108 protein-coding genes, 2 pseudogenes and 1 riboswitch (2 of these 111 running past the window's edge) are annotated in these 115,090 nt (G+C 61.9%); of the genes and pseudogenes, 55 read left to right on the top strand and 55 right to left on the bottom strand.

Translation table 11 applies throughout. From position 1 onward, the window contains the following. From NE851_RS04120 to NE851_RS04110, 3 genes are all read right to left on the bottom strand, one after another. Positions 1-16, bottom strand: the 5' end (the start) of a protein-coding gene (locus NE851_RS04120) for a MetQ/NlpA family lipoprotein (protein ID WP_097622774.1). Its footprint begins 818 nt before the window's first position; 16 of the gene's 834 nt are visible here — the first part of the coding sequence; it begins with the start codon at positions 14-16; the stop codon falls past the left edge of the window. A gap of 243 nt (positions 17-259) precedes the next feature. Then, positions 260-820, bottom strand: coding sequence for an FMN reductase (msuE, locus tag NE851_RS04115; RefSeq protein ID WP_097622773.1), 561 nt, complete (start codon positions 818-820; stop codon positions 260-262). Positions 821-994: 174 nt separating this feature from the next. Beyond that, positions 995-2,197, bottom strand: coding sequence for an MFS transporter (locus NE851_RS04110; protein ID WP_063476071.1), 1,203 nt, complete (start codon positions 2,195-2,197; stop codon positions 995-997). A gap of 353 nt (positions 2,198-2,550) precedes the next feature. Between NE851_RS04110 and NE851_RS04105 the strand changes: the two genes are divergently transcribed. Then, positions 2,551-3,009, top strand: coding sequence for a helix-turn-helix domain-containing protein (locus NE851_RS04105; RefSeq protein WP_047613041.1), 459 nt, complete (start codon positions 2,551-2,553; stop codon positions 3,007-3,009). Positions 3,010-3,049: 40 nt separating this feature from the next. Here NE851_RS04105 and NE851_RS04100 read toward each other — a convergent pair whose 3' ends face one another. Beyond that, positions 3,050-3,490 carry a DMT family transporter gene (locus tag NE851_RS04100; protein WP_047613040.1) on the bottom strand — a complete coding sequence of 147 codons (441 nt, stop codon included), beginning with the start codon at positions 3,488-3,490 and terminating at the stop codon, positions 3,050-3,052. Beyond that, complete coding sequence (locus NE851_RS04095; protein ID WP_097544049.1) at positions 3,487-3,972, bottom strand: DMT family transporter; 486 nt, start codon at positions 3,970-3,972, stop codon at positions 3,487-3,489. Before NE851_RS04095 ends, NE851_RS04100 begins: the two co-directional genes overlap by 4 nt. A gap of 181 nt (positions 3,973-4,153) precedes the next feature. Between NE851_RS04095 and mug the strand changes: the two genes are divergently transcribed. The 3 genes from mug to NE851_RS04080 all read left to right on the top strand — a co-directional run bounded on the left by mug (position 4,154) and on the right by NE851_RS04080 (position 5,923). Then, positions 4,154-4,708, top strand: coding sequence for a G/U mismatch-specific DNA glycosylase (mug, locus tag NE851_RS04090; protein WP_063476069.1), 555 nt, complete (start codon positions 4,154-4,156; stop codon positions 4,706-4,708). A 90-nt stretch (positions 4,709-4,798) separates the two neighbouring features. Next, on the top strand, positions 4,799-5,644 hold the full coding sequence (locus tag NE851_RS04085) for a pirin family protein (RefSeq protein WP_097544051.1): 846 nt from the start codon (positions 4,799-4,801) through the stop codon (positions 5,642-5,644). Positions 5,645-5,704: 60 nt separating this feature from the next. Continuing rightward, complete coding sequence (locus tag NE851_RS04080) at positions 5,705-5,923, top strand: hypothetical protein (protein ID WP_047613034.1); 219 nt, start codon at positions 5,705-5,707, stop codon at positions 5,921-5,923. Between the two features lie 12 nt (positions 5,924-5,935). Here the strand turns inward: NE851_RS04080 and NE851_RS04075 are convergent, their stop codons facing one another. The 6 genes from NE851_RS04075 to NE851_RS04050 all read right to left on the bottom strand — a co-directional run bounded on the left by NE851_RS04075 (position 5,936) and on the right by NE851_RS04050 (position 11,794). Beyond that, on the bottom strand, positions 5,936-7,072 hold the full coding sequence (locus NE851_RS04075) for an NAD(P)/FAD-dependent oxidoreductase (RefSeq protein WP_063476068.1): 1,137 nt from the start codon (positions 7,070-7,072) through the stop codon (positions 5,936-5,938). Next, positions 7,065-8,561, bottom strand: coding sequence for a M81 family metallopeptidase (locus NE851_RS04070; RefSeq protein WP_063476067.1), 1,497 nt, complete (start codon positions 8,559-8,561; stop codon positions 7,065-7,067). Before NE851_RS04070 ends, NE851_RS04075 begins: the two co-directional genes overlap by 8 nt. Before the next feature lies 1 nt (position 8,562). Continuing rightward, positions 8,563-9,528, bottom strand: a complete 966-nt coding sequence (gene speB / locus NE851_RS04065) for an agmatinase (RefSeq protein ID WP_080759870.1) — start codon at positions 9,526-9,528, stop codon at positions 8,563-8,565. Position 9,529: 1 nt separating this feature from the next. Next, positions 9,530-10,219 (bottom strand): ABC transporter permease, encoded by a 690-nt coding sequence (locus NE851_RS04060; RefSeq protein ID WP_254955469.1) that lies wholly within the window; start codon positions 10,217-10,219, stop codon positions 9,530-9,532. Positions 10,220-10,222: 3 nt separating this feature from the next. Next, on the bottom strand, positions 10,223-10,933 hold the full coding sequence (locus NE851_RS04055; RefSeq protein WP_097544054.1) for an ABC transporter permease: 711 nt from the start codon (positions 10,931-10,933) through the stop codon (positions 10,223-10,225). Positions 10,934-11,005: 72 nt separating this feature from the next. Next, complete coding sequence (locus tag NE851_RS04050; RefSeq protein WP_097544055.1) at positions 11,006-11,794, bottom strand: transporter substrate-binding domain-containing protein; 789 nt, start codon at positions 11,792-11,794, stop codon at positions 11,006-11,008. Between the two features lie 125 nt (positions 11,795-11,919). Between NE851_RS04050 and NE851_RS04045 the strand changes: the two genes are divergently transcribed. Further along, positions 11,920-12,837, top strand: coding sequence for a LysR family transcriptional regulator (locus NE851_RS04045; protein WP_049809800.1), 918 nt, complete (start codon positions 11,920-11,922; stop codon positions 12,835-12,837). A gap of 79 nt (positions 12,838-12,916) precedes the next feature. On the opposite strand, the gene NE851_RS04040 is transcribed toward NE851_RS04045, so the two are convergent. From NE851_RS04040 to NE851_RS04005, 8 genes are all read right to left on the bottom strand, one after another. Then, the gene (locus NE851_RS04040; RefSeq protein ID WP_047614931.1) at positions 12,917-13,450 is read right to left on the bottom strand and encodes a GNAT family N-acetyltransferase; all 534 of its coding nucleotides are present in this window, start codon (positions 13,448-13,450) and stop codon (positions 12,917-12,919) included. A gap of 19 nt (positions 13,451-13,469) precedes the next feature. Then, entirely contained in the window at positions 13,470-14,288 is an 819-nt protein-coding gene (locus NE851_RS04035; protein ID WP_047613020.1) for a bifunctional allantoicase/(S)-ureidoglycine aminohydrolase, read from the bottom strand. A gap of 125 nt (positions 14,289-14,413) precedes the next feature. Beyond that, complete coding sequence (locus NE851_RS04030) at positions 14,414-16,249, bottom strand: ABC transporter ATP-binding protein (RefSeq protein ID WP_097544058.1); 1,836 nt, start codon at positions 16,247-16,249, stop codon at positions 14,414-14,416. 17 nt (positions 16,250-16,266) lie between these two features. Continuing rightward, positions 16,267-17,463, bottom strand: coding sequence for an aminotransferase class V-fold PLP-dependent enzyme (locus NE851_RS04025; RefSeq protein ID WP_063476062.1), 1,197 nt, complete (start codon positions 17,461-17,463; stop codon positions 16,267-16,269). A 70-nt stretch (positions 17,464-17,533) separates the two neighbouring features. Then, on the bottom strand, positions 17,534-18,046 hold the full coding sequence (locus NE851_RS04020; RefSeq protein WP_097544059.1) for a RidA family protein: 513 nt from the start codon (positions 18,044-18,046) through the stop codon (positions 17,534-17,536). A gap of 49 nt (positions 18,047-18,095) precedes the next feature. Next, entirely contained in the window at positions 18,096-18,968 is an 873-nt protein-coding gene (locus NE851_RS04015; protein WP_063476060.1) for an ABC transporter permease, read from the bottom strand. Continuing rightward, positions 18,968-19,909, bottom strand: a complete 942-nt coding sequence (locus NE851_RS04010; protein ID WP_179867841.1) for an ABC transporter permease — start codon at positions 19,907-19,909, stop codon at positions 18,968-18,970. Before NE851_RS04010 ends, NE851_RS04015 begins: the two co-directional genes overlap by 1 nt. A gap of 83 nt (positions 19,910-19,992) precedes the next feature. Then, a complete protein-coding gene (locus NE851_RS04005) occupies positions 19,993-21,519 on the bottom strand; it encodes an ABC transporter substrate-binding protein (protein ID WP_063476058.1) in 1,527 nt (508 codons plus the stop codon). Between the two features lie 229 nt (positions 21,520-21,748). Between NE851_RS04005 and NE851_RS04000 the strand changes: the two genes are divergently transcribed. The 8 genes from NE851_RS04000 (at position 21,749) to NE851_RS03965 (ending at position 30,365) form a co-directional block, all read left to right on the top strand. After that, positions 21,749-22,333, top strand: coding sequence for a DUF1349 domain-containing protein (locus NE851_RS04000; RefSeq protein WP_097544060.1), 585 nt, complete (start codon positions 21,749-21,751; stop codon positions 22,331-22,333). 215 nt (positions 22,334-22,548) lie between these two features. Beyond that, positions 22,549-23,682, top strand: a complete 1,134-nt coding sequence (locus tag NE851_RS03995; RefSeq protein WP_097544061.1) for a transporter substrate-binding protein — start codon at positions 22,549-22,551, stop codon at positions 23,680-23,682. After that, positions 23,679-24,260 carry an ANTAR domain-containing response regulator gene (locus NE851_RS03990; RefSeq protein WP_254955468.1) on the top strand — a complete coding sequence of 194 codons (582 nt, stop codon included), beginning with the start codon at positions 23,679-23,681 and terminating at the stop codon, positions 24,258-24,260. Before NE851_RS03995 ends, NE851_RS03990 begins: the two co-directional genes overlap by 4 nt. Then, on the top strand, positions 24,260-25,108 hold the full coding sequence (locus NE851_RS03985) for an ABC transporter permease (RefSeq protein ID WP_017996436.1): 849 nt from the start codon (positions 24,260-24,262) through the stop codon (positions 25,106-25,108). The genes NE851_RS03990 and NE851_RS03985 overlap by 1 nt, the downstream gene beginning before the upstream one ends. Further along, complete coding sequence (locus tag NE851_RS03980; protein ID WP_097544063.1) at positions 25,108-26,028, top strand: ABC transporter permease; 921 nt, start codon at positions 25,108-25,110, stop codon at positions 26,026-26,028. The genes NE851_RS03985 and NE851_RS03980 overlap by 1 nt, the downstream gene beginning before the upstream one ends. 25 nt (positions 26,029-26,053) lie before the next feature. Next, a complete protein-coding gene (locus NE851_RS03975) occupies positions 26,054-27,673 on the top strand; it encodes an ABC transporter substrate-binding protein (protein ID WP_097544064.1) in 1,620 nt (539 codons plus the stop codon). A gap of 62 nt (positions 27,674-27,735) precedes the next feature. Beyond that, the gene (locus NE851_RS03970) at positions 27,736-28,680 is read left to right on the top strand and encodes an acetamidase/formamidase family protein (protein WP_097544065.1); all 945 of its coding nucleotides are present in this window, start codon (positions 27,736-27,738) and stop codon (positions 28,678-28,680) included. After that, positions 28,677-30,365 carry an ABC transporter ATP-binding protein gene (locus NE851_RS03965; protein WP_097630964.1) on the top strand — a complete coding sequence of 563 codons (1,689 nt, stop codon included), beginning with the start codon at positions 28,677-28,679 and terminating at the stop codon, positions 30,363-30,365. Before NE851_RS03970 ends, NE851_RS03965 begins: the two co-directional genes overlap by 4 nt. A 269-nt stretch (positions 30,366-30,634) precedes the next feature. Here the strand turns inward: NE851_RS03965 and NE851_RS03960 are convergent, their stop codons facing one another. The 4 genes and pseudogenes from NE851_RS03960 to NE851_RS03945 all read right to left on the bottom strand — a co-directional run bounded on the left by NE851_RS03960 (position 30,635) and on the right by NE851_RS03945 (position 33,733). Further along, positions 30,635-31,048 carry a hypothetical protein gene (locus NE851_RS03960; RefSeq protein WP_097544067.1) on the bottom strand — a complete coding sequence of 138 codons (414 nt, stop codon included), beginning with the start codon at positions 31,046-31,048 and terminating at the stop codon, positions 30,635-30,637. Between the two features lie 195 nt (positions 31,049-31,243). Further along, positions 31,244-32,432: pseudogene (locus NE851_RS03955) on the bottom strand (IS3 family transposase). 134 nt (positions 32,433-32,566) lie between these two features. Next, complete coding sequence (locus tag NE851_RS03950) at positions 32,567-33,325, bottom strand: hypothetical protein (protein ID WP_143541096.1); 759 nt, start codon at positions 33,323-33,325, stop codon at positions 32,567-32,569. Positions 33,326-33,334: 9 nt separating this feature from the next. Then, complete coding sequence (locus tag NE851_RS03945; RefSeq protein WP_245433470.1) at positions 33,335-33,733, bottom strand: putative toxin; 399 nt, start codon at positions 33,731-33,733, stop codon at positions 33,335-33,337. Positions 33,734-33,803: 70 nt separating this feature from the next. Between NE851_RS03945 and NE851_RS03940 the strand changes: the two genes are divergently transcribed. Beyond that, positions 33,804-34,388 carry a DUF1349 domain-containing protein gene (locus tag NE851_RS03940; protein WP_097630742.1) on the top strand — a complete coding sequence of 195 codons (585 nt, stop codon included), beginning with the start codon at positions 33,804-33,806 and terminating at the stop codon, positions 34,386-34,388. A gap of 188 nt (positions 34,389-34,576) precedes the next feature. Here NE851_RS03940 and NE851_RS03935 read toward each other — a convergent pair whose 3' ends face one another. The 9 genes from NE851_RS03935 to NE851_RS03895 form a co-directional block, all read right to left on the bottom strand. Next, positions 34,577-34,855, bottom strand: a complete 279-nt coding sequence (locus tag NE851_RS03935; protein ID WP_097543431.1) for an immunity protein CdiI family protein — start codon at positions 34,853-34,855, stop codon at positions 34,577-34,579. Between the two features lie 145 nt (positions 34,856-35,000). After that, positions 35,001-35,261 carry a MafI family immunity protein gene (locus NE851_RS03930; protein ID WP_179867819.1) on the bottom strand — a complete coding sequence of 87 codons (261 nt, stop codon included), beginning with the start codon at positions 35,259-35,261 and terminating at the stop codon, positions 35,001-35,003. Between the two features lie 9 nt (positions 35,262-35,270). Further along, positions 35,271-36,308, bottom strand: a complete 1,038-nt coding sequence (locus NE851_RS03925) for an EndoU domain-containing protein (RefSeq protein ID WP_210202130.1) — start codon at positions 36,306-36,308, stop codon at positions 35,271-35,273. A gap of 206 nt (positions 36,309-36,514) precedes the next feature. Continuing rightward, on the bottom strand, positions 36,515-36,934 hold the full coding sequence (locus NE851_RS03920; protein WP_143541060.1) for a hypothetical protein: 420 nt from the start codon (positions 36,932-36,934) through the stop codon (positions 36,515-36,517). A gap of 4 nt (positions 36,935-36,938) precedes the next feature. Beyond that, positions 36,939-45,941 carry a hemagglutinin repeat-containing protein gene (locus NE851_RS03915; RefSeq protein ID WP_254955467.1) on the bottom strand — a complete coding sequence of 3,001 codons (9,003 nt, stop codon included), beginning with the start codon at positions 45,939-45,941 and terminating at the stop codon, positions 36,939-36,941. 98 nt (positions 45,942-46,039) lie between these two features. Continuing rightward, on the bottom strand, positions 46,040-46,594 hold the full coding sequence (locus NE851_RS03910) for a hypothetical protein (RefSeq protein WP_097630788.1): 555 nt from the start codon (positions 46,592-46,594) through the stop codon (positions 46,040-46,042). A gap of 47 nt (positions 46,595-46,641) precedes the next feature. Next, entirely contained in the window at positions 46,642-48,363 is a 1,722-nt protein-coding gene (locus NE851_RS03905) for a ShlB/FhaC/HecB family hemolysin secretion/activation protein (RefSeq protein WP_254955466.1), read from the bottom strand. Between the two features lie 12 nt (positions 48,364-48,375). Further along, complete coding sequence (locus tag NE851_RS03900) at positions 48,376-49,014, bottom strand: invasion associated locus B family protein (RefSeq protein WP_097622751.1); 639 nt, start codon at positions 49,012-49,014, stop codon at positions 48,376-48,378. Between the two features lie 255 nt (positions 49,015-49,269). Next, the gene (locus NE851_RS03895) at positions 49,270-49,647 is read right to left on the bottom strand and encodes a hypothetical protein (protein ID WP_179869505.1); all 378 of its coding nucleotides are present in this window, start codon (positions 49,645-49,647) and stop codon (positions 49,270-49,272) included. Positions 49,648-49,719: 72 nt separating this feature from the next. Then, positions 49,720-49,816, top strand: a riboswitch (TPP riboswitch). A gap of 50 nt (positions 49,817-49,866) precedes the next feature. Between NE851_RS03895 and thiM the strand changes: the two genes are divergently transcribed. The 11 genes from thiM to NE851_RS03840 all read left to right on the top strand — a co-directional run bounded on the left by thiM (position 49,867) and on the right by NE851_RS03840 (position 59,906). Next, positions 49,867-50,670 carry a hydroxyethylthiazole kinase gene (gene thiM / locus NE851_RS03890; RefSeq protein WP_097543437.1) on the top strand — a complete coding sequence of 268 codons (804 nt, stop codon included), beginning with the start codon at positions 49,867-49,869 and terminating at the stop codon, positions 50,668-50,670. After that, positions 50,667-51,302: a thiamine phosphate synthase gene (gene thiE, locus NE851_RS03885; RefSeq protein WP_097630743.1), complete on the top strand. Its 636-nt coding sequence runs from the start codon at positions 50,667-50,669 to the stop codon at positions 51,300-51,302. Before thiM ends, thiE begins: the two co-directional genes overlap by 4 nt. Further along, the gene (thiD, locus tag NE851_RS03880) at positions 51,299-52,108 is read left to right on the top strand and encodes a bifunctional hydroxymethylpyrimidine kinase/phosphomethylpyrimidine kinase (RefSeq protein WP_097630744.1); all 810 of its coding nucleotides are present in this window, start codon (positions 51,299-51,301) and stop codon (positions 52,106-52,108) included. The genes thiE and thiD overlap by 4 nt, the downstream gene beginning before the upstream one ends. 217 nt (positions 52,109-52,325) lie before the next feature. Continuing rightward, positions 52,326-52,805, top strand: a complete 480-nt coding sequence (locus NE851_RS03875; RefSeq protein WP_097630745.1) for a GNAT family N-acetyltransferase — start codon at positions 52,326-52,328, stop codon at positions 52,803-52,805. Between the two features lie 24 nt (positions 52,806-52,829). Next, complete coding sequence (locus tag NE851_RS03870) at positions 52,830-53,852, top strand: glycoside hydrolase family 3 N-terminal domain-containing protein (protein WP_097630746.1); 1,023 nt, start codon at positions 52,830-52,832, stop codon at positions 53,850-53,852. Positions 53,853-53,895: 43 nt separating this feature from the next. Then, positions 53,896-55,542, top strand: a complete 1,647-nt coding sequence (locus tag NE851_RS03865) for an ABC transporter substrate-binding protein (protein ID WP_063476046.1) — start codon at positions 53,896-53,898, stop codon at positions 55,540-55,542. Between the two features lie 58 nt (positions 55,543-55,600). Beyond that, positions 55,601-56,578 carry an ABC transporter permease gene (locus NE851_RS03860; RefSeq protein ID WP_097630747.1) on the top strand — a complete coding sequence of 326 codons (978 nt, stop codon included), beginning with the start codon at positions 55,601-55,603 and terminating at the stop codon, positions 56,576-56,578. A gap of 1 nt (position 56,579) precedes the next feature. Beyond that, positions 56,580-57,458, top strand: coding sequence for an ABC transporter permease (locus NE851_RS03855; protein WP_183844810.1), 879 nt, complete (start codon positions 56,580-56,582; stop codon positions 57,456-57,458). Continuing rightward, a complete protein-coding gene (locus NE851_RS03850; RefSeq protein WP_047614920.1) occupies positions 57,455-58,258 on the top strand; it encodes an ABC transporter ATP-binding protein in 804 nt (267 codons plus the stop codon). The genes NE851_RS03855 and NE851_RS03850 overlap by 4 nt, the downstream gene beginning before the upstream one ends. Further along, positions 58,255-59,154: an ABC transporter ATP-binding protein gene (locus tag NE851_RS03845; RefSeq protein WP_047614919.1), complete on the top strand. Its 900-nt coding sequence runs from the start codon at positions 58,255-58,257 to the stop codon at positions 59,152-59,154. The genes NE851_RS03850 and NE851_RS03845 overlap by 4 nt, the downstream gene beginning before the upstream one ends. A 71-nt stretch (positions 59,155-59,225) precedes the next feature. After that, entirely contained in the window at positions 59,226-59,906 is a 681-nt protein-coding gene (locus tag NE851_RS03840) for a spermidine synthase (RefSeq protein WP_097622742.1), read from the top strand. A 3-nt stretch (positions 59,907-59,909) separates the two neighbouring features. On the opposite strand, the gene NE851_RS03835 is transcribed toward NE851_RS03840, so the two are convergent. The 3 genes from NE851_RS03835 to NE851_RS03825 form a co-directional block, all read right to left on the bottom strand. Then, a complete protein-coding gene (locus NE851_RS03835) occupies positions 59,910-60,701 on the bottom strand; it encodes an HpcH/HpaI aldolase family protein (RefSeq protein WP_097622741.1) in 792 nt (263 codons plus the stop codon). Between the two features lie 100 nt (positions 60,702-60,801). Continuing rightward, positions 60,802-61,005 carry a hypothetical protein gene (locus NE851_RS03830; RefSeq protein WP_047613481.1) on the bottom strand — a complete coding sequence of 68 codons (204 nt, stop codon included), beginning with the start codon at positions 61,003-61,005 and terminating at the stop codon, positions 60,802-60,804. Positions 61,006-61,100: 95 nt separating this feature from the next. Further along, positions 61,101-62,003, bottom strand: coding sequence for a choline sulfate utilization transcriptional regulator (locus NE851_RS03825; protein WP_097630749.1), 903 nt, complete (start codon positions 62,001-62,003; stop codon positions 61,101-61,103). Positions 62,004-62,098: 95 nt separating this feature from the next. On the opposite strand from NE851_RS03825, the gene betC reads away from it, so the two are divergent. Beyond that, a complete protein-coding gene (gene betC, locus NE851_RS03820) occupies positions 62,099-63,613 on the top strand; it encodes a choline-sulfatase (protein WP_097630750.1) in 1,515 nt (504 codons plus the stop codon). A gap of 15 nt (positions 63,614-63,628) precedes the next feature. Here the strand turns inward: betC and NE851_RS03815 are convergent, their stop codons facing one another. After that, a complete protein-coding gene (locus NE851_RS03815) occupies positions 63,629-64,489 on the bottom strand; it encodes a sugar phosphate isomerase/epimerase family protein (protein WP_097622738.1) in 861 nt (286 codons plus the stop codon). A 65-nt stretch (positions 64,490-64,554) separates the two neighbouring features. Next, positions 64,555-65,925: an amidase gene (locus tag NE851_RS03810; protein ID WP_097630751.1), complete on the bottom strand. Its 1,371-nt coding sequence runs from the start codon at positions 65,923-65,925 to the stop codon at positions 64,555-64,557. A 273-nt stretch (positions 65,926-66,198) separates the two neighbouring features. Here NE851_RS03810 and NE851_RS03805 point away from each other — a divergent pair, with 273 nt between their 5' ends. Beyond that, positions 66,199-66,477 (top strand): hypothetical protein, encoded by a 279-nt coding sequence (locus NE851_RS03805; RefSeq protein ID WP_052213315.1) that lies wholly within the window; start codon positions 66,199-66,201, stop codon positions 66,475-66,477. Between the two features lie 67 nt (positions 66,478-66,544). Then, positions 66,545-66,979, top strand: a complete 435-nt coding sequence (locus NE851_RS03800) for a DUF1810 domain-containing protein (RefSeq protein WP_097630752.1) — start codon at positions 66,545-66,547, stop codon at positions 66,977-66,979. On the opposite strand, the gene NE851_RS03795 is transcribed toward NE851_RS03800, so the two are convergent. Both NE851_RS03795 and NE851_RS03790 read right to left on the bottom strand, forming a co-directional pair. Beyond that, positions 66,976-67,164, bottom strand: coding sequence for a hypothetical protein (locus NE851_RS03795; RefSeq protein WP_047612978.1), 189 nt, complete (start codon positions 67,162-67,164; stop codon positions 66,976-66,978). The two genes, NE851_RS03800 and NE851_RS03795, sit on opposite strands and share 4 nt — an antisense overlap. A 134-nt stretch (positions 67,165-67,298) precedes the next feature. Then, positions 67,299-67,922 (bottom strand): TetR/AcrR family transcriptional regulator, encoded by a 624-nt coding sequence (locus tag NE851_RS03790; protein WP_097630753.1) that lies wholly within the window; start codon positions 67,920-67,922, stop codon positions 67,299-67,301. Between the two features lie 127 nt (positions 67,923-68,049). Here NE851_RS03790 and NE851_RS03785 point away from each other — a divergent pair, with 127 nt between their 5' ends. Then, positions 68,050-68,265 carry a hypothetical protein gene (locus NE851_RS03785; protein WP_047612976.1) on the top strand — a complete coding sequence of 72 codons (216 nt, stop codon included), beginning with the start codon at positions 68,050-68,052 and terminating at the stop codon, positions 68,263-68,265. 55 nt (positions 68,266-68,320) lie between these two features. On the opposite strand, the gene NE851_RS03780 is transcribed toward NE851_RS03785, so the two are convergent. Then, positions 68,321-68,848 (bottom strand): winged helix DNA-binding protein, encoded by a 528-nt coding sequence (locus NE851_RS03780; RefSeq protein WP_063476037.1) that lies wholly within the window; start codon positions 68,846-68,848, stop codon positions 68,321-68,323. 88 nt (positions 68,849-68,936) lie between these two features. Here NE851_RS03780 and NE851_RS03775 point away from each other — a divergent pair, with 88 nt between their 5' ends. Then, positions 68,937-72,548, top strand: coding sequence for a hydantoinase B/oxoprolinase family protein (locus tag NE851_RS03775; protein ID WP_097630754.1), 3,612 nt, complete (start codon positions 68,937-68,939; stop codon positions 72,546-72,548). 41 nt (positions 72,549-72,589) lie between these two features. Here NE851_RS03775 and NE851_RS03770 read toward each other — a convergent pair whose 3' ends face one another. Further along, positions 72,590-73,447 (bottom strand): SDR family oxidoreductase, encoded by an 858-nt coding sequence (locus NE851_RS03770; protein ID WP_254955457.1) that lies wholly within the window; start codon positions 73,445-73,447, stop codon positions 72,590-72,592. A 157-nt stretch (positions 73,448-73,604) separates the two neighbouring features. Here NE851_RS03770 and NE851_RS03765 point away from each other — a divergent pair, with 157 nt between their 5' ends. Then, positions 73,605-74,453, top strand: coding sequence for an IclR family transcriptional regulator (locus NE851_RS03765; protein WP_047612972.1), 849 nt, complete (start codon positions 73,605-73,607; stop codon positions 74,451-74,453). 22 nt (positions 74,454-74,475) lie between these two features. Here NE851_RS03765 and NE851_RS03760 read toward each other — a convergent pair whose 3' ends face one another. Both NE851_RS03760 and NE851_RS03755 read right to left on the bottom strand, forming a co-directional pair. Then, entirely contained in the window at positions 74,476-75,684 is a 1,209-nt protein-coding gene (locus NE851_RS03760; protein WP_063476260.1) for an amidohydrolase/deacetylase family metallohydrolase, read from the bottom strand. Between the two features lie 267 nt (positions 75,685-75,951). Then, positions 75,952-76,821, bottom strand: a complete 870-nt coding sequence (locus tag NE851_RS03755; protein WP_254955456.1) for a sigma-70 family RNA polymerase sigma factor — start codon at positions 76,819-76,821, stop codon at positions 75,952-75,954. Between the two features lie 126 nt (positions 76,822-76,947). Between NE851_RS03755 and NE851_RS03750 the strand changes: the two are divergent. Continuing rightward, positions 76,948-77,407, top strand: a pseudogene (locus tag NE851_RS03750) (carboxymuconolactone decarboxylase family protein). A gap of 90 nt (positions 77,408-77,497) precedes the next feature. Here NE851_RS03750 and rhaI read toward each other — a convergent pair. Together rhaI and NE851_RS03740 are read right to left on the bottom strand one after the other, a co-directional pair. Then, a complete protein-coding gene (rhaI, locus tag NE851_RS03745; protein WP_028755723.1) occupies positions 77,498-78,790 on the bottom strand; it encodes an L-rhamnose catabolism isomerase in 1,293 nt (430 codons plus the stop codon). Between the two features lie 211 nt (positions 78,791-79,001). Beyond that, on the bottom strand, positions 79,002-81,098 hold the full coding sequence (locus tag NE851_RS03740; protein WP_063476258.1) for a bifunctional rhamnulose-1-phosphate aldolase/short-chain dehydrogenase: 2,097 nt from the start codon (positions 81,096-81,098) through the stop codon (positions 79,002-79,004). Positions 81,099-81,297: 199 nt separating this feature from the next. Between NE851_RS03740 and NE851_RS03735 the strand changes: the two genes are divergently transcribed. The 8 genes from NE851_RS03735 to NE851_RS03700 all read left to right on the top strand — a co-directional run bounded on the left by NE851_RS03735 (position 81,298) and on the right by NE851_RS03700 (position 89,308). Beyond that, positions 81,298-82,110, top strand: coding sequence for a DeoR/GlpR family DNA-binding transcription regulator (locus NE851_RS03735; RefSeq protein ID WP_028755721.1), 813 nt, complete (start codon positions 81,298-81,300; stop codon positions 82,108-82,110). A 48-nt stretch (positions 82,111-82,158) separates the two neighbouring features. Continuing rightward, positions 82,159-83,154: a rhamnose ABC transporter substrate-binding protein gene (gene rhaS, locus NE851_RS03730; protein ID WP_028755720.1), complete on the top strand. Its 996-nt coding sequence runs from the start codon at positions 82,159-82,161 to the stop codon at positions 83,152-83,154. Positions 83,155-83,226: 72 nt separating this feature from the next. Beyond that, a complete protein-coding gene (locus NE851_RS03725; RefSeq protein ID WP_028755719.1) occupies positions 83,227-84,762 on the top strand; it encodes a sugar ABC transporter ATP-binding protein in 1,536 nt (511 codons plus the stop codon). Positions 84,763-84,771: 9 nt separating this feature from the next. Continuing rightward, complete coding sequence (locus NE851_RS03720) at positions 84,772-85,773, top strand: ABC transporter permease (protein ID WP_097622732.1); 1,002 nt, start codon at positions 84,772-84,774, stop codon at positions 85,771-85,773. Beyond that, the gene (locus NE851_RS03715) at positions 85,770-86,777 is read left to right on the top strand and encodes an ABC transporter permease (protein ID WP_047612963.1); all 1,008 of its coding nucleotides are present in this window, start codon (positions 85,770-85,772) and stop codon (positions 86,775-86,777) included. Before NE851_RS03720 ends, NE851_RS03715 begins: the two co-directional genes overlap by 4 nt. Further along, positions 86,774-87,094: an L-rhamnose mutarotase gene (rhaM, locus tag NE851_RS03710; RefSeq protein WP_097630758.1), complete on the top strand. Its 321-nt coding sequence runs from the start codon at positions 86,774-86,776 to the stop codon at positions 87,092-87,094. Before NE851_RS03715 ends, rhaM begins: the two co-directional genes overlap by 4 nt. Then, complete coding sequence (locus tag NE851_RS03705) at positions 87,091-88,470, top strand: FGGY-family carbohydrate kinase (RefSeq protein ID WP_254955453.1); 1,380 nt, start codon at positions 87,091-87,093, stop codon at positions 88,468-88,470. The genes rhaM and NE851_RS03705 overlap by 4 nt, the downstream gene beginning before the upstream one ends. A 79-nt stretch (positions 88,471-88,549) precedes the next feature. After that, positions 88,550-89,308, top strand: a complete 759-nt coding sequence (locus tag NE851_RS03700; protein ID WP_097622729.1) for a fumarylacetoacetate hydrolase family protein — start codon at positions 88,550-88,552, stop codon at positions 89,306-89,308. Positions 89,309-89,324: 16 nt separating this feature from the next. On the opposite strand, the gene mmsB is transcribed toward NE851_RS03700, so the two are convergent. The 7 genes from mmsB to NE851_RS03665 all read right to left on the bottom strand — a co-directional run bounded on the left by mmsB (position 89,325) and on the right by NE851_RS03665 (position 96,526). Beyond that, the gene (gene mmsB, locus NE851_RS03695; protein WP_183844805.1) at positions 89,325-90,206 is read right to left on the bottom strand and encodes a 3-hydroxyisobutyrate dehydrogenase; all 882 of its coding nucleotides are present in this window, start codon (positions 90,204-90,206) and stop codon (positions 89,325-89,327) included. A gap of 9 nt (positions 90,207-90,215) precedes the next feature. Next, positions 90,216-91,811, bottom strand: a complete 1,596-nt coding sequence (locus NE851_RS03690; RefSeq protein ID WP_183844804.1) for a GMC family oxidoreductase — start codon at positions 91,809-91,811, stop codon at positions 90,216-90,218. Between the two features lie 137 nt (positions 91,812-91,948). Then, on the bottom strand, positions 91,949-92,938 hold the full coding sequence (locus NE851_RS03685) for a branched-chain amino acid ABC transporter permease (protein WP_028755711.1): 990 nt from the start codon (positions 92,936-92,938) through the stop codon (positions 91,949-91,951). Between the two features lies 1 nt (position 92,939). Beyond that, complete coding sequence (locus NE851_RS03680) at positions 92,940-93,827, bottom strand: branched-chain amino acid ABC transporter permease (protein ID WP_047612951.1); 888 nt, start codon at positions 93,825-93,827, stop codon at positions 92,940-92,942. Between the two features lie 4 nt (positions 93,828-93,831). Further along, the gene (locus NE851_RS03675) at positions 93,832-94,533 is read right to left on the bottom strand and encodes an ABC transporter ATP-binding protein (protein ID WP_028755709.1); all 702 of its coding nucleotides are present in this window, start codon (positions 94,531-94,533) and stop codon (positions 93,832-93,834) included. After that, the gene (locus NE851_RS03670; protein ID WP_047612949.1) at positions 94,533-95,315 is read right to left on the bottom strand and encodes an ABC transporter ATP-binding protein; all 783 of its coding nucleotides are present in this window, start codon (positions 95,313-95,315) and stop codon (positions 94,533-94,535) included. The genes NE851_RS03675 and NE851_RS03670 overlap by 1 nt, the downstream gene beginning before the upstream one ends. Positions 95,316-95,320: 5 nt before the next feature. Then, positions 95,321-96,526 (bottom strand): ABC transporter substrate-binding protein, encoded by a 1,206-nt coding sequence (locus tag NE851_RS03665; RefSeq protein WP_028755707.1) that lies wholly within the window; start codon positions 96,524-96,526, stop codon positions 95,321-95,323. 174 nt (positions 96,527-96,700) lie between these two features. On the opposite strand from NE851_RS03665, the gene NE851_RS03660 reads away from it, so the two are divergent. Further along, positions 96,701-97,651 carry a LysR family transcriptional regulator gene (locus NE851_RS03660; protein WP_047614914.1) on the top strand — a complete coding sequence of 317 codons (951 nt, stop codon included), beginning with the start codon at positions 96,701-96,703 and terminating at the stop codon, positions 97,649-97,651. Here NE851_RS03660 and NE851_RS03655 read toward each other — a convergent pair whose 3' ends face one another. Further along, entirely contained in the window at positions 97,652-97,990 is a 339-nt protein-coding gene (locus NE851_RS03655) for a cupin domain-containing protein (protein ID WP_028755705.1), read from the bottom strand. A 173-nt stretch (positions 97,991-98,163) separates the two neighbouring features. On the opposite strand from NE851_RS03655, the gene NE851_RS03650 reads away from it, so the two are divergent. The 4 genes from NE851_RS03650 to NE851_RS03635 all read left to right on the top strand — a co-directional run bounded on the left by NE851_RS03650 (position 98,164) and on the right by NE851_RS03635 (position 101,864). Beyond that, the gene (locus NE851_RS03650) at positions 98,164-99,351 is read left to right on the top strand and encodes an acyl-CoA dehydrogenase (RefSeq protein WP_063476028.1); all 1,188 of its coding nucleotides are present in this window, start codon (positions 98,164-98,166) and stop codon (positions 99,349-99,351) included. Between the two features lie 81 nt (positions 99,352-99,432). Then, on the top strand, positions 99,433-99,894 hold the full coding sequence (locus NE851_RS03645; protein ID WP_047614912.1) for a DUF4126 family protein: 462 nt from the start codon (positions 99,433-99,435) through the stop codon (positions 99,892-99,894). Then, positions 99,891-101,252, top strand: a complete 1,362-nt coding sequence (locus NE851_RS03640) for an FAD-containing oxidoreductase (RefSeq protein ID WP_097630764.1) — start codon at positions 99,891-99,893, stop codon at positions 101,250-101,252. Before NE851_RS03645 ends, NE851_RS03640 begins: the two co-directional genes overlap by 4 nt. Positions 101,253-101,294: 42 nt before the next feature. Next, complete coding sequence (locus NE851_RS03635) at positions 101,295-101,864, top strand: DedA family protein (RefSeq protein ID WP_063476026.1); 570 nt, start codon at positions 101,295-101,297, stop codon at positions 101,862-101,864. Positions 101,865-101,889: 25 nt separating this feature from the next. Here NE851_RS03635 and NE851_RS03630 read toward each other — a convergent pair whose 3' ends face one another. Then, positions 101,890-102,933 carry an NAD(P)-dependent alcohol dehydrogenase gene (locus NE851_RS03630; protein ID WP_183844803.1) on the bottom strand — a complete coding sequence of 348 codons (1,044 nt, stop codon included), beginning with the start codon at positions 102,931-102,933 and terminating at the stop codon, positions 101,890-101,892. 492 nt (positions 102,934-103,425) lie between these two features. On the opposite strand from NE851_RS03630, the gene NE851_RS03625 reads away from it, so the two are divergent. The 8 genes from NE851_RS03625 to NE851_RS03590 all read left to right on the top strand — a co-directional run bounded on the left by NE851_RS03625 (position 103,426) and on the right by NE851_RS03590 (position 112,375). Beyond that, positions 103,426-103,515: a K(+)-transporting ATPase subunit F gene (locus tag NE851_RS03625; RefSeq protein WP_003547774.1), complete on the top strand. Its 90-nt coding sequence runs from the start codon at positions 103,426-103,428 to the stop codon at positions 103,513-103,515. Positions 103,516-103,583: 68 nt separating this feature from the next. Further along, positions 103,584-105,287 (top strand): potassium-transporting ATPase subunit KdpA, encoded by a 1,704-nt coding sequence (kdpA, locus tag NE851_RS03620; protein WP_254955397.1) that lies wholly within the window; start codon positions 103,584-103,586, stop codon positions 105,285-105,287. Positions 105,288-105,298: 11 nt separating this feature from the next. Then, positions 105,299-105,454: a hypothetical protein gene (locus NE851_RS03615; protein WP_183844801.1), complete on the top strand. Its 156-nt coding sequence runs from the start codon at positions 105,299-105,301 to the stop codon at positions 105,452-105,454. Between the two features lie 43 nt (positions 105,455-105,497). Next, complete coding sequence (kdpB, locus tag NE851_RS03610; protein WP_183844800.1) at positions 105,498-107,558, top strand: potassium-transporting ATPase subunit KdpB; 2,061 nt, start codon at positions 105,498-105,500, stop codon at positions 107,556-107,558. Positions 107,559-107,594: 36 nt separating this feature from the next. After that, positions 107,595-108,164 carry a potassium-transporting ATPase subunit KdpC gene (kdpC, locus tag NE851_RS03605; protein WP_047612936.1) on the top strand — a complete coding sequence of 190 codons (570 nt, stop codon included), beginning with the start codon at positions 107,595-107,597 and terminating at the stop codon, positions 108,162-108,164. 301 nt (positions 108,165-108,465) lie between these two features. Next, the gene (locus NE851_RS03600) at positions 108,466-111,174 is read left to right on the top strand and encodes a DUF4118 domain-containing protein (RefSeq protein WP_063476023.1); all 2,709 of its coding nucleotides are present in this window, start codon (positions 108,466-108,468) and stop codon (positions 111,172-111,174) included. Next, the gene (locus NE851_RS03595; protein ID WP_047614906.1) at positions 111,171-111,863 is read left to right on the top strand and encodes a response regulator transcription factor; all 693 of its coding nucleotides are present in this window, start codon (positions 111,171-111,173) and stop codon (positions 111,861-111,863) included. Before NE851_RS03600 ends, NE851_RS03595 begins: the two co-directional genes overlap by 4 nt. A gap of 56 nt (positions 111,864-111,919) precedes the next feature. Next, the gene (locus tag NE851_RS03590) at positions 111,920-112,375 is read left to right on the top strand and encodes a PTS sugar transporter subunit IIA (RefSeq protein WP_047614905.1); all 456 of its coding nucleotides are present in this window, start codon (positions 111,920-111,922) and stop codon (positions 112,373-112,375) included. A 50-nt stretch (positions 112,376-112,425) separates the two neighbouring features. Here the strand turns inward: NE851_RS03590 and NE851_RS03585 are convergent, their stop codons facing one another. Continuing rightward, positions 112,426-113,442, bottom strand: coding sequence for a porin (locus tag NE851_RS03585; protein WP_028756382.1), 1,017 nt, complete (start codon positions 113,440-113,442; stop codon positions 112,426-112,428). A gap of 361 nt (positions 113,443-113,803) precedes the next feature. On the opposite strand from NE851_RS03585, the gene NE851_RS03580 reads away from it, so the two are divergent. Together NE851_RS03580 and cysT are read left to right on the top strand one after the other, a co-directional pair. Next, on the top strand, positions 113,804-114,829 hold the full coding sequence (locus NE851_RS03580; RefSeq protein ID WP_047612933.1) for a sulfate ABC transporter substrate-binding protein: 1,026 nt from the start codon (positions 113,804-113,806) through the stop codon (positions 114,827-114,829). Between the two features lie 8 nt (positions 114,830-114,837). After that, positions 114,838-115,090, top strand: the 5' end (the start) of a protein-coding gene (gene cysT, locus NE851_RS03575; protein WP_047612932.1) for a sulfate ABC transporter permease subunit CysT. The gene runs 605 nt beyond the window's last position; only the first 253 of its 858 coding nucleotides appear in the window; the start codon lies at positions 114,838-114,840; its stop codon lies beyond the right edge, outside the window.

Raw genomic sequence — 115,090 nt, 5'->3', positions numbered from 1 at the left:
TTTTATTCTTGGTCATTTTATATCCCGTCTGACTGAGTGAGGCCATACGCCCCGACCAGGCCGATCATGGCAAATGCGCGGATCGGTAGCGAAGCACGATTGTCCGATGTGGAGGAAGGGTCGGAAAAACTCTTGCCCTGCCATTGGTATCGGCAGGATAAATTTCCATCAAATTTGTGGATTATGACGACGTGAGAAGGGTGGCCCAAAAACGAAAACGGCGCCTCCGCGGCGCCGTTTCAAGCCTATCCCTAACTCTTCATTCGGCGGCGATAAGCGCCTGATTCCGGCTGGGAAAGAAGGCCGAGAGCTCACCGATAACCTCCCCGATCCGCTTGGAAAGCGGCTCGGATGAGACACGGTAATCGGTGAAGTCGCGGTCGGACGCGTAAACGGCGGTCGGCAGCGTGTGAGACATGAAGAAACCGAAGAGCGGACGGAGCTGGTGCTCGACCATCAGCGCATGCCGATCGCCGCCGCCGGTCGCAGTGATGATGATCGGCTTGGCGCGCAGCTCATGCGGGTCGATCAGGTCGATCAGATGCTTGAAGAGGCCGGGATAGCTGCCCTTGTACGTTGGCGCTCCGATCACCAGCACGTCGGCATTGACGATGTCGTCGATGACCTCCTTGGCGCGACTGTCGAGATCGCCACGCCGCAGCGCCTGGCCAAGCGAGGGGCCGACATCGGTCAGGTCGTAGATGGTGTTGTCGAAGCCGTATTTCTCGCCGGCGAGGCCAGCAACGTTTTCGACGAGCGCGAAGGTCTTCGAGGGGCGGTTGAAGCTACCCGCAAGGCCGACCAGTTTGTGAGCAGACATGCCATTTCCTTCCAATATCGTGCCGAAACCGATGTCATTCTCCAACGAATATTATCTATAAAAATAGTGGATTAAAGGAATGGTGATCCCTCTTCCCCATATGAGGAGAAAAATACGTTCGTGCCTGTCGCGATAGCGACGTGTGAACCGCATGATGCGTCGAGCCGGAATACTCTAGGCCGATTTCTGCTTGGGTATGCGCGGAAGGAAGACCGTCAGGAGACCGAGCAGCGGCAGGTAGGAGCAGATCCGGTAGACGAAATCGATGCCGTGGGTATCAGCGAAATCGCCGAGCAATGCTGCACCAAGTCCCCCTGCCCCGAAGGCGAAGCCGAAGAAGACGCCGGCAATCAGTCCGACGCGCCCGGGCACCAGTTCCTGCGCGAAGACGACGATCGCCGAGAAGGCCGAAGCGAAGATCAGGCCGATGACGATGCTGAGCACGCCCGTCCAGAGGAGATTCGCATAAGGAAGCAGGAGCGCGAAGGGAATGACGCCCAGGATCGAGAACCAGATGACGAACCGCGCACCGAAGCGATCGCCGATCGGCCCACCGAGGAATGTGCCGACGGCGACCGAGCCGAGGAACAGGAAGAGCATCAGCTGTGCCTGCTGCACGCTGAGCTCGAACTTGTCGATGACATAGAAGGTAAAGTAGCTCGACACGCTCGCCATGTAGACATTCTTCGTCGCCGTCAGCAGCACGAGGATCAGCAGCGCCCAGACGACCCTGTTCTGCGGCAGCGGCAGGGCCCGGCTCACCGCCGGTTTGCTGGCATTCTGACGTCGGTGGCTCATGTACCAGTTGCCCACCCAGCTCAGCACGACCATGCCGACCATGGCGATGGCGGCAAACCAGGAGACGCTGTGTTGCCCAAGCGGCAGCACGATGAAGGCGGCGAGCAGTGGACCGATCGCCTGGCCGGCATTGCCGCCGACCTGGAAGAAGGACTGCGCGAAACCGTGGCGACCGCCGGAGGCCAGACGGGCGACGCGCGAGGATTCCGGATGGAAGACGGCTGAGCCAAACCCGATCAGGCTTGCGGCAACCAGCAGCAGCGCGAAACTGCCGGCGTTGCCGAGCAGGATGAGGCCGCAGAAGGTGCTCGCCATGCCGACCGGCAGCGAATAGGGCATCGGCCAGCGGTCGGTGACAATGCCGACCAGCGGCTGCAACAGCGAAGCGGTGACCTGGAACGTCATGGTGAGGAGGCCGATCTGCACAAAATCGAGATCGTAATTCGCCTTGAACAGCGGATAGAGCGAGGCGAGCAGCGATTGCATGATGTCGTTCAGCATGTGGCAGAAGCTGACCGCCATGAGGATAGACATCGTTGTTTTTTCGAAACGGGGCGCGCCTTCGGCAACCGTTGCCATCAATATTCCTCCTGCACAGGCCGGTCGGTGCCGTGCCGCGTCTTTTTTCGATGGATTTTAGGCGATCGGGGCTGGGAAGACTATCGAGCGGCGGTCGCTGAATTGCATTTAGCGTAAGCCGGGCGGCAATCACAGCCCAGTTTCATCGGGATTGGTACGGCTTTTGTTTGATTTGCCCTTTTGTCGACCGATTCCAGCGTGGCTTTATGTCTTTCCGGACGGGGGCTTTCATATCACAGTCAGTCGCGATCATCGCATATTGAGTACGCTATATGAAAACAACCATGGAAAACCGAAGCGGGGAATACTACAGCTGCGCCGATTGAAAATGCGATCGAGGCTGAAAACACGCGATGAATGTCAAGACACCGAATGCAATAGACAGCTATGTCGGAGCGCGCATAAGAATGCGTCGGCAGTTGCTCGGGATGAGCCAGGAACGGCTTGCCGAGCAGATCGGCGTAACCTTTCAGCAGGTTCAGAAATACGAGAAGGGCATCAACCGCATCGGCGCGAGCCGCCTGCAGCGGATCGCCGATGTGCTCCACACCTCGGTAAGTTTCTTTTTCGAACAGGAGAATTCCGAGCCGTTGACGCTGCAAGGGCTGGATCTGTCGGCGAATTCCGATCCGGTCGCCGAATTCCTGCGAACGAAGGAAGGATTGGTGCTCAATCGCGCCTTTCTGAAGATCGCCGACCGCAATATCCGCGAAACGGTCATCGCATTGGTGAAGGCGATGGCGCAGGCAGAAAGTCACGGTGTGACATTGGGCGCCTCCATAGCGGACGTCACTCTTCCGCTCGGAGAATAGCTGGGCGTATCGGCAGGCAATAACCGCATGAAGCGCTTGGCTATTGCGAGCCGTCGCCTTTGCGTCGCCTCCGGCTGACCATCATGCCGCCGACGATGAGGACGATTCCGGTCGCGTTCGCCCAAAACGACGTTGGAACGGCGCTGATATAATCAAGCGCCACGCCTGTCACCATCTGACCACCGATGATCAGCAGAGCCGAATTGACCGCGCCTATGCGCGCAATCGCCCAACTGCCCGCCGCCACAAAAACAACACCGATGGAGCCGCCCAGATAGGCATACCAAGGCGCCTCGGCGGCGCCTGCAGGAAGCAGGCCCCCGACGAAGAGACCGAGGCATGTGAGAACGGCAAAGCCTATGGCATGATTCCAGAAGGATGCGATCAGCGGCGTGGTGGATATGCTCAACCGCCCATTGAGCTGGCGGCTGAGACCGACGAGCGCGCCGCCGAGGCACGCCAGGAGAATGAATAGTGTCACGCTCCACCTCGTCCAAACAGGATGATGAGGGCACCCCCGGTGACGACCAGGCCGAGTGCTACGATGTCTCGCATATCCGGACGCCGCTTCGGCAAACCGAACAGTCCCCAACTGTCGGCCGCGACGCTGAAGGCGACCTGGCCTGCCAAACCCAAAGCCAAAGTGCCGGAGAGCCCGAGCGGCGAGTTGACCGCGGTCGAGGTCAGAATGACCGTTGCCGCGCCGGATATCCCACCGAAGTAAGCCCACCACGGCGCGTTGGGGGCTTTTCCCACCGTCGGCCTGCGCCGGCGGTGGACCAGCAAGAGAAGAATGACGGCTGCGAAGATGCCTGTGCCATGAGCGGTCCAGGAGGAGAACAGGGGATTGCCATAATGGGCCAATTCCCCGTTGAAGTGCACCATGAACGTCAAGAGCCCACCCGTGGCAAAAGCACCGATGAAATAGATGGGATGCGAATTACGCGCTGCTTCGGTGGTCATTGCGGATCCTGTCAAAGAATCGATTGCGCCCGATATTTTTCAAATTGCCACTAAGGCCATTCATCGGCATTTTCAGCAAGATGATTAGCACCGTGTGTCTGTCGGATCGGCCCTCCTTGATGGCGCTGATGAAGCTCGTTTCGATCGACGCGACCCATTTAATCCGAACAATGGTTTTACAATGCCAGATGCCACGTCCGAGGACCTCGATGGTCCAGACGACCCTGCAATACCACGGACCGGATTGTCGGAAATCCTCGCGCCCGGCCTTTCCGTGGTTTTCTGCGGATTGAATCCGGCTCTGTCCGCCGTTCGCGACGGGCATAATTTCTCGAACCCGAGCAACCGTTTTTGGCGGGTCTTGCATCTGGCTGGATTTACGCCGCGCTTGCTGCGAGCAGATGAAGAGCGCGCGTTGCTGCAATATGGCTGTGGCCTGACGTCCGCGGTTTCACGCCCGACGAAAAGCGCAGGCGAACTTAAGAAGCAGGATTACCTCAGCGCAGCACCTGCTCTGGAAAGCAAGATACGAACGTTTGCGCCGGCCAATCTGGCCTTTCTTGGAAAGGCGGCATATGCGGCAATCAGTCTTCGAGCCAATGTCGAATGGGGTCGGCAAGCCGAGGAATTTGCCGGCGCCGTCGTCTGGTTGTTGCCAAATCCGAGTGGCCTCAACAGAGCCTTCACCTTGACGACATTGACCGAACGCTATCTCGAGCTGAGAGCGACGCTCTAGCCATCATAATGCCTGGACGAATGCGCTGACCCGCCCTTCCAGCAGATGGCTAATGGCCTGGTGTCATCATTGCCTTGCATGGAGGATGCGATGCTGCTCAAGGGCGAACGAACCTTCGTGGTGCGGGATGCGGGAGGTTTCGTCGCGCACGTCAATATGCCGGGCTGGTTGACGCCGAAGCCGACCGATCACGGCCATGGCCCCCTCGCCATGATCGCAGAATCCATCCTCGATCCCGGTCGCCTGATCGCGATGCATGAGCATAGAAACGACGAGATCATTTCCTGGGTGCCCGAAGGCGTCATGCGTCACGACGACAAGGCTGCGGGCCGACTGGTGATCGACCGCGACCATCTCATGGTGATGAATGCCGGAGCAAGCTTTTGGCATTCCGAAGAAACGCTGGCATCCGATCCGCCTCTGCGGATGCTGCAAATCCTCATTCGCCCTCACGCCATCGACCTCGAACCGAAGGTCCAACACGGACCGGTGCCAGTTGCCGCGGCAAACACCTGGCGACACCTGGTCGGGCCGGAAGCGGAGGGCGCGCCCTTCTATGTCCGCAGCACGATCGACGTCTTCGATATGCGGCTGGACGCGGGCGCAAGGGTGGAATTTCCGCGCAAGCAAGGCCGAGACCTCTATTTCTATGTCTTCAGCGGTTGTGTCGTCGTCGATAAGCAGACATTCGCCGAAGGCGAGCAGGGGCTGCATTTATTGGATGACAAGCTCGAAGTAGAGGCGCAGAGTGCAAGCATGTTGGTCGCGTTTCTGCTCGATCCGAACGCAGCGATCACCAGGCAGGGAACTGTCGGCGACCACAAGAAGATCCCACCGGCAATCCTCATTCGCGCGTTCCTGCGATGGAGGAAATTCCGCCAGATGTGGCGTCGTCATCTTTCGCATCGCCGCTCGAACACCGAAAAGGCGATATAAATGGAACAAGGATGCCCCTAACGGGTTTCGAACCTTAGCGTTCAATAGGAGGAGCATTTCATGCCTACGGTTGCCGCGACACCCATCACCCCGCCTGACCAGCATGTTGTCACAGCGCGCGAAGCCATCGAGCCGCTTTATGAGAAGCTTGAGCTGCAAACCGAATCGCTGGTCCTCGCTGCGGCGCTGGAAGCGGGCTGGCCTCCCGAGGAGGCAACCGAGGCACTGGCAGCACTCAGGCTACAGGACGCACTTTCCACCCTTGGACGAACGACTTAGCCGATAAGCCCATTATTCAAAGCGGATCGGCGAGAAAGTTTCCGCAGTGATCCCCTCCTGGCGGAGGGCTGCCGGAATCGGGGTTTCCAGAAGCAGCGACGACGCGAGCGCAGCGACCGCTGGCGAACTTTGAATACCGAACCCGCCGAGCCCGGCCAGCCAAAAGAAGCCCGGCGCCCGCTTTGAGGCACCGATGACCGGCAGCCGGTCCGGTGCGAAGGTGCGCAGGCCCGCCCAACTATGGGAGATCCGATGGATTTCGAGCTTGGTGCAGTCGCTCAGATATTGCGCCGCCTGGGCGATATCCAATTCTTCCGGCCAAGCGTCATGCGGGGCGACCGGCGTCTCATCCGCCGGACTAACCAGGAGCCGGCCTGCATCCGGTTTGAAGTAGAAATCCTCGTCGATTTCGTTGACTTCGGGCATGGCCGAAACATCGTAGCCCTCAACTGGCACGGTGATGGCGGTTCGGCGATAAGGCACTAGGCCGAGAGGCGTCGCGCCGAAATGGAGCGCCACGGGATCGGCCCAGCCGCCCGCCGCGTTCACCACCGTCGTGGCCAGCAGATCGGCGCCGTTCGTCTCCAGCCGCCATGCCGATCCGTCCATTCGGGCGCCCGTCACCTCGGCGTTGCGGCGCAGGTCGGCCCCGGCGTGTCGCGCCGATTTCAGATAGGACTGCAGCAGGCTGTCGACCTCGATGTCCCAGCAATCCGGGTCATAGAGCGCAGCCGCGACCCAGTCGGGGTCGAGAAACGGGACCAGCGCCAGCGCATCGGCAACCGTGAGCAATTGAAGCGGCCGGGCCATGGGCGCGCTTTTGTTGCGCTCGACTTCGAAGATGTGATGGAGATGCCCGGCCTTCTCGGCCTGGGCAATGCAGAGGTTTCCGCGCGGCCGGATGAGCGGCAGGTCGCAGAACCCATCCGGAGGCGTCTGGAGAAATCCGGCGCTGGCCCGGATCAGCCGCCCCGCGCCTTCGGACTGGAAGCGCAGCGAGAATTCCGCCGCCGAGCGGCCGGTGGAATGATAGCCCCATGCCTCCTCCCGCTCCAGCAGCACGACCGAACGGCGATTGCCGATGGTATGTGCCAGTGCGGCGCCGACGATGCCGCCGCCGATGATGGCAATGTCAAAATGTTCAGCCATTGATTGGATCCAGTGGAAAAATTGGGCGTCGAATATTGCGGTAGTTGCGGCGGGTGAGATCCGGCGAGCATAATCCGCCGGCATCGGTCACCAGGATCTCACTTGCGAGCGGGGCGAAGGCGCCGCGGAAATGATGCATGGATTTCACCGCCAGGACCGCCTTCGCCGTCGGTTCGATGCCGAGCGCGCGGAAGATGTTGGCGTCGAGCATCTGTTGGTTTTCAGATGCGATCAGCACCTCTATCCCGCCGACCCGGAAAGAAACGGAGCGGCCGAGCGTGCCGGGAAGGCCGGTGAACATCGGCCCTTCAAATGTAAAGGCCCCATCGGAGACGGCCGCAACAGTGCCAGTGACTTCGATCGGCCCACCGCCCGTGCTCGGATCCGTCTTGCCGCCGAGCAATACAGTGCATTCTGCGCCGACACCTGCGGATGCCAGCAGGTCAGCCGCTTGCGGGTCGTAGAGCACACCGAGAGCAATATTGCCCCGCCCTGCGTCAAGCAGCGCAGCCAACAATGTCGTGCTGTCGCCATAGCCGCCTGAGCCCGGGTTGTCGGAGAAGTCGGCCACCACGATCGGCTTGTCGGTGGATTTGTGCGCCTTCAGCCGGGCGATACACTCCCAGAGAGGGATCGGCCGGGCCCAGTCGTCGCGGAAGTCCCATATCCGCGCGCAGATCCTGTCGGCAGTTGCTTGAGCCGTGACGGCGGAGACGATCTTTTCGTCGTAATTTACGAGAACGCTCGGGCCTGCCGCCCAGACATCGGCATCGGTGAAACCGGCGTTGACGGAGACGTTGAGGATGCCCGGCGTCATCATTTCCAGCGCTGCATCTTCCAGCAGCCGGCACATCGGCCCGTCCTGCGTCGTTCGTCCGTCGTCACAGCCGACCAGCATCGGCGGCCGGGCGATGAGCAGGCGCGGCGCCGTCTCGCCTGCCATTGCCGCATGAAGCAGCGTGCAGGCCTCGCGTCCGCGCTCGCGCATGTCGATATGGGGATAGGTCCTGAAGCTTACCGCGATATCGGCAAGCCCTGCCATTGCATCGAAGATATTGGCATGCAGATCGAGCGTCACCGCAATCGGGAGATCGGCCCCTACCACCGAACGGATGGCGGCGAGAAACTGGCTCTCTCCATCCTCGGATGTCTCGGTGACCATCGCGCCGTGGAGTGCGACGAAAATCCCGTCGATCGGCCCGGCCGTTTCAAGGCCGTGAACGACATCTGCGGTAATCGTGCGGCGCGCGGCTTCGGTGACCGTGCCGCCCGGCTGAGCATGAGCGGCAAGAATCGGCACAACCTCCCAACCCCTCGCCTCGGCCAGATCGAGGGCGCCGCCAATCTCGGAATTGGTGCCGCGCATCTTCGTGACAATCTCGACACCTTGGAAATAGCGACTGGCATGGAAGGCCTCGATCGGGGTCGAGCGAATGGTGAAGGTGTTTCCTTCGTGAGAGAATTCGATCAGAGCGACGCGAAAGCCCATCTTATACTCCTTGCCGGCCTGCCGCGCGGGCGCAGATATATTCCAGGATCAGCGAGGCGCCCAGGAGCGCTGTCACGCCGGTCGGATCATAGGGTGGCGCCACCTCGACGAGGTCCATCCCGACGAAATTGACATCCGTCGTCCGGCGCAGGATCGAGAGGATTTCGTGCGGCGCCAGTCCGTCGACGACCGGGGTGCCTGTGCCGGGAGCAAAGGCAGGATCGAGGCAGTCGATGTCGATGCTCAGATAGGTGGGCCTGTCACCCACCACTTCGCGCAGGCGAGCAAGGGCACCCTGCCAACCATGTTCGTGCAGCCAGTCACGGTAGAGCACGGTGATCGAGTCGGTATGGTCGTAATGGGTGCGGATGCCGATTTGGATTGCGTGAGCGGGGTCGATCAATCCATCGCACATTGCATGATGCACGAATGTGCCATGGTCGAATTCCTTGCTCGCCTGCGTGTCACGGTGGGCGTCGAACTGGACATAGGCGAGCTTCCCGTGCCGCTCGGCATGGGCCTTCAAGGCGGTGAAAGTGGTGCTGTGATCGCCGCCCAGCATGACCGTTCCGGCCCCCTCCTCGACGATCCGGCGGGCGAATTCCACCGCGTTTTCCAGCATCTTTTGTGGCTGCCCGCGCCGGAACGGCACGTCGCCAGCGTCCACCACCGAGAGCCGGTCGAAGGGGTCGAAACCCCAGGGCCAGACCTCGCCCCAGGCCAACTGGGTCGAGGCTTCGCGTAGCGCGGACGGGCCGAAGCGTGCACCCGAGCGGCCGGAGGTCGCCAGATCGAAGGGAATGCCATAGACGACAAGATCGACGCCGGTGAAATCCAGGCTGGGACGGCGCCGAAGGAAGGTGCGGATGCCGGAATAAGGCATTTCCACATGGGTCCCGTCCGGACCGGGCACGGTCTGGAACACACCTTCATGGCCGAAGATGCTCTGATTGGATTGTATTTTCATTTCAAACTGTTCCTGCGAAATGTAGCCATCGGTTGCGACCCTCGAGGCGGCGCCAGAGCGCTTCGATCAGGAGGACGACGGCCAGATAGTTAAGCGCCGCCACGTAGAAGACGGTGAGGTCGAAGCTCTGGGCGTAAAGGGATCGCGCCTGGCCCATGATATCGGGCACGGTGATCACGCTGACGATGGCCGAGGCCTTGAGCAGCAGCACCAGTTCATTGCCGATGGTCGGCAGCATCCGTGCCGTGGCGATCGGCAGCACGATCTTGCGGAAAATCTGCACGGTCGAAGGGCCGAGCACCCGCCCTGCCTCGATCGTCCCTCGCGGCACGGCCTGGATACCGCCGCGCAAGATTTCCGCCTGATAGGCCGCGGAATTGAGTGCGAAGGCGAGGAGGCCGCAATAGAACGCATCGCGAAAGAACCACCAAAGGCCAATATCCCGCAGTTCGCGGCTGAAGGAGCCAAGGCCATAATAGATCAGAAAAACCTGAACCAGCAGCGGCGTGCCGCGCATGAGGTAGATATATCCATAGGCCACGCCGGAGATTGTCCGGTTGCGACTGAGCCGGGCCAGTGCGAGTGGCAGCGCCAAGCTGAAGCCCATGAGCGCGCTCAGCAATGTCAGCGTAACCGTATTCTGAAGCCCTTGCGCCCATAGGGCGAGATTGTCGGTGAGAAGCGTCAGCATCTTCTAACGCCCCCTACCGCGAGGAGCCGTGCGTCGTTCCAACAGCGCCTGACCGATGCCCGACAGCAAAGCAAGCGCGACGTAGATCAGGGCGAGCACGGTATAGAAGAAGAACGGCTTCTTGGTCGTCGAGATCGCCATATTGGTGTAACGGACGAGGTCGTTCACCGCTATGATCGAAACCAGCGACGTATCCTTCAGAAGGATCAACCACAGATTGCCGAAAGCGGGAATGCAATGCCGCCACATCTGGGGGAGGACGACCAGGAAGAAGGCCTGTCTCCGGTGCAGGCCCAGCGATGCCGCCGCCTCTGCCTGTCCCCTGCCGACCGCCTGATAGGCGGCACGGACGACTTCGCTGCCGAGTGCGCTGAAGACGAGCGTCAGCGCCACCACGCCAGCCGCAAAGGCATTGAGTGAAATGTTGGCGTTCGGGAAAGCGAGATGCACCACCCAGTCAATGAGCACTTGGAGCTGGTAGTAGATGATGACGAGGGTCAACAGCTCGGGCAGACTGCGAAAGACTGTCGTGCTGGCGAACGCGAACCAGCGGGCAATCGGACTGCGGGCGTTTTTGCCCCAAGCCAGCAGGAAGGATAGGACCAGGGCCAGCGGAGCGGTGGCGAAGGCGAGTGCGAGTGTTACACTCAGGCCTCGCAGCAACTCGTCTCCCCAGCCCTCGTCGCTGAATAACAGCAGTGAGATGAACTCCATCGCGAATTATCTTCCGATTGCTTGGCGGGGCTGGCTGGACGCTGACTGTGTGGCGTCCAACCTGGTTGCGGACTACTTGAAGATTTCGCCGGCGAGCTTCGGTTGTGTCATGATGTCGAATTTGAAGTAGCGCGCGCGAATCTTGCCATAGGTGCCGTTGGCCTGGATCTCGGCCAGCGCGTCGTTCAGCCGCTTCAGCAGCGCCTGATCGTCCTTGCGGACGGCAATCCCCGTGCCCTTCATGCCGTCATCGCCGAAGGCCTCTCCGACGAAATCACAGCAGGCGCCGCTGTCCTTGGCGAGCCAATCCGCCAGCACGAACTGGCTGGCCAGGACCAGATCAAGCCTCTGATTGTCGAGGTCGAGCAGAGCGTCGTCGAGCTTGGGATAAAGCTTCACCTCCGCTTCGGGGAAATATTGCTTGAGGATCGCGACCTCGGTCGTGCCTGATTGGGTGCCGACCACCAGCCCTTTCAAATCGGCTGGCAGCGCGCTCTTCAGTCCCGAATCCTTGGAGGCGACGAAGCGGTCGGGGTTGAAATAGTAGGGAGCGGTGAAACTGATCACCTTCGCGCGTTCAGCGGTGATCGCCATCGAGGAAAGGATGGCGTCGAATTTCTTCGCATTCAGCGCCGGGATGATCCCATCCCAATCGGTGGACACCCATTCGCACTTCACCTTCATTGTCTCGCAGAGCGCGTTGCCGATGTCGATATCGAAGCCGTTCAGATTGCCGGCGCTGTCAAAATACTCGAACGGTGGGTAATAGCCCTCAGTTCCCATTCGGACGACACCGTCTTCCGCCGCCGCATTGGTCGCGGCAGCAGCGGCAATCAGGGCGAGGATTCTAAGATATCGCATGGCGGTCTCCTGTTGATGGGTGCGGGCTTTGCTCCGAGGGCGGTTCAGGATTCCGGAAGATGGTGAATATTGAAAATTCTTATTTCTTCTTCTAGAAATAAATTTCGCTTATGGAGACATGCCAGATGGTCGACTTCGTCCGGCAACTTGACTGGAACCTGCTGCACACTTTCATGATCGTGGCGCAGGAACGGAGCATGACGCGGGCCGCCGACGTGATGCACCGCACCCAGCCGGCGATCAGCCAGGGGATCAAGCGGCTTGAGGAAACGGCCGGCACGAAGCTTCTGGAACGCAGTCGTACCGGCCTGATACCAACGCCCGCGGGCGAAATGCTGCTCGAACAGGTCCGATCGATTTTCGCGACGATTTCCCGCTTGCCGGTCGGTTTCGAAGCGGCGCCGGCGGCGTTGTCCGGCAGGTTGAAGATCGCCATGATCGACCAAGTGGTGAACGAGACCTTGGATCGTGCGCTGACGTCTTTCTTCGCACGGTATCCAGGCGTGGATCTGGAAATCACAGTGAGCACCACGGCGGCCATCATCCGTGCCGTAGAACTCGGCCATTGTACCTTCGGTATCTCGGACGGGGTGATTCCGGATTTCCTGGCTTCCCGCGAGTTGATGCGAGAGAGGTTCGGCCTGTTTTGCGGCGCAATCCACCGGCTGGCTGGCCGCAGGGACCTGACCGTCGCACAACTGCGTGCCGAACCATTTATCGGCTTCACCGCAGATGTGCTCGGCGGCACGCATATGGGCGATGTCACCGCCTACCGCGCCAGCGCCTCGATCGGTCAACGGGTACGGGGTCAGTCGAGCTATGTCAGCGAGATACGGCGGATGATCGAATGCGGCCTCGGAATAGGCTTCCTGCCGCTGCATCTCGCCGAACCGTATGTCGACCAGGGAAAGTTGTGGCGCCTGCCGCCCTATCGGGACGAGCCCTGCGCATCGGCCTATGTCGTCACCAATCCGCAAATCGGGCTCTCGGTGCCCGAGACGTTGTTCCTGAAGGAGCTTTCGAAGATCGATTTCGGACTCTGAGCTATGCTTTGCAATATATCGTTACAGCCATGAATTATCATGCTCCATAGTCGGCCGGCACGAGCCCTGATATCCGCTTTCAAATAACGTTTGGTGATCGCAGTTCGTAGAGCACGTGAGGGCGCAACGGATGCCCTTCGGCCAAATTGGGATGATCGAAGTCACCGATCCGGTTCATTCCCAATCGCCTCATCAAACCCCAGGAATTGCTGTTTGCGGGCACCGTGAAGCTGACGATGCGGTCAAGTTTCAGATCGTTGAAGGCAAAGTCGAGAGACCGTTCCGCTGCTTCGCGCGCATATCCGGCGCCGTGCCGCGACGCTGAAAGCCGCCAGCCGATTTCGACTGCCGGGGCAAACGGCAAAGCCGGCGAAACGTTGTTGAGGCCGCAGAGGCCGATCAACGCGCCGCCTGCCTTCTCCTCCAGCGCCCAGAAGCCCCAGCCATGATCCTCGAAGTGACGGTCGATGCGGTCGAGCATCGCATCCGACTGTTCATCTGTCAGAGGATTGAGATATCGGACGACGTCGGGTTCGGCGTTGATCGCAGCAAAGGGTTTACGATCCTGCTGCCGCCAGGGTCTCAAGATCAGTCGTTCGCTTTCGAGCCTCATCGCCCCTCCGCGACAGATCCTACCAGAGCGTCATATGACGGTTGACGTCCTTGTAGAGCAGGTAGCGGAACCGGCCGGGGCCGCCGGCGTAACATGCCTGCGGGCAGAAGGAGCGCAACCACATGAAGTCGCCGGCCTCGACCTCGACCCAATCCTGGTTCAGGCGATAGACCGCCTTGCCTTCCAGCACATAGAGACCGTGCTCCATGACATGGGTTTCCATGAAGGGGATCACGGCACCCGGCTCCAACGTCACGATATTCACGTGCATGTCGTAGCGGACATCGGCCGGATCGATGAACCGGGTCGTTCCCCAGCGGCCATCGGTGTCGGGCATTGCCGAGATGGCGTGCTCGTCCTCATGCGTGAAGATCGCCGGCGGCGGTTCCAGCCCGTCGACCTCCTGAAAGGCCTTTCGAATCCAGTGGAATTTTGCCGCGGTCGAACCGTCGTTTTTCAGGCGCCAGACTGAACCTGCCGGAAGATAGGCGAACGAGCCGCTGCGAAGCGCATGGCTGACGCCGTCGAGTTCCACCGTGATGTCGCCCTCGACGACGAACAGAACCGCTTCGGCCCGCTTGTCGGGCTCCGGCCGATCGCTTCCGCCGCCCGGCTGGACCTCCATCACATATTGCGAAAAGGTCTCGGAGAAGCCGGAGAGCGGCCGGGAGAGAACCCATGCCCGCGTCCCCGTCCAATGGGGAAGGACGCTGGTGACGATGTCGGTCATGACGCTGCGCGGAATGACTGCATAGGCTGTGGTGAAGACGGCCTTGCTGGAAAGCAGCTCGGTTTGCGGCGGCAGTCCGCCGAGTTTGGAATAATAATCTCTGTTCATCGGTCCAGGCTTCGCGGCTTTTGATTGTGCATCTGCTTTATGCGCCGTTGCCGCGTTAGGCAACTCCCAATGGGTCGAGCCGCGCCGTCCGAGCTCGGGTCTCGAAAAGCGCGCGGCGCTATAGCCTACCGGTCGGCCATCACCAGATGACCCGGCCCGACCTCACGATAGGAGGCGTTCGCCGGCTGATAGTCGACCGGGCGCATCGGGCTCTTGATCTCGTCATTCGCCACCATCCGCTTTTCATGGCGGCGGTCGGGATCGGGCACGGGCACCGCCGCAATGAGCATTTTCGTATATGGATGCTGCGGATTTTCAAAGACCGCGGCCCGTGGGCCGATCTCGACAATCTCGCCGAGATACATCACCGCCACCCGGTGGCTGACGCGTTCGACGACCGCCATGTCGTGCGAGATGAACAGGAAGGCGAGGTTCAGGCTCTGCTGCAAATCGAGCATCAGGTTGATGACCTGCGCCTTGATCGAGACGTCGAGCGCCGAGACGCTTTCGTCGGCGACGATGACCTTCGGCCGCAAGGCGAGCGCGCGGGCGATGCAGATGCGCTGGCGTTGGCCGCCGGAAAACTCATGCGGATAGCGCGCGGCCATATCCGCCGACAGACCGACCTTCATCAGCAGATCAGCGACGACGTCCTTTGCCTGTTTCGCATTGCCCATCTTATGTTCGAGGTAGGGTTCGGCGATCGCAGCACCGACTGTCATGCGCGGATTGAGGCTGGCAAAGGGATCCTGGAAGATCATCTGCACGGATTTGCGCATCTCGCGCAGATCCTTTTTGTCGAGGCCGAGCACCTCCCTGCCCTCGACGAGGACGGAACCGGCCTGCGGTTCGATGAGACGCATGATGGCGCGGCCGGTCGTCGATTTGCCGCAGCCGGATTCACCGACGAGGGACAACGTCTCGCCGGCGTGAAGATCGAAGGAGACGTTTTCGACCGCGTGCACCCGGCTGGTCAGCCGGCCGAACAGGCCGGTATGAATGTCGAAGCGCTTGGTGAGGTTCTTCACCTCAAGGACCGGCCTTGCAGCGACGGTATCGGCGGCCTCGGCGGGAACGTCCGATTCTCCCGTTGCCGTGTTGACCACCGGAAAGCGCAGGGGCCTTTGCCTGCCTTGCATCGAGCCAAGCACCGGCACGGCGGATAGCAGCGCCCGGGTATAGGGGTGTTTGCCGCGGTGGAAGATATCGGCGGTGGCGCCGCTTTCGACCTGTTCGCCGCGATACATCACCACCGTCCTGTCGGCGATCTCGGCGACGACGCCCATGTCATGGGTGATGAACAGAACCGAGGTCCCCTCCTCGTCCTGCAGCATCTTGATGAGATCGAGGATCTGACCCTGGATCGTTACGTCGAGCGCGGTCGTCGGCTCGTCGGCGATCAACAGTTTCGGCCGGCTGGCGAGCGCCATGGCGATCATCACCCGCTGGCGCATGCCGCCGGAGAAACGATGCGGATATTCGCCGAAGCGCGAGGCGGCCGAGGGAATGCGGACCTTTTCCAGCAGCCGGATGGTCTCGGCTTTGGCGTCCGTCTTGCTCATATCGGAATGGCAGAGCAGCGCCTCGGAAATCTGATCGCCGATGGTGAAGAGCGGATTGAGCGATGTCATCGGCTCCTGGAAGATCATCGCCACTTCATTGCCGCGCACCTGACGCATGGCATTTTCCGGCAAAGCCAGGAGGTCGCGTCCGCCGAGCATGACGCGGCCCTCGACGCGGCTCGTCTCCGCCTGCAGCAGCCGCATGATGGAGAGCGAGGTGACGCTCTTGCCCGAGCCGGATTCGCCGACGATCGCCACCGTCTCGCCCGGCGCCACGGTGAAGGAGACGTCGCGCACGACCGGTTTCCAGACGCCATCCACCAGAAAGGACGTCGTCAGCCTGTCGACGGCAAGAACGTCGGTCGTCGTCTGGATCGGTTGCGCTTGGACGTTGGCCATGTCTGCTCCTCTACGGTTCAATCCGGCCAGCGCAACAGCCCGTCGAAGCGGTGCCGGCTGCGGTTCTCGATCGGCGTGGCGATGATCTCGTTGGAGGCGCGCGCCTTGTCGAGTTCCTCAGCCAGGCGCTCCGCCACGATCCTCTCCTCGCCCGGATGCAGGTTGCACGGATCGAGATAGAAATAGCGATGCTCCACTTCGTGATCGCGCACGATGATCGGCGGGCTGCCCTTGGCAAGCGCATCGGCCAGATCCCAGGCGGTGATATGGGCCTGCTCGGGATCGACGATCAGGCGCAGCCGATCGAGCGGATTGCTGGTCGGGTCGGGTTCGATCAGTGCGGTGAGGCCGGGGCGACCGTCGAGCGTGCGCTTCCACAGATTGAGATAGCTGGTTTCGCGTTCCCGGATGCCGGCATGGTCGCGTTTCTCCCAGGCTTCGAGTGCCGCCATGACGCCGAAGATGCTCTCCTTGCCGACCTTCATGCCGCGGCCGATGCCCATGTTCTGCAGGAAGGCATGACGCACCAGCTCCTTCTTGCCGGCAACGATGCCCGTAGTCGGACCGCCGAGGAATTTGTGGCCGGAGTAAAGGGCGATATCGGCGCCCTGCTCCAGGAAAATCTTCAGATCATATTCCGAAGCCGCATCGACGATGACGGGCACGCCCTTGGCATGGGCGATCTCGACGAATTCCTTCAGGTTCAAAAGTCCGTAATCGACGACATGGTGCGAGACGACGTAGACGGCGGCTGCGGTCTTGTCGGTGATGGCGTTTTCCATGTGGAAACGATGTGTCGAGGTCGCCTGGCCCACAAGCACGACCTTGCCGCCGGCAAGCCGGATCGCCTGGTCAACAGGTGCGCCGTAGCTCACCACATGGCCCATCTGTACCAGCACTTCGTTCTTCTCCGGCACGACATCCGGCAGCCTCTCGATCGCCAGCAGATTGTTGCCGGTAATCGCACCGGCAACGGCCAGCGAAATGCCGGCCGAGCAGGAAGCGGTGACGAAGCCCGCCTCGCCGCCGGTCAGCCGGGCGATGACGCCGCTTGCCTTGCGCTGCAGGTCGTTGATCTCGACGAAGTGCGGCAGGATCGATGCCATCGCCTCGATCGCTTCCGGCACGACGATCGAGGCGCCGAGGCTCGTCATCGTGCCGGATACGTTGATGACAGGGCGAAGACCGATTGATGGTCTCATATCAGTGGACATGAAGTTCTCCAGAATTCTGGGGCGGGTAGCGGGATAAGATGGGACGCTACTCCAAATATGAAAGTTCTCGTCAGCCGTGCAAGGCGACGATCGCCTCGATCTCGACGGTGATGTTGCCGGGCAGCGAGCCGAAGCCGACGGCCGAGCGGGCATGTTCGCCGGCCGGCCCGAAGACTGCGATCAACAGATCCGAGCAGCCGTTGATGACGCTCGGATGATCCTCGAACTCGGGCACGGCATTGACCATGCCGAGCAGTTTAACCACTCGCTTGACCCGGGTGAGATCGCCGAGCGCCTCCTGCATGACGGCAAGCAGGTTGATGCCGGTCAGCCGCGCATGGCCGTAGGCCTCGTCGACACTGATGCCGCCGCCGACCTTGCCGGCATGCAGGAAACCGTCAGCCTCGCGCGGTCCCTGACCGGAGAGATAAAGCATATTGCCTTCGAGCACATGCGTGACGAAATTGGCGATCGGCGGCGGTGGCGGCGGAAGCGTTATGCCGAGGGCGGCAAGCCGTTCGTAAGGCGAGTTCTCGACCTTGCCGGCGGCGGTGGGAAACTGATTCACGCAAACTCCTGTCATGCAATTTTCGATTTGGCGAATTGGAATAGGCCGACCCACGGTCGGCGGATTAGAGATCCTTGCGAAGTCTTGGATCGAGCATGTCCCTCAGGCCATCGCCGACCATCTGCAGCGACAGCACCGAGAGGATGATGGCGATGCCGGGAAACAGCGTCATCCAGTCGGCCTGGCCAATATATTGCCGGCCGGCGGCGATCATCGTTCCCCAGGTCGGGATTTCGGGGCTGACGCCGAGACCGAGGAAAGACAGGCCGGCTTCGGCAAGCATCGCGCTGGCGAAGAGGAATGTGGCCTGCACGAGGATCGGCGACAGCAGATTGCGCAGCACATGCCGCGTCATGATATGGAAGGTCGAAATGCCAAGCGCCCTCGCCGCCTCGACATAGGGCAGTTCGCGAATAACCAGCGTCGACGCGCGGACGATGCGGGCAAGGCGCGGCGCATAGACGATCGACAGCGCGATGATCACGGTTGTCAGAGAGGGACCGAGGGCTGCGACGAGCGCGATCGCCAGCAGAATATCCGGAAACGCCATCATGGCGTCGATCAGCCGGGCGATCGGTGTGTCGAGCTTCTGGAAGAAACCGGCCAGCAGCCCGAGCGTCACGCCGATCACGGCCGAGAGCGTCACGACCGCAACACCGACGAGCAGCGACAGTCGGCCGGCGAAGATCGTGCGCGAAAAGACGTCGCGGCCGAACTCGTCCGTGCCGAAGAAGAACATGCCGCTCGGCGGCTTCAGCCGGTTGACGATGGAAAGCTTCGACGGCGAATAGGGCGCGACGAGAGGCGCAAAGACCGCCAGAAGCACGAAGATCGTCAGGATCAAGAGGCCGCAGGCGACCGTCTTGCGTTTCAGCAGGCGCCGGACGAATTTGCTGCGCTCGCCCTCGACGGCTGATTTGATTGCGATATCGGCCATCAGTAGCGCACCCTCGGATCGATCAGCAGATAGAGCATGTCGATCGCAAAATTGATCAGCACGTAGAGCGCGGCGATGACGAGTAGCGCGCCCTGGATGACCGGATAATCGCGGCGCAGCACCGCCGAGACGACGAGATTGCCGACACCCGGCAGGCCGAATACGGTCTCGGTGACGACGGCACCCGAAATCAGCACCGCCGCCGTCAGGCCGATCACCGTCAGGATCGGGATCAGCGCATTTTTCAACGCGTGCTTGAGGATCACCCGGCGCTCGATCAGCCCCTTGGCGCGCGCCGTGCGGATATAATCGTCGCCGAGCACATCGAGCATCGAGGCGCGGGTGAAGCGCAGGATCAGCGCCGAGGAGACAATGCCGAGCGCGAAGGCCGGCAGCGTCAGGTGATACATGCGGTCGAAGAAGGTCGAGCCGGGACCGCCATAACCGGAAACCGGGAAGAGGTTGAGCCGGACGGCGAAAAACTGCATCAGGATGAGGCCGAGCCAGAAGCTTGGAATGCTGGCGGCAAACATGGCAAGCGTCGTCGCCGCCTGGTCGACCAGGGAGCCGCGGCGATAGGCGGCGTAGATGCCGATCGGCAAAGCGATGATGCTGGCGATGAGAAGCGAGAGCAGCGTCAAGAAGAAGGTCGGCTCGGCGCGGTCGAGCAGGGCCGAGGTGACGGGCATGTTGAGGAAGATCGACTGGCCGAGATCGCCCTTCAGCAGTTGGCCGATATAATAGACATATTGCAGGCCAAGCGACTGATCGAGGCCAAGCCGGGATCGGAGATCGGCGATATCCTGCGGCGTCGCATCCGGCCCGAGCATGACGGCGGCCGGATCTCCCGGCGTCACGCGCACGATGACGAAGACGATCGTGACGACGAGAAACATCACGACGATCATGCCGAACAGGCGCTGGAGGATGTAGCGTATCATGAATGCCTGGCCTTAAGCCTTTGCGGATGCGGCAGAAAAGATGACCGGTACCGGCCGCGGAAGGCCGGTACCGGTGGCGATGTTTACTTCTTGATCGAAGCATTCCAGAAATACGGCCACGGCGCCGGATCGACGCCTTCGAGCTTGGTCGACTCGGCCGAGACGGCGTTGAAGTCGCCGATCTTCATGAAGGGTGCGTCGGCATAGACGGCCTTCTGGACATCGGCCCAGAGCGCAACGCGCTTCTTCGGATCGACTTCCGAAGTGAAGGCATCGACGGCTGCCTTGCGGGCCGGCGTATCCCACCAGCCGGGCGAGCTGGTCGAGAGCGAGCCGATGAGGGCCGGCTCCGGCAGGAAGGGGCTATGGGTGATATAGATATCCCAGAGCTTCGGATCGGCGCGGCGCTGCGTCAGCGTCGCCCAGTCCACAACCTGCATATCGACGGTGAAGCCGGCGAGCTTCAGATATTCGGCGGCGACCTGCGCCATCTTATAGTGGAACTCGTACTGGCGGCTGGTCAGGATACGGATCGGTTCGCCGTTATAGCCGGCCTTCTTGGCGGCAGCGGCCGCCCCTTCCGGATCGGCGACGTTATAGGCGCCCTCGACGCCGGCATCCGTCGACCAGGCAAAGGTCTTCGGATAGATGGCGCCGTCGAGAGCGTAGAAATCCGTGCTGCCGAAAGCCGCGGCCAGCATGTCTTCCATGCTGAGCGCCTGGCGGATGGCCTTGCGCACTTCGACATTCTTGTTGATACCCTCGGCCGTATTGAAGACGAAGACGGGATAACCGAAGGGCTTCAGGATGATCGGCTGCGAGGCCGTGGAGGCCTTCAGCTTGTCGTAGGATTCGACAGGGATCGAGTCGACATAATCATACTGGCCGGAAACGGCGGCCTCGACGCGGGTGTTCGGATCCGGCACCGGCACGAAGCGGATCTCATCGAGATATTGATGGCGGGCGCCGCCATAACCATTGCTGTCGCCCTCGCGGGACTTGTAACCGTTGAAGCGGACGAGCTGGATATACTGGTCAGCCTTGCGCTCCTTCAGCATGTAGGGACCGGTGCCGATGAATTCCTTCATCGGCTCGTCCTGCTTTTCGGCGGGGATGATGATCGCGGCCGAATTGTTGAAGGCAAGCAGCGAGGTCAGCGGCGCATAGGGCTGCTTCAGCGTGATCGTGACGGTCGCCGGATCGACGGCCGCGATCTTGTCGATGAAACCGGCCACCTGCTTGCCGCGCGAGGCGATCTTCATCCAGCGGCCGAGCGAGGCGACGACATCGTCCGAAGTCATGTCGCTATTGTCGTGGAACTTGATGCCGGTCCTGAGCTTGATCGTATAGGTTTTGCCGTCGGCGCTGATCTCGGGCAGGCTTTCGGCCAGAAGCGGCGTGACGTTCCAGCTCTTGTCGAAGGTATAGAGCGTTTCGAAAATGTGCTGCGTGACGATGCCGACAAGATCGGCCGTCGACGACATCGGATCGAGCGTCGGCGGCTCGCCGATCGTCGCGACGTTGATGACGCCGCCCTTTTCCTGGGCAAGGAGCGTCGAAGGCAGGGCGACGAGCGCAGTGCCGAGCAGGAATGCGACCAGTGTTTTCATGCGAGATCTCCCGATTTAGTTCCACAATTATGTAATTCATATTTTTGTAAGAGAATAAGAGATGCATCGATCCTGTCAAGCACGCGCGACGGATTATGCCCTCCCGGGTAGCGCGACGCCGGAAAAACACCATCTTCGGCTGCGGCGAGCCCTCTGCACGACGGCCGGGCATTATGCCAAGGTAAGGCGATCGCCCTGCGGCAAGGCTTCAACGGAACGGGAGAACAGGATGAGCATCGATTTCAACGACGGAACATGGCTGAACGAGCCGGCCAACTGGCGGGCAGACGAAGCCGCCCTCACCCTGACGACCGATGAGAAGACCGATTTCTGGCGAGAGACCCATTACGGTTTCATCCGCGACAGCGGCCATTTCCTCGCCTTTCCGAGGGCCGACGGCTTCACCGCACAAATCCGCGTCCAGGGCGAATTCCGCACCCTCTACGACCAGGCCGGCCTGATGGTGCGTATCGACGAGAAACGCTGGGTAAAAACCGGCGTCGAATTCACCGACGGCGAAGCCTTCCTCAGCACCGTCGTCACCGACGGCAAATCCGACTGGTCGGTGGCGCAGCCCTTCAAGGAATTGGAAGACTTCCGCATTCGCGTCACCGTCGCCAACGGCGCGATGCGCATCCAGGCTTCACGTGATGGCAGCTTCTGGCCACTGCTGCGGTTAGCGCCCTTTCCGGCAGCTGACCGATATGAGGTTGGGCCGGCTGCCTGCACGCCGGAGCGCAGTGGGTTGAGGGTGCTGTTTTCGGAGTTCTGGATCGGCCCGGCGATTACGACGGATCTGCATGATTTGAGCTAGAAGAGCGACACTACCGAAAGAACAAGATCAAATGACTGCGAGTGCAGGGCAGCACACTTGACAAAGATAAGATGCCTGTATTTTACTCAAGCCTGCGGAATAGGCAGAAGGCCGCCGCATTGACATGACTCCGATAGTCTCTGGGCAGTTTCGCCCCATGACGCCTCATCGCTCGATGGGACCAGCGTCGTGGGGTTTTTTGATGTGGTCACTTCATGAATGACGCGCTGAAAATCGGCATCCTCTTTTCGACCACCGGCCCTTACGGCTCGATGGGCCGCGACGCGCGCGACGGCGCCGTTTTCGCGATGGCCGAATATGCCGGCGCCGAAGGACTGGCGATCGAACCCGTGTTCTTCGATCCGCATGCCGATCTTGCCGCCTATCTCGATGGTGCGCGCCATCTTTTGCGCGCCGGCTGCCGCCACATCGTCGGCACGATCACCTCTGCGGCGCGCAAGGAGGTCATCCCGCTCGTCGAGAAACATGACGGCCTGCTCTGGTACATGTGCCCCTATGAAGGTTTCGAGGCCAACGAGAACGTCATCTATGTCGGCGGCTGCCCGAACCAGCATCTGTTGCCGCTTTTCGAGCACCTGATCCCGCGTTACGGGTCAAGGCCCTATCTCGTCGGCGCCAACTATGTCTGGGGCTGGGAGATGAATCGGCTCGCCCGCGAACTCATCACCAATGCCGGCGGCGAGGTGCTGGGCGAACGCTATCTCCCGCTCGAGGAAACCGCCGTCGAACGCATCGTTGCCGAGATCGCGCAGCGCCGCCCGAGCTTCATCCTCAACAATCTCATCGGCCCGTCGAGCTACGCCTTCCTGGAGGCGATCAAGGCCTTGGGTGATCGCGACCCGGCCTTCCGCGCGGAAAACTGCCCGGTCGTCAGCTGCGACCTGATGGAATGCGAGCTCGACGATATAGCCGCAGGAGCTGCCGCCGGCCAGCTTTGCGCCGCGTCCTATTTCGACAGTATCGCGACCCCCGAAAATGCTGCCTTCAAGGCCCGTGTCACAGAGCGTCACGGCACGGAGCGGCGTGTCTCCAGCGTCTTTGCCAGTGCCTATACGGCCGTCCGGCTCTGCGTCGACGCGATCGTCGCTGCCGGCGGTGATGAGCCCGACGCCGTCCGGCGCGAGCTCTACAATCGATCCTGGCCGACCCTGTTCGGTGCGCTGGCGATCGACCGCGAGACCAATCACGCCGCCCTGCCCTTCCATCTCGGCCGGATCAACGCCGACAACGGCTTCGATGTCGTCGCCTCGCGGCCGCCGCTCGCCGCCGACCCCTATCTGACCGGCCGTAACCGACAGGCCTTGCCGCGGCTGAGGGTGGTGTCATGAGAGAGACACCCAATTTCACCGGCTGGCTGGCGACGGTCCTGCATCGCGAGGACGGCAACACCGACAAGCTGGTCCGCCAGCTTCGCCTGCTCGGCATCGATGCAACGCTGCAATGGGCGCCGCTTTCGGCCGCAGTACTGCCTGATCTCGTTATCGTCGATGCCGACCAGGGCTGGGACGATCTGCTGCCCTGGAACGGCGAAACGCCTGCCTGCCCCGTCGTCGCCTTGCTTGGTTCGGAAGCGCCCGGCCGCATCGCCTGGGCGCTCGGACAGGGTGCCGGCGCGGTCATCGCCAAACCGATCGCCACATCGGCCGTCTATCCGGCGCTTGTCATGGCCGTCTCCATTCATCAGGAACGCAAGGCGACTGCGGAAAAGCTGCAATATCTCGAAGAGCGCGTCCGGCTGCGGCCGCTCGTTCACGCCGCCGTCGAAAAGCTTCGGGCCGCACACGGCATCGACGAGGAGAGCGCTTACGCAATCCTGCGCAACTGCGCCATGCGCCGCCGCCTGCCGATGGAGCAGATATCAGCCTTCATTCTGGCAGGAGCAGAACCTCTGCCGGAGGCGGGCTGATGCATGTGCTGAAACAGATGATTCGCCAGCCGACCGCCCTCTTCGGCCTGATCGTCGTCACACTCGTCATCGGGCTCGCCATCGCAGCGCCGTGGATCGCGCCGTTCAGTCCGGACGAGCAGATGTTTGACGGCCTCTCACTCGAAGGCGCGCCGCTGCCGCCGGGCGGCCCCTATCTGCTGGGCACCGACACGCTCGGCCGCGACCTCTTTTCCCGCCTGCTGTTCGGCGCCCGCACCTCGCTGATCATCGGCCTTGTCGCCAATGGCATCGCGGTGGCGATCGGCCTCTTCGTCGGCATCGTTGCCGGTTATCTCCGCGGGCTGCCGGGCAACATCCTGATGCGCTTCACCGATCTGATGATGGCCTTTCCGGCGCTGCTGCTCGCCATCGTGCTCGCCGCATTGCTGAAGCCGAGCCTCTGGATCGTCGCCATGGTGATCGCGCTCGTCAACTGGGTGCAGGTCGCCCGCATCGTCTATACCGAGACTCGCGGCCTGGTGGAGCGCGATTTTATCATGGCGGAGCGCTCGCTCGGCGCCGGCCATATGCGTGTGCTCTTCATGCATATCCTGCCGCATCTCGTGCCGACGGCAATCGTCTGGGGCACGCTCGGCATCGCCACCACCGTACTGCTCGAGGCGACACTTTCCTTCCTCGGCGTCGGCGTCCAGCCGCCGCAGCCCTCCTGGGGCAACATCATCTTCGAGAGCCAAAGCTATTTCCAGGCCGCCCCCTGGCTGGTCTTCATTCCCGGCGCGATCATCCTTCTGACGGCGCTTTCCTTCAATCTGGTGGGCGACGCGCTGCGCGACATACTCGACCCGACCCAGCGCGGGAGGGGCTGATGGCGTCCCTCATGCTGCGCCGGTTGGCACAGGCGGCCCTCATCCTGCTCGGCGTCGCGGCAATCACCTTCGTGCTGCTCTACGCCCTTCCGGCCGACCCGGCCCGCATGATCGCCGGCCGCAGTGCCACGGCCCAGACGGTCGCCAACATCCGCCATGAGCTCGGACTCGACCAGCCGCTGCTGGTCCAGTTCGGCACCTATCTCGGCAATCTGCTGCATGGCAATCTCGGCCGCTCCTATGCGCAGAAAACCGATGTCTGGACGCTGATCGCCGCGCGGCTACCGGCGACGTTGACGCTGATGCTTGCCGGCATCTTCGTCGAGGTGGTGCTCGGCCTGACGCTGGGCACCATCGCCGCCGTGCGTCGCGGCGGCTTCGTCGACCGGCTGGTGATGATGGCCTCCTTTGTCGGCACCTCGGCGCCGCAGTTCCTCGTCGCCCTGCTGCTGCTCTACCTGCTGGCGGCAACGCTCGGCTGGTTTCCGATGAGCGGTTATGGCAGCTTCTCGCATCTCGTCCTGCCTGCCGTCACACTCGGCATCTGCGGCGCCGGCTGGTACGCCCGCATGGTGCGCTCGTCGATGATCGAAGTGCTGAACCAGGATTATGTCCGCACGGCGCGCGCCAAGGGTCTTTCCTCGAAGCGCGTCATCCTGCGCCATGCGCTGCCCAATGCCGTGCTGCCCATCATCGCCATGATCGGCATCGATATCGGCCAGTTCATGGGCGGCGTGGTCGTGGTCGAAGCCGTCTATGGATGGCCCGGCATCGGCCAGCTCGCCTGGCAGGCGATCCAGCAGGTCGACATCCCGATCATCATGGGCGTCACCCTGACGTCTGCGCTCGCCATCATCATCGGCAATCTGCTTGCCGACCTCATCGCGCCGGTCATCGATCCGCGCATCCGCACACGCTGACAGCAACCAAAGAAGGGGAACCCAAATGTTCAAACGCTGGCTGCAACAGACGACCATGGCAACGATGGTGGCGCTCGCCCCATTGTCCGTCATGGCCGAGGAAACGCCCAAGCAGGGCGGCGATATCGTCGTCACCTACAAGGACGACATCACCACACTCGACCCGGCGATCGGCTACGACTGGGTCAACTGGTCGATGATCAAGAGCCTCTATTCCCGACTGATGGATTATGCGCCCGGCACGCCGAACCCGGTCCCCTCGCTTGCCGAAAGCTTCACCGTTTCGCCCGATGGCTTGACCTATACCTTCAAGCTGCACAAGGGCGTGAAGTTCTCGAACGGCCGCGAGGTCGTCGCCTCAGACGTGAAATATTCGATCGAACGCGCCGTCGACCCGAAGACGCAAGGGCCCGGCGCAGGATTTTTCGGCGCGATCAAGGGCTTCGAGGATGAAACCGGCGGCAAGACGACGACGCTCTCCGGCATCGAGACGCCTGACGATAGCACCGTCATCTTCAACCTCTCGCGCCCCGACGCCACCTTCCTGCACGTGCTTGCCATCAACTTCGCTTCGGTCGTGCCGAAGGAAGCCGTCGAGGCAGCCGCCGGCGACTTCGGCAAGAAGCCGGTCGGCTCCGGCACCTTCATCCTGAAGGACTGGACGATCGGCCAGCAGCTCGTTTTCGAGCGCAACAAGGATTATTTCGTCAAGGGCATTCCCTATATCGACAGCTTCAAGGTCGAGGTCGGCCAGGAGCCGCTGGTGGCGCTCTTGCGCCTGCAGAAGGGCGAGGTCGATATTGCCGGCGACGGCATTCCGCCGGCAAAATTCCTCGAGATCAAGAATTCGGCCGACGGCGCGCAGATGATCGTCGACGGCGAGCAGCTGCACACCGGCTACATCACGCTCAACACCAAGGTGAAGCCCTTCGACAACGTCAAGGTTCGCCAGGCGTTGAACATGGCGATCAACAAGGAGCGCATCACCCGAATCCTCAATGGCCGTGCAACGCCTGCCAACCAGCCGCTGCCGCCGCTGATGCCGGGCTACGACAAGTCCTTCACCGGCTATGCCTATGACTTGGCGAAAGCCAAGGCGCTGCTTGCCGAAGCCGGCTACCCCGACGGCTTCGAGACCGTGCTCTACTCCACCAACACCGACCCGCAGCCGCGGATCGCCCAGGCGATCCAGCAGGATCTGGCTGCCGTCGGCGTCAAGGCCGAAGTCCGGGCGCTGGCCCAGGCGAACGTCATCTCGGCCGGCGGCACGGAAGGCGAAGCGCCGATGATCTGGTCGGGCGGCATGGCCTGGATCGCCGACTTCCCGGATCCGTCCAACTTCTACGGCCCGATCCTCGGTTGCGCCGGCGCGGTTCCGGGCGGCTGGAACTGGTCATGGTACTGCAACGCCGATCTCGACAAGCGCGCCGTTGCCGCCGACTCGATGTCCGATCCGGCAAAGGCAACCGAGCGCACCGCGGCCTGGGGCAAGATCTTCACCGACATCATGGCCGATGCGCCGTGGATCCCTGTCATCAACGAACGCCGCGTCGTCGCCAAGTCGCTGCGCATGGGCGGCGCTGACAACATCTACATCGATCCGACCCGCGTCATTAATTACGACGCGATCTACGTCAAGCAATAGACCCAAGGATCAAGCCTTCCCGGCGCTAGCCGGGAAGGCCATAAATTTCAGGGAGACATGACATGTGCATCGCCTGCACCCACACCATTCACCGCGCCCAGCATAATTTCGGCTGGAACAAGGATTTCGCCCCCGCCGTCGTCGCCAAGCCGGGCGAGACGATCCACTTCGAATGCATGGATTCATCAGGTGGCCAGCTCGGAAGCGACGCGACCCTGGAAACGCTGAACGCGCTCGATTTCGGCAAGATCAACCCGGTCTCCGGCCCGGTCTATATCGAAGGCGCCAAACCCGGCGACGCGCTGAAGGTGACGCTGCGCAAGTTCATTCCCTCGGGCATCGGCTGGACGGCCAATATCCCAGGCTTCGGCCTGCTCGCCGATCAATTCAAGGATCCGGCGCTGCATGTCTGGTCCTATGACGCGACAAGCATGGTGCCCGCCCTTTACGGCCCGGGCGGCCGCGTGCCGCTGAAGCCCTTCGCCGGCACGATCGGCGTCGCCCCCGCCGAGCCCGGCACCCATTCCGTCGTTCCCCCACGTCGCGTCGGCGGCAACATGGACATCCGCGACCTGACGGCGGGGGTGACGCTCTATCTGCCCGTCGAGGTCGACGGCGCGCTGTTTTCGATCGGTGATACCCATGCCGCCCAGGGCGATGGCGAAGTCTGCGGCACGGCGATCGAAAGCCAGATGAACGTCGAAGCGACGATCGAGCTCGTCAAGGACGCCAAGCTGCAGACGCCGCGCTTCACCACGACCGAACCGGTAACCCGCCATCTCGACGGCGCCGGCTACGAGGTGACGACCGGCATCGGCCCTGACCTGATGACCGGGGCGCGCGAAAGCGTCATGCGAATGATCGATCTTCTCGGCGCGGAACACGGCATGAGCGCCGTCGATGCCTATCTGCTCTGCTCCGTCTGCGGCGATCTCCGGATCAGCGAGATCGTCGACCAGCCGAACTGGGTGGTTTCCTTCTACTTCCCGAGGATCGTGTTCGCGTGAACGAAGCCATGCCCGCCGCAGCACCGGTGCTCAGCCTTCGCAATCTGAGCGTCGATGCCCGCACCCCCGAAGGCCGCAAGCCGGTGCTCCAGGATGTCAGCTTCGACCTTGCAAGCGGCGAAACGCTCTGCATTGCCGGCGAATCCGGCTCCGGCAAGTCGGTCACCTCGCTGTCGATCATGGGGCTCTTGCCGAAAGCCTCGCTGAAGGTCGCCTCCGGCAGCGTGCTGCTTGGCGAGCGCGACCTGCTCACGCTTTCCGACCGGGCGATGCGCAGCGTGCGTGGCGGCGATATCGCCATGGTGTTCCAGGAGCCGATGACCTCGCTCAACCCGGTCATGTCGGTCGGCAACCAGCTGACCGAGGCAATCCGCGCGCACCAGGGCAGCGAGAATGCCGAGGCAGTGGCGCTGAAGATGCTCGATGCCGTGCAGATCACCGAGCCGGCCCGGCGGCTGAAGCAATATCCGCACGAGCTTTCCGGCGGCATGCGCCAGCGGGTGATGATCGCCATGGCGCTCTCCTGCCGGCCGAAGGTGCTGATCGCCGACGAGCCGACGACGGCACTCGACGTCACAGTACAGGCGCAGATCCTCAGGCTGATGCGCGAGTTGAAGCGCGAATTCGGCGCCTCGATCATCCTCATTACGCACGACATGGGCGTCGTCGCCGAAATGGCCGATCGCGTCGTCATCATGCAGAATGGCAGGATCGTCGAGCAAGGAACGGCGCTCGCCGTCTTCCAACGGCCGAAGGAGGCCTATACGCAGCAATTGCTTGCCGCCGTCCCGCGGCTCGGCGCGCTTGCCGGCACCGACCGTCCACCGCGCGTCACGCAACGCGCCGTCGAAACGCTGCATCCGGACCGCACGCCGGTCCTGAACGTGCGCGACCTCACCGTCACCTATGGCAATGCCGCAAGCCGGTTTTTCAGGGGCAAGCCGCCGGTGGCGGCCGTCGATGGCGTCTCCTTCGATATCCTGCCGGGTGAAACGCTCGGCCTCGTCGGCGAAAGCGGCTCCGGCAAATCGACGACGGGCAAGGCCGTCCTCGGTCTCATCCCCTTCAAGGGCAACGTCCTGATCGACGGTCGCAATATCGCCGGGCTCAGCCAGCGCGAGATGCGGCCCGTACGCCGCTCGGCGCAGATGATCTTCCAGGATCCTTATGCCTCGCTCGACCCGCGCATGGCCGTCGGCAAGGCGATCGGCGAACCGATGGTCATCCACGGCATCGGCAACCACAGTGAAAGGCAGGACCGCGTCGCCGAACTGCTGCGCCGGGTCGGCCTGACGCCTGATGCCGCGACGCGCTATCCACACGAGTTTTCAGGCGGCCAGCGCCAGCGCATCTGCATCGCCCGGGCGCTGGCGCTGGAGCCCAAGCTGATCGTCGCCGACGAAAGCGTCGCAGCGCTTGACGTCTCCGTCCGCGCCCGCGTGCTCGACCTGCTGCTCGAACTGCAGGAAACGCTGGGGCTCGCCTATCTCTTCATCTCTCACGACATGGCAGTGATCGAGCGCATGTCGTACAACGTCGCCGTCATGCGCGCCGGCCGCATTATCGAAACCGGGACGCGGCGGGATATCTTCGAGAACCCAAGGGATGACTACACCCGCGCGCTGATCGCCGCAGTTCCAATCCCCGATCCGGAGGTCTATCGCGGCAGGGAAGCGCATGCCTAACTGAAGGTTAGGCATAACTAAAATGTCGACGAGGCACGCCTTGCGGGAATAGACCAGCGCGAACCGGAGACGGGGAGCGTTTAAGTTAGCTTCACCTTCGTATCAAACGAGTATCTGAGACAAAAGCCATTCAATTGGGTTCGGTATTTCGCCAAAATTCAGGCGGTTTCTGCACTTGCAAACGATCGACGGCACCTCCCAATTACAACAACGTCTTTGATGTTCGTTATAATTTAAGTTAGCCCCTGTCGTTTTTCAATTCGATGAACCTACCAAAACTTGGGGCAGGCGGCGAAAGAATCCCTTAGGCTGCGCAGCAACGGCCCATCGAGATCGCTTTCCAAGCGCGCTTCAAGGCGTATCATCCCTTGTGAAATGATTGGTTCAAGTACTTGAATTGTAGTTTCAAAGGATGTTGCAGTTCGCTCAATAACAAAACGGAAGTATTCGCTCATGTCCACAAGCCTGAGGATTTTCGGTTCTTGCGATGAAAGGGCGATTGTAAATTCATCCCAAATGTCCGTATCGAACCAAACGTCCGTCGCCAGATAGGAAAAACATCCAGTGGAGTGTTTTATGCTCAACTCGACGCTCCAACGCATTGAGGCTTGATCGTTCGGATCCAGTTCTAAAAAGCTTAGCCCTAAGGAAACGGTTTCAGAGTCAAAAATTATATCACTCATGGGATGTACAACGCATGCTTGATCACAGGGAGGAGGTCTGTTGGCCGTTCACTAAAAATCAGTTCCCAGCCGTTCATATTGTAAACCTTATTGTATTCGATACTTCCCGCAGAGGATATTTGTTTTGCTGCGTCCGAAAATCTACTCAAAAGAATCTGATCATTGGCCGGGTTCGAATGACCTGCCACTGAAGTTTCATCCGGCCGCGATTAGAGCCTCGGTGGTTCTAAATATGCCAACTGGCGCGGTGGGAGCAACCGGCGGAACGCGAAGCTTTCATCTCGCGCAGCGTTGGAGCCGGTTGCGGCGATGCTCCCGGCGTAGCCTGCCGGGGTCTGGTATCCGAGCGACGAGTGTGGCCGGAAATGGTTATAGTCGTCAGCCCATTCAGCAATGACGCTGCGGGCATGATCCAGGCCGAAGAAGATGCTCTCGTTGAGTAACTCGTCGCGCATTCGACCGTTGAAACTCTCGACATATCCGTTCTGCATTGGCTTCCCCGGTGCGATGTAGTGCCACTCCACCTTGTGATCCCTCGACCATGCGAGAATGGCATTCGACGTTAGTTCGGTGCCGTTGTCGGAGACAATCATTCCGGGCTTGCCGCGTCGTTCGATCAGCGTTGTCAGTTCTCGGGCGACACGTCGACCAGAGATAGACGTGTCCGGGATCGCTGCCAGGCATTCGCGCGTCACGTCATCAACGACATTGAGGACCCGGAATCGTCTGCCGCAGGCGAACTGGTCGTGGACGAAATCCAGCGACCAGCGGGCATTGGCTTTCGCCTCGACCAGGATCGGTGCACGCGTGCCGACAGCACGCCGCCGGGCCTTTCGCTTGCGAACGGAAAGCCCTTCCTCGCGATAAAGACGGTAGATGCGATTGACGCCGGACGGCTCTCCATCCCGCAGAAGCAGGATGAACAGCCGACGATAGCCGAAACGCCGCCGCTCGTTGGCGAGGTCGCGCAGCTTCGCCCGCAATTCTATCTCCGGTGGTCGACTTGACCGATAGCGGACCGTCTTGCGGTCGGCGGATATGATCTGGCAGGCCCGCCGCTCCGAGAGACCCATGACGGCCTTCAGATGGGTGACGGCTTCACGCTTGGCGGCAGGCCCTACCATTTTTTTGCAAGAAGCTCGCGGAGTGCGGCTGCATCGAGCATCTGCTCGGCCAGCAACTTCTTTAGCTTGGTATTCTCGTCCTCAAGCGCCTTCAGACGCTTCGCTTCGGAGACTTCCATGCCGCCGTATTTGGCTTTCCAATTATAAAACGTTGCTTCTGAAATCCCTTGCTTGCGGCAGAGGTCGGCCACTTTCGCACCTGCCTCCTGTTCCTTCAGCACCGCAATAATCTGCTCTTCCGTAAATCTCTGCTTCTTCATATGTCCGTCCTCAAGGGGCCGGACTCTAATCCATTCTGGAGGAAATTCTCAGTGGCAGGTCAGGTGGTTACAGCGTCGGTATTGACGAACATAACGGATCACATGGGGTTTCACGGGCGGCGACACACCCGCCGTTATACTGAGATCGGCTCATGCTTGACGAGAAAGAAATCGTCGGGAAACAACTTCTTGAGTTCCGCCCTCCGTTTCGAGAAATGGGAATAATTGTCGGCTAAGTCATTTATATTGTCCGTCAGTCTCAACAAGTAGCCGTCATTGATTTTTTCGATAGTGAAGCCCGCTTCTTCAATTTGTTCGGCTTTGACTGCTTTGGCCAACTCTCCTCCAAGAAATGTGGCCCAACCGAGATTCGGAATGTCCTTAAGCGTTCCTCTAGGGGGCACCACTCCTCCACCAAAATAACTCTCAGGTGTCCCAGACCGTTCCGTGTCTTCGATAGGTACGAAGTAATGCAGCAAACCAAAAGTGGGCCTCATGACGCGGCACAGACGCCGGAAAGCCGGCAGCCAATCAACCGTCTTATGTGGCGCGGCATAAACCGAAAGCTTCCCACTAAGCCAATGTCCAAGCATGTTGGTTTGGCTATGCTTGATTTCAGCTTGATATCTGATGTCTTTTTTTCTTCTCCAGCCTAGGCCGATAGGAAACTCAATCAATGATCCCCTAATGCGCGAGCGCGCAATTCCTGCCCAATGGGGCTCACACTGCTCGATAGAATGAAACTCGCCAATGCGCGTCTCCCATTGATATATGCTCTCAGGTACCAGGCGAAAATCCGCCTCGCAGAAGGCCAACAGCACCTCCTTGCCAACGGACCAATCAGTGGTAGCAGCGTCCGTATTGATGAACATGCGCATCATATGGTGTTTCATGTCGCGCCTCTAAAAATCGGTTATTAAACCGGTTGCAGGATCGAAACGATAAATGCCGCCCCCAACAAGTTCATTTATTCGTCTGATTTCGCGCTCCAGGGGCTTTGTAGGCCTAGTGTTCGGACTAACGACGAGGTTAAACGGCTGCCCGAACGCTTCAGCAGCTCTCAGTTGCGCGCGCAGTTGATCGGAATTGGATAGATATTTTACATTCTTCGCCTCAACTATTCCCACGACAGTTTTGTCCCAAAGATCGGGAATGGTCGTAACCTCTTTGCCGTTTTTAAGCGATACAGTCACTGGTACGCCATTCCTGGCAGCACCGACGTGGTCGAGTGCGTCAATGATCTGCTCTTCGAAGGTGACGCCGGAAAAACACCATCTTCGGCTGCGGCACGCCCTCTGCACCACGGCCGGGTATTATGCCAAAGTAAGGCGATCGCCCTGCGGCAAGGCTTCAACGGAACGGGAGAACAGGATGAGCATCGATTTCAACGACGGGACATGGCTGAACGAGCCGGCCAACTGGCGGGCAGACGAAGCCGCCCTCACCCTGACGACCGATGAGAAGACCGATTTCTGGCGTGAAACCCACTACGGCTTCACCCGCGACAGCGGCCATTTCCTCACCTTTCCCACGACCGAGAGCTTTACCGCGCAGATCCGCGTCCAGGGCGAATTCCGCACCCTCTACGACCAGGCCGGCCTGATGGTGCGCATCGACGAAAGACGCTGGGTGAAGTCAGGCGTCGAGTTCACCGACGGCGAACCCTTCCTAAGCACCGTCGTCACCGACGGCAAGTCCGACTGGTCGGTGGCGCAGCCCTTCAGGGAATTGGAGGATTTCCACATCCGCGTGACCATCAAAAACGGCGCCATGCGCATCCAGGCCTCGCGCGACGGCAGCGTCTGGCCGCTGCTGCGGTTAGCGCCCTTCCCGGCGGCCACGCGCTATGAGGTCGGACCGACTGCCTGCACGCCGGAGCGCAGCGGGCTGAGGGTGCAGTTTTCGGAGTTTTCGGTTGGGCCGGCGATTACGACGGGGCTACATGATTTGAGTTGAGGATCTGTATTGCGTTCAACCGCCGGAGATCAGCTTGCCGCTCGGCACCATTCATTGGGGATATCATCAGAACAGCTCGGCAACGCTATCCGGTATAGCTGGCGCGGATTGACCAATATAATTTTTGATCAACCAAGGACCGGCAACAAGATCGATATTATCGATGCCGCCTTCATCAAATAACCCCTCTAAATTTTTTCGAAACTCTTCAAATCCACCTTCGTATAGGGTTTTGCAAAAGCCACTATCCGCCTGGCGCACAGATGTGCCAGGACGTGATCCAGCTTGTAAATGGCATCAAGCCGATCCGACCATTGATTTATCTCCTCGGCAAGCTGTCGCGAAATTGGCAGCGTGTAGGGGTCAACATTGTCGCGCATTTCCATGTCCCAAATCGCCCAACATTGGACTTCGGCCATCAACGTCAGACGCCTGCGGACTGGCCGAATAGCCTTGCCCCTAGTCATGAAGAACCTCCCGCAAGCCTTCGCATTGCGGGCCTGTATTTTATCTTTCTGAAAACACCTCGCTTTCCCTTGTCATAATTTAGCATGAAATAGAGGCGGTCAGTGAATCCTGACCTAACACCTCCAATGCTGATACCCCGGCATTTCAATTCGGTAATCGCCCTAGCAGCTGATCAACGTCAATATTCATGGCGCTCGCCAAACGACGAATGAAGTCCCTTACCGCAATGCTCGCCACCTTGTTTTCCTCGGCATAAATCGCGACTGCTGTTCTCAACGCAAGTCCATACTCACCGACATCGATATATTCTTGTATTTCAGTGCATTCCGATTCAGATAGCTCTGATTTTGCTGATTCCATTAGGCCCTGAAATAGCAATTCAATTTCCTCAAATCTGCGTGACAACTGCATCTCCTATTTCGGGTTTTGCACGACACCCGGACCTTTTACCGGCCAACCGCTAATGATCTTGCCATCGGACCCTACGATAACCCTGATTTTAACACCCTCGCGCTCGCCTATAACAACCGTTGCGCCATCCCGACCAGGCAATCGATCAGAAGCAGGATCAGTCGCGACGTCTGAAATTTCTCCGAGAATTTTTTCGTCGGACCATCCGCTTGGAAACTCGCTTTTTCCTGGGTTTCCCGTACCAGGACGATGACCTCCGCCTTCCGCATCCCCGTCCAAGACATCCCCGGCGGCGTCAGGATCGAGAAGGTTAGGCTTTTCCTCATTTGCGTTGTTTGAATTGCTCGTCTCATTATAGACAACACTTATACCTCCACGAGACAGCTGCTTTGCCATATCGGCAAGCATTGTGACCGGCATGGCCCCGTCCAGCACCCTTCCAGCAACCAGTTCATAACCACCACTTGCCGTGAGGTTGAGGACCAGTGAAACCTCCTGACCGTTAGGCAAGGTGACAAGAACGCTCCTTTTAAATTGGTCCTGTTGCCCCGTAAGATGGACGATAGTGCCGTCTTTGAGCGTCGTCTTTTGGTCGATCGCTGCACCTGCTGGCCCGGCGGAAACGAGGAGGAACAAGCTGGCGAGAGCTATAGTGGCGGCTGTCGCTGCTGCGCTCGCTTGCGATGCGGCAAGCCGTGTCTCCGTCAGGAACAATCCCAAGCAGTCCAGTGCTCCGCTCGGCGTAATTGTGTACGTCTGGCTTCCGGCAGTGATAAGGCAACTCGCAGGGTTGGCATACGCAGGCGTAATCAGCCAATCGAAGATACTAAAACCCGCATCGCCACTCTGTTGACCGCAGCTCGCTAACTGCGCCAGAACCTTCGGATCATTGCGGTAAGCGGACAGCGCTGCCGCAGAGCTATGGTCACTGGCTGACAATTTGCCATCTGCAGCCAATCGATCAAGGGCGTTGCCAATCGCTTCCGCGACTGTCTGCCCGGCCTTGATTGCCGCCTCGAGACTGTTGGTCGACAGATACACATCGAGATTGACATGTTTGTCCCTGGTGATCTCGTAGGCCTTGTCGGGATCGCGGTTGAGTTCATCAAGCGGACGCGTGGAAGTGCCGTTCTGTTCGAGAGCGGCCTGCTGGTTCTGATCGCGAATGACGATGTCGCCCGGACCGACGGTGGCCCGTACCGTCCGAGAGCATCATCGATGATCCCTCTCAAAGTCCTTTAGCAAGGTCACCCAATGGTTGAGTCACCAAATAATTCAGAAATGCTGTTCGGGACGGTTGGCGCCGACTTGCCAATGTTGTTTTTGATCAACCAAGGACCGGCAACGAGATCGATATTGTCGATGCCGCCTCCATCAAATAAATTCTCCAAGTCTTGACGAAACTCTTCAAATCCGTCTTCGTACAAGGTTTTTCTAAAGTTACCATTTTCCTGGCGGATTGATTTTCCAGGACTAAAATCTCCTTCAGAAATCAGGAAATTAGCCAGCCGGAGTGCGTGGTTAAATCTGTCGGCTTCAGATTTTTCGTATGGGGCATCCTCTCTGTCGAAGCTAACGACACCGATGATGAACCCGAAGAATATTATATCCCTATCTCCTTCATCATAGAGGTAGTCCACGATTGTCTTTGCATATTCTCTGTCCACAGTCTTACTCCGGCTCCACATGGATTTTGTAGGGAGTTCCTTTTCCTGGAAATATGTCTATCGTTTTCCCTCCGGTTTCCGAGGTTTCTCGTAAACCAATTCTCGTTCCATCTGGCAACATTTTCATTGTGCCGTCATAATTCTTGGCGCCTACGTCTTTTGCGCCGACTGTAAGTCTGCTGAATAAAGACGTTAGCTCGGTCTCCGATTTGATGTTGTATGCCTTCCCACTTGTTCCAAATGGCGTCGTGTTCTCCCGGACGATATTTCTTACGAGGGCCGCGTTAAGTCCGGGTCCTATCCCTCCCGTGATCGCTATTGCGATCACGGCGTTGATGTCGAGGCCCGTCTTCTCCAATTTCTGGAACTTTTCGGAAAGCGTCGTCGAGGGGTCGTTCCAAATCGCCCACTGTTCCCCTTGCAACTGCTCTCCGATGAGAGCCGCGTCACGCCTTGCGTCAAGATACGCCTGATAGGCTGTGCCGCCGGAGATTCCGCCGTCAAGCCTATCAATTGCGTCCAGCAGCCAGCTATTTTTGATCTGGCTGTCCGCGTCGATGGGGTGGTCGACACCAAACGCGAAGGCGGCAGCCTTGATAACATTCAGCCGTTCCTCGGTATCGAGGGAGTTGAGATAGGCGTAAATGGCATCCTGGCACGCTTGATAAGTCTTGATACCCAGATGGATAAATTGGCCGTCCGCCTGCCTAATCGTGCAATCCGTGGAGAAACCGTCGGCGTAAGCGGGCGTGAAGAAGAGGTCGAGCAGATTGAAACCCTGCTTCTGACCGCAGCCGACAAATTCACCACCGTTTACCAGCGCATCAACGCCAGCTTTGACATTGGCGACTTCCTCTGGCGTAAGCCGCTTGCCAAGAAGGTATCGATCAATGAATCCGCCCGGGGCGAACGCATTCTGGATGCCTTCTGCAAGCGCGTTGACGCTTCGCGTTGAAAGATAGATTTCCAGATCAATATGCTTGTCGCGTGTGATCTCGTAAGCGTTGTCGGGATCGCGATTGAGGTCAGCGAGCGGCGCGGTGGCTCCGGATTGCTCCAAGGCCGCCTGCTTCTCCTCGTTACGAATGGTGATGGTGCCAGGGCCGACGGTGGCACGTACGGTCTGGCGCGTGTCGTCGAGCTTGTAAGTGCCTTCGAGGGTGTTGTTTGCCGGCGACGCACCGGGCAACTCGTTGCCGGGAATCTCAATGCCGATCTGGGCGCTGAAGCCCTCATAGCCCTTCTGTCCGAGGAAATCGCTGTAGGTCAGCGTATCGGTCGAAAGCGCCAAGTCACCGCTATCAGAGATGATCTTGCCGGCCTGAAGGTCGGTATTGCCACCGACTTCGATATCCATCTTACCAGTGGATAGAAGGCCAGATTGCTCGTTAATCCAGTTCGTTGTGCCGGAACCAAGGCCACCGCCAAACTGGATACCAGAGAGCAAGGTGCCCCCGAGCGTAAAGCCGGCAGAGGCAGAACTGTTCGTGCTGCTGCCAGTATCGGGGCTGGAGATGATACTGAGATCACCATCGACCTCAGCTGTGATCGTATCGCCAGAAACGACAGCGCCCTTAAGTGTCGTATCGTTGCCGGATTTGATCGTGATATCGCCGCTGCCAGTGACATGGCTGTTGACTTGTGTGACCGAAGTGGCATCGGATTTCGACATTCCCGCGCCGGCGCCACCGGTGAGACCTACGCCGACGCCTTGCAGGCCGATACCTGCGTTTAAGCCGAAGCTGGCATTTGCCGATTTACTGTCGCTGGCCGTCTCACTGGTCGCCTGAGCGCTTTCGAGCATGATATCGTGCCCGGCCTTCAACGTGATGTCGCCAGACTTGTCGTCATCGGATGCAACCACGCCGTAGTCATATCCCGCCGTTATCTGCGCGCCGTGCCCCGTCAGATCGCCGGAAGTCGCTTCGATAGTGACCGATCGTCCGGCCCCCACGCTGGTGACAACAGGCGTGGAAGTGGACGAGGAGGCGCTGCTCTTCTCGTAGCTGAAGCCTGCCGTCAGCGATACGGATGCGATGCTGCCGCCGTCCTTGGCGATGCTGGAAAGCTGCTGGAGGGCGTCATAGGCCTTGAGCGAGGCGAAGGCGGCGTTGGCTGCCGTGTAGCCGTCCGAAATGCCGGCGATCTTCTGTGCAGCGCCGGCAATGCTCTGGCCTGCGCTAACCAGCCCTGTCGAAACCGACAGCGTCACCCCGGCGAAGAACTGCTCGTGCACGCTCTCGTAGTTCGACTTGTCTTCCGCGCTCAGCAAATTGACATCACGCTCAGCAATGATCGCTACGTCGCGATCGGCCCAGACGTCAGCGGCCTGCAGGTTGGCGTCACGCCCGGCCTTGATCGTCAAGTCGTTGCCGGCGGACAGCGTGGCCATCGCGTTGGTCTGCGAACCTTGCTTCGTCGTGTCGGAAACCGATGACATGCCGATGCCCACGGAGAAGCCGCTGCTGCTTGAGCCGAAGGAAATGCCGAAGCCGGAGCGTTTTTCCTTTTCCTCGGACGACTCGCTTTCCGCGCCCGGGGTGATGTTGACGTCGCGCGCCGCGTCGAGCGTGATGTTGTCTGTCGCAGAGATCTGCGAGCCGAGGATGTTGATGTCGGTGTCGCGTGACTTGAGTGCGACGTCCGTTCCGGCAGACAGCACCGATGCCACATTGAGCTCGGAGGCCTTTTTGCCGCTGTTCTGCTGGCTGCCATAGATCGAAATGAAACCGCCACCGCCGCCGACGCCGAAGCCGGATTTCTTGCGCTGCTCCTCGAGTTCGTGGGTTTCCTGCGCGCCGATGATCGAAACGCTGTCGGCCATGACGGAAATCGATTTGTCGGCAGTGGCCTTCGAACCCGATATAACAGCCGCGCCGTCGGCGGTCAGATTGATATTGCCCGATGCGCCGAGCTCGGAGGCGACGGTGGTCTCATCGTAGCTCTTGTGGCTGGACGAACCCTTGGACAGGAAGCCACTACGCGAGCCCTTGTCGTCCTTGGCGCTGGTATCCATTCCGGAGGCGATGATCAGGTCACCGCCGGCGCTGATGTTGAGGTCCGCCGGGTCGGTGTCGTCGGCCTTGCCGGCTTCGATCTTCGATGCGGAGATGACCGTGTCCTTGCCGGAGGTGATGTCGACGCCTGCGCCGCCGCTGATCGATGAGCCGATAGCCGTCGTCGTTTCCAGATGGGTGGTGGTCTTCTCACTCGTGCCGAGGAAACCGCCCTTGGTGCTGAGCCTGGTGTCGAGGGTCGCGGTGTCGGTGGCTTCGGCGATCGTCACGTCGCCGTCGGCCTTGAGAGCGAGCTTGCCGTCGGCGGCGAGCTTGCTGCCGACGATGTTGAGGTCGTGATCGCCGCTGCCGTTGCCCGCGGTGACCGAGAGATCGCCGCCGGCTGATATCTCCGAGCCGACATGTGTGATCGACGAGGCGGACTTCTTGCCGAAAGTGGATGCGGACTGCTCCTGCGCGGCGGTGATATCGATGTCGTCGCCGGCACTCAACGCCGCCTTGCCCTCGGCCTTGATGGAGGAGCCGGAGAGCAGGATGTCGTCGCCTGATTTGATCGTCGTATCCGTGCCGGAGGAAAGCTGCGATTGCTGCTGGTCGGTGGAGAGGGTCTTGGTGTAGCCGGATTGGTTGCTGCGGGCGACATCGGTCGACACCACGGCCACAGAGCCGTTGTCGGCAGTCACATCGAGCGTCGTGCCCGCCTTGGCCGAACTGCCGATGACGTTGACGTTGTCGGTTGCCTTGATCGTCAGGCTGCCGCCGCTCGCGATCTGGCTGCCGGTGGCATTCTGCTGGCCTGCATTGTCGACCTTGGCCGCCGCGAGCGTGACATTGTTGCCGGAGAGCTGGGCGGAACCTGTGGCATTGACCTTGACGCCCTTCAGCGCCAGATCGCCGCTGCCGCCGGCGAGCTGCAGATTGCCGCCTGCCGTCACGCCTGCATTGGTGTTGACGAGGTTCTGGCCGCCGATCGTCATTGTCTGGGCGGCAAGCGTGATGCCGTTGGTGGCATTGAGCACCGTGTCGCCGCGCGACAGGAACGTGCCGCTGCCCTGGATGGAGCTGCCGGAGACGGTCAGGCCGCCAGCGGATGCGATCAGGCCGGAATTGTCGAGATTGCCGACATTCATATTGACCGAGCCGCCCGCTATGGCGGCGCCGGCACCGGTCAGCTTCTGCCGGTCGGCGGCAGCGACGTAGACGACGGGCGCGAGCACCTGCACGCCGTCGATGGTCTGCCACTGGTAGAGGACGATCGACGTGGTCAGCGCCGCCGCCTGCTCAGGCGTGAGGCCTTGGCCGACGGCCAGGTGGTGCTTCTTGGCATAGTCGACACCCTCGTCGAGCAGCGTCTTCATCTGCTCGATGGCGTCATTGCCGGCGATGAAGGTGCTTCTGCCGAGCCCTTCGCCGACAAGCTGCCGCAACTGCGTGTCGATCAGCTGGTTCTCGAAATAGGCATCGCCCAGGAACGGAACCGTCGTCTCCGGCACGTAGCCGATTTCTTTCATGAAATAGCCGGAGCCGTAGAATTTGCCGACGTCGAGGAATTCGGCGCGGGTTTCGAACAGGAAGATCTGTCCGCGTATGGTGCCGCCGAAGCCGCCCGATTGCGGCTTGGCGGCGGCCGCAAGAGCTGCGCCGTCGACGCGGATGCGCTCGGCAATATTGCCGAGCCCGGCAAGCAGGCTGCCGCCGTTGGCGGTGACGCCGCCGAGCGCCGAGTTGACGTTGAACATCGCGCCGCCGGCGGTCAGACCGGAGAGCGCCGAGAGCGGATCGCCGGGATTGCTTGATGCCGCCAGGCTGGCGCCGCCGGCCATCGAGCCGGCTGCTGAGGTGTTGTTGACACTGCCGAAATCCACGGAAAGCGCGCCGCCGGCCTTGATGTTGGCCGAGACGCCGCCGATCGCCTGGACGGAGCTGACGATCGTCGAGCCGTTGGCGATGTTCTTCGAGGGATTGGCGTTGCCATTGCCATCATAGGCCGTGCAGGCGCCCTGGGCGTTGCAGGTTGTCGTCGTCGTGCGAAAGAGCGTGACGCCCGTATTGTTGAGTGTCGAGCCCTTCAGCGTTGCGTTGCCGCCGGCCTCGATCGAGCTGTAGGAATTGGTCAGATTCGTGGCGTCGATCGAAAGGTTGCGGCCCGCCCGGATCGTCGCTTCCGGGCTGAGCGTGCCGACCAAGCGGTCCTCATAGACCGACTGACTGAGATTGGACGACCAATCCCAGGTGTAGGTGGTGCTTTCGTCCGAGCCGCTGAAATTCACCTCGTCGACGATGAAATAGCGCGACGGATTGTTGGGATCGACAACGGGATTGCCGTTCGCGTCCCTCGGCACCCGGTCCCTGATCCAGTCGATGATCGGCCCGACCTTCTCGGGTCCGTCGGCCGAGATCCATGTCCATGCATGATAGGTCGTGCCGTCGGCAAGCGTCGCCTTCGACCAGAGCAGCGGTTCATAATCCTGCCACAAGGCCGGATCCACGCCCGCATAGAGCTGGTACATGTTCTGGTCTGCGGTCTCGAGGTAGCCGAACGGCAGGCCGGCGGCGACGGGATTCAGCGTGAAACCGCTGACGACGCCTGACGACACCAGGGTACCGGTGGTCCATTGCGGCGTGGCGGCCCGCTGGTTGGTCAGGTTGCTGGTCAGGATCGACATGTCGTTTCCGGCCTGGATCAGCCCGGAAACATTGGTGACCGCCGCATTTCTCTGCGCTGATGTCGCCCCGGCAATCGTCAGATCGTTGCCTGATATGATGGCGCCCTGATTGTTGGTGAGCACCCCGCTGACGAAGAGGTTGGCGTTGTTGCCGGCATAGGTCAGGCCCGTGGCGCTGTTGGTAAAGTCGCCGGAAATGTTGAATGTGAGATCGTGGCCGGCGGCCAACTGCCCGGTATTGGTCAGCGACGGCAGCGTCAGCGTCAAATCGTGGGCGGCGAGCAGCGCCGTGCCGGCCGTCGTGGTAAGGCCGGCCGCTTTGATGGCGACATCGCCGGAACCGCCGGCACTGGTGACGGCGTTGACCCGGGCACCGCTGATATCGGCCGTGCCGGAGAGATTGAGGGCAAGACCGCCGAGTGTGAGGCTGCTGTTGGCAAGGTTGGCGCTCGCCGCATTGAGCGTCAGCGTACCGCCGGCGGCAATGTTGCTCGCCCGGCCATTGGAGAGATCGATATTGGTCGTGCTGAGCGTCAGGTTGCCGGCAGTGCGGGTGGGATTGCCGTAGCTGATCTGGCCGCCCGACGCCGTGAGCGCAGCGCTGGCGAGGCTCTGGAGCTTGTTATAGGCAATATTCTGGCTGGCGCTGGCCGAAAGAGCGCCGCTGCTCAGCAGGGCGTTGCCGGCGGTGATCGAACCGCTTGTTGCGGCAAGGCTCATGCTGCCGGTCTGCTGGAGCTTCAGCGTGCCGGCGGATGCAGCTGTGGCCGCGAAGTCGAGGCCGGAAACGAGAGTATCGACGGTGATATCCCGCGCCGAGAGGCTGGCGTTGCCGGCGGCAAGCGACTGGCCGGTAAGATCGATCGAGCCGCCGGCAACGATCGTCATGTCCTGATGGGCGACGACGTTGGCGCTGACATCCCCCGCTGCGCTGGCATCGACGCTTCCGGCGGCAAGCAGGTTGCCGGCGCTGATATCGGTGGTCGTCGCCTTGAGCGTGAGATCGCCGGCCTGCCCCAGAGCGATGTCGCCATTGGCCGACTGGGCGGTGGCGGCAAAATCGACGCCGGAGACGATGGCGCCGGCCTGAATGGCGGGACCCGTGACCGAGACGTCGCCGGCGCCAAGGAGCTGGCCGGTGACCGATGTATCGGCGTTGATGGCAACGGCGCCGTGGCCGCTGACATTGTCGGCCTGGAAACGACCGGCATCGATGAGGAGCGCGCCTGCGGCAAGCAGCGTGTCGATATCGACGCTCCCGCTGCTGCCGGCATCAAGCGTCAGGTCGCCGGCCGTGCCGACGGCGATGGCGCCACTCGGCGAGGCGGCGGTGGCGGCAAAGTCCATGCCGGCGACGATCGTGCCCGCTGCAATCGAGCCGCCGCCGATCGATACATCGCCGGCGGCGAGGAGTTGGCCGGAGATATCCGTGTTGCCGGACAGCGTGATCGCGCCATGACTGGTCACGGTCGCCGCACCGATATTGGCGGCGGAAGCCGAGAGATTGCCGGCAGCAAGCAGGGTGCCGGCATCGATGTCGCCGCTCGCGGCAAGCGAGAGATCGCCGCTCTGCGTCAGCACGATATTGCCGCCGGCCGCTTCCGTTCCCGCAAAGTCGATGCCGGCCATGATGGCGTCGGCCGAGATGGCCGAGCCGGTGAGGTCGATGTTGCCGGCACTGAGGATCTGACCGCTGACGTCCGTGGCCGCGTTGATCGCGACCGCGCCATGCGCGATGACGCTCTGGGCCGTCAGCGTCGCTGACGTGACCGACGTATCGCCGGCCGACAGAAGTGCCTCGACATCGACCGCGCCGCTGCTGGCGGCAAGCTGGATGTCGCCGGCGCCTGATAGAACCGTGCTGCCGTTTGCCGCATTGGTCGCAGCGATGTCGAGGCCGGAAACGACCGTATCGGCCGAGATCGAGCGGCCTGACGCCGTGACGTTGCCCTGCGCCAGAATATCGCCGGAGACGCCGATATCGGCGCCGGCGGAAAGCGCGATATTGTTGCTGCTGACGAGCGAGGCAGCCGAGATCGCGCCTGATGTGGCGGTGATGGAGAGCGCGCCGGTGCCCTTGACCGCACCGACAACCTGGATGTCGCCCGACGTAGCGGACAAAGAGAGCGCATTGCCGGCGGTAATGCTGCCGGCGGCAATGCCGGCCGCCGACGACATCAGCACGTTGGCGGCGCTGTTCACCTCGCCGCCGACACTCAACAGCCCGCTGCCGCTTGACAGCACGATGTCGCCATCGGCGGCGACCGTATCCAGCGTGATGCCCTGCCCCGCCTGAACTGCGACCTTGGCTTTAGAGGCCACCTTGGCGGCCGTCACCTTCGCCTTCGAGGAGATCGAAACGCCCTGCTGGCCGGAGACGTTGCCGAGCGAGATCTTGCCGTCGGCCGACAGTGACAGCTCGTTGGTGTTGGCGGCAAGATTGCCGCTCATGCGCACACCGGCACCCTTTTCGGTGACGACGATCTTGATGCGGTCGGCCTGCATGGCGCCGAGTGCTGTGCCGTCGATCGCATATTCCGGCGTTCCGGACGTCGCGGCAAGTGCCGTGGCGTTGCCGGTGGCATAATCGAATTGATTGCGGCCAGCCGTGACGCGAAGATCCTTGCCATAGACAGGACCGTTGACGTGAACCGCCCGAGAAACGATGTCGAAGAGGTCGACGGCGCCAGACCCGGCGGAGAAATTGCCGCCGTTCGGCCCGATGGTGACGTCGCCGCCATTGACGGTAAAGCCGTTGAGCTTGCCATCGGCGCCGATTTGAGGCGCGCCCGTGGTCAGCGTCGCATGCGGCGTGTTGATGAAGCCGCAGCCGTCGCAGGTGATGCCGTTCGGATTGGCGATGACGACATCCGCCCGGCCGCCGAACACCTCGATCGGGCCGTTCAATCCCGAGCGGTTGCCGCTGGTGACCTCGTTGAGGATGACCGATGCGGGACCTGATGTGTTGAGATTGGGATTGCCCGGCGTCAAGCCGCCGAGATTGGAGGTGCCGACCTCGCCCTTGTAGTTGTTGAGGATGAGGCCCGGCGTGCCGACGTTGAAATTGTCGTATTTGTTATGCGACAGGCCGCTCGCATTCGGGGTGACGATGTCGATGAGCGGCACGCCGTTCGGGGCGGTGCCGACGCCCGGCTGGTTGGCGACGGGCGCCGTGGTGCTCGCGGAAACCGATTGGGCATTGGCCAGCATCGGCTGAAAGACCAAGAGTGCGCTGAGCACGACGGCAAGCGAGCGATTGGCAAATCTGCCGAGCCGGCAGCCAAGACCCCTTGCTTCAGAACCAAGACCGGTTTTCTCACGCATCGTTTTGTCTTCCCAAACGCACAACTGGTTTTGTGTCTCGATATCAATCGTTGCTCAGTGCCGCCGTCACCGCGGCGGCACTGAACCTCATCGCAGGCCTATTTCTGGGTGAGCCAGGTCTTCACATTGCGGGTGAAGGAATTGGAGAGCCTTTGGGCGAGCGCGTCCTCTCCCTGGGACTGCGCAGCATTAATGGCCATCGCAATGACGATGCCGATTTCGCCACCGCCCTTTACGCCCTTATCGTCGCCGCGAATGCTTTGGGCTTCGGCGATCAGCTGGCCGGTCTTGGCATCTTCCAGCCGCACCGTTCCCTGGATGTAGCTATCGCTTCCGGCGATGACGCGTCCCGCCTTGCTCGACACGTCGACCGTATGCAGTGTCACAACCAGCCGACCTTTGACCGGTCCGCCGGGAAGACCAGTCAGGTCGCGCGCCATGGTGCTCTGCAATGTCCGCACCACGGCGGGCAGCTGCGGGTCCGGCTTCGTGCGATTGAAGAAGCCGCCCATCGTGACGTCGGGAGCGGTCTCGACCCGGATCTGCGAAACCGAGGTCTGCTTGAGAGCCGAGACCAGCCGCGGGTCGGTGGTGACGCAGGACGCAAGCGTCGCTGCCAGAAGGAGAAGGGTTAGAAAACGCACGATACGCATACAGAAGCTCCAGAATTCGCTTATAAATTCAATCAGATATTTGTTGGTCACCAGCGCATCGACGTGCTCGCGTAGAACAGGCCGTCGGCACCGTTGTCGATGCTGCCGGTCACCAGGTGTGAATAGCCGATGTCGAGATTGAGGGTGCCGCCGACAGCGCGGATGCCGGCCGTCCAGCTGGCGAGATCGCCGCCTGATATATCGAGGCGCTGTTGCGCGTAGATGTGGCCGTAATCGAAGCCGAGATAGGGGCGCAGCTCGCCGAATGCCTTCGCAGCCGCGCCGCCACCCTGGTTGGACCCCGTTCTCCAGACGATCTCGTTGTGGCTGAACATGCCGTTATTGCCGAAGAGCACGCTTTCGCGCGTGCCGCGGACATTGCTGTAGCTGCCGAGCGAGATCTGCTCGGCGCCGAGAAGATTGTCGGGGGAATATTGACCGCTGACCAGCGAGGTCAGTTCGAACTGCCGGCCGGCGGCCTGGAATGGCTGCGTTACGCTGACCGTCGCGTTGAATTTGGAAAAGCGTGGGTCTGCATTTCCGGCACCCGGATCTCCGGGGTCCACGGTATCGAAGAGACCGAGCCCCTTGTCATAACTGACGTCGAATACCCAGATGCCGCCGAACATGCGGCGGGAGTGGGAAATGCCGATATCGCCGACCGTATAGCGGCGGCTGCCGACTTCGATCAGATTGCCGAGCAGAAAGTTGTTGGTCTGCTTGTAGGTCAGGCTGCTGCGGACCGTCGTGATCGAATCCTTGTCGCGGAAGACGACGCGATCGAGGCCGAGTCCCGCCTGCCCTGAATTGCCCGAGGTTTCGAGCGATGAGAAATTTCCTTCGACCGTGCTTTCATACTGGTACCAGGAGCCGTTCAGCGAAACCGTCGAATAGCCGTAGGGGACGCTGACATTGCCGGAATAGCTGTTGCCATATCCGTTTCCGTCGTTGCTCCACGGATAGTCCGGACCGCTATGCTCGTAGGAGAACGACCACTGATCGTTGATATCAAGCAGATCGTCGAAGCCGAGCGATGCCGAACTCCTGGAAAAACCGGTGCTTTCCTGCCCCATATTGTTGTTGCCCAAGGAGACATGCCAGGGGCGGCCTGGGCGGTTTTCGATGTTCAGGATGGAGGTTCCGTCCTTCGGGCCGGGCAGCATGGCCGACTTGGCGTCGTTGGCTTGCAGCCGGTTCATCTGGTCGAGGCCCTGCTCGATATCGCGGATATTGACGACCCGGCCGATCAGGCCGGGAAAGGCTGTCGCCAGCGACGCGTTGCCGGCCACTTTCTGGCCATTGAGATAGATGTCGGAAAGCGTGCCTTCGACGACGAGCAGCCGGAGGACCCTGGTCTTGGCGATATCCTGCTGCGGCACGTAGGCACGCGAGGTCACATATCCATGATCGATATAGAGGTGCGTCACATCCCTGAGAACGGCATTGATCTCTGCCAGGCCGACGCATCGGTTGCCGTAAGGCGCCGTCACCTTGCCGATCTCCTGCGCCGATAGCAGATTTGCCCCATCGATCTCGACGCGAGTGATGTCGAAACAGGCAGCATTTGCCTGGCTGGCCGGCAAAGAGCCGTCTTCCGTATCCGCATCGCCGCCCGGTGTTGCGCGGCGCAGGGCATCCAGCCGCTGCGTCTGCGACTGTTGCTCCTGGCGCCGGTTGAAATCATCGGCAGGCGACTGCGCGTAAGCGGGTGCGACACCCATCACGAGGACGGCGCCAGCGACCAGGGAGTATCGAATTTCAGTGGTCATTTTGAAATTCGGCTACTTCGCGGCAATGGATTGAAGTTCGTCGAGGGCCGGTTGCAGCCCTTTCAGCGAGAAACGGATATTGACGTCCTGGCCGTTCATCAGCCGCACCAACCCTTCGGCGGTCGAGCCCTTCTTGAGCGCCGTCGCCGTCTTCGTATCCAGCGCCAGCTGCGCCCAGCATCCGGCCTGGTTGCAATTGCGGTAGTCAAGTTTCGCAACGGGCTTGCCGTCGGCCTTGATCGACAGGCCCGAGGGCAGGAAGACGTTGAGCGGCAGCAGAGCGGTCAGCGTCAGCCCCGGCTTGCCTTTCTCGCCCTTGCCCTTCTCGCCCCCGCCCTTCTCGCCCTTGCCTTGGGACCCGGCCGGCGCAGCTGCGATCGCCAGCGTCAGGACATTGACGTTCTCGCCATCTTTGGCGACTTGCGCGATCTGGGCGACTTCGCAGGCCTCGGTGCCTTCAGAACCCGAGCAGCGATAATACCAGTCGTCGAATTTCTGGGATTTTATCGGCGGCGCCTGCACCTGCCCCGCTCCCTGATCGGCAGGAACAGCAGATTGCGAAAAAGAAGGATTCGCCCAAGCGATGAATATCAGAACGGAGGCGACTGTCTGGAGGCCCCACTTCATATCGGCTTTCAAAAATTTTCTCATTGAAAATACAACTTCAGGAAGATTTTATTGGCGTGTAAAGTCATATCGCTACAATCCATCGTTTGGTCAACCTAAGCGTGTCAGCACGGTAAAGTTTCCGTTAGATATTTACTTCGCGTTCTGGGAGTTTGATTCCACGCCCTGGGAGAGGCTTACCGCAACGAAATCGCCACCAAATCTCGACAGCCGGAATAAAACTGAATGGCGAGGCGATGAGACGACACGCAACTTACGCGAAGCTGTTCTCGTGCTCGGCTACATTGAAAAATTCCATCGATGAACGGATAGGATGAATAACTTCGCGCTATTCCAAATGCAGAAAAGTCTTGGGAAGATGAACTTCATTCTTTCAAAGAAAAGACTGCTTTCCCGCATCAGCACCCTCACCAATGCTGGCAGCCAACCCCTCACAAAGACGAAGATGTATTTTAGAAATTGATTGCACCCACGGTTGCTGCGGTTATTCCTTTTGAAAAAGGAGAGGATAGCCGCATGGCGAAAAGGCAAGGACTCGGCCAACCCGGAAGAGAACCGGCAGACGACTTTCGGGAAAACCTGGTCAAGACCCGAATCGGCGGCGATCTCTCGTCCTTCATGAAAGGCGATCCCGACCCATAAATCATCCATAGCCATCGCGCGCCGCGTCGGTCGCATGATTGTCATTTTCGAGGTGACATCAGCCCCGTTCTCTGCGAAAAGAAACGCGATGAGAGACAGGGGCGTTCGTCGACAGACGGGCTGAGAAGCACCCTTCGAACCTGAACCGGATAATGCCGGCGGAGGGAGTCGCTCGGGGTCGCGGCATCGCCCGCACGAACCGCCCCGTGGCCGCCCCCGCCTGAAAGGGGCCATATGCAGACCAAGACCACACCCGGAGCGATGCTGAAGGCGATGCGCGAGAAGCCGCCGCTCGTTCAGTGCATCACCAATTACGTCGCCATGAACATCGCCGCAAATGTTCTGCTTGCCGCGGGCGCCTCGCCCGCCATGGTGCATGCCGCGGAAGAAGCCGGCGAATTCGCCGGGATCGCCAGTGCGCTGACCATCAATATCGGCACGCTGTCGACGCAATGGATCGACGGCATGCAGGCGGCGGCGAAGACGGCGGCCTCGGCCGGCAAGCCCTGGGTGCTCGACCCGGTCGCCCATTATGCAACGGCCTTCCGCCGCAACGCCGTCGCCGATCTCCTGGCGCTGCATCCGACCATCATCCGCGGCAACGCTTCCGAAATCATCGCGCTGGCCGGTGGAGAGAGCCGCGGCCAGGGCGTCGACAGCCGCGACCCGGTCGAGCAGGCGGAAGGTTCGGCGCGATGGCTCGCCGAGCGTCAGCGGGCGGTCGTCGCCGTGACCGGCGCCGTGGATTTCGTCACCGACGGCGAGCGGGCCGTGCGCATCGAAGGCGGATCGGCCTTGATGCCGCAAGTCACCGCGCTCGGCTGCTCGCTCACCTGCCTCGTCGGCGCCTTTGCGGCAACGGCGCCCGAGGACATTTTCGGCGCCACGGTCGCCGCCCTTTCGACCTTCGCCATCGCCGGCGAAGACGCGACACTCGGCGCCGCCGGCCCCGGCTCCTTCTCCTGGCGCTTCCTCGATGCGCTGGCAGCGCTCGACGCCGAAACGCTTGACGCCAGGGCGAGGATATCGGCGGCATGAAGGCTTTCGACCTTTCGCTCTATCTCGTCCTCGACCCCGATCTCTGCGCGGGGATCGGCATGGTGGAAACGGCGCGCCTTGCCGTTGCCGGCGGCGCGACGATGGTGCAACTGCGTGACAAACATGCCGGCACCGCCGGGATGATCGAGACCGGTCGCGCCTTGAAACAGGCGCTTGTCGGGACCGGCGCCCTGCTCGTCGTCAACGACGATGTCGAGGCGGCAATCGCCATCGGCGCCGACGGTCTGCATATCGGCCAGGAGGATATGGACGCGCGCACGGCGCGGACGATGATCGGCCCTGCCATGATCCTTGGCCTCTCGGTCGAGACCGCGGCGCTTGCCGCCGCCGTCGATCCGGATCTGGTCGATTATACCGGCGTCGGGCCGGTGTTTGCGACGCCGACCAAGGCCGATCACAAGCAGCCGATCGGTTTTGACGGTCTTGCCACGCTGGTAAAGGCCTCGCCGGTGCCGTCGGTTGCGATCGGCGGCCTCAAGGCGGATCATGTCGCCCAAGTATTTGCTGCGGGCGCCAAGGGCCTTGCCGTCGTCTCCGCCATCTGCGGTACGCCGGATCCCGAAGCGGCCACGCGCCGCATCGCCGCAGAAATTCGAAAGGCCCGCGCATGATCCGCAACGTTCTCTCCATCGCCGGCTCCGATCCCTCGGGCGGCGCCGGCATCCAGGCCGATCTCAAGGCCTTTTCCGCCCGCGGCGTCTACGGCATGGCGGTGCTGACCGCGCTGACGGCGCAGAACACCCAAGGCGTCAGCGGCGTGCATCTGGTGCCGCCGCAATTCGTCGCCGACCAGATCAATGCCGTCTTTGCCGATGTGCGCGTCGATGCCGTCAAGATCGGCATGATCGCCAATGCCGGCATCGCCGATGCCGTTGCCGGTGCACTGACTGACCACCGCGACATTCCGATCGTCATCGACCCGGTGATGATCGCCAAGGGTGGCGCCGCCTTGCTCGCGCCTGAGGCGGTCGACGTGCTGACCCGCCGGCTGCTGCCGCTTGCGACACTCCTGACCCCGAACTTGCCGGAAGCGGCCGCACTGCTGCACCAGCCGGTGGCGACAAACCGAGCCGAGATGGCGGCGCAGGCCGAACATCTGCGGGCGTTTGGCCCGGCCGCAGTGCTGGTCAAGGGCGGCCATCTCGATAGCGACGAAAGTCCTGACGTCCTTGCCACCGCCGCTGGCCTGCACTGGTTCGAAGCCATGCGCGTGCCGACCAAGAACACGCACGGCACCGGCTGCACGCTCTCCAGCGCGCTGGCCGCCGAACTTGCCAAGGGCGCCTCGGCGCGGGAGGCGGTCGCCATCGCAAAGCAATATCTCGCCGGCGCGGTCGCGGCAGCCGGAAGCCTCACCGTCGGCTCCGGCCACGGTCCGGTGCAGCATTTTCATGCGCTGTGGAAAGACGGCGAATAAGCGCTCGCTCGGCATAGATGCAGCCAATCGAAACGGCCCGGCCCTCCCGGGCCGTTTTTTCGTTCCGCAGCTACTTTGCGTTGAAACCGCAGTTGCAGTGCGGGCAGTCCCTTTGACCTTCTGAAAAACCTTGTTGACAAGCCCGGTCAGATGGCCAAATCTATAACACTAAAAGGGGATACATTCCGCAATAAAGGAATAACTGGAGGAGTGACAGGTGCCAGACCTGCTTGTGAGCTTGTATTCCGCTGAGCTCGCCGACCTGAAACGGAAAGCCGATGATGTCGGCATCTCCATCCGTCCGGCCCTCCCCCCGGAACTGCATCTTATCATCAGCTGGGTTCGCGAACGGTTCAGCGAGAACTGGGCGAGCGAAGTCGCCGTCGCCTTCTCCCGCCAGCCGGTTGCCTGCCTGATCGCCGTCGACGGCGGCAAGCTGCTCGGCTTTGCCTGCTATGACACGACGGCGCGCGGCTTCTTCGGCCCGACCGGCGTCGACCCGGAAGCGCGCGGCAAAGGTATCGGGCTCGCCCTCTTCTCCGCCTGCCTGCAGACGATGAAGACGCTCGGCCACGCCTATGCCTTCATCGGCGATGCCGGGCCAGTCGATTTCTACGCCAAGACCGCAGGCGCAACCATCATCCCCGCCCCCGACAAGGGCATCTACGAAGGCATGCTGAGAAGCACGCCGAAATGACCATCTGATCCCGGAGCTACAGAATTGTCCTCGACCCCGCTCGCCCTTTTCGTCGGCCTTCCCACTCCCACGATTTCGGATGATGAATTCGCCCTTTTTCGCGACGCCAATCCGCTCGGCCTGTTCGTCGGCCGGCGCAATCAGCGCGAGCCGGAGCAGACCAAGCGGCTGATCGCCCGCTTCCGCGAAGCCGTCGGCCGCGACGACGCACCTGTCTTCACCGACCAGGAAGGCGGCCGCGTTCAGCATCTCGATGCCGGCCCCTGGCCGCTCTTTCGCAGCTTCGGCCAGTTTGCCGAACTTGCGCGCCGCGATTTCGATCTCGGCAAAAAAGCACTGCGCCTTTCCTCCCAGGCCATGGGCGCGATGATGACGGAACTCGGCCTTTCCAGCGGCTGCTCGCCCGTTCTCGACCTCGTCTTCGAGACGACGAGCGCGGTCATCGGCGCCCGCTCCTTCGGCCCTGATCCCGATTTCATCGCGGCCCTCGGCCGCGAGGTGGTCGATGGCCTGCTCGAGACCGGCAATATCCCCGTCATCAAGCACATTCCCGGCCATGGCCGTGCGACGCTCGACTCCCACAAGGAGCGGCCGGTGGTCGACGCCAGCCGCGAGACGCTCACCGCGACCGATTTCAAACCCTTCGTCGCGCTGAAGGATACGCCTTGGGCGATGGTCGCCCATGTCGTCTACTCGGCCTATGACGCGGAGCTGCCGGCGTCCGTCTCGCCCATCATGCACGACGTGATCCGCAAGGACATGGGCTATGAGGGCGTGCTGATATCAGACTGCATCTTCATGGAGTCGCTCTCCGGTACCTTGCCGGAACGCGTCAAACAGGTGCTCGACGCAGGCTTCGACATCGCGCTCCACAGCCACGGCGACATTCCGGAAAGCGAAGCTGCCGCCAAGGCCGCCCGTCCGCTGACGGAAGCCGCCCTCAAGCGGATCGTCGCCGGCAAGGCGCGCCTCGGCAATCTCAAAGTCGATGTCCGCGCCGCCCACGCAGAAGTCGAAGACATGTTTGCCAGCGCGCTGGTCTCCTGACCGGCCCGTCAACTCTCACCGCATAAGAAAAGGGGAATAAAACATGAAAAAATATCTTCTTGCCGCCGCCGCGCTGACGCTGCTTTCGGGATCGGCCATGGCGCAGACGATTCTGACGGCGAATATCGAACCGGCGACGACCTGGGTTCGCAACTTCAACCCATTCAACCAGACCTCATCGCGCCAGTCGACGCTCGACTTCATCTACGAGCCGCTGGTTATTTTCAACCGCTTCGACAGCAACAAGCCGGTCTATCGCCTGGCCGAAAGTTTCAAGCTCTCCGACGATCTGAAGAGCATCGAGTTCAAGCTGCGCCCGAACCTGAAATGGTCTGACGGTAAGCCGCTGACCGCAGCCGACGTCAAGTTCACCTATGATTACCTGAAGAAGTTCCCGGCGCTCGACTTCGTCAGCATCTGGACCTTCATCACCGATGTGCAGGCGGTCGACGCCCAGACGGTGCGCTTCACGCTCGCCAATCCGAGCTCGCTCGCCGCCGAGCAGATCTCGCAATTGCCGATCGTCCCGGAACATGTCTGGAAGGATGTCGCCGATCCCGTCACCTTCGCCAACGAAACCCCGGTCGGCAGTGGCCCGCTGACGGAAGTGCCGCGCTTTACCGGCCAGACCTACGACCAGTGCCGCAACCCAAACTACTGGGACAACGAGCACCTGAAGGTCGATTGCATGCGCTTCCCGCAGCTTGCCGACAACAACCAGATGCTGACCGCGACAGCCGACGGCACGCTTGACTGGGGTGTCTCCTTCATTCCCGATATCGACAATGTCTATGTCTCCAAGGATCCGGCGCATTTCCACTATTGGTATTCGCCGAGCAGCATGGTCGCCTTCCTCTTCAACTTGGAAACGGCGAACGAGAACAACAAGAAGGCCTTCAACGATCTGAAGTTCCGCCGGGCTGTCAGCATGGCGCTCGACCGCAAGACGATGATCGACGTCGCCGGCTACGGCTATCCGACGCTGAACGAAGATCCTGGACTGATGGGCGAGCTTTACAAGAGCTGGGCGGACCCGTCCGTCAAGGCCGACTTCGGCAAGTTCGCAACCTATGATGCCGATGCCGCCAAGGCCCTGCTCGACGAGGCGGGCTACAAGGATAAGGACGGCGACGGCTTCCGCGACAATCCCGACGGCACGAAGATTTCCTTCTCGATCATCGTCCCCAGCGCCTGGACCGACTGGATCGACACCGTCAACCTCGCCGTCGAGGGCATGCAGGCAGTCGGCATCGACGCCAAGATCGAAACGCCTGAGGAAGCCGTCTGGACCGGCAACCTCATCAACGGCACCTTCGATGCGGCGATCAACAGCCTGCCGGCATCGGCCTCGCCCTACTATCCTTACAAGCGTGCCTTCAGCGCTTCGGACAAGGGCAAGACCCGCTTCACCGCGCAGCGCTGGTTCAACCCGGAGGTCGAGAAACTCGTCACCGAGTTCACCCAGACCGCCGACCTTGCCAAGCAGAAGGAAGCGATGAACAAGGCGCAGCGCATCGTCGCCGAAAACATGCCGATGATTCCGGTGTTCAACAATCCGAACTGGTATCAGTACAACACCAAGCGCTTCACCGGGTGGTCGACCAAGGAAAACCCCTTCGTCAATCCGTCGATCTCGCGGACCAATCCGGCACGCCTCTTGAACCTGCTCGCTCTCGAGCCGGTCAAGTAAGCATCATGATCTCCGGAAGCGGCGTAGAAAACGCCGCTTCCGCGACGACGGAGTTCCCATGGCTTTCCTGCTTCGCCGCCTCGTCTTCTACATGGCAGCCTTCATCGCGGCAGCGACGATCAATTTCTTCCTGCCCCGGCTGATGCCGGGCGATCCCGTGCAGATCATGTTCTCCAGCGCCGGCACCGAATTGCCGCCGGAAAGCCTGCAGGCGCTGAAGCTCACTTTCGGCTTCGTCGACGGTCCGCTCTGGCAGCAGTACCTCACCTATCTCGGCAGCATCTTCACCGGCGATCTCGGCCGTTCGATCAAATATTTCCCGCTGCCGGTGACGTCGGTGCTCGGCCATGCCCTCCTCTGGACCGTCGGCCTGATGGGAACGGCGACGATTTTCAGCTTCGCGCTCGGCACCTTCCTCGGCATCGTCGCCGCCTGGCGGCGCGGCAGCAGGTTCGATGTCGTCGTCTCGGTAGGCGCGATCTTCGCCACCTCGGTACCGGCCGTCGTCACCTCGCTGATCGTGCTCTTCATTTTCGGCTTCACGCTCGGCTGGTTTCCGAACGGTTATGCCGCCGATCCCTCACTCGATCCGGCCTTCAGCTTGCAATATATCGGCAGCGTCGCCTATCACGGCATCCTGCCGATGGTGACGCTCTGCACCGTGCTGATCGGCGGTTTCACCGTCACCATGCGCAACAACATGATCAACCTGCTCGGTGAGGACTATATCGTCATGGCCCGGGCCAAGGGTCTTTCCAACCGGCATGTGATGCTCTGGTACGCGGCGCGCAACGCCCTGCTGCCAACCGTCTCCAGCCTTGCCATCGCGATCGGCACCATCCTTGGCGGCTCGCTTGTGACGGAGGTCGTCTACAACTATCCCGGCCTCGGCAACATTCTCTACCAAGCAATCCTCGCCCGCGATTATCCCGTCATCCAGGGCCAGCTTCTGATCATGACCGCGACCATGCTGATTGCCAATTTCATCGTCGACGTCAGCTATATCTTGCTCGACCCGCGGCTAAAGGGAGCATGAGATGAAGACCCTGCTTCGAAACCGCAAGGCGCTGGTTGGCCTCGTCATCATCGCCCTCATCGTCATCGTCGCGATCGCCGCGCCGCTGCTCACGCAATACGATCCCGCCGCCCGCACCGGCCGGCCGCATCAGCCGCCGTCGCTCGACCACATCCTCGGCACGACCCGCATCGGCCAGGATGTTTTCGCCCGGCTGATCTACGGCGCCCGTACTTCGCTTGCTGTCGGCTTCGGCGCCGGCCTGCTGATCACCCTCGTCGGCACCGCGCTCGGCATCATCTCCGGCTATCGCGGCGGCAGGACCGACGAGATCATCAGCTTCTTCACCAACATGGTGCTGGTCGTGCCCAACCTGCCGCTGCTCTTGGTGCTCGCCGCCTTCATCGGCCAGGCAAGCCCCCTCGTCATCGCCCTTATCCTCGGCGCCACCTCCTGGGCCTGGGGCGCCCGCGTCACCCGCGCCGAAACGCTCTCCGTCAAGCAGAAGGATTTCGTCAAATCGGCCGAGATGATGGGTGAGCCGCAATGGCGCATCATGACATTCGAGATCTTCCCCAACGTGATTTCAATCGTCGGCATCAATTTCATCGGCAGCGTCATCTTCGCAATCATCACCGAGGCGACACTGGAGTTCCTCGGCCTCGGCGATCCCCGAGCCATCTCCTGGGGCACGATGCTCTATAATGCGCAGAAGGCTTCAGCCCTTTCGGTCGGCGCCTGGTGGGATATTCTCACCCCCTGCTTCGCGCTCGCCTTCCTTGGCATCGGCATGTCGCTGTTGAACTTCGCCGTCGACGAGATCGCCAATCCGCGACTGCGCACCGGCAATCACCTGAAGCGCTGGTCCCTGCTCGTTCGTTCCGGGGAGGGCCGCCTGTGACGCAGCCGCTGCTTTCGGTGAGGAACCTCACCATCGACTATATCGGCGAGGAGAAGGATTTCCGCGCCGTCAACGATGTCAGCTTCGACGTCGCGCCCGGCGAGGTGTTCGGCCTTGCCGGCGAATCCGGCTGCGGCAAGAGCACCATCGCTTTTGCCATCAGCCGCCTGCACAAGCCGCCGGCGCTGATCCGCAAGGAGAGCCGCATCCTGCTCGACGGCCGCGATGTGCTCGGCCTCGACCGGCAGGCGCTCAGCGCCTTCCGCTGGCGCGATGTCGCCATGGTCTTCCAGAGCGCCATGAACTCGCTGAACCCGGTGCTGCGCATCGAGGCGCAGTTCTATGACATGCTGCGCACCCACAAAGGCATGAGCCGTGCGGCGGCCCGCGAGCGTACCGCCGAGATGCTGACGCTCGTCGACATCGCGCCGGACCGCATGCGCGACTATCCGCACCAATTCTCCGGCGGCATGCGCCAGCGCATCGTCATCGCCATCTGCATGGCGCTCGATCCGAAACTCGTCGTCATGGACGAGCCGACGACGGCGCTCGACGTCGTCGTCCAACGCGAGATCCTGCAGCGCATCAACGAACTGCGCCGCCGCTTCGGCTTTTCCGTGCTGTTCATCACCCATGATCTCGGGCTGATGGTGCAGTTCTGCGACCGCATCGGCATCATGCTGTCAGGCCGGCTGGTGGAGCAGAACACGGCCGAGGCGATCTACAGGACGCCCAGGCATGACTACACGAAAAAGCTCTGGGCCTCCTTCCCGTCGCTGCATGGAGGAGTGCTGTTATGACGGATGCCATTCTCGCACTCGATCAGGTGAGCAAGACCTTCGGCCATGGCTCCGGGGCCGTGCATGCGGCACGCGCCATCTCGTTTTCCCTGCATGCCGGCCGCGCATTGGCACTCGTCGGCGAATCCGGCAGCGGCAAGACCACCTGCGCCCGCATGGCGATGCGCGAATATCTGCCGACATCCGGCCGGATCCTCTACAAGGGCCGGCCGGTCGAGGCGGCGAAATCCGCCGAGATCGCCCGCTACCGCCGTTCGGTGCAGATGATCTTCCAGGACCCCTTCGCCTCGCTGAACCCGGCCCATACCATCGCCCATCATCTCCGGCGGCCGCTGAAGCTGCATCGTCCTGACATCAAGGGAACTGAGATCGACGCGACAGTCCGCGAATTGCTGCAGCGCGTCAGGCTCGATCCCGATCTCGTCGCGCCGAAATATCCGCACGAGCTTTCCGGCGGCCAGCGCCAGCGTGTCAACATCGCCCGCGCGCTCGCCGTCAAGCCGGAGGTCATCGTCGCCGACGAGCCGACCTCGATGCTCGACGTCTCCGTGCGCCTCGGCGTGCTGAACCTGTTGAACGAGATGAAACAGGAGATGAAACTCGGCCTGCTCTACATCACCCATGATATCGCCACCGCCCGTTATGTCGCCGAGGACATCGCCGTGATGTATGCCGGCCAGATCGTCGAATGGGGCAGCGTCGCCAAGGTGATCGACAATCCGCTGCATCCCTATACGAGGCTGCTGCTCTCGGCCGTGCCCGATCCCGACGTCCGCTTCGAGGACCCGAAAGCCCGGCTGAGGCCCGACGAAGTGGAGGATATCCGCCGCCGTTCGGCCGTGCCGCAGGATGAGACCGTCGAAGTGGAGCAGGGACATTTCATGCGGATGATCTAAGGCCAGCTTGCTGGCCTCACTCCTCGGCCTATGCTAGGGGGACGGTTCCTTTCATATGAGGCGAAGCCGTCATGCTGCCCTGGATCCAGCTCGATTCCGCGACCATTCCCGGCGAAGGCGGGGAACTCAGGCTGAAACAGCGCGGCAGCGAGTTCTCGATCATGCTCGGCGCCAACGAGCTGATGAACAGCCGCCTCAGCGGCTCGGAGGAAGCGCTGGCAACGCTTTCCTGGGAACGGATCAAGACGCACCCGAAGCCAAGGATTTTGATCGGCGGGCTCGGCATGGGTTTCACCCTGCGCGCCGCCCTCGCCGTCCTGCCTGAAGATGCCGGTGTCACCGTCGCCGAACTGGTACCGGCCGTCGTCGCCTGGGCACGCGGGCCGATGGCGGAGGTCTTCCAGGGTTGCCTCGACGATCCGCGCGTCGGCATCCATCAGGGCGATGTCGGCGAGGCGATCCGCGCCGGCAAGGCTGCCTATGATGCGATCCTGCTCGATGTCGACAACGGCCCCGATGGCCTGACCCGCAAATCCAACGACCGGCTCTATGATTTCGCCGGCCTTCGCGCCGCCCGCGATGCGCTTCGTCCCGGCGGCGTGCTCGCCGTCTGGTCGTCCGGCCCCGACCCGGATTTCACCCGCCGTCTCAAGGACAGCGGCTTTTCCGTCGATGCGGTCAACACCCGCGCCAACGGCAAACGCGGCGGCGCCCGCCACGTCATCTGGCTGGCCGTCAAGCCGGTGAAATGACGCTCAAACGGAAGCAATCCGGCGGGCGGCATTGATGGCCCGGCGGGCGCCGGAGCGCAATTGCGTGGTCTCCGCACCGGCAATGACCAGATCGAAGCCAAATTTCAGCAGTTCGCCGGCTCGTTCGCCATCGCCGGCATAGGCGCAGGCGAATTTGCCGTGAGCGCGGCAGCGCGAAACCGCATGCTGCATGGCGCTGTCGATCTCGGCGGCGTTCGGCGCCACCTGGTCGCCGTTCGACAGTGCGATCGAAAGATCGGACGGACCGACGAAAATGCCGTCGATCCCGGCAACACCCAGGATACCGTCGATTGCGTCGAGCGCCGCCCGGGTCTCGACCATGGCGATGGCGACGGTGAGCGCGTTGGCGTTCTTCAGATAATCATCACCCGACAGGCCGGTATAATTCAGCGCCAGCGACGGTCCCCAGCTGCGTTCGCCGGCGGGCGGGTATTTCGTGGTCCGCACCAGGGCTTGCGCGTCTTCGACCGAATTGATCATCGGCGCGATGATGCCGGAGGCGCCGGCATCGAGCAGGCGCGAGGCGGAAGCAAAATCGCCGACCGGAATGCGCGCCAGCGCCGGCTTGCCGGCAAGCCGCACCTGACCGACGGCGTTCGCCGCCGATGGCATGTCCCACATGCCATGCTGCATATCCAGCACGACGGCATCGAAGGCCTCCTGCGCCAGATGATTGACGAGCGTGGCGTCGGGAATGCCGACCCAGGCGGAGATCATGCCGCCCCGGTGGCTCCTGATCCGCTCCGCAAAGCCGTCGATTTCAGCTGCGCTCATGCCATTCTCCTCACTTCGACAGGCCGTCAGCGGCCAGATATTTCACCTCGAGGAGCTCTTCGGTGTCGAATTTCCTCGAAGCCATGCATGTTCTGCCGGCTCATCCTCTCCGGCGCAGCCGTGAAACGATGATTGTCACGGCAAGCCCGGCTGCAGCCGTGATGCTTCCCCAGAGAATCCAGATGCTCTGGTTGATCATGAAGCTGGATGACGGATAGGGAAAATAGCCGCTTCCCTGGGCGACCCAGATCAGCCCCGAGAGGATCATCAGCAATCCCACGACATATCCAATTGTGCGCCACATGCTTCGGCAACCCTTCTTATGAATCAGTGTCACAATGTCGACCGGCATCGTTGATGACAAGGCTTCTCTCCCAAACGCGACGATATTCCCGAATGTCATGTCCTGCCGACTTCATCCACCAGCCAGGTGCTGAGCCTTTCGCTATGAATATTTGCCGATTGCGGCGGTATCAGCCAGTAACCGCGGTCGGGCGCCTCGAGCGGCGGCCCGGCTTCCACCAGCATATGCGCGGAGAGAAGCGTGTCGACCAGCCCCATCCAGCCGATCGCCACGCCCTGCTCGCTGAGAGCAGCCTGGACGACCAGCGAATAGGTGTTGAAGCTGATATCCCCGCGGCCGGCATGGAGATCGCGCGTGACGGAGAATTCGGCAAGATAGCTTCGCCAATCGAACCAGGGTGGCGGCATCGGCGAATCGAGGTGGATCAGGATCGTCTTGGCAAGCTGCTGCGGATCGTCGAACGGGCCGTTGCGATCGAGAAATCCTCGTGTGCAGACGGGCACGACCTTTTCCTGCAACAGCAGCGATCCGAAGGCGCCGAATTCCGCCCGCGTCCCGAAAACCACCACTACATCTGCGTCGTCACCAAAGCCGGGCTCGAGCCGCTGGGTCGCGACGATCTGTATATCCGTTTCCGGATGAAGCTGGCGAAAGCCATGCATGCGCGGGATCAGCCAAAGGGCTGAAAAAGCATAGTCTGTTCTCAGCCTGACGACCGGTCTTTGAGCCTCGGTGCGGAAGCTGCGCGCCAGCGCATCGATATCACCGACGGTCTTGGCAGCGACCTGGAAAAGCCGCTCGCCCTCCGCGGTCAGCTCGACGCCGCGATGCTGGCGGCGCAACAGGCCGACCCCGAATTGCTCTTCCAGCCGCCGCATCTGATAGCTGACGGCCGGTTGCGTGAGCCCGATACGTGCTGCCGCCGACGAAAAGCTCCCGAGTGTCGCGACCTCGACGAAGATGCGCATCCAGCCAAGCTCGGGCGGGCGGTCTGACATAAAAAATCCTTTAGTCACCCATCGAAAAAAGCTGTCTTTACAGCCGTAACAATAAGCGATTGAATAAATTTCTCAAATAGCAAAAGAGGAATTCCATGCCGCGTCCGAATATCCTCATCCTGATGGTGGACCAGCTGAACGGGACCTTCTTTCCGGATGGCCCCGCGGATTTCCTTCATGCGCCGCATCTGAGATCATTGGCAGAGCGCTCCGTGCGTTTCACCAACACCTATACGGCAAGCCCGCTCTGCGCGCCGGCGCGAGCCTCCTTCATGTCCGGACAATTGCCGAGCCGGACGCGCGTCTATGACAATGCGGCGGAATTCGCCTCCGACATCCCGACTTACGCGCATCATCTGCGCGCTGCCGGATACCAGACGGCGCTATCAGGCAAGATGCATTTCGTCGGCCCCGACCAACTGCATGGCTTCGAGGAGCGCCTGACGACGGACATCTACCCGGCCGATTTCGGCTGGACACCCGACTATAGCAAGCCCGGCGAACGCATAGACTGGTGGTATCATAATCTCGGTTCGGTGACCGGCGCCGGTGTTGCCGAAATCACCAACCAGATGGAGTATGACGACGAGGTCGCCTACCATGCCGCCCGCAAGCTGTTCGATCTCTCGCGTGGCCACGACGGACGCCCCTGGTGCCTGACCGTCAGCTTCACCCATCCGCACGACCCGTACGTCGCGCGCCGCAAATTCTGGGACCTTTATAAGGATTGCCCGGCCCTTGATCCGGCAGTTGCGCCGATTGCCTTCGAGCGGCAAGACCCGCATTCGCAGCGCCTGATGAAAGCCTGTGACCACGATGCCTTCGACATCAGCGATGAGCAAATCAGGCGGGCAAGGCGGGGCTACTTCGCCAATATCTCCTATGTCGATGACAAGATCGGCGAGATTCTCGGCGTCCTGGAACGGACCCGCATGGCGGAAAATGCGATCATTCTCTTCGCCTCGGACCATGGCGACATGCTCGGGGATCGCGGCCTCTGGTTCAAGATGAACTTCTTCGAAGGATCGGCCCGCGTTCCGCTGATGATCGCAGCCCCCGGCTGGAAGCCCAAACGCATCGATCAGCCCGTCTCCACGCTCGACGTGACGCCGACGCTCGCCGGTCTCGCTGGGATCGATATCGCTTCGTTGAAACCATGGACCGAGGGCGAGGATCTGGCATTGCTTGCCGAAGGCACCGGCAATCGCAGCCCGGTGCCGATGGAATATGCCGCGGAGGGTTCCGAAGCACCGCTCGTCTGCATTCGGGACGGACGGTACAAGCTCTCGCTCTGCGAGAAGGACCCGCCGATGCTGTTTGACCTCGAGGCCGATCCCCAAGAACTCGACAATCTGGCGGCCGACCCGGCGCACGCCGACATCTTGGCAAGGCTTGCCGAACAGGCCGGGCGCCGCTGGAATCTTGCCGCTTTCGACGCAGCCGTGCGCGAAAGCCAGGCGCGCCGCTGGGTGGTCTATGCAGCGCTGCGCAACGGCGCCTATTATCCATGGGACTACCAGCCGCTGCAGAAAGCCTCGGAGCGCTATATGCGCAACCACATGGATCTCAACGTGCTGGAGGAAAACCAGAGGTTCCCGCGCCAGGAATGAGCGAAACGCCTCTGATTAAGCCGTCCTGCGCGCCGGCACCTCGCGCAGGAAATCCTCGATGAACGCCTTTTGCAACAGAATGCCGTCCCATTCATCGGGGAAGAAGGGCGAGTCGTAGATCAGCGTGAAGGGACCGTCGTAGCCGGCCCGCTCGCACATCTCCAGGCACTTGCGATAATCGTCGGCATCGAGGCCGGTGACGCCATAATCGGCCTTGGCGTGGCAAATTTCCGCCCGGCCCATGATGTCGGCCAGGCCTTCATATTTCGCCGGCGCCGCCCAGTTGCCGAGGTCGCCGTTGAGGCCGACCTTGCCGTCCAGCCGGTCCAGCAGCCAGTTCATCTCGATGGGCGACGGCAGCAGGTCGAACCAATTCTCGACGACGACGCGCACGCCGCTGCCTTCTGCCTTTCCGCCCAGCCAGTTCAGATGACGGGCGGCGCGGGCAAGGTTTTCCTCCGTCGGTTTCTGCTTGCCGGCGATGACGCGCATCCTTTGCGCTCCAAGGGCAGCGGCGATATCGATCCACTCCGCCATCCATTTGACGTCGCGTTCGGCCGTCTCGGGATGGCTCGGATCGCCGTCCTCGACAAGCAGCGTCTGGAACAACACGTTCGAGGCCGCCATCGCATCACGCAACTCGCTTATATAGGCAGCATCGAGGCTCGGCAGATGGAAGGAGCAGATCTCCAGCCGGTTGATGCCGCGCGCCGAGAGTGCCGCCGGCACGTCGATCAGCGCTGCGGCGCCGGGGCCATAGGGTTCCTTCGGCGCGGCACTTTTATCAGGATCGGGGCTATAGGCATGCACGGCGCCGAGCAGCCGATGCAGCGACCATGTCGAAACCGCGAAACGTCCGTTTTGCAAAACCTGCACGTGTCTTCCTCCAGGATCTCCCCCTGCCATCAATGGCAATAAAAGCCCGGCGGTTCAATTGCAATTCAGGCGAAATCGCCGCGGATGACCGCCTCGGCGGCAAGGGCAAACCCCAGCAGCGCCTCATCGCGATGGCGGGTCGCCGACAGCAGCAGGCCGACCGGCATACCGGCCTCTCCCGTGCCGCAGGGAACGGAAACGCCGCACCAGTCGAGGAAATTGCCGAGTGCGGTGTTGCGCAGCGTCTTGTTGTTCGTTGCGAAGAACAGCTCGTCATCCTGCTCCAGCGGTCCGATCGGCGGCGCGACATGGGCAACGGTGGGAAAGGCAATCAGCCGGTCGCCGACAAGCCGCTCGACATCGGCGATCAGGCGGCTGCGCGCCTCGAGAATTCGGAGGTAATCGGGCAGCGTCGTCTTGCTTCCGAGCCGCGTGCGCATGACGACACGGTGATCCATTCTGTCCGCATCCGGTCCGTCCAAGCGTTCGCGGTGAAGTGCAAAAGCCTCCGCCGTCACCAGCGGACCGTATCTCGTCATCAGATCGAAGATCTCGTTGAAGGCGGGGATGACAGTGCGGGCGACATGGGCGCCGGCCTTTTGGAGACGTTCCAGAGCCGCCTCGAACGCAGCGACGACGCCGGGTTCGGCTCCGTCGAAGACGACATTCTCAGGCACGATCAGTTCCAGCTCCTGCAAGGGGCGTTCAATGACCGCCGGCGCCGTCAATCCACGCATCGCCGCATCGATCCAGACCGCATCCCTGACGCTGCGGCAGAGCGGCCCCAGCGAATCCAGGCTCTTTGCCAGCGGATAGACGCCTGCCATCGCATGGCGGCCGCGTGTCGCCTTGTAGCCGACGATACCGTTGAAGGCGGCGGGGATGCGCACCGAGCCGCCGGTATCGGTGCCCATGGCGACCGGCACCAACCCGGCCGCGACGGCGACGCCGGCGCCGGAGGAGGAGCCGCCGGGAATGCGCGGGAGATCGGTGCCACGCGGATTAACCGGCGTGCCGTAATGCGGATTGATTCCGAGGCCGGAAAAGGCAAATTCGCTCATATTGGTGCGCCCAACGGCGACCATGCCCGCGTGCCTGAGCAAACCGACGACGGCCGCATCGCGCTTGGCGGGCGCGTCCGCCGCCAGGACGACGGAACCGGCTGTCGTCGGCACGCCCTCCATGTCGAAAAGATCTTTCCAGGCGATCGGAATTCCGTCCAACAATCCCAGCGAGCGCCCTTCCCGCAGACGGTTCGAGGCGGCGCGCGCCTCCTCCATCGCCCGGCTTTCGGTAAGCGCGGTGAAGACAGCCTTGTCGGCATAATGCGCGATGGAATCGAAGACCGTCTCGGCCACTTCAAGCGGATCGGCCGCACCGCCTTGAATGAGGAGAGAAAGCTGGGCGACCGACATCGCGCCGAAGGATTTGCTCATGAGACGATCCAGAAAAAAGATGACCCTCTGAACTACCCCGGATCATTCCGACGGGCCAGAGCTTCACGATATTTTGCGTTTATTAGTGCGATTTTTTGAACACTGAGTTTGCATATCGCCCCTTCAATTGCCACGATCGAAGACACACATGCTGCACGCATGCGAAGCCGCTTCGGCATGAGGGCGAGAGCTTACTCTTGAGAGGCCGGCTGCGCATGTGTTGCAGGAGTAATTAAAATGACAGATTGTGAAACTTTGAGCCGTCGCCAGGATATGGTGACCCTCCATGCGAAAGAGGATGAAACCACCGGCTTGGGCGAGCGCGACTATGTAGACCATGTCAGCGCCCAGAAACTTTCGCCCTTCGAGCGCATCGTCGTGGTCGGAGCCTTGGTTCTCTTGAGCTTTGCGGGCTTCGCCGCATATTCTTCCGGTGGTACGGACCCGATGACGACATCAGCCATTGCCGCCACATCAGATGATAACACGCCGCATCATCCGGCTTACGGCCATTGCCGTGACAGCAGCCCCTACGCTGAAAGGGTCTGCTAACAGGAAAGCTAGCTCGCCGGGCATGGAGACCTTGGCCCAGGCTGCGTTGACAGCAGGAAAAGGGACCATGGCCGGTGACATCGACTACGACTTCGACCGCTTCATCGATGCCCAGAACGGCGTCTATGAACAGGCGCTGTCGGAACTGAAGGCCGGGCGCAAGACCTCCCATTGGATGTGGTTTATTTTTCCGCAGATCGCCGGTCTCGGCACCTCTGCAATGGCCGAAAAATATGCGATCCGTTCGGCTGAGGAAGCCACCGCCTATCTCGCCGATCCCATTCTCTCAAGCCGGCTGTTGCGCTGTGTCGAGGCGATCTTGTCGGTTGACGGCCGATCAGCGCATGAAATCCTGGGCTCGCCGGACGACCTCAAGCTCCGCTCCTCGATGACCTTGTTTGCCGCCATCAGCGACCATGGGTCGCCCTTCCACCGGGTGATCGAGCATTTCTATCAGGGAAAATTCGACGAGCGGACGACGGAGATCCTTGGCGCGGATTAGCCGCCCGGCCTGCTCTCCAGCGTCGCAATTTCCTCGGAGATCTCGCTCAACCGCTGACGCAGATCGCTGTCAGTGCCATCATCGACTTCTTCCTCGCCGAAACAATAGCGCGCATCATGAAGCTCCAGCTTGGCTTCGAGCTCGGCGCGTTTGGCATATAGGCGCTTGAGATAGACGTAGTTCATCTCCCTGCCTCCACATTGCCCTCCGGTGATGGAAAAACGACACGGAAGCGGTAAGGTTCCCCGACTGCATGGTTCAAAATGCTACGCGTGTCCTTCGCGCGTCTGAAAAGACGCGCGGCGCTTTAGAGTGGCGGTCAGGCGAAAGAGGCAATCGCTGCGTTGCAGGCCTTGGCGAAATGACCGCAGCAGTTGGCAGTGCCCATGGCTTGGCGCGTGACGCGCGCACCCTCGAGCAGCAGTGTCAACGTATCGGCAAGAAGCTCGGGTTCGCGCGCACCGGCCGCCGAACAGAGCGCGGCCAGGCGATCACGCTGTTCGGCCTTGTGCCGCTCGATCATCTCGTGGGCGGGATGGCCCTCGCCCTTCAGCTCGATGGCAGCATTGGCGAGATCGCAGCCGGCAGGCTCGCCGTTCAGACATTGCGCCCGCGTCTCCACCCAGGCGTAGAGCTGGGCGCGCGGATTGCCGGGATAGGCCGCTTCCAGATCGTGCCAGATGGCGCCGGCCTTTTCGGAGGCGCGGCGCAGCGTTTCGCAGACGAGCTCGTCCTTTGAGCCGAAATGCCGGTAGAGCGTCATCTTGTTGGTGAGCGCCGCGTCGGCGATGGCATCGACGCCGATCCCGCGAATGCCGCGCTCGCGGAAAAGCTCCGAGGCGGTCGAGACGATACGCTCCCGCGGCGGGATGCGATCTTCTGAAACGACTACAGAGATTTCATTCGAAGTTTCTGATTTTTTTGCGGACGTAGTCCTTGACATCAATGTGACCGATCGGTAACAAATGCATTGTTACTTACCGGTAACACCACGAACTGCGAAAGTCAATGCCGAGGGTATGGCAGCGGCAAGTGGAACACGGGCGACCGCCCACGAAAGGAGGACAACCATGAGAAAGACCAGAGACGACCTGACGATATCCGAAGCTCTTCGCGACCCCCTGATCGCCATGGTGTTGCGCGCCGACGGCGTGAAGCTTGAAGACTTCAAGCAGCTCCTGGAGACGGCCGCCGGCAAACGCGAACCGCGGCCGACTTCGGTGGGCAACGTGATCGGAGCGCTTGCAAGCCGCGCCAATCTGCCGGCAATGCCCTGCTTCGGCTGAACACGCCGCCTGAAAATTTCGGGGGATCTCTCCCTGCCCCCGTCAAGGGCTGCCGTCAGAAAGAGGCGGCGGCCCTTGCCGCTTGATCGTAATGGCCCGACAGCGCCCGGAGCGTGGCGGCCACCGCCGATGTCGCTGCGGCATCGAGGCCGAGCCCCTTGACCGATTCCACCAGCAGCGCCTCCCGCACCGCCCGGTATTTCAGGCAGGTTTCAACGCCCTTTCCGGTAGCGGCAACCAGCTTCTCCTTGCCCGCCCGGGTGCTTGTCACCAGGCCGCGCTTTTCCAGCTTCTTGATTGCATAAATCACCAGATGCGTATCCTCGACACCGAGCACGCTGCAGAGATCGCCGAGCCGCTTCGGCCGTTGCCGGTGAGCCACCGAATGCAGCACCAGCACGTCGATCGCGGCGCATCCGGGCTCGCCCGCGGCCGTCATGCAGCGTACCATCCAGCGGTCGAAGGCGTTGCCGGCGAGGATAAGGCCGAACTCGAGCTCCGAAAGGGCCGGAAGCGCGCCATCGGCGAGATGGGCTGAGGAGACGATCGGTCCGATTTCCTGTCGTCCGTGTCCATCCGACATGCGCATCCCTCCATGATCCAAGAGGGAAAACGTTGACATTTTATCGATAAATCGTCAATAAAATTTCAGTTTAACAGGAGACCGGACGATGGGCAGGCAATGGGATTTCTGGGTCGATCGCGGCGGCACGTTCACCGATATCGTCGCACGCGGTCCGGACGGTTCGCTCATCGCCCATAAGCTGCTCTCAGAAAATCCGGAAGCCTATCGCGACCCGGCCGTGCACGGCATCCGTGAATTGCTTGGCCTTGAGCCGGGCGAACCGATCCCTTCCGACCTCATCGGCGCGGTGAAGATGGGAACGACGGTCGCCACCAATGCCCTCCTGGAACGCAAGGGCGATCCAACCCTCTTGGTGACGACGAAGGGGTTCCGCGATGCGCTGGAGATCGGCTACCAGGCCCGCGCCGATATCTTCGCCAAGAAGATCGTCAAGCCGGAACTGCTTTATGCCGATGTCATCGAGGCCGACGAGCGGGTGTTGGCGGACGGCACAGTGGAACGTGCCCTTAACGAGCATGACCTGCGACAAGCGCTTGAAGCCGCCTATGCCAGCGGCCTGCGCGCCGTCGCCATCGTCTTCATGCATGCCTACCGCTATCCCGAGCATGAGCAGCAGGCCGCCGCCATCGCCAGCGCAATCGGTTTCACGCAGATCTCGCCCTCGCATGTCGTTTCACCGCTGATCAAGCTCGTCGGGCGCGGCGACACCGCCGTCGTCGATGCCTATCTGTCTCCGGTTCTCCGGCGTTATGTTGATCAGGTTGCCGCCGAGCTCGGTACCGGCGACGCAGAAGGCCCGAAGCTGATGTTCATGCAGTCTTCCGGCGGGCTGACCGACGCGCACCTCTTCCAGGGCAAGGATGCGATCCTGTCCGGCCCCGCCGGCGGCGTGGTCGGCGCGGTCGAGGTCTCGCGCATCGCCGGCTTTGACCGAATGATCGGCTTCGACATGGGCGGCACTTCGACTGATGTCTCGCATTACGACGGCGAACTGGAACGCGCTTTCGAGACTGAGGTCGCCGGTGTGCGCATGCGCGCGCCGATGATGAAAATCCACACCGTTGCTGCCGGCGGCGGCTCGATCCTGAGTTATGACGGTTCGCGCTTCCGCGTCGGTCCCGATTCAGCCGGGGCGACGCCCGGTCCGAAATCCTACCGCCGCGGCGGTCCGCTTGCCGTCACCGACGCCAACATCATGACCGGCAAGCTGCTGCCGGATTTCTTCCCTGAAATCTTCGGGCCGGGGCAGGACCAGCCGCTCGATGCCGAGGCGGTGCGCAGCGCCTTTGCCGAGATGGCGCAGACGATCGCCAGCGGGCGGACGGCGGAAGACGTCGCCGACGGTTTTCTCGCCATCGCCGTCGAGAACATGGCCAATGCCATCAAGAAAATCTCCGTGCAGCGCGGCTATGACGTTTCGGACTATGCGCTCACCTGCTTCGGCGGCGCCGGCGGCCAGCATGCCTGCCTCGTGGCCGACAGCCTCGGCATGAAGACCGTGCTGATCCACCCCTTCTCCGGCATCCTTTCGGCCTATGGCATGGGTCTTGCCGATATCCGCGCCACGCGCCAGCGCGCCGTCCTGACCGAACTCGACACGGCCTTGACGACGATCGGCGCCGTCAGGGCCGAGCTGGAAGAGGAGGTGCGTGGGGAAATGACGCTGCAAGGCGTCGAGGCGGCCGATCTGGAGATCGTCACCCGACTGCACCTGCAATATAAGGGCACCGACACGGCCCTGCCCGTTGCTTTCGGGCAGCAGGAGGAGATGGCGCAAGCCTTTGCCGTCGCCCACAAGAAGCAGTTCGGCTTCATCTTCGACGACCGGCCTGTTGTCGTCGATTCCATCGAAGTCGAGGGCATCGGCGGCGGCGCCGACATTCAGGAGGCGGACATTCAGGCGGACGCCTCGGCGCCGGAAGCGCTGCGCACCACCCGCTTCTATTCCGGCGGAACATGGCACGAGGCCGGCATCTTCAAGCGCGAGGCGCTAAAGCCGGGCGCCGTCCTCAAAGGCCCCGCGCTGATCATCGAACCGCATCAGACGATCGTCGTCGAGGCGGGCTGGCAGGCAAGGCTCACCGGCCGCAACCATATCGTCCTCATCCGCGAAGTCCCGCTGTCGCGCAATGCGGCGATCGGCACCAGCGCCGACCCCGTCATGCTCGAAGTCTTCAACAACCTGTTCATGGCGATCGCCGAGCAGATGGGCGTGACGCTGCAGAACACCGCCCATTCTGTCAATATCAAGGAGCGGCTCGATTTCTCCTGCGCCGTCTTCGACCGCACCGGCGCGCTCGTCGCCAACGCGCCGCACATGCCGGTGCATCTAGGCTCCATGGACCGTTCGGTCGAAACGATCATCCGCCTCAACCAAGGCAACATCCGCCCGGGCGACGTCTTCGCGCTCAACGCACCGTATAATGGCGGCACGCATCTGCCCGACATCACCGTCGTCACGCCTGTTTTCGACGATGCCGGAGAGGTCATCCTCTTCTATGTCGCCTCGCGCGGCCATCATGCCGATATCGGCGGCAAGGCGCCGGGCTCGATGACCCCGCGGGCGACGAAGGTCGATGAGGAAGGCGTGCTGATCGACAATTTCCTGCTGGTCGATAAGGGGCGTTTTCGTGAGGCCGACTTCGCGGCGATGTTGACGGACCACCCCTACCCCGCCCGCAATCCTGCCCAGAATGTCGCCGACGTGAAGGCGCAGATCGCCGCCAACGAAAAGGGCGTGCACGAATTGCGCAAGATGGTCGCCCATTTCGGGCTCGACGTCGTCGAAGCCTATATGGGCCATGTCCAGGACAATGCCGAAGAAAGCGTGCGCCGGGTCATCGCCCGGCTGAGCGACAGCGAATTCACCTACCCCACCGATCAGGGCGCCGTCATCAAGGTGAAGATCACCGTCGACAGGAAGGCGCGCGAGGCAACGGTCGACTTCACCGGCACGAGCGCACAGCAGCCGACCAATTTCAATGCGCCGGAACCGGTGACACGCGCCGCCGTGCTCTATGTCTTCCGTGTCATGGTCGAGCAGCCGATCCCGATGAATGCCGGTTGCCTGCGGCCGATCCGCATCATCGTGCCCGACGGCTCGATGCTGCGCCCGGCCTATCCGGCCGCGGTCGTCGCCGGCAATGTCGAAACCAGCCAGCATGTGACCAATGCGCTGTTCGGAGCGCTCGGAACACTGGCGGCAGCCCAGGGCTCGATGAACAACCTGACTTTCGGCAACGCCACCTATCAATATTACGAGACGATCTGCGCCGGCGGCCCCGCCGGCGTGCTCAATGACGGCACCGGCTTCAGCGGCGCCGATGGCGTGCACAGCCACATGACCAATTCGCGGCTGACCGATCCCGAGGTGCTGGAATTCCGTTTTCCCGTCGTGCTGGAAGATTTCCACATCCGCCGCGGTTCCGGTGGCAAGGGGCAATATAGTTCCGGCGGCGGTACCGAGCGCACCATCCGCTTCCTGGAGACGATGGATTGCAGCATCCTCTCCTCGCACCGTACGATCCGGCCTTTCGGCCTGTTCGGCGGGGAAGACGGGCAGTTGGGGAAAACCGAGATCCGCCGCGGCGACGGCCAAGTCGAAAAGCTGGAAGGCTGCGATCAGGCGATACTCGCAGCCGGTGACGCCGTAATCATCACGACGCCGACCGGCGGTGGCTACGGCAAGCCGGTTTAGCTCCTATCTAGGAACCGCTGAACACTTCCAGGCGACATGCATTAGAGAATGGGCTTGCCGCCGGTGACCGCGATTGTCGCGCCGGAGACATAGCTCGACAAGGGATCGGCCAGCATCACATAGGCTGTGGCAAGCTCGGCCGGCTGGCCCGGCCTCTTCATCGGCACCTGCTTGCCGAAATTGCTGACGCTTTCTTCCGGCAGCGTCGAAGGGATGAGCGGCGTCCAGATCGGGCCCGGCGCCACCGCATTGGCGCGAATGCCTTTCTCGGCCAGAAGCTGGGCAAGGCCGGCAGTGAAATTCTGGATCGCGCCCTTGGTCGTCGCATAGGCAAGTAGCGTCGGGTTCGGATTGTCCGAATTGATCGAGGCCGTGTTGATGATGGCGCTGCCGGGCTTCATATGGGCGACGGCTGCCTTGGTCAGGTAGAACATCGCATGGATATTGACCTTGAAGGTCAGTTCCCACTCCTCGTCGCTGATCTCGTCGATAGTCTTGAAGCTCGCCTGATGCGCGGCGTTGTTGACGAGAATGTCGATACCGCCCAGTTCCTTGACCGCCGTCTCGACGATCTGCCTGCAGTGGGCGGGATCCTGGATGTCGCCGCTGACGAGCACAGCCTTGCGCCCGGCCTGCTCGACGAGCCGTTTCGTCTCGTCGGCATCCTCATCCTCGTCGAGATAGGAGATCAGCAGATCGACGCCTTCACGGGCATAGGCAATCGCCACGGCCCGACCGATGCCGCTATCGCCGCCGGTGATGATCGCCCGCTTGCCCTTGAGCCGTTCGGATCCGCGATAGCTTTTTTCGCCATGGTCGGGAATCGGTTCCATCTGCGCGGTAAAACCCGGCATCGGCTGTTTCTGGGATGGGAAGGGTGGTGTTGGATAATTCGTCATCATGACCTCCTGGGTTGAGGGGCAAACTCAGGCTGCGGCTGGTTGTTCCAACGTCAGTCCACCGCCATCACATCCGCCCAGACGATCAACCTACAAGATGTTGCGATTTGCCACGGCGACAGCTATGCCATAGTAATGTAACATAATCGCAGTTTTCATGAGGTGCGTGGAATTGGACGGAAAGACATCACCCGCAGTTTATTCCGAAGATGAGAGCGTTGCCGGCGAGGCCGGTGGCAAGGGTGCTCGCCGCGCGCGTGTTAGCGGTATCGACCGTGCGCTGCAGGTGATCGATCATCTCTATGAGACCGGATCGCCCGCCGGCGTCTACGCTATCGCCAAGGCGGTCAAGGCGCCACTGTCGACCGTTTACGTCATCGTCGACGATCTCGTCGAGAAGAACATGCTGACGCGCCAGGCCGACGGCTCGATCTGGCTCGGCGCCCGGCTCTATCACTACGGCCTTGCCTATGCGCGGTCGCTGGATTTCATGAGCATCGCCACCCACGAGATGCACGATCTCTGCCGCCAGGCCGGCGAAACCGTGCAGGTCTGCGGCCGCGACGGCGATTATATGCTGGTGCTGGCCATGGCCGACGGCCCGAGCCACTTCCAGGTGGCGTCGCGCGTCGGCACCCGCGTGCCGCTGAACTGGACGGCCTCCGGCCGCCTGCTCGTCGGCCACTTGCCCGAGGAGGAGCGCATCGAACTGTTCAAGCGCTGCGCCCGCTCCTCACCGACCGGCCGCGCCGAGATCGACCCGGGCACACTGTCGGAAGCCGCCGGCAAGGCCTTCGAGTCGCGCCTGTCGATCCAGGCGGGGGAATCGGATTATGCGGTTGCCTGCATCGCCTCGCCGATCTGCGATCGCGACGGCCAGTGCGTCGCCACCATTTCCATCGTGCTGCCGGAGCAGAAGGCCTTTTCCGACGAGAACCACTACACCGCGCATGTGCGCAGTTCGGCGGAACGGATCGAAAAGCTGATGGGCTGGCGTAACCGCTGATCCTCGCCCTCTTCAGCCAATCCTACCTGTAGGAATAGCCGTGGCTGTGGCGCACCAGCTTGCGCGCCCGCGGCACGTAGCGGCTGGCGGCGAAGGCATCGGCGCCCATCACTGCGTAGCGCGGCTCGAACAGCTTGTTGAGAACCGAGACGTCGCCATTGGAATCCGTCGCTTCGAGGTCGGAATCGACCAGGTCGAAAATCGTGAATTCGGCTTGAGAGCCGACCGAAAGCCGGTTCTCCATCGACAGCTTGATGACGGATGCCGGCGCATGGGTGACGGCTTCCACCACCTTGTCGAAGGGCATGCCGACGCTCAGCAGCTTCGACATCGTCGTCGCCAAGTCCCAGACCGGGAAGTTCATCGAATGGCCGTGCAGGTCGGTCGAGATCGAGAATGGCAGCAGCCCGCGCGCGATTGCCGCTTCGGCGACCTTGAAGGAGAAGGAGGCGCCGCCATGGCCGATGTCGAGACGGATGCCCTCGAAGGCGCAGCGCTCGGCGAGAGTGAAGAGGTCCTCGTCCTCCATGATGCTCGAACCAGCCTTGCCGTTGAAGCAATGGGTGACGACGTCGCCGGGGCCGAGGATCTCCAGCACCTCATCATAGAGCGCCGGCGGCTCGCCGACATGCACCATCATCGGCACTTTCAAAATCTTGGCGATCTTCTTGCCGAGCTTGACCGGCGTCACGCCCCAAGAGCCGGTGATGACATGGCTGGCGCGCACCTTGATGCCGACGATATGCTCGCTGTTTTCGGCATAGACTTCGAGGATGCGGTCGAGATCGATATCTCTTATATCCCTGAGTTCGGCGACGCGATTGCAGGCGACGAGGCCGATCGAGCCCAGATTCAGGAAGGCCTTGATGCGCTCGCGCGAGGGCTCGATGATATATTCGCGGAAGCCATGGAAATTCGCCTCACCGGCCGAACCGGCATCGACCAGCGTGGTGACACCGCGCTCGACACCGCACTCGGAGGGACGGATAGAAATGTCGGTGCCGCCGTGCCAGATATGCACATGCAGGTCGACCCAGCCGGGCGAAATGTAAGCACCCTTGCCGTCAATGTGCGTCACATCCTGCGAGACGGCAAGCGACGGACCAATCTCGGCGATCCTGCCATAAGCATTGACAAGAATGTCGATCACCCCCTCGGACGTGCCCGCACCGAAAGCCATCGGCTTGACATTGGTGAGGAGGAGCGGCTTCTTCGCCTGATCGCCGGACATGATATGCATTCCTTTCGAAGTCTCGGACCGGGATCACTCTCGGTCATCTCTTGTCATCATGGAAAAGGTGGGGAAAGCTGGAGATGATGCCGCAGCGCATACCCATCACAATTCCATAATTATGCTATATAAATCTTTATAATAGAATAAAGCCGGACACACCGCTGTCAAGGAAAATGACACGGCCCTCGCCACTGAGGAAACGCCAGCGGCACGCTCCTTTCGAAGCGCGCCTGTTTCGAAGATCCGGAAAATTGACGTTTGTTTTCAATCTCGAAGGATCGAATAGTCGAGCCGTTCCAGGTGATCCGGATCGGCGATGGCGTCGATCGCGGCGATCCTGCCATCGGCGATCGTCAGCGACACCACGACGCGCAGCTGGCCCGCGATCTGCACGACGAATCCGAACTCGCCGTCGACGATGGCGATTTCGGCTGCCTGGGCCCGGCCCTTGAAGGCTTCGGCCACCTGAGCTGCGCCGTGCACCTCGCCAATGGTGCCGAAGCGGGCGGCCGTCGCATCCGGCCGGAAGACGACGTCAGGAGCAAGCACCGCGATCAAGCCTTCCAGATCGCCGTTCCGCGACGCCGTCAGAAAGGCCTCGGCGATCGTCCGCTTGCGCCCGAGATCGACATCAGGCGCTTCGTCCAAGCCCTGCACCCGGCGGCGGGCGCGGCTTGCGAGCTGGCGGGTGGCGGCCGACGAACGGCCGATGATCGGGGCGATCTCGTCGAAGGGCAGATCGAACATGTCGTGCAGCACGAAGGCGACACGTTCGGCGGGCGCCAATGTCTGCAGCACCACGAGCAGCGCCATGCCGACCGAATCGGCAAAGGCGGCCTCACGCTCCGGATCGTTCGCCGGATCGGCGATCCCGGCGTGGAGCGGCGCCTCCAGCGGCTCCTCGCGCCGGGTCTTGCGGGCGCGCAGCATGTCGAGGCAGATGCGCGCCACCACCGTCGTCAGCCAGCCGCCGAGATTGCCGACCCCTGTCGTGTCCGTGCGGCTGAGCCGCAGCCAGGCCTCCTGAACGGCATCATCTGCCTCGCTGCGCGAGCCGAGCATGCGATAAGCAGCAGCCCTCAGGTGCGCCCTGTTCGCCTCGAATTCATCGGCCAGCCATTTTTTCTCGTCCATGTGTCACATTCCTCCGCTGCGTTCCGTCAGAGCCATGACGCATGAAACCCGGCCGATGTGACAGCGCCGGCGGATCGTCAAACGACAAACGCATCAAGGAGACATATCATGCAGGAAAAATTGGTCATGCAGGAGAGAATGGGAAATCCCGCCCTTGTCCTTCCCGCGGCCATGCAGGCGCTCAATGCGCTCAGCAAGGTGCCGACAGAAACCGGTCTTTCGGCAAAGCTGCTCGAACTCGTCAATCTGCGCGCCAGCCAGATCAACGGCTGCAGCGTCTGCATCGATGGTCATTGGCGCATTGCCCGCAAACACGGCGAGACCGACGAGCGGCTCTTTGCCGTCGCCGGCTGGCGCGACGCCCCCCTATTATAGCAATGCCGAACGCGCCGCGCTTGCGCTCACCGAGGCGATCACCCGCCTCAGCGATCGGGCGGATCCGGTGCCGGATGATATCTGGGATGAAGCGACCCGGCACTACGATGGCAAGAGCCTTGCGGCCCTCGTCGTCGCCATCGCCAATATCAATGTCTGGAACCGGCTGAACGTCGCCACCCGACAGGTCGCAGGGCAATGGAAGCCGTAAAACGGCGAGCCGCCGGCGGTGCATCACCTCTGCACTGCCGACGGCCACTTTTTGTTGGCATGACCTCAGATCATGCGAGACGATTGACGCTCAGATGATACCGCCGCCGCCGGCAGCGGAAGCCGGACGCTCGGCCGCCACTTGTCTGCGGTAACCGCTGGCGCGGTAGACGGCGATCGGGTCGATCGCGCCGCCGGCCCTACGGCGGGCTTCGGCGAGGATCGGCTCGACATCGGCGCGATAGGCGCGCTTCAGCGTTTCTGACGCCATCAGCGCATCATTGTCGTCCTGATAACCGGAGAGTGCCTTGCGGTCGACGATCAGGGCCTGCGCATAGGCGCGGCGGATTTCGTTGGCGCTGTTGATCAGGCTTTCGATCGGGTCGGTGACATTGTGCGACTGGTCGATCATATGGGCCGGGTTGAAATCGTTGACGCCGCGCTGCTCGGCATCGACCAGCTCGTTGAACACCAGGAACAGCCGGTAAGGATCGATCGCGCCGGCATCGAGATCGTCGTCGCCATATTTCGAATCGTTGAAGTGGAAACCGCCGAGCTTGCCGAACTGGATCAGGCGGGCGACGATCATCTCGATATTGGTGTTCGGCGCATGGTGGCCGAGGTCGACGAGGCAGTAGGCCTTGGGGCCGAGCGTCTGGGCGATCAGGTAGTTGGTGCCCCAATCTTGCACGATGGTGGAATAGAAGGCCGGCTCGTACATCTTGTGTTCGGAGAACAGCTTCCAATCATCGGGCAGCGCCTTGTAAATGTCAGCCATCGAGGCGAGGTAACGCTCGAAAGCCTTGGTGAAATGGCTCTGGCCGGGGAAGTTCGAGCCGTCGCCGATCCAGACCGTCAATGCCTTGGAGCCGAGCGCCTTGCCGATCTCGATGCATTCGAGATTGTGCTCGACTGCCTGCGCCCGCGTTGCCGCGTCGGTATGGCTGAGCGAACCGTATTTGTAGGAATGGGCCTGGCCGGGCGCATCGGAAAAGGTGTTGGAGTTCATCGCATCGAAGCCGAGGCCGAGCGCGTCGCCCTTGGCCTTCAACTCCCGTGCATCCGCCTTGTCCCAGGGGATATGCAGGGAGACATTCGGCGTCGCTTGCGTCAGCTGGTTGATGACGGCGCAATCGTCGAGCTTGTCGAAAATCCCGCGCGGCTCGCCGGTGCCGGGGAAACGGGCAAACCGCGTGCCGCCGGTGCCCACACCCCAGGAGGGAACGGCGACGAAGAATTCGGCAACCCTGCGGGTGACCGCCTCGATATCGACGCCGCGGCGGGCAAGCGCCGCGCCCAGCGCCTCGTAATCGGCTTTCAGCGCGGTTGCCCGCTTGTCGTTATCCGTTGCGACCAGATCCTGCGCGATCCTGAATTCGGCCATGTCTTCCTCCCGGTTATGCATTTTAAAAATTGGGACTTTGCGGTAGCGGCAGCCCCTCATCCGCCTGCCGGCACCTTCTCCCCGTTCAGACGGGGAGAAGGGAATTTGCCGCGCCGTCTCCGTCCCGCTCCAACGTTTCGTCAAGCAAGTCCCCTCTCCCCGCCATGAGAGGGTTAGGCTGAGGGGCCGACGCATCCGCCGTCAATCAAAATCAGCGCGTAAAGCTCTGCACGTTGCCGGCATCGACGTTGATGATGTTGCCGGTCGATTTTGCCGACAGGTCCGAAGCGAGGAAATAGATCGCCTCGGCGATATCTTCCGGAAACACGTTGAGTTTCAGCATCGAACGCTTGCGGTAATGTTCCTCGAGATCGTCCACCTCGATCTTGGACGAGGCGGCGCGCTGCTCGCGCCATTCGCCGCTCCAGATCTTCGAGCCGCGCAGGACGGCATCCGGGTTGACCGTGTTGACGCGGATGCCGGCATCGGCACCTTCCAGCGCCAGGCAGCGGGCGAGATGGATTTCGGCAGCCTTGGCGGTGCAATAGGCAGACGCGTTCGGCGAGGCGGCAAGACCGTTTTTCGAGGCGACGAAGATGACGTTGCCGCCGAGCGCCTGACGGCGGAACAGGCGGAACGCTTCACGCGAGACGAGGAAATAACCGGTCGCCAGAATATCGATATTGCGGTTCCAGGTCGACAGCTCGGTTGTTTCGATCGGCGCGGAGGAGGCAATGCCGGCATTCGAGACGAGAATATCGACGCCGCCGAATTCGACGCAGGCTTCCACGAAGGCGGCGATCACCGCATGTTCCTGGGTGACGTCGAGCCGGACGCTGCGGACGGCGTCGGCGCCATATTTCTTGACGAAATCAGCTTCGGTGCCCTCGAGCGCCGCCTGGTCGATATCGGCAAGCACCACGCAGGCGCCCTCGCCGACGAGGCGCGCGGCCGTCGCCCGGCCGATGCCGCCGGCGCCGCCGGTGACGAAGGCGACGCGGCCGGCGAGGCTCTTCGGCTTCGGCATGCGCTGGAGCTTGGCCTCTTCAAGCAGCCAGTATTCGATATCAAAGGCTTCCTGCTCCGGCAGGCCCTGATATTCCGAGACCGTCGACGCCCCGCGCATGACATTGATGGCGTTGACGTAGAATTCGCTGGCGATGCGGGCCGTCGCCTTGTCGCGAGCAAAGGACAGCATGCCGACGCCGGGGACGAGGAAGATGACCGGATTGGCGTCGCGCATGGCCGGCGAATTGTCATGCTTGCAGTCGTTGTAATAGCGGGCGTAATCGGCGCGGTAGTCCTCCAGCGCCTGGTCGAGACCGGCGACAATCGCGTCGACATCCGGCTTGGCCGGATCGAAATCGACGATCAGCGGGCGAATCTTGGTGCGCAGGAAATGATCCGGGCAGCTGGTGCCGAGCGCGCCGAGCGGGCGCAAATCCTTGGAATTGACGAATTCGAGCACGGCGTCCTGATCGTCGAAATGGCCGAGCTTGCGCTCCTGCTTGCCGATGCGGCCTCGGATTTCCGGCATCAGCCGGGCAGCGACGGCGCGGCGCTCGGCAACGGCCAGGCTCTGCGTGACGGCGCCGCCGAAAATCGTCTTTCCCTCGGTCTTTCCGGCAAACCAGACGATCGCCTTGTTGATGATATCGAGCGTCAGCTCATAGCAAGCCTTGGCGTCGTCAGCCCAGGTGAAGAGGCCATGGCTTTCGAGCACGACGCCCTTGGCATTCGGATTGGCGGCGACGAAAGCGCCGAGGTCGAGGCCGAGCTGGAAGCCCGGGCGACGCCAGGGCAGCCAGCCGATCTCGTCGCCGAAGATCTGCTGCGTCAGCTCCCTGGAATTCTTCGATGCGGCAATCGCGATGATCGCATCGGGGTGCATGTGGTCGACATGGGTGAAAGGCACGAAACCGTGCAGCGGCGTATCGATCGAGGCGGCGCGGGCGTTCAGGTTGAAGGTGCAGTGCGGCAGGAAGCCGACCATGCGGTCCTCATCCTCGACGCCCTTGTAGATGCCTTTCAGCGATTCCAGCTTGTCCTGGTAGAGTGTCGCGAAACCGTCGAGCTTGATCGTGCCGACATCGCCGCCCGAACCCTTGACCCAGAGCACCTTGACTTTGCCGCCGGTCAACGGATCGGTTTCCATTACCTTCGCCGAGGTGTTGCCGCCGCCGTAATTGGTGATGCGCTTGTCGGCGCCGAGCAGGTTGGAGCGATAAAGCAGCTTGCCGGGCTCGTCGAGACCTGCCGCGTAACCATCATCCCACCGGTTTTCCAGAAGCCGGACGTTCGCCGCCATGTCATCCTCCCATATGAAATCGTCATCGGGGCGCGAGGGTTCGCGCCCCTTTTCGTTGACGGTATCGCTCATCAAAACGCAGCTTGTCAATCGAAAACGATCAAATTCGATTATTGTGCAGCGCAATATGAAAATTTATGATCGTTTTTGATTGACACATTGTCATATGTGGGAAATAAACGATTGAAGGAGGAGCCCCATGCACGAACGCGAACGCCATCGCATTATTCTGAGCGCCGTTCAGGAAAAGTCCGTCGTGACGGTTCAGGATATTTCCGAACTGACCGAGGCTTCCGAGGCGACGATCCGGCGCGACATCGCGGCTCTTCATGTCCAGGGCAAGATCCGGCGTGTGCGCGGCGGCGCCGAGGCGGTGCATCCGCCGCAGCTCGGCAATCTTGCCGGGCGCCCTTTCCGTGTTTCGGAATCGGTCAACATCGACAAGAAACGCGCAATCGCCCGGCAGGCGGTCGAGCTTTGCGATCCGGGTGACGCGATCATCATCAATGGCGGCACGACCACCTTCCAGATGGTGCATTTCATGGCGGCGCACCGCCTGCAGGTGATGACCAATTCCTTCGCGATCGCCGAACATCTGGTCAAGCATTCGAAGAACACGGTGACAGTGCCGGGCGGCGCGATCTATCGCGAACAGAGCCTGATCCTCTCCCCCTTCGACAATGACGCGATCCGCAATTTCTACGCCCGCCGTTTCTTCATCGGCGCGCAGGGTATCGGCCCGCTCGGCATCATGGAAGCCGACGCGCTGATCATCCAGAGCGAACAGAAGCTGATGCATCAGGCCGACGAATTGGTCGTCATGGCCGATTCCAGCAAGTTCCATCGCCGCTCGAGCCTCATTCTGTGCCCGCTCGAGCGCGTGTCGACTGTGATCACCGATGACGGCATTCCGGAGGAAGCCGCCAGGATGATCGAAAATGCCGGCATCAGGCTCATTGTCGCGAGCCCGGTCGCCCAGGCAATCAAGGAGGATTCCTCGTCGGTCGCATGAGGCGCCGGCCAGGTGTGAAGAGTGTCAATCAAGTGGGAGGATGAAAGCATGAAACTCGCAAAGAAACTCGCAATCGGCGTGGCATTTGCCGTCGCCATGATGGCGGGAACGGCCAGCGCCGCCGACATCAAGATCGGCCTCGTCGTCAAGTCGCTCGGCAACGGCTTCTTCGATGCCGCCAACAAGGGCGCGCAGGAAGCCGCCAAGGAACTCGGCGGTGTCGAGGTCATCTATACCGGTCCGACGTCGACGACGGCCGAAGGCCAGATCGAAGTCATCAATTCGCTGATCGCCCAGGGCGTCAACGCCATCGCCGTTTCGGCCAATGATCCTGACGCGCTCGTTCCGGCGCTGAAGAAGGCGGCGCAACGCGGCATCAAGGTGATCTCCTGGGATTCGGGCGTCGCGCCTGAAGGCCGTATCCTGCAGCTCAACCCGTCGTCCAACGAGCTGATCGGCAAGATGTGCCTGACGCTCGCCAAGGACCATCTCGACGGCGGCAAGGGCGACTTCGCCATCCTGTCGGCAACGACCACCTCGACCAACCAGAACATCTGGATCGACCAGATGAAGAAGCAGCTCAAGGATTTCCCGGGCCTCAACCTCGTCACGACAGTTTATGGCGACGACCTCTCGGACAAGTCCTATCGTGAAGCCGAAGGCCTGTTGAAGTCGAACCCGAACGTCAAGGTCATCGTCGCTCCGACGACGGTCGGCGTTCTCGCTGCTTCGAAGGTCGTCGAAGACAAGGGCCTTGTCGGCAAGGTCTACGTCACCGGCCTCGGTCTGCCTTCCGAAATGGCCGGCGCGATCAAGTCGGGAGCCACGAAGGAATTCGCCATCTGGAACCCGATCGACCTCGGCTACTCCGCAACGCAGATCGCCTATCGCCTCGTCAAGGGCGAAACCGACGGCAAGCCGGGCAGCGAGATCGAAGTCGGCCGCATGGGCAAGATCAAGGTCGGCGACAACGGCGAAGCCGCCATGGCCGATCCCTTTGTCTACAATGCTTCGAACATCGACCAGTTCTCCAAGGTCTTCTGATCCGGAGCGACGCATAAAAGCCCGGCGGCTCGATGGCCGCCGGGATTCTCATTCGACACTGGTAGAAGCTTGATGAACGCCGCCTTTCAACAAACCGCCACGGACAGCAAAACCGGTGATGCGCCAGCCATTCTGGAAATGCGCGGCATCTCTCAGATCTTCCCGGGCGTGAAGGCGCTCGACAATGTCAGCATCGCGCTGCATCCCGGCACGGTAACGGCGCTGATCGGCGAAAACGGTGCCGGCAAATCGACGCTCGTCAAGATCCTGACCGGCATCTACCGGCCGAATGAAGGCGAGATCCTCGTCGACGGCCGGCCGGTAACCTTTGCCAGCGCCCAGGCCGCGATCGATGCCGGCGTCACCGCCATCCATCAGGAAACCGTGCTGTTCGACGAGCTGACGGTTGCCGAAAACATCTTCCTCGGCCATGCGCCGCGCACACGTTGGCGCACCATAGATTGGCAGACGATGAACAGCCGCGCCAAGGCGCTGCTGACCGCGCTCGAAAGCAATATCGATCCGACGATCCGGCTGAAGGACCTCTCGATCGCGCAGCGCCATCTGGTGGCGATTGCGCGTGCGCTGTCGATCGAGGCCCGCATCGTCATCATGGACGAACCGACGGCAGCCCTTTCCCGCAAGGAGATCGACGATCTCTTCCGCATCGTCCGGGGCCTGAAGGAACAGGGCAAGGCGATCCTGTTCATCAGCCACAAGTTCGACGAGGTTTACGAGATCGCCGACGACTTCGTCGTCTTCCGCGACGGCCGCGCCGTCGGCCAGGGCCGGCTCAAGGAGACGCCGCAGGACGAGATCGTCCGCATGATGGTCGGCCGCGACGTCGAAAACGCCTTTCCGAAGATCGATGTCGCCATTGGCGGCCCGGTTCTCGAGATCAGTCATTACAGCCACCGCACCGAATTCCGCGACATCTCCTTCACCCTGCGCCAGGGCGAGATTCTCGGCATATACGGCCTGATCGGCGCCGGCCGCTCGGAACTGTCGCAATCGCTCTTCGGCATCACCAGGCCGCTCTCCGGCAAGATGATGCTCGAAGGCCGCGAGATCACCATCCATTCGCCGCAGGATGCGATCCGCGCCGGCATCGTTTACGTGCCGGAGGAACGCGGCCGCCATGGACTGGCGCTGCCGATGCCGATCTTCCAGAACATGACACTGCCGTCACTGGCCCGCACCTCGCGCCGGGGTTTCCTCAGGGCGGCCGAAGAATTCGCGCTCGCCCGCAAATATGCCGAGCGGCTGGATTTGCGCGCCGCGGCCCTTTCCGTGCCGGTCGGCACGCTGTCGGGCGGCAACCAGCAGAAGGTCGTCATCGGCAAATGGCTGGCGACCGCGCCGAAGGTCATCATCCTCGACGAACCCACCAAGGGCATCGATATCGGCTCGAAGGCGGCCGTGCACGGCTTCATCAGCGAACTCGCCGCCGAGGGCCTGTCGATCATCATGGTCTCATCCGAACTGCCCGAAATCATCGGCATGTCGGACCGCGTGCTGGTGATGAAGGAAGGCCTGTCTGCCGGAATTTTCGAACGCGCCGAACTGTCACCGGAAGCGCTGGTGCGCGCCGCCACCGGCAATGCATGAGGTAGACACATGGCAAGACTGATCAGAAAACGCGAAACCCTGCTCTTCGCCATCATCGTCGTGATGATCGCGATCTTTTCGACGCGCGCTGCCGATTTCGCAACGCCGGAGAATCTCGCCGGCATTTTCAACGATACCTCCATCCTGATCATCCTGGCGCTGGCGCAGATGACAGTCATCCTGACAAAATCGATCGACCTGTCGGTTGCCGCCAACCTCGCCTTCACCGGCATGGCGATCGCGATGATGAATGCCGCCTATCCCGACCTGCCGCTCGTCCTGCTCATCCTTGCCGCGATCGTCATTGGCGCCTGCCTCGGCGCCATCAACGGCTTTCTTGTCTGGGCGCTCGAAATTCCGCCGATCGTCGTCACGCTCGGCACGCTCACCATCTATCGCGGCATGGCCTTCGTGCTGTCGGGCGGGGCGTGGGTCAATGCCCATCAGATGACGCCGGTTTTCCTGTCGGTGCCGCGCACGCCGATCCTCGGCCTGCCCGTCCTCGGCTGGGTGGGGATCATTATCGTGCTCCTGATGTATGTCCTGCTCCGATATACCCAGTTCGGCCGCTCGGCCTATGCGACCGGCGGCAATCCGACCGCGGCCGTCTATGCCGGCATCGACACGGGCTGGACGAAATTCCTCGCCTTCGTTCTGTCAGGCGCGCTTGCCGGCCTGGCGAGCTATCTCTGGGTATCGCGTTACGCCGTCGCCTATGTCGATATCGCCAACGGCTTCGAACTCGACAGCGTCGCGGCCTGCGTCATCGGCGGCATCTCGATTGCGGGTGGTGTCGGGTCGGTCGCCGGCACCGTGCTCGGCGCACTTTTCCTCGGCGTCATCAAGAATGCGCTGCCGGTGATCGGCATTTCACCGTTCACGCAGATGGCGATCTCCGGAACCGTCATCATTCTCGCCGTCGCCTTCAATGCCCGGCGCGAGCGCAACCGCGGCCGCATCATCCTGCGCGACCGCGCGGCAGCCGAGGTCAGAACGGAGGCAGCAGCATGAGCACCGTGTCCACACATGAAAAGCGGGTCATTCCCGACCGCCTCGGCACGCCCTTCCGCCGCATCCTTGCAAGCTGGGAAGTGCTGCTCTTTGCCGTCGCCATCCTGATCTTCATCTTCAATTCCCTCGCCTCGCCCTATTTCCTCGATGCCTGGAACCTCTCGGACGCCACCTTCAACTTTACCGAAAAGGCGATGATCGCCTTCGCCATGGCACTGCTCGTCATATCGGGCGAGATCGACCTCTCGGTCGCTGCGATCATCGCGCTCGCCTCGACGGCGATGGGCGCGGCAGCGCAGCTCGGCATCGGCACGCCGGGCCTGGTCGCGATCGGCATCGGCACCGGTCTTGCCTGCGGCATCTTCAACGGCGTGCTGGTCTCGGTGCTGAAACTGCCGTCGATCGTCGTCACCATCGGCACGATGAGCCTGTTCCGCGGCATTTCCTATATCGTGCTCGGCGACCAGGCCTATGGCAAATACCCCGCCGATTTTGCCTATTTCGGCCAGGGTTATGTCGTCTGGGTGTTCTCCTTCGAATTCGTGCTCTTCATCGTGCTGGCGATCCTCTTCGCCATCCTCTTGCATGCGACGAATTTCGGCCGGCAGGTCTATGCGATCGGCAATAACGACTTCGCCGCCCGCTTCTCCGGCATCCCGGTCGAGCGCGTCAAATTCATCCTCTTCCTGCTGACCGGCGTCATGAGCGGCGTCGCCGCCGTCTGCCTGACCTCGCGCCTCGGCTCGACCCGGCCGTCGATCGCCCAGGGCTGGGAACTCGAGGTCGTCACCATGGTCGTGCTCGGCGGTATCTCGATCCTCGGTGGCTCGGGCACGATCGGCGGCGTCGTCATCGCCGCCTTCGTCATGGGCCTCGTCACCTTCGGCCTCGGCCTCTTGAACGTGCCCGGCATCGTCATGTCGATCTTCATCGGCCTGCTTCTGATCATCACCATCGCCATCCCGATCATCGCCCGCCGCGTCAAGCTCATGAGTTCCCGATGACAGCAGAAAAACACGCCTTCAAGATGCAGCTCCATCCCGGCATGGAAGCCGAATACCGCAGGCGGCATGACGAGATCTGGCCGGAACTGGTCGATCTCCTGCACAAGTCAGGCGCCAGCGACTATTCCATCCATCTCGACCGCGAGACCAACACGCTGTTCGGCGTGCTGACGCGGCCGGCCGACCATACGATGGCGAGCCTGCCGGACCACCCTGTGATGAAGAAATGGTGGGGCCATATGGCCGATATCATGGCGACGAATCCGGATAATTCGCCCGTGCAAAGCGACCTCGTCACCCTCTTCCATATGCCATGAACGCCCCCTCCTATCACCGCATCGCCGTCCTCGACATCGGCAAGACCAATGCCAAGGTCGTCGTGCTCGACAGCGAGACCGGCGCCGAAATCGCCGTGCTGAAGCGGCCGAACATCGCGATCAAAACCGGTCTCTATCCGCACTACGATATTGAGACGCTCTGGTCCTTCGCCCTCGATGCGCTGAAGAGCCTTGCGCGTGAGCCGGGCTTCGACGCCATTTCGATCACCACCCATGGCGCCTCCGCAGCACTCCTTGCCCGGGACGGCGCGCTTGCCATGCCTGTTATCGACTACGAGCACGAATATCCGCAGGAGATCCGCGATGCCTATACGGCGTTGCGTCCCTCCTTCGACGAAACCTTCTCGCCGCGCCTTGCGATGGGCCTCAATGTCGGCGCGCAGCTGCACTACCAGAAGACCGCCTTTCCCGAGGAATTCGCTAAAGCTGCGACCATCCTCACCTATGCGCAATATTGGACGGCGCGGTTGACGGGTATTGCCGCCAATGAGCTGACCTCGCTCGGCTGCCATACCGATCTGTGGAACCCGAGAGCCGGCAGCTATTCCTCGCTCGTCGACAGGCTCGGGATCCGCGACCTGATGGCGCCGATCCGCTCCGCCTTCGATGCGCTCGGCCCGGTCCTGCCCGAGATCGCCGCAGAACTCGGCCTTGCCGCACCCGTGCCGGTCTATTGCGGCATTCACGATTCCAATGCCTCGCTGCTGCCGCATCTGGTCCATCGGGAGGCGCCCTTCGCCGTCGTCTCCACCGGCACATGGGTGATCAATTTCGGCGTCGGCGGCGATCTCGACCATCTCGACCCCAACCGCGATGCGCTCGCCAATGTCGATGCCTATGGCCGCGCCGTTCCCTCCTCGCGTTTCATGGGCGGCCGGGAATTCGAGATCCTTTCTGCCGAAATCGGCCCAGTCGACGAAAAGGCCGTCCAGGCGGCAATCGGCCCGGTCATCGACAAGGGCATGATGCTCTTGCCGAATATCGCCGCCGGTTCCGGGCCTTTTCCGGGAAAGGCAAGCCGCTGGATCGGCGCCGAAGAGGCAAGCCGCGAGCAGCGCTATGCAACCGCCTGCCTCTATCTCGCTTTGATGACCGATGCCTGCCTCGGGCTGATCGGCGCCAAAGGCCCGGTTATCGTCGAAGGGCCTTTTGCCCTGAATGGCACCTATCTCAAGCTGCTCGCCGCCCTAACCGGTCGTGAAGTCATGGCCCTTCCGGGCTCGACCGGTACCAGCCAGGGGGCGGCCCTTCTGACCGGTATCCGGCCGGCGTCGGGTACCGAGACGCATATTCCGCCGACCGATATCCCGGGTCTGGCCGCCTATCGCACCCACTGGTACGCCGCGATGGAATAGGAGCTTTTCCAAGAACGGACCTTGTTCATCCCTGCCTTGTGGTTAGTGTGCACCTCGAAAATCAGGTCGAGGAGATAGCATGACAGAGACATTCGATCCGCGCGCCCTTGCAGCCAGGCTTCACGGCCTGCACCAGGCGGGTCACCAGGAGGCAACGAGCACTTTCGCGCTGCCAGCCGATCTGCATCAGGCGATGGAGGTGCAGAATTTGCTCGCCGCCGCAGACGGCGTTTCCAGCAATGCCTGGAAGGTGACGGTCTCGCCGCAGGGCCAAGCGGTCGCTGCTCCGCTGCATCCCTATGCCGAAGCCGTTTCGGGCGCTGATATTCCCTGGTATCCGGGCCTGAAATTCGAGACCGAGATCGCGGTGCGCCTCGGCAGCGACCTGCCGATCCGCGCGGGCACAGCCTACAGCCGCAGCGAAGTGGTCGGGGCGATCTCCGCCGTCCATCTCGGCGCCGAGCTGCTGGTCAGCGCCGTCAGCGAGAGCGGCAGCGTTTCGTTTCTGCTGTTCGTCGCCGACCGCCTCGGCAATAGCGGCTATGTGCTCGGTCCGACGCTGGAAAAAAGCGTCGTCGACACCGTCGGCGGGACGCCGCTCAAGGTCACCCATGCCGGCCGCACGATCTATGATGGCCCGGCGCAGCATCCGAAGGGCGACGTTCTCACCTGGCTGATCGATTACGCCAATGACGGTTTGCGCCCCGAGACATCTCTGAAGGCAGGCGCGCTCATCACGACGGGCACGTTGAGCGGCGCGATCGAACTGACCGAACCCGGCGACATCGACATCCTGCTCGGTGACACCAGGTTGAGCTTCTCGGTGTCGAAGGGTTGAGTTGGCGCCGTGGCGCCTACGCCTTGTCGCGAAACATCTCGATGATCGCGGAAAAATCCTTTCCGCCATTGCCCAGCTTCTCGAAGAGCGCAAAAAGCTGTGCTGCTTCCGCGCCGAGCGGCGTGGAAGCGCCGCTCGTCAGCGCCGCTTCCTGGGAGAGTCTCAGATCCTTCAGCATCAAAGCCGCGGCAAAGCCCGGCTTATAGCCGTTGTTCGCGGGCGAGGTCGGCACCGGCCCCGGAACCGGGCAATAGGTATTGAGCGACCAGCATTGGCCCGAGGATGTCGAGGCGACATCGAACAGTGCCTGATGCGAAAGCCCGAGCTTCTCGGCAAGCACGAAGCCCTCGCAGACGCCGATCATCGAAATGCCGAGGATCATGTTGTTGCAGATCTTCGCCGCCTGGCCGGCGCCGGCCTCACCGCAATGGACGATCTTCTTTCCCATCGCCTCCAGGATCGGCTTTGCCTTGGTGAAGGCCTCTTCCGCGCCGCCGGCCATGAAGGTCAGCGTGCCTGCGGTCGCCCCGCCGGTACCGCCGGAGACGGGGGCGTCGAGCGACAGGCAGCTGGCGGCCTTGGCCATCTCATGCGCCTTGCGGCTGCTCTCGACATCGATTGTGGAGCAATCGATGACCAGCGTGTCCTGCGCCGCGGTCTGGAGGATATCGGCCCAGGCCGTCAGCACATGTTTGCCCTGTGGCAGCATGGTGATGACGATGTCCGCGTCCTTGACCGCCTGGCTGGCATGGCTTGCCGGTTTGACCCCGCTCTCCTCGGCCGCCTTCAGCACCGACGCCGCGAGATCGAAGCCGAGGACCTCGTGACCTGATTTAACCAGATTGGCCGCCATCGGCCCGCCCATATTGCCAAGCCCGATGAATGCGATCCTTGCCATGGTCTTCTCCTATCGATTGTCTTCGAGGATCATCGCTGCCGCCTTTTCGGCGATCATGATCGTCGGCGAATTGGTGTTGCCCGAGGTGATCGACGGCATCACCGAGGCGTCGGCGATCCTGAGCTTGCCGAGCGCCCGGAATTTCAGCCTGGGATCGACGACGCTGTCCCTGTCGGCGCCCATGCGGCAGGTGCCGACGGGATGGAAGATCGTCGTGCCGATATCGCCCGCCGCCCGCTCCAGATCGGCCTCCGTCTGATAGCTCGGCCCCGGCTTGAATTCTTCCGGCCTGAAACGGGCAAAGGAAGGCTGCGCGACGATCTTGCGCGTCAACCGTATAGAACGGACAGCTATGTCACGATCGCGCTGCGTCGAGAGGTATTTCGGACTGATCGTCGGCTGGGCGGCAAAATCCGGGCTCGACAGATGCACCGAACCCCGGCTTTCCGGCCGGAGATTACAGACGCTCGCGGTGATCGCCGGGAAAGGATGGACGGGGTCGCCGAACTTATCCAGCGAGACCGGCTGCACGTGATATTGCAGATCCGGCGTTTCCCGGTCCGGGCCGGAGCGGGTGAAGATGCCGAGCTGGCTCGGCGCCATCGCCATCGGCCCGGAGCGGCGGACGAGATATTCGAGCCCGATCGCCGCCTTGCCGATCAGCTTCGTCGCCTTCTCGTTCAGCGTCGGAACACCCGTCACCCTATAGGCGAGACGCAGCTGCAGATGATCCTGCAGGTTTTCACCGACACCCTTCACCTCCGCGACGACATCGATGCCGGCTTGGCTGAGAACCTCGCCCCTGCCGATGCCGGACAGCTCCAGGATATGCGGCGATCCGATCGAACCGGCTGAAAGGACGGTTTCTTTCACCGCATAAGCGCGTTTTGCCACGCCGCTATGCTGGAATTCGACGCCGGCAACGGCGCCTTCCTCCACCAGCAGCCGCCGGACCTGCGCCTTGGTGATGACAGTCAGGTTGGAGCGCTTCATCGCCGGGCGCAGGAAGGCCTTCGAGGTGTTCCAACGAATGCCGGAACGCTGATTGACGTCGAAATAGCCGGACCCTTCGTTGCTGCCGCGGTTGAAATCCGCGATCTCCGGGATGCCCGCTTCCCTGGCCGCCTGTTGGAAGGCATCGAGCACGGCCCAGCGCACACGCGCCTTCTCGATGCGCCATTCGCCGCCGGCGCCATGCATCTCGTCTTCGCCGCGATAAAAATCCTCGGACTTGCGGAAGAAGGGCAGTACATCGTCCCAGCCCCAGCCGCTGCAGCCCATCTGCCGCCAGAGGTCGTAGTCGCGCGCCTGACCGCGCATGTAGATCATGCCGTTGATCGACGAACAGCCGCCGAGCACCTTGCCACGCGGATAGCTCAGCGCCCGGCCATTCAGACCGGCTTCCGGCGCAGTGGTGAAGCACCAGTCGGTGCGCGGATTGTTGATGCAATAGAGATAACCGACCGGAATATGGATCCAGTGGTAGTTGTCGCTGCCGCCGGCTTCGAGCAGCAGCACCCGGCTCCGGCCATCGGCGGACAGCCGGTTTGCGAGCACGCAGCCGGCGCTGCCTGCCCCGATGATGATGTAGTCGTAACGATCCATGTGCCCTGCACGAAACTCCAGATGCTTGCCGCTTCCCCCTCCCCGCAGCGCGGGGAGAGGAAGAGTCGCAGCGCCGCCGCCCGTCTCCTTTCCCGGGAAAGAGGGATTCTTTCCTGGAAAAAGAGAGGTCCGCCCGTTCAGCGGCGATAGACGAAGCCCAGTTTCCGCCCCAGCCGCGAGGCGTAGAATTCACCGATAATGCCGCGGCGGAAGATCAACACGCAGACCATGAAGACGATGCCGGTGATGATCGTCACAGGAAATTCCGACGTGGCCAGGTAGTTTTCCAGCGCCACCACCAACCCGGCGCCGAAGAGCGGGCCGATCAGCGTGCCGATGCCGCCGAGCAGCGTCATCAGGATCACCTCGCCCGACATCTGCCAGGCAACGTCGGTCAGCGTTGCGAACTGGAAGACAATCGATTTGACAGCACCCGCGAGCCCGGCAAGCGCTGCCGACATGACGAAGGCGCCGAGCTTGTAGCGCGCCACGGAATAACCGAGCGAGATCGCCCGCTGCTCGTTTTCACGGATCGATTTCAAGATCATGCCGAAGGGTGAGTTGATGAAACGCCAGATGATCAAGACGCCAATGATGAAAACAGCAAGCACGAAATAATACATGTTGGTCGAGCTGTTCAGATCGATGAAACCGAAGAGATGGCCCCGCGGCACGGACTGGATGCCGTCCTCGCCCTCGGTGAACTCCGCCTGCAGGCAGAAGAAGAAGAACATCTGCGACAGCGCCAGCGTGATCATCGCAAAATAGATGCCCTGGCGGCGGATGGCGAAGAAGCCCATGACCAGGCCGAGAAACGCAGCACCCACCACCCCGATCAGAATGCCGAGTTCCGGCGGCAGGCCCCATGTCTTCACCGTGTAGGCGGTGAAATAGGCCGCTCCCCCGAAGAAGGTGGCATGGCCGAAGGAAAGCAGGCCGGTATAGCCGAGCAGCAGGTTGAAGGCGCAGGCAAAGAGCGCGAAGCAGAGCAGCTTCATCAGGAAGATCGGATAGAAGAAGAACGGCGCCAAGAGCAGGAGCAGCAGCCCCGCCAGCAGGAAACCCGCCTGCACCGACAGAGCGGTTCGGTTTTTTTCCGTTCGGATGGTTTCGGTGATGTCAGCCATGTCAAGCATCCCGTCCGAAGAGGCCCGCGGGCCTGATGAGAAGCACGATCGCCATGATGACGAAGATCACGATGTTGGAAGCCTCGGGATAGAAGACCTTGGTCAGACCCTCGGCGATGCCGAGCACATAACCGGTGATGATCGCGCCCATGATCGATCCCATGCCGCCGACGACGACCACGGCGAAGACGACGATGATCATATTCGATCCCATCAGCGGCGAGACCTGGTAGATCGGCGCCGCCAGCACGCCGGCAAAGGCGGCAAGACCGGCGCCGAGCGCGTAGGTGAGCGTCAAGAGCACCGGCACGTTGACGCCGAACACCTGCACCAGCACGGCGTTTTCGGTGGCGGCCCTGAGATAGGCGCCGAGCTTGGTCTTCTCGATCAGCAGCCAGGTGCCGAGGCAGACGACGAGCGAGACGACGACCACCCAGCCGCGATAGATCGGCAGGAACATGAAGCCGAGATTGGCCCCGCCGGCAAGCGCTGCCGGCGTCGCATAGGGCTGGCCGGAAGAGCCGTAGAGATAGCGGAAGGTGCCCTCGACCGCGAGCGCCAGGCCGAAGGTGAAGAGCAGGCCGTAGAGCGGATCGAGATCGTAGAGCCGGCGGAGGAACAGCCGCTCGATGATGGCACCGGCAAGGCCGACGATGACGGGCGCCACGATCAATGACGGCCAGTAGCCGATGCCGGCATAGGTCAGCAAGAGGTAGGCGACGAAGGCGCCGAGCATATATTGCGCGCCGTGGGCGAAGTTGATCACCCGCAGCAGGCCGAAGATGATGGCGAGGCCGAGGCTGAGCAGCGCATAGAAGGAGCCGTTGATCAGGCCGATCAGCAGCTGGCCGAACAGCGCCTGCAGGGGAATGCCGAAGATCATCGTCATCTGGTCACACTCCCAGAACCTTGTGCAGCGTATCCATGCGCTGCGGCAGTTCACCGACCGGGAATTCCGACACCATTTGCCCATGATCCATCAGATAGAAGCGATCGGCAATACGGCTGGCGAAACGGAAATTCTGCTCGACGAGCAGGATCGTCATGCCGCGCTCCTTCAGCGTCTTCAGCACCTCGCCGATGCGCTGGACGATAACGGGGGCAAGCCCTTCCGTCGGCTCGTCGAGAATGAGCAGCTTGACGCCGGTACGCAGGATGCGGGCGATCGCCAGCATCTGCTGCTCGCCGCCGGAAAGCTTGGTGCCCGGGCTGCCGCGGCGCTCGTAGAGATTGGGGAAGAGCTCGTAGATTTCGTCGAGCGTCATGCCGCCCTCTGCCACGACAGGCGGCAGCAGCAGGTTTTCCGAAACGGTGAGCGTCGAGAAGATACCCCGCTCCTCCGGCACGAAGCCGATGCCCCGGTGCGCCGTCTTGTGCAGCGGCACCTGCATCATATCGCTGCCGGCAAAACTGATCTTGCCCTTGCGGGCGCGGACGATGCCGGTGATGGTGCGCAGCGTCGTTGTCTTGCCGACGCCGTTGCGGCCGAGAATGGTGATCGTCTCGCCTTCGGCCACCCGCATGTCGACGCCGTGCAGGACGTGACTTTCGCCGTACCAGGCATTGAGCCCCTGGACTTCGAGGAGAGCGGCCATCAATGCTCCTCCGTGCCCATATAAGCCACGCGGACGCGCTCGTCCTGGCTGACGGTGGCATAGTCGCCCTCGGCGAGGATTTCGCCGCGCTGCAGCACGGTGACGTGCTGGCAGATGTTGGCGACGACGGAGAGATTGTGCTCGACCATCAGCACCGCGCGCTCGCGGGCAACCTCGCGGATGATGGATGAAACGACGCCGACATCCTCCAGCCCCATGCCGGCCATCGGCTCGTCGAGCAACAGCACTTTGGGATCGAGCGCCAGCGTGGTGGCGATCTCCAGCACGCGCTTGCGGCCATAGGAAAGATCGGCGGCGATATGATCGCGCTCCTTGGAGAGCCCGACGCTGGCGAGCAGTTGCTCGGCGCGCTCGTTCAGCCGGTCGAGCGCCGACAGAGGCCGCCAGAACTGCGTGGAGAGATTGTTCGGCCGCTGCAGCGCCACCCGCACATTGTCGAGAACGGTAAGGTGTGGAAAGACCGCCGAGATCTGGAAGGAGCGCACCAGTCCCATGCGCGCCACCTTGTCGGGCGGCGTCCCGGTGATGTCGGTGCCCATCAGCGTGATCGTGCCCGATGTCGGCTGCAGGAACTTGGTCAGCAGGTTGAAGACCGTGGTCTTGCCGGCGCCGTTCGGGCCGATCAGTGCATGCACGCTGGCGTCATGCACGTCGAGATCGACATTCTTGACGGCCGTGAAGCCGCCGAAATCGCGGCGCAGGCCGCGGGCGGAGAGTACCACCCGCGGCTTTACCTGAGTTTCTATTGCGGAAACCGCCATCGTGCTTACTTCACCAGATCGCAGCCGCTCTTGGCGGGATCGATATAGGCTTCCTTGCCGGGAATGGTGGCGAGCACGTTGAAATAATCCCACGGCTCCTTGCTTTCGGACGGCTTCTTGACCTGCAGCAGGTACATGTCGTGGATCATGCGGCCGTTGGCGCCGACCGTGCCGCCACGGCCGAAGACGTCATCGACCGGCATTTCATGCAGTTGCTTGGCGACGGCTTCCGTTTCGTCGGTGCCAGCCTTCTGCACCGCCTTCAGATATTGCGTCACCGCCGAATAGGTGCCGGCATGGATCATGTTCGGCATCTTGCCGGTGCGGGCGAAGAACTTCTTGGCGAAGGCGCGGCTCTCGTCGTCGCGGTTCCAGTAATAACCTTCCGTCAGCGTCAGCCCCTGCGCCGCCTCGAGCCCGAGCCCGTGCACTTCGGCGAGCGTGAACAGCAACGCCGCCAGATGCTGGCCACCCTGGGTGATGCCGAATTCGGCCGCCTGCTTGATGGCATTCGAGGTGTCGAGGCCGGCATTGGCAAGGCCGATCACCTTGGCGCCGGATGATTGCGCCTGCAGCAGGAAGGACGAGAAGTCCTGGCTCGACAGCGGATGCCGGACGGCGCCGACGACCTTGCCGCCGCTCGCCTTGACGTAATCGCTGGTCTGCTGCTCCAGCGAATAGCCGAAGGCATAGTCGGCGGTCAGGAAGAACCAGCTGTCGCCGCCCTGCTTGACGAGTGCGCCGCCGGTGCCGACGGCGAGCGCATGGGTGTCGTAGGCCCAATGGAAGCCGTAAGGCGAGCAGGCCTTGCCGGTGAGATCGGTCGTCGCCGCACCGGTGACGATATCGATCTTCTTCTTCTCCTTGCCGATCGCCTGCACGGCGAGCGCCACCGACGAAGTCGTCAGTTCCATGATCGCATCCACCTGCTCGGTGTCGTACCACTGGCGGGCGATGTTGGAGGCGATATCCGGCTTGTTCTGGTGGTCGGCATCGACGATCTCAACCGGCACATCGAGCACCTTGCCGCCGAAATCCTCGACCGCCATCTTGGCGGCTTCGACGGAGGACTTGCCGCCGAAATCGGCATAGACACCCGACTGGTCGTTCAGGATGCCGATCTTGACCTTGCCGTCGGTCGCGCTCTGCGCGAGCACTGCGGTGCTGCTCGCAAGCAGAAATGCAACTGATGCAATAAGATTCTTACGCATTTTCTCTCCTCCCAGAGATTGGCCAGATTGCGGATCTGTTCAAATTTGGCCAGCCGCACTCCTCAGAACGACGGACCCTCACCTTACGATCACGGAAATTCCGCCCTGAGGCAACGGGTGGTTTACAACTAATTCCAAACAGTATCTGTTCATTTTTGAACAGAGAGGATCGCGATGAACAATCCACCGCAGTTTACTTGGGACGATCTGCAGTTTTTTCTAGCCGTCGCCCGCACCGGACAGCTGTCGACGGCGGCGCGCCAGCTGCGTTCCAGCCACGCCACCGTCTCGCGCCGCATCGACCGGCTGGAGTTCACCCTCAAGGTCAAGCTGTTCGAGCGCAATCCGCGCGGCTATGTGCTGACCGCCATGGGCACGCGCTTCGTCGAGACGGCCGAAAGGATGGAGCAGGAGACAGAACGGCTGCGCGCCGACCTTGCCGACGGCTCGATGGCGCAGCGCGGCCTGGTGCGCCTCAGCGCGCCGGAGGGATTTGCCAATTTCTTCTTCGCGACCGTGCTGCCGCAGTTTGCCGCCCAGCATCCGCACCTGTCGCTGGAACTGGTGACGATCCAGCAGATCATGTCGCTGTCGCGCAAGGAGGCCGATCTTTCCGTCGTGCTCGACGAGCCGAAGGGCGGGCCTTATTTCGCCGAGAAACTGACCGACTACCATCTGCAGATCTACGGCTCGCGCGACTATCTCGCGAAGGCGCCTGCGATCACCTGCCGCGAAGACCTGCTTGAGCATCCCTTCGTCAGCTATATCGAGGAAATGATCTTCGCGCCGGGCCTGGACTATCTCGGCGATGTGCATCCGCGCATCAAGCCGCAATTCCAGAGCTCCAGCATCTTCGCGCAGCTCACCGCCACGAGAAACGGTCTCGGCCTCTGCATCCTGCCCTATTTCTTCGCCAGCCGTTATCCCGAACTGGTGCGCGTGCTGCCCGAGGAAATCGACCTCAAGCGCCATTACTGGATTACCTGCCACCGCGACCTGAAACAGGCGCCGCGCGTGCGCGCCGTCATCGATTTCCTGCGCGAGGCGGTGCGCGGCGAGGATACGCGCTTCGTGCCGCCCTATGTCACCGCCGCCGGCCCGGCGCGCCGGGCAAGGGAAAGCTGATTATTTCAGGAATTCAGCCCGGTGCGGGGTGAACGTATCGATCAGCCGGCCCTTTTCCAGGGCCTTGACGCCGTGGACGAGATTGGGAGGCACGATGAAGCTGCCACCCTGCTGCAGGACTTCGGTCCGGCCATCGATCGTCACCTCGAAACTGCCTTCGGCGACATAGCTTGCCTGGATATGCGGATGCGAATGGGCAGCCCCGACGGCGCCGCTTTCGAAGGCCACTTCCACCATCATCATCTCGGGCAGATAGGTCATGATGCGCCTCACGACGCCGGGCTCCGGGTTGACCCATTCGGCGCCTTCGGCCGATACGAACAGATCGCTTGACGACATTTCCGCCTCCTCGTTGCAGAATCGATCGCGGGCAAAGTGGAGCATGCCGAGACTTTTGAAAAGATGGCGCGGCCCGTCTTTTCGAGACTGCCGCCTTCTGTTGACGCGGTCGGCTGGCGGGTCTATGGCCACTTAAGCGAGGCAAGCCAGAACCGGGACGAGGAGACGCGGCCATGCAGCATACGCGCGAAGTTTTCGACTGGGCCGATCCATTCCGGCTGGTGGAGCAACTGACCAGTGAAGAGCGCATGGTGCAGGACACCGCCCACGCCTATGCGCAGGAAAAGCTGGCGCCCCGGGTTCTCGACGCCTTCCGCCATGAAAAGACCGATCCCGAAATCTTCCGCGAAATGGGCGAACTTGGCCTGCTCGGCCCGACGATCTCTCCCGACTACGGCGGCGCCGGCCTCGGTTACGTCGCCTACGGCCTGATCGCCCGCGAGGTCGAACGGGTCGATAGCGGTTACCGCTCGATGATGAGCGTCCAGTCCTCACTCGTGATGGTGCCGATCGAAACCTTCGGGTCGCAGGCGCAGAAGCTGAAATACCTGCCGAAACTCGCCACCGGCGAATGGATCGGCTGCTTCGGCCTGACCGAGCCCGATCACGGCTCCGACCCCGGCTCGATGGCGACGCGCGCCAGAAAGGTCGACGGCGGTTACAGCCTCACCGGCTCGAAGACCTGGATCTCCAACGCGCCGATCGCCGATGTCTTCGTCGTCTGGGCAAAGACCGAGGATGGGCTCATCCGCGGCTTCATCCTCGAAAAGGGCTGGAAAGGGCTTTCGGCGCCCGCCATCCACGGCAAGGTCGGCCTACGCGCCTCGATAACAGGCGAAGTGGTGATGGACAGTGTCTTCGTGCCCGAGGAAAACCTTTTGCCTGGCGTCACCGGCCTCAAGGGACCGTTCACTTGCCTGAACTCGGCCCGCTTCGGCATCGCCTGGGGCGCGCTCGGCGCGGCCGAGGATTGTTATGCGAGAGCACGGCAATATACGCTGGAGCGCAAGCAGTTCAGCCGGCCGCTTGCCGCCAACCAGCTGATCCAGAAGAAGCTCGCCGACATGGCCGCTGAGATCTCGCTCGGCCTTCAGGGCTGCCTGCGGCTCGGCCGCATGAAGGAGGAAGGCCATCCGCCGGTGGAACTGACCTCGATCCTCAAGCGCAACAGCTGCGGCAAGGCGCTGGAGATCGCGCGGGCAGCCCGCGACATGCTCGGCGGCAACGGCATCTCCGACGAATTCGGCATCGCCCGTCATCTCGTCAACCTCGAAGTGGTCAACACCTACGAGGGCACACACGACATCCACGCACTGATCATCGGCCGGGCAATCACCGGCATCGCCGCCTTTGCGAACTAGGCCGGGAAGGCGAATTGCCACGCGCCTGACAATGTGCAACTTTCCTTAATTGCGGCAAGCGCCGGCAAAAAGGGGTCATGCATGTTTCTGCTTCTTGCATTGCTGATCGGTGTCATATCGGGCCTTCGCACCATGACCGCACCGGCCGCCGTCGCCTGGGGCGCAGCACTCGGCTGGTTCGACGTGTCGCAGACGCCGCTTGCCTTCATGGGGTATCGATGGACGCCGTGGATCTTCACGGTTCTCGCCATCGTCGAACTGATCGCCGACCAGCTGCCGTCCACGCCGTCGCGCAAGGTGCCGATGCAGTTCGGTGCCCGCATCGTTTCAGGCGCCCTGGCAGGGGCGACGATCGGCGCCGCCAGCAGCCTGCTCTTCGGCGGCCTGATCGCCGGGGTGATCGGCGCCGTCATCGGCACATATGGCGGCGCTGCCGCCCGTAGCCGGCTTGCCGCCTCGTTTGGCAAGGACCTGCCGGCTGCTCTCATCGAAGACGCCGTCGCCGTCATCGGCGCGGTATTGATCGTGGCGGCCGTGTCATGAAGAGCTTCGACGCCATCGTTATCGGCGCCGGCCAGGCCGGTCCATCGCTTGCCGCCCGCATGGTCGAAAAGGGCATGAAGGTGGCGTTGATCGAGCGCAAATTCCTCGGCGGCACCTGCGTCAATGCCGGCTGCATGCCGACGAAGACGCTGGTCGCCAGCGCCCGCGCCGCCCATGTCGCAAGAACCGGCGCCGCCTATGGCGTCAATATCCCGGGCGAGATCGCCATCGACATGAAGGTGGTCAGGGCTCGCGCCGAAACGGTGACGATGAATGCCCGCAACGGCCTGATCGGCTGGCTCGCCGGCATGGACGGCATGACGGTGATTTACGGCCACGCTTGTTTCGAAGGCCCGAAGACCGTCAGCGTCAACGGCGAGACGCTGACCGCACCGCGCATCTTCCTCAATGTCGGGGCGCGGCCGGTCATCCCCGCGCTACCCGGCATCGACGACATCGACTACCTCACCAGCACCTCGATTATCCAGCTCGACACGGTGCCGCGGCATCTCACCATCATCGGCGGCAGTTATATCGGGCTGGAATTCGCGCAGATGTATCGCCGCTTCGGCGCTGAGGTCAGCGTCATCGAGCATGGCCCGAAGCTCGCGTCGCGTGAGGACGAGGATATATCCGACGCGATCGCCGATGTGCTGCGCTCGGAGGGCATCGACATTCATACCGGCGTCAGCGACATCGCCTTTGCTAGGAGCAGCGACGGGATAACGGTCGCCACCGATTCAGCGAGGATCGATGCGAGCCATGTGCTGATCGCCACCGGCCGCGAGCCGAATACCGACGATCTCGGCCTCGATGCCGCCGGCGTCATTACCGATCAACGCGGTTTCATCACCGTCGACGACAGGCTCGCCACCAATGTCGAGGGCATCTGGGCGCTCGGCGATTGCAACGGCCACGGCGCCTTCACCCACACCTCCTACAATGATTTCGAGATTGCCGCCGCCAACCTGCTCGATGGCGACGACCGCAAGCTCTCGAGCCGCATCCCGGCCTATGCGCTCTACATCGACCCGCCGCTCGGCCGCGTCGGCATGACGGAAAAACAGGCGCGCGCTTCCGGACGCAAAATCATGGTCTCGACCCGGCCGATGAGCCGGGTCGGCCGCGCCAATGAACGCGGCGAGACCAAGGGTTTCATGAAGGTGGTTGCCGATGCCGAGACAAAGGAAATCCTCGGCGCGGCGATCCTCGGCATCGAGGGCGACGAGGTGATCCACGGCCTCATCGACGCGATGAATGCGGGAACGACCTATCCCGCATTGCAATGGTCGGTGCCGATCCATCCGACGGTGTCGGAGCTGATCCCGACCCTGCTTGGGGATTTGAAGCCGGTTTAGCGGTAAAAACCCCGGGGGCGAGGACGGCTGGAGGCGGACTGCGTGTCTATCGAATTGCTGATCGAGAATTACGGTCTGCTGGCCATATTCCTGGGCGCCGCCTTCGAAGGCGAAACAGCCGCGTTTCTCGGAGGCGTGATTTCCCATCGCGGGCTGCTGACTTATGGGGCGGCGTCGCTTGCGGCAACGGCGGGCTCCTTCGCCGGCGATCAACTATGGTTCTTCGTCGGTCGTTACGCCGCGCAATGGGGCTTTGTCCACCGGCTGATGGAAAAGCCGGCCCTGGCGCGCGCAACCGGGCTTCTGGAAAGATATCCCACCGGCTTCATCTTTGCGTTTCGTTTTCTGGTGGGGTTGCGGACGATCAGTCCGATCGTCATCGGCACGACCCGGATTCCGACCGGAAAATTCGTCGTCATGAATGCCGCAGCCGCGTTGGTGTGGGGGCAGCTGTTCACGGGGCTCGGTTATCTCTTCGGGCATGGCGTCCAACAGACATTGGGCCACCTTCCGCTTCACCGCCACCTGCTGATCGCAGTCGGAGCCGCGGCTGTCGTCGCAGCCGCGGCGCTTGCCTTTCGCAAGATGAAACTGAGTGCCAGGCACTCATAGGAGCAGACTGGGGAGCAGACTGGCTCTATTCCATCACGATCTGCAGCTTCACATCGCTTGGCCGCGCCTCGACGGCGCGATCGAACGCCTTGATCGAATCTTCGAATTTGAAGGTCTCTGATATCAGCGGCTTCAGGTCGACGCGGCCCGAGCCAAGCAGCGCGATCGACCGCTCATACTGATGCGCGTAGCGGAACACCGTCTCGATGCGGATTTCCTTGGTGGATGCCGTCGAGACGTCGAAGCCGATCGGGTTGACCGGCAGGCCGACGACGACGATGACGCCGCCCGGGCGCGGAAGCGCCATGATCGTCTCCCAGGCCTTCGGCGAACCGGAGCATTCGAAGACGACATCGGCGCCCCAGCCGTCGGTCAGCCGGCTGACCTCTTCGACCAGGCTCTGCTCGCGGATATTGACCGGAATGACGCCCTGGTATTGTGCGGCAATATCGAGCTTCGGCTGGGCGAGATCGGCGACGATCGCCCGGGCGCAGCCGCCGGCAAGCGCCGCGATCGCCACCATCGTGCCGATCGGCCCGGCGCCGAGGACGACGGCAGTATCACCAGGCGTAATCTTCGCCTTGGCTGCCGCCTGCATGCCGACGGCGAAGGGCTCGACCATGGCGCCTTCGGCAAAGCTGACATTGTCGGGCAGCTTGAAAGTATAGTTGGCGGGATGCACGACCTCCGGCGTCAGCACGCCGTGGATCGGCGGGGTCGCCCAGAAGGTCACGGCCGGATCGATATTGTACAGGCCGAGCCGGCTTGCCTTGGAATTCGGATCGGGAATGCCGGGCTCCATGCAGACGCGGTCGCCGACCTTCAGATGCGTCACGCCGGCCCCGACCTCGACGACCGTACCCGCCGCTTCATGGCCGAGCACCATCGGCGCGTTGACGACGAAGGGGCCGATCTTGCCGTGCGTGTAATAATGCACGTCCGAACCGCAGACGCCGACGGTGTGGATCCTGATCTTCACCTCGCCAGGGCCGGTTTCGAGCGGCAGATCGATATCGCGAAGCGCAAGCTCATGCTGGCGCTCGAGGACAAGCGCGCGGACTTTGGTCATCGTCGGTTTCCTTCCCTAGTGGCTTGCCCATGACTCCATCGGGCAGCGTCGGAGCTGACTATAAGGCCCGAAGCGCTCTCAATTCAACCGGATTGCGAAGGCTTTTGCTCAACAAATGAAAAAATGCTCACAGGGAAGTCCAGAGCCGAGGAGCGGCTCGTCCACTGGTCCGATGGCGAACGGCCTCGTATGGGCATTTATAAGATTTTTATATTGATGGTCCGTCGCCCGTCTCGAACCTTTATGCGCTTCGGCTCCATATTGATGTCCGAGAGATCGAAAAGATCATCTCCACGCCAGAAAGCATGAAAGGCGGCTTCCCTGGATCCGGCCTGAATCCGGATAGCGCCCTTTGTCTTGTCTGACTCCAAGAAGAACAACAGGAGTCACGATCATGATGGATATCATTCTACTCGCCACGGCGATCATATTCTTCGCGCTATGCTTTGCTTACACCAGAGCCTGCGACAGGCTTTGACAGGAGAAACGACGATGACCCTCGATTATGTCTTGAGCGGTGCCGTAACCGTGTTTCTCACCGTTTACCTCACCTACGCTCTCCTTCGCCCAGAACGCTTTTGAAGAGAACTGGCGATTCTCGGTCGCGCATGCGCAACTGAGAAGCAGCCGGGTATTGAAAGTTTACCTCCATGACCCTCAACGGATGGCTTCAGATCCTGCTTTACTGCGGGATCGTCCTCGTGCTCGTCAAACCGCTCGGCGGCTATATGACACGTGTCTTCAGCGGCGAGCGCACCCTCCTTTCACCCGTCCTCGTTCCCGTCGAACGGGGGCTTTACCGCATTGCCGGCACCAGCGAAGGCGAAGAACAGCATTGGACCTCCTATGCCTTCGCCATGCTGATGTTCAACCTGCTCGGCGTCATCGTGCTTTACGCGCTGCAGCGCCTGCAGGCCGGCCTTCCCTATAATCCGGCCGGCATGGCAGCCGTCCCGCCGGAGCTTTCCTTCAACACCGCCGTCAGCTTCGTCAGCAACACCAACTGGCAGAATTACGGCGGCGAAAGCACCATGTCCTATCTGACGCAGATGGCCGGCTTCACCGTCCAGAACTTCGTCTCCGCGGCGACCGGCATTGCCATCGCACTCGCCTTCATCCGCGCCTTCTCACGCGCTTCGGGCAAGGCCATCGGCAATTTCTGGGTCGATATGACGAGAGCCACCTTCTATGTGCTGCTGCCGATCTGCATCGTGCTGACGCTGGTCTTTGTCTATCTCGGCGTGCCGCAGACGCTTGGGCCCTACGTCAATGCGACGACGCTCGAAGGCGCACAGCAGACGATCGCCGTCGGCCCCGTCGCCTCGCAGCTTGCCATCAAGATGCTCGGCACCAATGGCGGCGGCTTCTTCAACGCCAATTCGGCCCATCCGTTCGAAAACCCCGATGCGATCTCCAACCTCATCCAGATGGTGTCGATCTTCGCCATCGGCGCGGCCCTGACCAACGTCTTCGGCCGCATAGTCGGCAATCAGCGCCAGGGCTGGGCGATCCTCGCCACGATGGGCGTCCTGTTCGTCGCCGGCGTCATCGTCACCTATTGGGCGGAAGCCGCCGGCAATCCGCTGATGCACGCCTTCGGTCTTGGCGGCGGCAATATGGAAGGCAAGGAAGTCCGCTTCGGCGTCGCCCTGTCCTCGCTGTTTGCGGTCATCACCACGGCCGCCTCCTGCGGCGCGGTCAACGCCATGCATGGCAGCTTCACCGCGCTTGGCGGCCTCATCCCGCTGATCAACATGCAGCTCGGCGAAGTCATCGTTGGCGGTGTCGGCGCCGGCTTCTACGGCATCCTGCTGTTCATCATCGTCGCCGTCTTCGTCGCCGGCCTGATGGTCGGCCGCACCCCGGAATATCTCGGTAAGAAGATCGAGGCGAAGGAAATGAAGATGGCCGTTCTCGCCATCCTCTGCCTGCCGCTCGCCATGCTGGTCTTCACCGCGATCGCCAGCGTCCTTCCGAGTGCGGTCGCATCGGTCGGCACGTCAGGTCCGCACGGCTTCTCCGAAATCCTCTATGCCTATACGTCGGCTGCGGCCAATAACGGCTCGGCTTTCGGCGGCCTGACGGGCAATACGCCGTGGTACAACATCACCCTTGGCTTGGGCATGCTGATGGGCCGTTTCCTGGTCATCATTCCGGCTCTTGCCATCGCCGGTTCGCTGATCGCCAAGAAGTCGGTTCCGGCATCGGCAGGCACCTTCCCGACGGACGGTCCGCTCTTCGTCGGCCTGCTCGTCGGCACGATCCTGATCGTCGGCGGCCTGACCTTCTTCCCGGCCTTAGCGCTTGGCCCCATCGTCGAGCACCTGGTCATGATCGCCGGCCAGACCTTCTGAGGGGTGATGCCATGATCCTCCGTCACAGGCTTCGCAATGCCTTCCACCCACGTCCCGGTGCGCCGGGACGTGGGAATGGCCCGAGGCCCCAGGCCTCCGACATCATCCTGGTGATGATGGCAGGCGTCCTCGTCATCGCCGCCATCTTCAAAATCCTACAGGGCTGACCGCTTCCGGTTCGCCATCCTCGTTTCAAAGCTGGAGTCTCTTATGAGCCAGGCAAAATCCGCGAGCATCATGGATTCTCGCATCCTCATTCCGGCTGTGAGCGCCGCTTTCAAAAAGCTCAACCCCCGGGCGCTTGCCAGAAATCCGGTCATGTTTGTCGTCGCCACGGTTTCGGTGCTGACCACCGTGCTTTTCCTGCGCGATCTTGTGGCCGGCAACGGCAATCTCGGCTTCTCGTTCCAGATCAATCTCTGGCTCTGGTTCACCGTGCTGTTTGCCAATTTCGCCGAAGCCGTCGCCGAAGGCCGCGGCAAGGCGCAGGCGGATTCGCTGCGCAAGGCGCGCACCGAAACCCAGGCCAAGCTGCTGACCGCCAATAATGGCAGCGGCTACCGCATGGTGCCGGGCACCAGCCTCAAGGTCGGCGACGTCGTGCTCGTCGAGGCCGGCGGCATCATCCCGTCGGACGGCGAGGTTATCGAAGGCGTGGCCTCCGTCAACGAAGCGGCGATAACAGGCGAATCCGCCCCGGTCATTCGCGAATCCGGCGGCGATCGCTCGGCGGTCACAGGCGGTACGCAGGTGCTGTCCGATTGGATCCGCGTGCGCATCACCGCCGCGGCCGGTTCGACCTTCCTCGACCGGATGATCGCCCTGGTCGAAGGTGCCGAGCGTCAGAAGACCCCGAACGAGATCGCGCTCAACATCCTGCTCGCCGGCATGACGCTGATCTTCGTGCTTGCGACGGCGACGATCCCGAGCTTTGCCATCTATGCCGGCGGCTCGATCCCGATCATCGTGCTGGTCGCCCTCTTCGTGACGCTGATCCCGACGACGATCGGCGCACTGTTGTCGGCGATCGGCATTGCCGGCATGGACCGCCTCGTCCGTTTCAACGTGCTCGCCATGTCCGGCCGTGCCGTCGAAGCCGCCGGCGACGTCGACACGCTGCTGCTCGACAAGACCGGCACGATCACGCTCGGCAATCGCCAGGCGACGACCTTCCGCCCGGTTCGCGGCGTTTCCGAACAGGATCTCGCCGATGCCGCCCAGCTTGCCTCGCTTGCCGACGAAACGCCGGAAGGCCGCTCCATCGTCGTGCTCGCCAAGGAAAAATACGCGATCCGCGGCCGCGACATGGCAAGCCTCAAGGCCACCTTCGTACCCTTCACCGCCCAGACCAGGATGAGCGGCGTCGATCTCGAAGGCTCTTCGATCCGCAAGGGCGCCGTCGATGCCCTGCTCGCCTATGTCAACGGCGACGCACCTTCGAAGAACGGCAGCGAAGTCATGCGCGAGTTGCAATCGATATCAGACGAGGTCGCCAAATCAGGCGGCACGCCGCTGGCAGTCGCCCGCGACGGCCGGCTGCTCGGCGTCATCCAGCTGAAGGATATCGTCAAGGGCGGCATCCGCGAGCGCTTCACGGAACTCCGCCGCATGGGCATCCGCACCGTGATGATCACCGGCGACAACCCGCTGACGGCAGCCGCCATCGCCGCCGAAGCCGGTGTCGACGACTTCCTTGCCCAGGCAACGCCCGAGATGAAGCTGGCGCTGATGCGCGAGGAACAGTCGAAGGGCAAGCTCGTCGCCATGTGCGGCGACGGCACCAACGATGCGCCGGCCCTTGCCCAGGCCGACGTCGGCGTCGCCATGAACACCGGCACGGTTGCCGCCCGCGAGGCCGGCAACATGGTCGATCTCGACTCGGACCCGACGAAGCTCATCGAGATCGTCGAGATCGGCAAACAGCTGCTGATGACGCGCGGCGCGCTGACGACCTTTTCGATCGCCAACGACATCGCCAAGTACTTCGCCATCATCCCGGCGATGTTCCTGACCTTCTACCCGCAGCTCGGCATCCTGAACGTCATGGGACTTTCGACGCCGCAAAGCGCCATCCTCTCGGCGATCATCTTCAATGCACTGATCATTATCGCCTTGATCCCGCTGTCGCTGAAGGGTGTTCGCTACCGTCCGATCGGCGCCGGCGCGCTGCTGTCGCGCAACCTGCTGATCTACGGCCTCGGCGGCATCATCGTCCCCTTCATCGGCATCAAGGCGATCGACATGGCCGTCGCAGCCCTCGGCCTGGCCTAACAAAATTGGCCTGAAACACTCCAAGGAGTCAGAACAATGTTGAAAGAACTTCGTCCGGCGGTCGTCATGATTGTCGCCACCACCGCCATAACAGGCCTTCTCTATCCGCTCGCCATGACCGGCGCCGCCCAGGCCCTCTTCCCAACCCAGGCAAACGGCAGCCTGGTCGAGAAGAACGGCCAGGTGATCGGCTCAACGCTGATCGGCCAGGCCTTCACCAGCGACAAGTATTTCCACGGTCGCCCGTCGGCCGCCGGCGACGGCTACAATGCCGCCGCCTCCAGCGGCTCGAACCTCGGCCCGACCAGCCAGAAGCTGATCGACCGCGTCAAGAGCGATTATGAGGCCGCCAAGGCGGCAAACCCGAGCGCGGCGGTACCGGCCGACCTCGTCACCGCTTCGGGCAGCGGCCTCGATCCCCATATTTCGCCGGAGGCCGCCTATTTCCAGGTGCCGCGCGTCGCCAAAGCGCGAAGCCTGGATGAGGCCAGGGTCAAGGCGTTGGTCGATGGCGCCGTTCAAGGCCGCGAGCTCGGCCTTCTCGGCGAACCCACTGTCAATGTTCTGGCGTTGAACCAGAGCCTTGATGCTTCTATGACTGAGTGAGGGTTGGCAGGTTCAGTGCCGGTTGGCAACAAGGCCAACCCCATTCTCCGTCATCCTCGGGCTTGACCCGAGGATCCATGCCGCAGCTAACGGTGGATGCGGCTGTGGATGCTCGGCTCAAGACCGAGCATGACGGAGGATGGGGCGGGCGTAACGCACCACTTACGGCGCAGACATTTGTGTCAGGAATGCCATCCGCCTGCTGAGCCAAACCATGCCGGCACCTCGGCTAAACTGAGTTGACGAGGGATACGGAGACGTAACGCATTCTCGGTGGCCATCTGCAGAAAGACCGAACTACATGCCAGACGACAATCGCGACCAGGCCGGCAGGCCCTCGCCCGATGCGCTTCTCGAAAAAGCCAGGGCGGAGTCGCGTGGCCGTCTGAAGATTTTTCTGGGTGCCGCGCCCGGCGTCGGCAAGACTTACGAGATGCTGATCTCCGGCCGGGCCAAGATCGCCGACGGTCTCGATGTCGTCATCGGCGTCGTCGAGACCCACGGTCGCAAGGAGACCGAAGCGCTCGTCGCCGGTTTCGAGATCATTCCCCGCGTCGAAATCAGCTACAAGGGCCGGCCGCTCGAGGAAATGGATCTCGACGGTATCCTCGCCCGCCGGCCCGATCTCGTGCTGGTCGACGAACTCGCCCATACCAATGCAGAGGGCAGCCGCCATCCGAAGCGTTACCTCGACGTCAAGGAATTGCTCGATCGCGGCATCGACGTGTATACGACGCTGAACATCCAGCATGTCGAGAGCCTGAACGACGTCGTCTCGCAGATCACCCGCATCCGCGTGCGCGAGACGGTGCCGGACTCGATCATCGACCTTGCCGACGACGTCGAGATCATCGACTTGACGCCGGATGATCTGATCAAGCGCCTGCATGACGGCAAGGTCTATATGCCGCGCACCGCCGAGCGGGCGCTGACCAATTATTTCACGCCCGGCAATCTGACGGCGCTCAGGGAACTGGCGCTGCGCAAGACCGCCCAGCGCGTCGACGACCAGCTGCTCACGCACATGCAGGCCCATGCCATATCAGGCCCCTGGGCGGCGGGCGAACGCGTCCTCGTCTCGATCGACCACCATCCGCGCTCCGCCTCGCTGGTACGCTACGCCGCCCGCATGGCCTCGCGGCTGCGCGCGCCCTGGGCTGCCGTCTATATCGAGACCAACCGCTCGATCAATCTCACCGAGGCCGAGCGCGATACCGTTGCATCCACGCTGCGTCTTGCCGAGCAGCTCGGTGGTGAAGCGATCACCCTTCCCGGCCGCGAAGTCGCCGAAGAGCTCGTCCGCCACGCCACCACCAACAACGTCACCCATATCGTCATCGGCGCCCCGAAGAAGCCGACATGGCGCGATTGGTGGCATCGCTCGATCACCGACGAACTGATCCGCAAGACCGGCGAGATCAGCGTCCATGTCATTTCAGGCAATGAGAAGGACGGCACCACCGCGCGCGGCGTCAGGGCGGCCGCCACGGCGCCGGAACTGGATTTCAGGGCCTACCTGCTGGCGACCGGTTATGTCGCCATCGCGCTCGGCGTCAGCGTCGTGCTCGACCAGGTGCTCGACGTGCGCAACCTCGCCCTCGTCTTCCTGATGGCGGTGCTGACCTCCGCCGTCCTCCATGGACTGCGGCCGGCGCTTTACAGCTGCATCCTCAGCGCTTTATCCTTCAACTTCTTCTTCCTGCCGCCGCGCTACACGCTGACGATCAGCGATCCGGAAAGCGTGCTGGCCCTGTTCTTCTTCCTGGGCGTCGCCATCATCGCCAGCAATCTGACCGCCACCGTGCAGCGCCAGGCGGCGTCCGCGCGCCAGCGGGCGCGCACGACGGAGGATCTCTATCTCTTTTCCAAGAAACTCGCCGGCACCGGTACGCTCGACGACGTGCTCTGGGCGACCGCCTTCCAGCTTGCCTCGATGCTGAAGGTCCGCGTCGTGCTGCTGCTGCCGGAAGAAGGCACGATCGCCGTCAAGGCCGGTTATCCGCCCGACGACACGCTCGACGATGCCGACATCGCCGCCGCCCGCTGGGCCTGGGAGCACAATCACGCCGCCGGCCGCGGCGCCGATACCCTGCCCGGCGCCAAGCGCCTCTACGTGCCGCTCCGAACCGGGCGCGCCGCCGTCGGCGTCATCGGCCTCGACAGCGACCGCCGCGATGGTCCGCTGCTGACGCCGGAGCAGCAGCGGCTGCTCGATGCGCTGGCCGACCAGGCAGCCCTTGCCATCGAACGCGTCCAGCTCGTCGCCGATGTCGACCGGGCAAGACTTGCGGCCGAAGCCGACCGGCTGCGCTCGGCTTTGCTGACCTCGATCTCGCACGATCTGAAGACACCGCTTGCCGCCATCCTCGGCGCCGCCGGCACGCTGCGCGACTATTTCGCCTCGATGCCGGAGGAGGACCGCAGCGACCTGCTGTCGACCGTCGTCGACGAATCCGAGCGCCTCAACCGCTTCATCGCCAACCTGCTCGACATGACCAAGATCGAATCCGGTGCGATGGAGCCGAACCATGCGCTGCATTATGCCGGCGATATCATCGGCAGCGCGCTGCGCCGTGCCGCCAAGATCCTCGACGGCCACAAGACCGAGATGAGCATTCCCGCCGACCTGCCGATGGTGCGCGTCGATCCCGTCCTGTTCGAGCAGGTGATCTTCAACCTGCTCGACAATGCCGCGAAATACGCGCCCGAGGGATCGGTGATCCACATCGAGGGCTGGGCCGATGCCGACAACGTCGTCATCCAGGTTTCGGACGAAGGCCCCGGCATCCCGCCGGCCGATCTCACCCGGGTCTTCGATACCTTCTACCGCGTGCGCAAAGGCGATCAGGTGCGCGCCGGCACCGGGCTTGGCCTTTCCATCTGCCGCGGCTTCATCGAGGCGATGGGCGGCACGATCACCGCCGGCAACCGGACGGGCCGTCCGGGCGCGGTGTTCACCATCCGCCTGCCGAAACCCAACGACATTCCGAAACTGGACGAACTCAGATGACCGGTTCAGCCGTCAAAATCCTCGTCGTCGACGACGAGCCTCCAATCCGCAAGCTGCTCCGCGTCGGCCTGACCGCGCAGGGTTACGAGGTGCAGGAAGCGCCGAACGCCAGCGCCGCCCGGCAGTCGGTCGCCGACGACATGCCCGACCTCATCGTGCTCGACCTCGGCCTGCCCGACAAACCAGGCCACGACCTCTTACAGGAGTGGCGCGACGAAGGGCTTTCCATGCCCGTCGTGATCCTGTCCAGCCGCACCGACGAGGCCGGTATCGTCAAGGCGCTGGAAAGCGGCGCCGACGATTACGTCACCAAGCCCTTCGGCATCAACGAGCTCGGCGCCCGCATCCGTGTGGCGTTGCGCCACCGCCTGCAGCAGCAGGGCGAAAAGGCGATCTTCCAGACCGGCGGCCTGTCGATCGATCTCGTCAAGCGCATCGTCAAGGTCGACGGCAACGAAATAAAATTGTCGCCGAAGGAATACGACATTCTGCGCGTGCTCGCCCAGCATGCTGGCAAGGTGCTGACACACCAGTTTCTTCTGAAACAGGTATGGGGGCCGGCGGCGGATGTGCAGTATCTGCGCGTCTACGTCCGGCAGCTGCGGCAAAAGGTCGAGCAGATTCCCGACCAGCCGCACTATATCACCACCGAGACCGGCGTCGGCTACCGGCTCAGGGAACCGGATTGACCTCCCCTGCCTCCCGCTGCCCGAACAGTATTGAGCCGAACAGCATTGAGAATGACATGAATCTTCCCAACATCATCCGGCCGGAACACACCTTCATCGGCGTGTCGGCGCCGACCAAATGGCGTGCGCTGCAGACCATCGCGGACAAGGCGGCAAAGGCTTTTTCCATCGACGGCCAGGCCATCCTGAAGGCGCTCGAAGCGCGTGAAAAGCTCGGCTCCACCGGCATCGGCAACGGCATCGCCATTCCCCATGCGGCGATCGACGGCATGACCAGCCCGCGCGGCCTTCTCCTCCGCTTCGCCCAGCCGCTGGATTTCGAAGCGATCGACGATATTGCGACGGACATCGCCGTCGTGCTGCTCTTCGGGGAAAACAATCGCGGCGAATATTTGAACGTGCTGTCCGCCATCGCCAGGCGGCTGCAATCGGACGGCGTGCTTGCCGCCATGCGCAAGGCAAGGACGGTCGACGAATTCTATTCCGATTTCATCGCCGATTCCCGGGTGTGAAAAAGGCGCGGCCCGAAGGTCGCGCCCCATTTGTCTGCAATCAGACGATTTTAGAAGTCGCGCTGGAAGCGCAGGAAGCCGAACACTTCGTCGTCGCCTTCGTCCTCATCGTGATATTGCACGCTGAGCTTCGAACGCAGGTCTTCGACAATCTGGTAGTCGATCGTGACACCTGTGGTGTAGGCGCTGCCGCCGGTGAAGCCATTGCCGTCAGCTTCGAGAGCGATGTTTTCGAAGTACTGGAAGCCGGGGGTGACCGACCACTTGTCGTTGATCTTCAGGGCGTATTCTGCTGCGATCGTCCATTCGGACTCTTCGTAGTAGTAGTTGGCGCCGCTCGCCCATACGCCGGCAATGCCGAGCGTGCCAGGGCCGATATCGGCATAGACGATGCCGCGGACAGCGACTTCGCTGGTGTCGGTGTCATAACCGGCAAGCAGGTAGGCGCTGATGGCGCCGGCCTTGTAGGAGACCTGGCCTGCGACACCGAAGTTGTTCGGGCCTTCGCCCGGCTTGGTGGCGTAGTCGTCTTCCAGCTCGTCGACCGAGATGCCGGCCGCGAAAGCGCCGGACTCGTACTGATAACGGATCGAGTTATGGGTCGTCTCGTTGCTGGCGAGCGTATCGGTCTCGCCGCTCATGTCGTCATCCCACCAGCTGTACAGCTTACCGACGCGGAAGCCGGCGATGTCGAGATAACCTTCGTCAAGCAAAGCTTCCTGGTCGGAGGCATTGTCGACATTGTAACGCAGGGTGATGACGCCGGTGAGCGTACCGTACTCGGTGTCGTTCTTGGCCTGGAAGGTGACCTGACCGCGAGTCCAGAAGTTTACGTCGGAATCGCCGGCTATGTCGTCACCGAAGCGCACTTCGGTACGGATGTAACCGCCGATCGAAAGGCATGTTTCCGTCCCCGGAATATAAAAATAGCCGGTCCCATAGGCGTCGCAAACGCGAACATATTCCACGGGCTCGGGTTCCGCCGCCACGATGGCGTCGGCTGCGCGGGCTCCGGAGGCCGCGGCAAGGGCGGCAACGGAGGCAAAAAGCATAGTTCTGATATTCATTTTGAATGGCCCTAACAGGTTTGGAATGCGAGGCGCACTTCAAGGGTTGCCCCCGCGTAGCGGCCGGTGAATACGACCGCACGGAGGCCATATAGGAATCCGCAAGTGTCATCGCGGCAAAATCCAGGCAAAAATCTGCCGGACCATGTCGTTTTCGTGGAGGAACTGTGGCGAAAAAAACACGGTCCTGCCGCACGGCCGTAGCTGACCCCATTGGCCGCGGCCAACTTCGGCACGTCCATTTCCAAATTGCCCCTTAAATGGAATGACATTCTAACGGCAGTGCCGGAACCGGAAGAACCTTCGTTTCATTATACGACTGACTTGATAGTGTTTAGGCACAAACACGGAGGGTTCCCCAATGCAGACACAACGGCTCACCCGGCTCATCGCAGCCGCGGTCATGGCAGGCAGCTTCGCAATCGGGAGCATCGCTCCTGCATTCGCGGATCAGACGCTTCTTAACGTTTCCTACGATCCGACCCGCGAATTGTATAAGGATTTCAACGCCGCCTTTGCCGCCAAGTGGCAGAAGGACACCGGTGAAACCGTGACGATCCAGGCATCGCATGGCGGCTCCGGCGCGCAGGCCCGCTCCGTCATCGACGGCCTCGACGCAGACGTGGTCACCCTGGCCCTCGAAGGCGATATCGACGCCATCGCCAAGAAGACCGGCAAGATCCCGGCCGACTGGAAGTCCAAACTGCCCAACAATTCAACGCCCTATACGTCGACGATCGTCTTCCTGGTCCGCAAGGGCAACCCGAAGGGCATCAAGGATTGGGGCGACCTGATCAAGGACGACGTGCAGGTCATCACCCCGAACCCGAAGACCTCGGGCGGCGCCCGCTGGAACTTCCTGGCCGCCTGGGCATGGGCCAAGCAGGCGAATGGCGGCGACGACGCCAAGGCGCAGGAATATGTGACGAAACTGCTACAGCACGTTCCGGTTCTCGATACCGGCGCCCGCGGCGCGACGACCACCTTCGTCCAGCGCGGCCTCGGCGACGTGCTGCTCGCCTGGGAAAACGAAGCCTATCTTTCGCTTGAAGAGCTCGGTCCCGACCAGTTCGAGATCGTAACGCCGGCCTTCTCCATCCGCGCCGACCCGCCGGTCGCCGTCGTCGACGGCAATGTCGACAAGAAGGGCACGCGCAAGGTCGCCGAAGCCTATCTCAACTACCTCTATTCGGACGAAGGCCAGAAGATCGCCGCCAAGCACTTCTACCGGCCGATCAAGCCTGAAGCCGCCGATCCGGCCGACATCGCCCGCTTCCCGAAGCTGACGCTGGCGACCATCGACGACTTCGGCGGCTGGAAGGACGCACAGCCGAAATTCTTCGGCGACGGCGGCGTATTTGACCAAATCTACAAGCCGGCCCAATAATAGACTTCATGAAAGCACATAGCCCCACGCGGTGGCGGTTCAAGCGGCCGAGCGTCATTCCGGGTTTCGGAATGGCGCTCGGCCTTACCTTGACCTGGCTCACCCTTCTGATCCTCATCCCGCTCTCGGGCCTTGCCGTCCGGTCGAGCGCCCTCGGCTGGGAGCAATTCTGGTCGATCGCGTTCGATCAGCGCATATTGAACGCGCTGCGCATCAGCTTCGGCAGCGCCTTCATCGCCGCGACCATCAACGCCATCTTTG

This window comes from Rhizobium anhuiense bv. trifolii (assembly GCF_024346605.1).
Taxonomy (GTDB): domain Bacteria; phylum Pseudomonadota; class Alphaproteobacteria; order Rhizobiales; family Rhizobiaceae; genus Rhizobium; species Rhizobium anhuiense.
The sequence above is the reverse complement of the archived record's forward strand: the minus strand, read 5'-3'. Positions and strand labels throughout refer to the sequence as shown.

Coding starts and splice junctions, on each gene's coding strand:
- msuE (WP_097622773.1), bottom strand. CDS start 820: ATGTCTGCTCACAAACTGGTCGGCCTTGCGGGTAGCTTCAACCGCCCC.
- NE851_RS04110 (WP_063476071.1), bottom strand. CDS start 2,197: ATGGCAACGGTTGCCGAAGGCGCGCCCCGTTTCGAAAAAACAACGATG.
- NE851_RS04105 (WP_047613041.1), top strand. CDS start 2,551: ATGAATGTCAAGACACCGAATGCAATAGACAGCTATGTCGGAGCGCGC.
- NE851_RS04095 (WP_097544049.1), bottom strand. CDS start 3,972: ATGACCACCGAAGCAGCGCGTAATTCGCATCCCATCTATTTCATCGGT.
- mug (WP_063476069.1), top strand. CDS start 4,154: ATGCCAGATGCCACGTCCGAGGACCTCGATGGTCCAGACGACCCTGCA.
- NE851_RS04085 (WP_097544051.1), top strand. CDS start 4,799: ATGCTGCTCAAGGGCGAACGAACCTTCGTGGTGCGGGATGCGGGAGGT.
- NE851_RS04080 (WP_047613034.1), top strand. CDS start 5,705: ATGCCTACGGTTGCCGCGACACCCATCACCCCGCCTGACCAGCATGTT.
- NE851_RS04075 (WP_063476068.1), bottom strand. CDS start 7,072: ATGGCTGAACATTTTGACATTGCCATCATCGGCGGCGGCATCGTCGGC.
- NE851_RS04070 (WP_063476067.1), bottom strand. CDS start 8,561: ATGGGCTTTCGCGTCGCTCTGATCGAATTCTCTCACGAAGGAAACACC.
- speB (WP_080759870.1), bottom strand. CDS start 9,528: ATGAAAATACAATCCAATCAGAGCATCTTCGGCCATGAAGGTGTGTTC.
- NE851_RS04060 (WP_254955469.1), bottom strand. CDS start 10,219: ATGCTGACGCTTCTCACCGACAATCTCGCCCTATGGGCGCAAGGGCTT.
- NE851_RS04055 (WP_097544054.1), bottom strand. CDS start 10,933: ATGGAGTTCATCTCACTGCTGTTATTCAGCGACGAGGGCTGGGGAGAC.
- NE851_RS04050 (WP_097544055.1), bottom strand. CDS start 11,794: ATGCGATATCTTAGAATCCTCGCCCTGATTGCCGCTGCTGCCGCGACC.
- NE851_RS04045 (WP_049809800.1), top strand. CDS start 11,920: ATGGTCGACTTCGTCCGGCAACTTGACTGGAACCTGCTGCACACTTTC.
- NE851_RS04040 (WP_047614931.1), bottom strand. CDS start 13,450: ATGAGGCTCGAAAGCGAACGACTGATCTTGAGACCCTGGCGGCAGCAG.
- NE851_RS04035 (WP_047613020.1), bottom strand. CDS start 14,288: ATGAACAGAGATTATTATTCCAAACTCGGCGGACTGCCGCCGCAAACC.
- NE851_RS04030 (WP_097544058.1), bottom strand. CDS start 16,249: ATGGCCAACGTCCAAGCGCAACCGATCCAGACGACGACCGACGTTCTT.
- NE851_RS04025 (WP_063476062.1), bottom strand. CDS start 17,463: ATGTCCACTGATATGAGACCATCAATCGGTCTTCGCCCTGTCATCAAC.
- NE851_RS04020 (WP_097544059.1), bottom strand. CDS start 18,046: ATGACAGGAGTTTGCGTGAATCAGTTTCCCACCGCCGCCGGCAAGGTC.
- NE851_RS04015 (WP_063476060.1), bottom strand. CDS start 18,968: ATGGCCGATATCGCAATCAAATCAGCCGTCGAGGGCGAGCGCAGCAAA.
- NE851_RS04010 (WP_179867841.1), bottom strand. CDS start 19,909: ATGATACGCTACATCCTCCAGCGCCTGTTCGGCATGATCGTCGTGATG.
- NE851_RS04005 (WP_063476058.1), bottom strand. CDS start 21,519: ATGAAAACACTGGTCGCATTCCTGCTCGGCACTGCGCTCGTCGCCCTG.
- NE851_RS04000 (WP_097544060.1), top strand. CDS start 21,749: ATGAGCATCGATTTCAACGACGGAACATGGCTGAACGAGCCGGCCAAC.
- NE851_RS03995 (WP_097544061.1), top strand. CDS start 22,549: ATGAATGACGCGCTGAAAATCGGCATCCTCTTTTCGACCACCGGCCCT.
- NE851_RS03990 (WP_254955468.1), top strand. CDS start 23,679: ATGAGAGAGACACCCAATTTCACCGGCTGGCTGGCGACGGTCCTGCAT.
- NE851_RS03985 (WP_017996436.1), top strand. CDS start 24,260: ATGCATGTGCTGAAACAGATGATTCGCCAGCCGACCGCCCTCTTCGGC.
- NE851_RS03980 (WP_097544063.1), top strand. CDS start 25,108: ATGGCGTCCCTCATGCTGCGCCGGTTGGCACAGGCGGCCCTCATCCTG.
- NE851_RS03975 (WP_097544064.1), top strand. CDS start 26,054: ATGTTCAAACGCTGGCTGCAACAGACGACCATGGCAACGATGGTGGCG.
- NE851_RS03970 (WP_097544065.1), top strand. CDS start 27,736: ATGTGCATCGCCTGCACCCACACCATTCACCGCGCCCAGCATAATTTC.
- NE851_RS03960 (WP_097544067.1), bottom strand. CDS start 31,048: ATGAGTGATATAATTTTTGACTCTGAAACCGTTTCCTTAGGGCTAAGC.
- NE851_RS03950 (WP_143541096.1), bottom strand. CDS start 33,325: ATGAAACACCATATGATGCGCATGTTCATCAATACGGACGCTGCTACC.
- NE851_RS03940 (WP_097630742.1), top strand. CDS start 33,804: ATGAGCATCGATTTCAACGACGGGACATGGCTGAACGAGCCGGCCAAC.
- NE851_RS03935 (WP_097543431.1), bottom strand. CDS start 34,855: ATGACTAGGGGCAAGGCTATTCGGCCAGTCCGCAGGCGTCTGACGTTG.
- NE851_RS03915 (WP_254955467.1), bottom strand. CDS start 45,941: ATGCGTGAGAAAACCGGTCTTGGTTCTGAAGCAAGGGGTCTTGGCTGC.
- NE851_RS03910 (WP_097630788.1), bottom strand. CDS start 46,594: ATGCGTATCGTGCGTTTTCTAACCCTTCTCCTTCTGGCAGCGACGCTT.
- NE851_RS03905 (WP_254955466.1), bottom strand. CDS start 48,363: ATGACCACTGAAATTCGATACTCCCTGGTCGCTGGCGCCGTCCTCGTG.
- NE851_RS03900 (WP_097622751.1), bottom strand. CDS start 49,014: ATGAGAAAATTTTTGAAAGCCGATATGAAGTGGGGCCTCCAGACAGTC.
- NE851_RS03895 (WP_179869505.1), bottom strand. CDS start 49,647: ATGGCTATGGATGATTTATGGGTCGGGATCGCCTTTCATGAAGGACGA.
- thiM (WP_097543437.1), top strand. CDS start 49,867: ATGCAGACCAAGACCACACCCGGAGCGATGCTGAAGGCGATGCGCGAG.
- thiE (WP_097630743.1), top strand. CDS start 50,667: ATGAAGGCTTTCGACCTTTCGCTCTATCTCGTCCTCGACCCCGATCTC.
- thiD (WP_097630744.1), top strand. CDS start 51,299: ATGATCCGCAACGTTCTCTCCATCGCCGGCTCCGATCCCTCGGGCGGC.
- NE851_RS03865 (WP_063476046.1), top strand. CDS start 53,896: ATGAAAAAATATCTTCTTGCCGCCGCCGCGCTGACGCTGCTTTCGGGA.
- NE851_RS03860 (WP_097630747.1), top strand. CDS start 55,601: ATGGCTTTCCTGCTTCGCCGCCTCGTCTTCTACATGGCAGCCTTCATC.
- NE851_RS03855 (WP_183844810.1), top strand. CDS start 56,580: ATGAAGACCCTGCTTCGAAACCGCAAGGCGCTGGTTGGCCTCGTCATC.
- NE851_RS03845 (WP_047614919.1), top strand. CDS start 58,255: ATGACGGATGCCATTCTCGCACTCGATCAGGTGAGCAAGACCTTCGGC.
- NE851_RS03840 (WP_097622742.1), top strand. CDS start 59,226: ATGCTGCCCTGGATCCAGCTCGATTCCGCGACCATTCCCGGCGAAGGC.
- NE851_RS03835 (WP_097622741.1), bottom strand. CDS start 60,701: ATGAGCGCAGCTGAAATCGACGGCTTTGCGGAGCGGATCAGGAGCCAC.
- NE851_RS03830 (WP_047613481.1), bottom strand. CDS start 61,005: ATGTGGCGCACAATTGGATATGTCGTGGGATTGCTGATGATCCTCTCG.
- NE851_RS03825 (WP_097630749.1), bottom strand. CDS start 62,003: ATGTCAGACCGCCCGCCCGAGCTTGGCTGGATGCGCATCTTCGTCGAG.
- betC (WP_097630750.1), top strand. CDS start 62,099: ATGCCGCGTCCGAATATCCTCATCCTGATGGTGGACCAGCTGAACGGG.
- NE851_RS03810 (WP_097630751.1), bottom strand. CDS start 65,925: ATGAGCAAATCCTTCGGCGCGATGTCGGTCGCCCAGCTTTCTCTCCTC.
- NE851_RS03805 (WP_052213315.1), top strand. CDS start 66,199: ATGGTGACCCTCCATGCGAAAGAGGATGAAACCACCGGCTTGGGCGAG.
- NE851_RS03800 (WP_097630752.1), top strand. CDS start 66,545: ATGGCCGGTGACATCGACTACGACTTCGACCGCTTCATCGATGCCCAG.
- NE851_RS03795 (WP_047612978.1), bottom strand. CDS start 67,164: ATGAACTACGTCTATCTCAAGCGCCTATATGCCAAACGCGCCGAGCTC.
- NE851_RS03790 (WP_097630753.1), bottom strand. CDS start 67,922: ATGTCAAGGACTACGTCCGCAAAAAAATCAGAAACTTCGAATGAAATC.
- NE851_RS03785 (WP_047612976.1), top strand. CDS start 68,050: ATGAGAAAGACCAGAGACGACCTGACGATATCCGAAGCTCTTCGCGAC.
- NE851_RS03780 (WP_063476037.1), bottom strand. CDS start 68,848: ATGTCGGATGGACACGGACGACAGGAAATCGGACCGATCGTCTCCTCA.
- NE851_RS03775 (WP_097630754.1), top strand. CDS start 68,937: ATGGGCAGGCAATGGGATTTCTGGGTCGATCGCGGCGGCACGTTCACC.
- NE851_RS03770 (WP_254955457.1), bottom strand. CDS start 73,447: ATGACGAATTATCCAACACCACCCTTCCCATCCCAGAAACAGCCGATG.
- NE851_RS03765 (WP_047612972.1), top strand. CDS start 73,605: ATGAGGTGCGTGGAATTGGACGGAAAGACATCACCCGCAGTTTATTCC.
- NE851_RS03760 (WP_063476260.1), bottom strand. CDS start 75,684: ATGTCCGGCGATCAGGCGAAGAAGCCGCTCCTCCTCACCAATGTCAAG.
- NE851_RS03755 (WP_254955456.1), bottom strand. CDS start 76,821: ATGGACGAGAAAAAATGGCTGGCCGATGAATTCGAGGCGAACAGGGCG.
- rhaI (WP_028755723.1), bottom strand. CDS start 78,790: ATGGCCGAATTCAGGATCGCGCAGGATCTGGTCGCAACGGATAACGAC.
- NE851_RS03740 (WP_063476258.1), bottom strand. CDS start 81,098: ATGGCGGCGAACGTCCGGCTTCTGGAAAACCGGTGGGATGATGGTTAC.
- NE851_RS03735 (WP_028755721.1), top strand. CDS start 81,298: ATGCACGAACGCGAACGCCATCGCATTATTCTGAGCGCCGTTCAGGAA.
- rhaS (WP_028755720.1), top strand. CDS start 82,159: ATGAAACTCGCAAAGAAACTCGCAATCGGCGTGGCATTTGCCGTCGCC.
- NE851_RS03725 (WP_028755719.1), top strand. CDS start 83,227: ATGAACGCCGCCTTTCAACAAACCGCCACGGACAGCAAAACCGGTGAT.
- NE851_RS03720 (WP_097622732.1), top strand. CDS start 84,772: ATGGCAAGACTGATCAGAAAACGCGAAACCCTGCTCTTCGCCATCATC.
- NE851_RS03715 (WP_047612963.1), top strand. CDS start 85,770: ATGAGCACCGTGTCCACACATGAAAAGCGGGTCATTCCCGACCGCCTC.
- rhaM (WP_097630758.1), top strand. CDS start 86,774: ATGACAGCAGAAAAACACGCCTTCAAGATGCAGCTCCATCCCGGCATG.
- NE851_RS03705 (WP_254955453.1), top strand. CDS start 87,091: ATGAACGCCCCCTCCTATCACCGCATCGCCGTCCTCGACATCGGCAAG.
- NE851_RS03700 (WP_097622729.1), top strand. CDS start 88,550: ATGACAGAGACATTCGATCCGCGCGCCCTTGCAGCCAGGCTTCACGGC.
- mmsB (WP_183844805.1), bottom strand. CDS start 90,206: ATGGCAAGGATCGCATTCATCGGGCTTGGCAATATGGGCGGGCCGATG.
- NE851_RS03690 (WP_183844804.1), bottom strand. CDS start 91,811: ATGGATCGTTACGACTACATCATCATCGGGGCAGGCAGCGCCGGCTGC.
- NE851_RS03685 (WP_028755711.1), bottom strand. CDS start 92,938: ATGGCTGACATCACCGAAACCATCCGAACGGAAAAAAACCGAACCGCT.
- NE851_RS03680 (WP_047612951.1), bottom strand. CDS start 93,827: ATGACGATGATCTTCGGCATTCCCCTGCAGGCGCTGTTCGGCCAGCTG.
- NE851_RS03675 (WP_028755709.1), bottom strand. CDS start 94,533: ATGGCCGCTCTCCTCGAAGTCCAGGGGCTCAATGCCTGGTACGGCGAA.
- NE851_RS03670 (WP_047612949.1), bottom strand. CDS start 95,315: ATGGCGGTTTCCGCAATAGAAACTCAGGTAAAGCCGCGGGTGGTACTC.
- NE851_RS03665 (WP_028755707.1), bottom strand. CDS start 96,526: ATGCGTAAGAATCTTATTGCATCAGTTGCATTTCTGCTTGCGAGCAGC.
- NE851_RS03660 (WP_047614914.1), top strand. CDS start 96,701: ATGAACAATCCACCGCAGTTTACTTGGGACGATCTGCAGTTTTTTCTA.
- NE851_RS03655 (WP_028755705.1), bottom strand. CDS start 97,990: ATGTCGTCAAGCGATCTGTTCGTATCGGCCGAAGGCGCCGAATGGGTC.
- NE851_RS03650 (WP_063476028.1), top strand. CDS start 98,164: ATGCAGCATACGCGCGAAGTTTTCGACTGGGCCGATCCATTCCGGCTG.
- NE851_RS03645 (WP_047614912.1), top strand. CDS start 99,433: ATGTTTCTGCTTCTTGCATTGCTGATCGGTGTCATATCGGGCCTTCGC.
- NE851_RS03640 (WP_097630764.1), top strand. CDS start 99,891: ATGAAGAGCTTCGACGCCATCGTTATCGGCGCCGGCCAGGCCGGTCCA.
- NE851_RS03630 (WP_183844803.1), bottom strand. CDS start 102,933: ATGACCAAAGTCCGCGCGCTTGTCCTCGAGCGCCAGCATGAGCTTGCG.
- NE851_RS03625 (WP_003547774.1), top strand. CDS start 103,426: ATGACCCTCGATTATGTCTTGAGCGGTGCCGTAACCGTGTTTCTCACC.
- kdpA (WP_254955397.1), top strand. CDS start 103,584: ATGACCCTCAACGGATGGCTTCAGATCCTGCTTTACTGCGGGATCGTC.
- NE851_RS03615 (WP_183844801.1), top strand. CDS start 105,299: ATGATCCTCCGTCACAGGCTTCGCAATGCCTTCCACCCACGTCCCGGT.
- kdpB (WP_183844800.1), top strand. CDS start 105,498: ATGAGCCAGGCAAAATCCGCGAGCATCATGGATTCTCGCATCCTCATT.
- kdpC (WP_047612936.1), top strand. CDS start 107,595: ATGTTGAAAGAACTTCGTCCGGCGGTCGTCATGATTGTCGCCACCACC.
- NE851_RS03600 (WP_063476023.1), top strand. CDS start 108,466: ATGCCAGACGACAATCGCGACCAGGCCGGCAGGCCCTCGCCCGATGCG.
- NE851_RS03595 (WP_047614906.1), top strand. CDS start 111,171: ATGACCGGTTCAGCCGTCAAAATCCTCGTCGTCGACGACGAGCCTCCA.
- NE851_RS03590 (WP_047614905.1), top strand. CDS start 111,920: ATGAATCTTCCCAACATCATCCGGCCGGAACACACCTTCATCGGCGTG.
- NE851_RS03585 (WP_028756382.1), bottom strand. CDS start 113,442: ATGAATATCAGAACTATGCTTTTTGCCTCCGTTGCCGCCCTTGCCGCG.
- NE851_RS03580 (WP_047612933.1), top strand. CDS start 113,804: ATGCAGACACAACGGCTCACCCGGCTCATCGCAGCCGCGGTCATGGCA.